Source organism: Actinacidiphila guanduensis (genome assembly GCF_900103985.1).
GTDB classification, from domain to species: domain Bacteria; phylum Actinomycetota; class Actinomycetes; order Streptomycetales; family Streptomycetaceae; genus Actinacidiphila; species Actinacidiphila guanduensis.
This window is the reverse complement of the sequence record NZ_FNIE01000017.1, coordinates 1-113,730: the sequence shown is the minus strand read 5'-3', so window position 1 is coordinate 113,730 and position 113,730 is coordinate 1. Positions and strand designations below refer to the sequence as shown.

General features: G+C 70.9%; 100 protein-coding genes and 3 pseudogenes (1 of these 103 only partly in view). 53 read left to right on the top strand and 50 right to left on the bottom strand.

Annotation, left to right across the window (positions count from 1 at the left end):
• The 3 genes from BLR33_RS29560 to BLR33_RS29550 form a co-directional block, all read right to left on the bottom strand.
• On the bottom strand, window positions 1-731 hold the 5' portion of the coding sequence (locus BLR33_RS29560; protein ID WP_093787709.1) for a hypothetical protein. 382 nt of this gene lie to the left of the window's left edge; 731 of the gene's 1,113 nt are visible here — the first part of the coding sequence; it begins with the start codon at window positions 729-731; its stop codon lies off the left edge, out of view.
• A 278-nt stretch (window positions 732-1,009) separates the two neighbouring features.
• Entirely contained in the window at window positions 1,010-1,894 is an 885-nt protein-coding gene (locus BLR33_RS29555) for an SAM-dependent methyltransferase (protein WP_093787708.1), read from the bottom strand.
• Between the two features lie 242 nt (window positions 1,895-2,136).
• The gene (locus BLR33_RS29550; protein ID WP_093787707.1) at window positions 2,137-2,934 is read right to left on the bottom strand and encodes an MBL fold metallo-hydrolase; all 798 of its coding nucleotides are present in this window, start codon (window positions 2,932-2,934) and stop codon (window positions 2,137-2,139) included.
• A 174-nt stretch (window positions 2,935-3,108) separates the two neighbouring features.
• Here BLR33_RS29550 and BLR33_RS29545 point away from each other — a divergent pair, with 174 nt between their 5' ends.
• Both BLR33_RS29545 and BLR33_RS29540 read left to right on the top strand, forming a co-directional pair.
• Window positions 3,109-4,131, top strand: coding sequence for a helix-turn-helix domain-containing protein (locus BLR33_RS29545; RefSeq protein ID WP_093787706.1), 1,023 nt, complete (start codon window positions 3,109-3,111; stop codon window positions 4,129-4,131).
• 385 nt (window positions 4,132-4,516) lie between these two features.
• Window positions 4,517-4,954, top strand: a complete 438-nt coding sequence (locus BLR33_RS29540; protein ID WP_176930605.1) for a VOC family protein — start codon at window positions 4,517-4,519, stop codon at window positions 4,952-4,954.
• Window positions 4,955-5,155: 201 nt separating this feature from the next.
• Here the strand turns inward: BLR33_RS29540 and BLR33_RS29535 are convergent, their stop codons facing one another.
• Window positions 5,156-5,767 (bottom strand): TetR/AcrR family transcriptional regulator, encoded by a 612-nt coding sequence (locus BLR33_RS29535; RefSeq protein ID WP_093787704.1) that lies wholly within the window; start codon window positions 5,765-5,767, stop codon window positions 5,156-5,158.
• 86 nt (window positions 5,768-5,853) lie between these two features.
• On the opposite strand from BLR33_RS29535, the gene BLR33_RS29530 reads away from it, so the two are divergent.
• The 3 genes and pseudogenes from BLR33_RS29530 to BLR33_RS36465 form a co-directional block, all read left to right on the top strand.
• Window positions 5,854-6,279: a nuclear transport factor 2 family protein gene (locus BLR33_RS29530; protein WP_093787703.1), complete on the top strand. Its 426-nt coding sequence runs from the start codon at window positions 5,854-5,856 to the stop codon at window positions 6,277-6,279.
• Entirely contained in the window at window positions 6,276-7,124 is an 849-nt protein-coding gene (locus tag BLR33_RS29525) for an NmrA family NAD(P)-binding protein (protein ID WP_093787702.1), read from the top strand. Before BLR33_RS29530 ends, BLR33_RS29525 begins: the two co-directional genes overlap by 4 nt.
• Before the next feature lie 74 nt (window positions 7,125-7,198).
• A pseudogene (locus BLR33_RS36465) lies at window positions 7,199-7,423 on the top strand (IS5/IS1182 family transposase); the annotation flags it as partial.
• Between the two features lie 84 nt (window positions 7,424-7,507).
• Here the strand turns inward: BLR33_RS36465 and BLR33_RS29520 are convergent.
• Window positions 7,508-7,886 (bottom strand): annotated as a pseudogene (locus BLR33_RS29520) (IS5/IS1182 family transposase); the annotation flags it as partial.
• 8 nt (window positions 7,887-7,894) lie between these two features.
• The gene (locus BLR33_RS29515; RefSeq protein WP_093787701.1) at window positions 7,895-8,350 is read right to left on the bottom strand and encodes a DUF5707 domain-containing protein; all 456 of its coding nucleotides are present in this window, start codon (window positions 8,348-8,350) and stop codon (window positions 7,895-7,897) included.
• A 231-nt stretch (window positions 8,351-8,581) separates the two neighbouring features.
• On the opposite strand from BLR33_RS29515, the gene BLR33_RS35390 reads away from it, so the two are divergent.
• Window positions 8,582-8,758 carry a hypothetical protein gene (locus BLR33_RS35390; RefSeq protein ID WP_176930603.1) on the top strand — a complete coding sequence of 59 codons (177 nt, stop codon included), beginning with the start codon at window positions 8,582-8,584 and terminating at the stop codon, window positions 8,756-8,758.
• Between the two features lie 104 nt (window positions 8,759-8,862).
• On the opposite strand, the gene BLR33_RS29510 is transcribed toward BLR33_RS35390, so the two are convergent.
• Entirely contained in the window at window positions 8,863-9,435 is a 573-nt protein-coding gene (locus BLR33_RS29510; protein WP_093787700.1) for a TetR/AcrR family transcriptional regulator, read from the bottom strand.
• 204 nt (window positions 9,436-9,639) lie between these two features.
• On the opposite strand from BLR33_RS29510, the gene BLR33_RS29505 reads away from it, so the two are divergent.
• Complete coding sequence (locus BLR33_RS29505) at window positions 9,640-10,455, top strand: alpha/beta fold hydrolase (protein ID WP_093787699.1); 816 nt, start codon at window positions 9,640-9,642, stop codon at window positions 10,453-10,455.
• Window positions 10,456-10,666: 211 nt separating this feature from the next.
• Window positions 10,667-11,275 (top strand): TetR/AcrR family transcriptional regulator, encoded by a 609-nt coding sequence (locus tag BLR33_RS29500; RefSeq protein ID WP_093787698.1) that lies wholly within the window; start codon window positions 10,667-10,669, stop codon window positions 11,273-11,275.
• Window positions 11,276-11,451: 176 nt separating this feature from the next.
• On the opposite strand, the gene BLR33_RS29495 is transcribed toward BLR33_RS29500, so the two are convergent.
• The 8 genes from BLR33_RS29495 to BLR33_RS29460 all read right to left on the bottom strand — a co-directional run bounded on the left by BLR33_RS29495 (window position 11,452) and on the right by BLR33_RS29460 (window position 18,188).
• Window positions 11,452-11,826 (bottom strand): SgcJ/EcaC family oxidoreductase, encoded by a 375-nt coding sequence (locus tag BLR33_RS29495; RefSeq protein ID WP_093787697.1) that lies wholly within the window; start codon window positions 11,824-11,826, stop codon window positions 11,452-11,454.
• Window positions 11,827-11,860: 34 nt separating this feature from the next.
• Complete coding sequence (locus tag BLR33_RS29490; protein ID WP_093787696.1) at window positions 11,861-12,154, bottom strand: muconolactone Delta-isomerase family protein; 294 nt, start codon at window positions 12,152-12,154, stop codon at window positions 11,861-11,863.
• 165 nt (window positions 12,155-12,319) lie between these two features.
• Window positions 12,320-12,931, bottom strand: a complete 612-nt coding sequence (wrbA, locus tag BLR33_RS29485) for an NAD(P)H:quinone oxidoreductase (RefSeq protein ID WP_093787695.1) — start codon at window positions 12,929-12,931, stop codon at window positions 12,320-12,322.
• A gap of 205 nt (window positions 12,932-13,136) precedes the next feature.
• Complete coding sequence (locus tag BLR33_RS29480; protein WP_218136724.1) at window positions 13,137-13,808, bottom strand: uracil-DNA glycosylase family protein; 672 nt, start codon at window positions 13,806-13,808, stop codon at window positions 13,137-13,139.
• Between the two features lie 84 nt (window positions 13,809-13,892).
• Window positions 13,893-14,801, bottom strand: coding sequence for an alpha/beta fold hydrolase (locus BLR33_RS29475; RefSeq protein WP_093787693.1), 909 nt, complete (start codon window positions 14,799-14,801; stop codon window positions 13,893-13,895).
• 104 nt (window positions 14,802-14,905) lie between these two features.
• Window positions 14,906-15,796, bottom strand: a complete 891-nt coding sequence (locus BLR33_RS29470) for an alpha/beta fold hydrolase (protein ID WP_176930601.1) — start codon at window positions 15,794-15,796, stop codon at window positions 14,906-14,908.
• Window positions 15,797-16,113: 317 nt separating this feature from the next.
• A complete protein-coding gene (locus tag BLR33_RS29465; RefSeq protein WP_093787691.1) occupies window positions 16,114-17,040 on the bottom strand; it encodes an MIP/aquaporin family protein in 927 nt (308 codons plus the stop codon).
• Window positions 17,041-17,255: 215 nt separating this feature from the next.
• Entirely contained in the window at window positions 17,256-18,188 is a 933-nt protein-coding gene (locus tag BLR33_RS29460) for an AraC family transcriptional regulator (protein WP_093787690.1), read from the bottom strand.
• Between the two features lie 158 nt (window positions 18,189-18,346).
• Here BLR33_RS29460 and BLR33_RS29455 point away from each other — a divergent pair, with 158 nt between their 5' ends.
• Both BLR33_RS29455 and BLR33_RS29450 read left to right on the top strand, forming a co-directional pair.
• The gene (locus tag BLR33_RS29455) at window positions 18,347-19,834 is read left to right on the top strand and encodes an aldehyde dehydrogenase (RefSeq protein ID WP_093787689.1); all 1,488 of its coding nucleotides are present in this window, start codon (window positions 18,347-18,349) and stop codon (window positions 19,832-19,834) included.
• 199 nt (window positions 19,835-20,033) lie between these two features.
• Window positions 20,034-21,209 carry a barstar family protein gene (locus BLR33_RS29450; protein WP_093787688.1) on the top strand — a complete coding sequence of 392 codons (1,176 nt, stop codon included), beginning with the start codon at window positions 20,034-20,036 and terminating at the stop codon, window positions 21,207-21,209.
• 161 nt (window positions 21,210-21,370) lie between these two features.
• On the opposite strand, the gene BLR33_RS29445 is transcribed toward BLR33_RS29450, so the two are convergent.
• A complete protein-coding gene (locus BLR33_RS29445) occupies window positions 21,371-22,516 on the bottom strand; it encodes a serine hydrolase domain-containing protein (protein WP_093787687.1) in 1,146 nt (381 codons plus the stop codon).
• Between the two features lie 333 nt (window positions 22,517-22,849).
• A complete protein-coding gene (locus BLR33_RS29440; protein WP_093787686.1) occupies window positions 22,850-23,782 on the bottom strand; it encodes a LysR family transcriptional regulator in 933 nt (310 codons plus the stop codon).
• A gap of 89 nt (window positions 23,783-23,871) precedes the next feature.
• Here BLR33_RS29440 and BLR33_RS29435 point away from each other — a divergent pair, with 89 nt between their 5' ends.
• The 12 genes from BLR33_RS29435 to BLR33_RS29385 all read left to right on the top strand — a co-directional run bounded on the left by BLR33_RS29435 (window position 23,872) and on the right by BLR33_RS29385 (window position 37,759).
• Window positions 23,872-24,885 (top strand): YeiH family protein, encoded by a 1,014-nt coding sequence (locus tag BLR33_RS29435; RefSeq protein WP_245771748.1) that lies wholly within the window; start codon window positions 23,872-23,874, stop codon window positions 24,883-24,885.
• 147 nt (window positions 24,886-25,032) lie between these two features.
• Window positions 25,033-25,734 carry a GntR family transcriptional regulator gene (locus BLR33_RS29430; protein WP_176930599.1) on the top strand — a complete coding sequence of 234 codons (702 nt, stop codon included), beginning with the start codon at window positions 25,033-25,035 and terminating at the stop codon, window positions 25,732-25,734.
• 498 nt (window positions 25,735-26,232) lie between these two features.
• Window positions 26,233-27,459, top strand: a complete 1,227-nt coding sequence (locus tag BLR33_RS29425; RefSeq protein WP_093787684.1) for a threonine synthase — start codon at window positions 26,233-26,235, stop codon at window positions 27,457-27,459.
• Window positions 27,460-27,529: 70 nt separating this feature from the next.
• The gene (locus BLR33_RS29420; RefSeq protein ID WP_093787683.1) at window positions 27,530-29,068 is read left to right on the top strand and encodes an ABC transporter substrate-binding protein; all 1,539 of its coding nucleotides are present in this window, start codon (window positions 27,530-27,532) and stop codon (window positions 29,066-29,068) included.
• Entirely contained in the window at window positions 29,011-30,024 is a 1,014-nt protein-coding gene (locus BLR33_RS29415; RefSeq protein WP_176930597.1) for an ABC transporter permease, read from the top strand. Before BLR33_RS29420 ends, BLR33_RS29415 begins: the two co-directional genes overlap by 58 nt.
• Complete coding sequence (locus BLR33_RS29410; RefSeq protein WP_093787682.1) at window positions 30,021-30,926, top strand: ABC transporter permease; 906 nt, start codon at window positions 30,021-30,023, stop codon at window positions 30,924-30,926. The genes BLR33_RS29415 and BLR33_RS29410 overlap by 4 nt, the downstream gene beginning before the upstream one ends.
• Complete coding sequence (locus BLR33_RS29405) at window positions 30,919-31,722, top strand: SDR family NAD(P)-dependent oxidoreductase (protein WP_093787681.1); 804 nt, start codon at window positions 30,919-30,921, stop codon at window positions 31,720-31,722. The genes BLR33_RS29410 and BLR33_RS29405 overlap by 8 nt, the downstream gene beginning before the upstream one ends.
• Entirely contained in the window at window positions 31,719-32,573 is an 855-nt protein-coding gene (locus BLR33_RS29400) for a polysaccharide deacetylase family protein (RefSeq protein WP_176930595.1), read from the top strand. Before BLR33_RS29405 ends, BLR33_RS29400 begins: the two co-directional genes overlap by 4 nt.
• Window positions 32,570-33,562: an ABC transporter ATP-binding protein gene (locus BLR33_RS36460; RefSeq protein ID WP_107408936.1), complete on the top strand. Its 993-nt coding sequence runs from the start codon at window positions 32,570-32,572 to the stop codon at window positions 33,560-33,562. The genes BLR33_RS29400 and BLR33_RS36460 overlap by 4 nt, the downstream gene beginning before the upstream one ends.
• On the top strand, window positions 33,559-34,542 hold the full coding sequence (locus BLR33_RS36455) for an ABC transporter ATP-binding protein (RefSeq protein WP_107408935.1): 984 nt from the start codon (window positions 33,559-33,561) through the stop codon (window positions 34,540-34,542). Before BLR33_RS36460 ends, BLR33_RS36455 begins: the two co-directional genes overlap by 4 nt.
• Entirely contained in the window at window positions 34,539-35,855 is a 1,317-nt protein-coding gene (locus tag BLR33_RS29390; protein WP_176930593.1) for a M20 family metallopeptidase, read from the top strand. Before BLR33_RS36455 ends, BLR33_RS29390 begins: the two co-directional genes overlap by 4 nt.
• Entirely contained in the window at window positions 35,852-37,759 is a 1,908-nt protein-coding gene (locus BLR33_RS29385; protein WP_093787678.1) for a S9 family peptidase, read from the top strand. The genes BLR33_RS29390 and BLR33_RS29385 overlap by 4 nt, the downstream gene beginning before the upstream one ends.
• A gap of 195 nt (window positions 37,760-37,954) precedes the next feature.
• Here BLR33_RS29385 and BLR33_RS29380 read toward each other — a convergent pair whose 3' ends face one another.
• Together BLR33_RS29380 and BLR33_RS29375 are read right to left on the bottom strand one after the other, a co-directional pair.
• Entirely contained in the window at window positions 37,955-39,421 is a 1,467-nt protein-coding gene (locus BLR33_RS29380) for an aldehyde dehydrogenase (RefSeq protein ID WP_093787677.1), read from the bottom strand.
• A 236-nt stretch (window positions 39,422-39,657) separates the two neighbouring features.
• The gene (locus BLR33_RS29375) at window positions 39,658-40,539 is read right to left on the bottom strand and encodes an SDR family NAD(P)-dependent oxidoreductase (RefSeq protein WP_093787676.1); all 882 of its coding nucleotides are present in this window, start codon (window positions 40,537-40,539) and stop codon (window positions 39,658-39,660) included.
• Window positions 40,540-40,739: 200 nt separating this feature from the next.
• Here BLR33_RS29375 and BLR33_RS29370 point away from each other — a divergent pair, with 200 nt between their 5' ends.
• Window positions 40,740-41,285 (top strand): TetR/AcrR family transcriptional regulator, encoded by a 546-nt coding sequence (locus BLR33_RS29370; RefSeq protein ID WP_093787675.1) that lies wholly within the window; start codon window positions 40,740-40,742, stop codon window positions 41,283-41,285.
• Window positions 41,286-41,396: 111 nt separating this feature from the next.
• On the opposite strand, the gene BLR33_RS29365 is transcribed toward BLR33_RS29370, so the two are convergent.
• Both BLR33_RS29365 and BLR33_RS29360 read right to left on the bottom strand, forming a co-directional pair.
• On the bottom strand, window positions 41,397-42,854 hold the full coding sequence (locus tag BLR33_RS29365; RefSeq protein WP_093787674.1) for an amidase family protein: 1,458 nt from the start codon (window positions 42,852-42,854) through the stop codon (window positions 41,397-41,399).
• Between the two features lie 104 nt (window positions 42,855-42,958).
• Complete coding sequence (locus BLR33_RS29360; RefSeq protein ID WP_093787673.1) at window positions 42,959-43,516, bottom strand: DUF302 domain-containing protein; 558 nt, start codon at window positions 43,514-43,516, stop codon at window positions 42,959-42,961.
• A 289-nt stretch (window positions 43,517-43,805) separates the two neighbouring features.
• On the opposite strand from BLR33_RS29360, the gene BLR33_RS29355 reads away from it, so the two are divergent.
• The 3 genes from BLR33_RS29355 to BLR33_RS29340 all read left to right on the top strand — a co-directional run bounded on the left by BLR33_RS29355 (window position 43,806) and on the right by BLR33_RS29340 (window position 48,703).
• A complete protein-coding gene (locus BLR33_RS29355) occupies window positions 43,806-44,411 on the top strand; it encodes a TetR/AcrR family transcriptional regulator (protein WP_093787672.1) in 606 nt (201 codons plus the stop codon).
• A gap of 128 nt (window positions 44,412-44,539) precedes the next feature.
• Window positions 44,540-46,714, top strand: coding sequence for an ATP-binding SpoIIE family protein phosphatase (locus BLR33_RS29350; RefSeq protein WP_093787671.1), 2,175 nt, complete (start codon window positions 44,540-44,542; stop codon window positions 46,712-46,714).
• Between the two features lie 372 nt (window positions 46,715-47,086).
• On the top strand, window positions 47,087-48,703 hold the full coding sequence (locus BLR33_RS29340) for a flavin monoamine oxidase family protein (protein ID WP_093787669.1): 1,617 nt from the start codon (window positions 47,087-47,089) through the stop codon (window positions 48,701-48,703).
• A 186-nt stretch (window positions 48,704-48,889) separates the two neighbouring features.
• Here BLR33_RS29340 and BLR33_RS29335 read toward each other — a convergent pair whose 3' ends face one another.
• Complete coding sequence (locus BLR33_RS29335) at window positions 48,890-50,242, bottom strand: ricin-type beta-trefoil lectin domain protein (RefSeq protein ID WP_218136722.1); 1,353 nt, start codon at window positions 50,240-50,242, stop codon at window positions 48,890-48,892.
• 594 nt (window positions 50,243-50,836) lie between these two features.
• On the opposite strand from BLR33_RS29335, the gene BLR33_RS29330 reads away from it, so the two are divergent.
• The 12 genes from BLR33_RS29330 (at window position 50,837) to BLR33_RS29275 (ending at window position 63,040) form a co-directional block, all read left to right on the top strand.
• Entirely contained in the window at window positions 50,837-51,433 is a 597-nt protein-coding gene (locus BLR33_RS29330; RefSeq protein WP_093787668.1) for a TetR/AcrR family transcriptional regulator, read from the top strand.
• Between the two features lie 684 nt (window positions 51,434-52,117).
• Window positions 52,118-52,981 carry an ester cyclase gene (locus BLR33_RS29325; RefSeq protein ID WP_176930591.1) on the top strand — a complete coding sequence of 288 codons (864 nt, stop codon included), beginning with the start codon at window positions 52,118-52,120 and terminating at the stop codon, window positions 52,979-52,981.
• A gap of 163 nt (window positions 52,982-53,144) precedes the next feature.
• A complete protein-coding gene (locus BLR33_RS29320; protein ID WP_093787666.1) occupies window positions 53,145-54,032 on the top strand; it encodes an SDR family oxidoreductase in 888 nt (295 codons plus the stop codon).
• An 85-nt stretch (window positions 54,033-54,117) separates the two neighbouring features.
• Window positions 54,118-55,167, top strand: coding sequence for an aldo/keto reductase (locus tag BLR33_RS29315; protein WP_093787665.1), 1,050 nt, complete (start codon window positions 54,118-54,120; stop codon window positions 55,165-55,167).
• A 179-nt stretch (window positions 55,168-55,346) separates the two neighbouring features.
• Entirely contained in the window at window positions 55,347-56,195 is an 849-nt protein-coding gene (locus BLR33_RS29310) for an SDR family oxidoreductase (protein WP_245771747.1), read from the top strand.
• Between the two features lie 454 nt (window positions 56,196-56,649).
• The gene (locus BLR33_RS29305) at window positions 56,650-57,426 is read left to right on the top strand and encodes an SDR family NAD(P)-dependent oxidoreductase (protein ID WP_093787663.1); all 777 of its coding nucleotides are present in this window, start codon (window positions 56,650-56,652) and stop codon (window positions 57,424-57,426) included.
• Window positions 57,427-57,692: 266 nt separating this feature from the next.
• Complete coding sequence (locus BLR33_RS29300; RefSeq protein ID WP_093787662.1) at window positions 57,693-59,486, top strand: gamma-glutamyltransferase family protein; 1,794 nt, start codon at window positions 57,693-57,695, stop codon at window positions 59,484-59,486.
• Window positions 59,487-59,846: 360 nt separating this feature from the next.
• Window positions 59,847-60,329 (top strand): nuclear transport factor 2 family protein, encoded by a 483-nt coding sequence (locus BLR33_RS29295; protein ID WP_093787661.1) that lies wholly within the window; start codon window positions 59,847-59,849, stop codon window positions 60,327-60,329.
• Window positions 60,326-60,709, top strand: coding sequence for a DUF2255 family protein (locus BLR33_RS29290; RefSeq protein WP_093787660.1), 384 nt, complete (start codon window positions 60,326-60,328; stop codon window positions 60,707-60,709). Before BLR33_RS29295 ends, BLR33_RS29290 begins: the two co-directional genes overlap by 4 nt.
• Window positions 60,706-61,680, top strand: a complete 975-nt coding sequence (locus tag BLR33_RS29285) for a quinone oxidoreductase family protein (protein ID WP_093787659.1) — start codon at window positions 60,706-60,708, stop codon at window positions 61,678-61,680. The genes BLR33_RS29290 and BLR33_RS29285 overlap by 4 nt, the downstream gene beginning before the upstream one ends.
• 4 nt (window positions 61,681-61,684) lie before the next feature.
• On the top strand, window positions 61,685-62,338 hold the full coding sequence (locus BLR33_RS29280) for a TetR/AcrR family transcriptional regulator (protein WP_093787658.1): 654 nt from the start codon (window positions 61,685-61,687) through the stop codon (window positions 62,336-62,338).
• 177 nt (window positions 62,339-62,515) lie between these two features.
• Window positions 62,516-63,040 (top strand): TetR/AcrR family transcriptional regulator, encoded by a 525-nt coding sequence (locus BLR33_RS29275; protein WP_176930589.1) that lies wholly within the window; start codon window positions 62,516-62,518, stop codon window positions 63,038-63,040.
• 116 nt (window positions 63,041-63,156) lie between these two features.
• On the opposite strand, the gene BLR33_RS29270 is transcribed toward BLR33_RS29275, so the two are convergent.
• Complete coding sequence (locus BLR33_RS29270) at window positions 63,157-63,888, bottom strand: NADPH-dependent F420 reductase (protein WP_093787656.1); 732 nt, start codon at window positions 63,886-63,888, stop codon at window positions 63,157-63,159.
• A gap of 172 nt (window positions 63,889-64,060) precedes the next feature.
• A complete protein-coding gene (locus BLR33_RS29265) occupies window positions 64,061-64,696 on the bottom strand; it encodes a TetR/AcrR family transcriptional regulator (RefSeq protein ID WP_093787655.1) in 636 nt (211 codons plus the stop codon).
• A gap of 191 nt (window positions 64,697-64,887) precedes the next feature.
• Here BLR33_RS29265 and BLR33_RS29260 point away from each other — a divergent pair, with 191 nt between their 5' ends.
• Window positions 64,888-65,817: an MBL fold metallo-hydrolase gene (locus BLR33_RS29260; protein ID WP_245771746.1), complete on the top strand. Its 930-nt coding sequence runs from the start codon at window positions 64,888-64,890 to the stop codon at window positions 65,815-65,817.
• A gap of 326 nt (window positions 65,818-66,143) precedes the next feature.
• Here the strand turns inward: BLR33_RS29260 and BLR33_RS29255 are convergent, their stop codons facing one another.
• From BLR33_RS29255 to BLR33_RS29245, 3 genes are all read right to left on the bottom strand, one after another.
• Window positions 66,144-67,772: an acyl-CoA dehydrogenase family protein gene (locus tag BLR33_RS29255; RefSeq protein WP_093787654.1), complete on the bottom strand. Its 1,629-nt coding sequence runs from the start codon at window positions 67,770-67,772 to the stop codon at window positions 66,144-66,146.
• Window positions 67,773-67,815: 43 nt separating this feature from the next.
• A complete protein-coding gene (locus tag BLR33_RS29250) occupies window positions 67,816-68,409 on the bottom strand; it encodes a TetR/AcrR family transcriptional regulator (RefSeq protein WP_093787653.1) in 594 nt (197 codons plus the stop codon).
• Window positions 68,410-68,540: 131 nt separating this feature from the next.
• Window positions 68,541-69,488 carry a GNAT family N-acetyltransferase gene (locus BLR33_RS29245; RefSeq protein WP_245771745.1) on the bottom strand — a complete coding sequence of 316 codons (948 nt, stop codon included), beginning with the start codon at window positions 69,486-69,488 and terminating at the stop codon, window positions 68,541-68,543.
• Between the two features lie 153 nt (window positions 69,489-69,641).
• On the opposite strand from BLR33_RS29245, the gene BLR33_RS29240 reads away from it, so the two are divergent.
• From BLR33_RS29240 to BLR33_RS29225, 4 genes are all read left to right on the top strand, one after another.
• The gene (locus BLR33_RS29240) at window positions 69,642-70,499 is read left to right on the top strand and encodes an NAD-dependent epimerase/dehydratase family protein (protein WP_093787651.1); all 858 of its coding nucleotides are present in this window, start codon (window positions 69,642-69,644) and stop codon (window positions 70,497-70,499) included.
• Between the two features lie 112 nt (window positions 70,500-70,611).
• Window positions 70,612-71,487, top strand: a complete 876-nt coding sequence (locus BLR33_RS29235; RefSeq protein WP_093787650.1) for a LysR family transcriptional regulator — start codon at window positions 70,612-70,614, stop codon at window positions 71,485-71,487.
• 151 nt (window positions 71,488-71,638) lie between these two features.
• The gene (locus BLR33_RS29230; RefSeq protein ID WP_093787649.1) at window positions 71,639-72,973 is read left to right on the top strand and encodes an amidohydrolase family protein; all 1,335 of its coding nucleotides are present in this window, start codon (window positions 71,639-71,641) and stop codon (window positions 72,971-72,973) included.
• Window positions 72,974-73,002: 29 nt separating this feature from the next.
• Complete coding sequence (locus BLR33_RS29225; RefSeq protein WP_093787648.1) at window positions 73,003-73,362, top strand: TetR/AcrR family transcriptional regulator; 360 nt, start codon at window positions 73,003-73,005, stop codon at window positions 73,360-73,362.
• Here BLR33_RS29225 and BLR33_RS29220 read toward each other — a convergent pair.
• The 3 genes from BLR33_RS29220 to BLR33_RS29210 form a co-directional block, all read right to left on the bottom strand.
• Window positions 73,298-74,020: an SDR family NAD(P)-dependent oxidoreductase gene (locus BLR33_RS29220; RefSeq protein WP_245771744.1), complete on the bottom strand. Its 723-nt coding sequence runs from the start codon at window positions 74,018-74,020 to the stop codon at window positions 73,298-73,300. The two genes, BLR33_RS29225 and BLR33_RS29220, sit on opposite strands and share 65 nt — an antisense overlap.
• 47 nt (window positions 74,021-74,067) lie before the next feature.
• On the bottom strand, window positions 74,068-74,547 hold the full coding sequence (locus BLR33_RS29215) for a nuclear transport factor 2 family protein (protein ID WP_176930588.1): 480 nt from the start codon (window positions 74,545-74,547) through the stop codon (window positions 74,068-74,070).
• A gap of 67 nt (window positions 74,548-74,614) precedes the next feature.
• Window positions 74,615-75,526: an alpha/beta fold hydrolase gene (locus BLR33_RS29210; RefSeq protein WP_093787645.1), complete on the bottom strand. Its 912-nt coding sequence runs from the start codon at window positions 75,524-75,526 to the stop codon at window positions 74,615-74,617.
• 266 nt (window positions 75,527-75,792) lie between these two features.
• Here BLR33_RS29210 and BLR33_RS29205 point away from each other — a divergent pair, with 266 nt between their 5' ends.
• Window positions 75,793-76,215 carry a MerR family transcriptional regulator gene (locus tag BLR33_RS29205; protein WP_093787644.1) on the top strand — a complete coding sequence of 141 codons (423 nt, stop codon included), beginning with the start codon at window positions 75,793-75,795 and terminating at the stop codon, window positions 76,213-76,215.
• A gap of 207 nt (window positions 76,216-76,422) precedes the next feature.
• On the opposite strand, the gene BLR33_RS29200 is transcribed toward BLR33_RS29205, so the two are convergent.
• The 3 genes from BLR33_RS29200 to BLR33_RS29190 form a co-directional block, all read right to left on the bottom strand.
• Window positions 76,423-76,944 (bottom strand): LLM class flavin-dependent oxidoreductase, encoded by a 522-nt coding sequence (locus BLR33_RS29200; RefSeq protein ID WP_245771743.1) that lies wholly within the window; start codon window positions 76,942-76,944, stop codon window positions 76,423-76,425.
• 25 nt (window positions 76,945-76,969) lie between these two features.
• Entirely contained in the window at window positions 76,970-77,863 is an 894-nt protein-coding gene (locus BLR33_RS29195) for an SDR family oxidoreductase (RefSeq protein ID WP_176930586.1), read from the bottom strand.
• Window positions 77,864-78,261: 398 nt separating this feature from the next.
• Window positions 78,262-78,744, bottom strand: coding sequence for a MarR family winged helix-turn-helix transcriptional regulator (locus BLR33_RS29190; RefSeq protein WP_093787642.1), 483 nt, complete (start codon window positions 78,742-78,744; stop codon window positions 78,262-78,264).
• A gap of 685 nt (window positions 78,745-79,429) precedes the next feature.
• Here BLR33_RS29190 and BLR33_RS29185 point away from each other — a divergent pair.
• The gene (locus BLR33_RS29185; RefSeq protein ID WP_093787641.1) at window positions 79,430-79,801 is read left to right on the top strand and encodes a DoxX family protein; all 372 of its coding nucleotides are present in this window, start codon (window positions 79,430-79,432) and stop codon (window positions 79,799-79,801) included.
• 226 nt (window positions 79,802-80,027) lie between these two features.
• Entirely contained in the window at window positions 80,028-81,011 is a 984-nt protein-coding gene (locus tag BLR33_RS29180; RefSeq protein ID WP_176930584.1) for an AraC family transcriptional regulator, read from the top strand.
• Between the two features lie 125 nt (window positions 81,012-81,136).
• Here BLR33_RS29180 and BLR33_RS29175 read toward each other — a convergent pair whose 3' ends face one another.
• The 3 genes from BLR33_RS29175 to BLR33_RS29165 form a co-directional block, all read right to left on the bottom strand.
• Window positions 81,137-82,066 carry an LLM class flavin-dependent oxidoreductase gene (locus BLR33_RS29175; protein WP_093787639.1) on the bottom strand — a complete coding sequence of 310 codons (930 nt, stop codon included), beginning with the start codon at window positions 82,064-82,066 and terminating at the stop codon, window positions 81,137-81,139.
• A gap of 23 nt (window positions 82,067-82,089) precedes the next feature.
• Window positions 82,090-84,330: a CocE/NonD family hydrolase gene (locus BLR33_RS29170; RefSeq protein WP_093787638.1), complete on the bottom strand. Its 2,241-nt coding sequence runs from the start codon at window positions 84,328-84,330 to the stop codon at window positions 82,090-82,092.
• Between the two features lie 72 nt (window positions 84,331-84,402).
• Complete coding sequence (locus tag BLR33_RS29165; protein WP_093787637.1) at window positions 84,403-85,815, bottom strand: homogentisate 1,2-dioxygenase; 1,413 nt, start codon at window positions 85,813-85,815, stop codon at window positions 84,403-84,405.
• A gap of 325 nt (window positions 85,816-86,140) precedes the next feature.
• On the opposite strand from BLR33_RS29165, the gene BLR33_RS29160 reads away from it, so the two are divergent.
• Together BLR33_RS29160 and BLR33_RS29155 are read left to right on the top strand one after the other, a co-directional pair.
• Entirely contained in the window at window positions 86,141-86,890 is a 750-nt protein-coding gene (locus tag BLR33_RS29160) for an SDR family oxidoreductase (protein WP_093787636.1), read from the top strand.
• 148 nt (window positions 86,891-87,038) lie between these two features.
• Entirely contained in the window at window positions 87,039-87,503 is a 465-nt protein-coding gene (locus tag BLR33_RS29155) for a MarR family winged helix-turn-helix transcriptional regulator (protein ID WP_176930582.1), read from the top strand.
• A gap of 348 nt (window positions 87,504-87,851) precedes the next feature.
• Here BLR33_RS29155 and BLR33_RS29145 read toward each other — a convergent pair whose 3' ends face one another.
• On the bottom strand, window positions 87,852-89,861 hold the full coding sequence (locus tag BLR33_RS29145; RefSeq protein WP_093787635.1) for a SpoIIE family protein phosphatase: 2,010 nt from the start codon (window positions 89,859-89,861) through the stop codon (window positions 87,852-87,854).
• A gap of 608 nt (window positions 89,862-90,469) precedes the next feature.
• On the opposite strand from BLR33_RS29145, the gene BLR33_RS29140 reads away from it, so the two are divergent.
• A complete protein-coding gene (locus BLR33_RS29140) occupies window positions 90,470-93,259 on the top strand; it encodes a discoidin domain-containing protein (protein ID WP_093787634.1) in 2,790 nt (929 codons plus the stop codon).
• A 200-nt stretch (window positions 93,260-93,459) separates the two neighbouring features.
• Entirely contained in the window at window positions 93,460-94,023 is a 564-nt protein-coding gene (locus BLR33_RS29135; protein ID WP_093787633.1) for a hypothetical protein, read from the top strand.
• Between the two features lie 31 nt (window positions 94,024-94,054).
• On the opposite strand, the gene BLR33_RS29130 is transcribed toward BLR33_RS29135, so the two are convergent.
• The 3 genes from BLR33_RS29130 to BLR33_RS29120 all read right to left on the bottom strand — a co-directional run bounded on the left by BLR33_RS29130 (window position 94,055) and on the right by BLR33_RS29120 (window position 97,356).
• Window positions 94,055-95,254, bottom strand: a complete 1,200-nt coding sequence (locus BLR33_RS29130; protein ID WP_093787632.1) for an acyl-CoA dehydrogenase family protein — start codon at window positions 95,252-95,254, stop codon at window positions 94,055-94,057.
• A gap of 177 nt (window positions 95,255-95,431) precedes the next feature.
• Complete coding sequence (locus tag BLR33_RS29125; protein ID WP_093787631.1) at window positions 95,432-96,133, bottom strand: response regulator transcription factor; 702 nt, start codon at window positions 96,131-96,133, stop codon at window positions 95,432-95,434.
• Window positions 96,130-97,356 carry a sensor histidine kinase gene (locus BLR33_RS29120; protein WP_176930579.1) on the bottom strand — a complete coding sequence of 409 codons (1,227 nt, stop codon included), beginning with the start codon at window positions 97,354-97,356 and terminating at the stop codon, window positions 96,130-96,132. The genes BLR33_RS29125 and BLR33_RS29120 overlap by 4 nt, the downstream gene beginning before the upstream one ends.
• Window positions 97,357-97,510: 154 nt before the next feature.
• Between BLR33_RS29120 and BLR33_RS29115 the strand changes: the two genes are divergently transcribed.
• Window positions 97,511-99,253 (top strand): multicopper oxidase family protein, encoded by a 1,743-nt coding sequence (locus tag BLR33_RS29115; protein ID WP_245771742.1) that lies wholly within the window; start codon window positions 97,511-97,513, stop codon window positions 99,251-99,253.
• Window positions 99,254-99,402: 149 nt separating this feature from the next.
• Window positions 99,403-100,089 carry a GntR family transcriptional regulator gene (locus tag BLR33_RS29110; RefSeq protein WP_093787629.1) on the top strand — a complete coding sequence of 229 codons (687 nt, stop codon included), beginning with the start codon at window positions 99,403-99,405 and terminating at the stop codon, window positions 100,087-100,089.
• A gap of 149 nt (window positions 100,090-100,238) precedes the next feature.
• On the opposite strand, the gene BLR33_RS29105 is transcribed toward BLR33_RS29110, so the two are convergent.
• The 10 genes from BLR33_RS29105 to BLR33_RS29060 all read right to left on the bottom strand — a co-directional run bounded on the left by BLR33_RS29105 (window position 100,239) and on the right by BLR33_RS29060 (window position 111,917).
• Window positions 100,239-101,834 (bottom strand): ABC transporter substrate-binding protein, encoded by a 1,596-nt coding sequence (locus tag BLR33_RS29105; protein ID WP_218136721.1) that lies wholly within the window; start codon window positions 101,832-101,834, stop codon window positions 100,239-100,241.
• A gap of 50 nt (window positions 101,835-101,884) precedes the next feature.
• Window positions 101,885-102,871: an ABC transporter permease gene (locus BLR33_RS29100; protein WP_093787628.1), complete on the bottom strand. Its 987-nt coding sequence runs from the start codon at window positions 102,869-102,871 to the stop codon at window positions 101,885-101,887.
• Window positions 102,868-103,794: an ABC transporter permease gene (locus BLR33_RS29095; RefSeq protein WP_218136720.1), complete on the bottom strand. Its 927-nt coding sequence runs from the start codon at window positions 103,792-103,794 to the stop codon at window positions 102,868-102,870. Before BLR33_RS29095 ends, BLR33_RS29100 begins: the two co-directional genes overlap by 4 nt.
• Complete coding sequence (locus BLR33_RS29090) at window positions 103,791-105,734, bottom strand: oligopeptide/dipeptide ABC transporter ATP-binding protein (RefSeq protein ID WP_093787626.1); 1,944 nt, start codon at window positions 105,732-105,734, stop codon at window positions 103,791-103,793. The genes BLR33_RS29095 and BLR33_RS29090 overlap by 4 nt, the downstream gene beginning before the upstream one ends.
• On the bottom strand, window positions 105,721-106,644 hold the full coding sequence (locus tag BLR33_RS29085) for a polysaccharide deacetylase family protein (RefSeq protein ID WP_093787625.1): 924 nt from the start codon (window positions 106,642-106,644) through the stop codon (window positions 105,721-105,723). The genes BLR33_RS29090 and BLR33_RS29085 overlap by 14 nt, the downstream gene beginning before the upstream one ends.
• Window positions 106,641-108,200, bottom strand: coding sequence for an amidohydrolase family protein (locus BLR33_RS29080; protein ID WP_093787624.1), 1,560 nt, complete (start codon window positions 108,198-108,200; stop codon window positions 106,641-106,643). The genes BLR33_RS29085 and BLR33_RS29080 overlap by 4 nt, the downstream gene beginning before the upstream one ends.
• Window positions 108,197-108,910 carry an aspartate/glutamate racemase family protein gene (locus BLR33_RS29075; protein ID WP_218136719.1) on the bottom strand — a complete coding sequence of 238 codons (714 nt, stop codon included), beginning with the start codon at window positions 108,908-108,910 and terminating at the stop codon, window positions 108,197-108,199. Before BLR33_RS29075 ends, BLR33_RS29080 begins: the two co-directional genes overlap by 4 nt.
• Window positions 108,907-109,785 carry a carbohydrate kinase family protein gene (locus BLR33_RS35385; RefSeq protein ID WP_107408933.1) on the bottom strand — a complete coding sequence of 293 codons (879 nt, stop codon included), beginning with the start codon at window positions 109,783-109,785 and terminating at the stop codon, window positions 108,907-108,909. Before BLR33_RS35385 ends, BLR33_RS29075 begins: the two co-directional genes overlap by 4 nt.
• On the bottom strand, window positions 109,778-111,181 hold the full coding sequence (locus tag BLR33_RS29065) for an SIS domain-containing protein (RefSeq protein ID WP_093787623.1): 1,404 nt from the start codon (window positions 111,179-111,181) through the stop codon (window positions 109,778-109,780). The genes BLR33_RS35385 and BLR33_RS29065 overlap by 8 nt, the downstream gene beginning before the upstream one ends.
• A gap of 253 nt (window positions 111,182-111,434) precedes the next feature.
• Window positions 111,435-111,917 (bottom strand): hypothetical protein, encoded by a 483-nt coding sequence (locus tag BLR33_RS29060; protein ID WP_143031782.1) that lies wholly within the window; start codon window positions 111,915-111,917, stop codon window positions 111,435-111,437.
• Window positions 111,918-112,343: 426 nt separating this feature from the next.
• Here BLR33_RS29060 and BLR33_RS29055 point away from each other — a divergent pair.
• Window positions 112,344-113,730 (top strand): annotated as a pseudogene (locus tag BLR33_RS29055) (hypothetical protein); the annotation flags it as partial.

The window sequence follows — 113,730 nt, the reverse complement described above, 5'->3', positions numbered from 1 at the left end:
GGGGAGGTCCCGTCTTCCGCTCCGAGCGGTTCCCCCGTTCCGGCGGGCTCTTTTCCGGCTTCAGCGGCCCCCGTTTCTTCCGGCTTGGTGGTGCCTTCCTTCTTCTTTTCCGGGTTGAACATGCCTTTGAGGTCGTCCAGGATGTCCTTCACGCCCTTGCCGGCGTCGTGCGACTTCTTGACGATGTTCTCCAGGATTGCTGTTGCTTCTTTCTGGAGCGACTCCAGCTCCTTTTGTACCTCCTTGACGCGTCCACCCTTGCCGGTCAGGCGGTCGATTTCTTCGTCAAGGCACTTCTCCAGCTCCTGGACGTTTCCCTTGATGGCGGCCTTCAGGTTTTCCGCCTCACCCGCGAGCTGACGAGACCTGTCCATCGGACCGTTCAGCGTCTTGCCGAGGTGGGCGCCGAGGGCAACCCTGAACGGGTCGGACCTCGCGGCGGATTCCATGAACCTCTGCGCCGCGAGAATACTGGTGAACATGAAGATCAAACCTTGGACGCCTTGCTTCAGATAGCTGTCGGCAGTCTCCTTGATCCTCTCCTGGACCCTGTTCGCCGCAGTGTTGTCGGTCGCGTTCACCATTTTTACGTTCATGCCCGCCGCCACGCCCAGCGCGGCCACCTGGGCGACGACGGCGGAGGCCGCGACTTCTTCCACCAGGTGCCCCAGCGAGCCCGGCCCCAGGGAGCCGGCGGTGATCACATGCTTCGAATTCTCGGTGACTGTCATCGGTTCTCTCTTCTCTCCCCGCATGTCGCATGTGGAGGGCCCACGACGCCCCCCCGCTTCTCGGACCGCGCAGCAGTACGCGGACGACTGTGCCCAGGACGGGAAAGCGTTGCCCAGCCCTCGCGGCGGCGATCACCCGATGGAGGCCAGAGTGAGCGTTTCTGCGGTGGGCAAATGACGCAGCGCACAACCGGGCACCCAGGGGGCGCACACCGGCTCCGGCGGGCGGCGTTCCGGTGCGAGGGGACGGGCGTCGATGACCGGGTGGGTGCGCGGTGTCACCTCAGCCGGCCCTCGGCCAGCCACAGGTTGACCTCGTGCGGCCTTCCGGCCTGGAACATCAGCGGCAGGGGCCGCTTCCGGGCGGTGATCTCGGCCGCGAGGGTGGAGACGTCGGCGGCCCAGCCGTGCGACGCGAGCCATTGGTCCGGCGGCAGCGGCGGGCCGGACTGGAAGAATCCGACGATCCGCTCGATGACTGCCACTTCGACAGGGCCCGACGCGCCGGCGTCGGTCACGCGCGGGCTGTCCTCGTAGTACTCCAGCGCCATGCGGCTGCCGGGGGCACTGAGGGAGCTGACCTGCGCGAGCAGCGCGTCGCTGTCGGCGGCCGAAAGGTACATGAACAGGCCTTCGACCAGCCACATGGTCGGGACTTCCGGGGCGAACCCGGACCTGGTCAGTGCCTCGTGCCACGGCCCGCGGAGGTCGGCGGGGACGGCGTGCCGTCGTACGCCTGCCGTCAGTGCCGCGTCCGCCAGGACGGTTTCCTTGAAGCGCAGGACGGGTTCGGTGTCGAGCTCGAAGAAGGCCGTCTCCGGGGGCAGTCCGAGCCGGAACGCGCGCGCGTCGAACCCCGCCGCCAGCACCACCACCTGCCGGATACCCTCTGCGGCCGCTTCGCGCACCACCCGGTCGTAGTAGGCGGTGCGCACGCCGAGGTAGGTGGAGAGCATGGACCACGTCTCCGTCAACTCTCCGGTGCCGGGTGCGGGTCCGGTGGGCAGGGCCGCATCCGGATCGGTGCGGATCGCATGGCGGACGACGTCGACGACTGCCTCGGCGAGCGGGTCGGTGAACAGGCGGTCCGGGCGGGCCGATTCGACAGCTCGCATGTGCGCGGTGAGCAGTCCGGTCCAGCCGATGTCCGCCGGCAGGTCCACGTGACCGTTCCTGCGAGGGTGTGAACGCGGCCCTGACGCGGCCGGGGACTCGTACACGGGAGATCTCTCTCTGCGATGAGTTGCGCGGTTCGGAGTTGCACGCCGGTCATGGCCGGCCGCACGGTGTCGGGGGCGGGCCCTGCGGGGTGCCGCGTTCCCGCCCGGCGGGGGTGGCGCAACCCTGGTGTTCACGCCGCCGCCCGGGGGCGTGCTGGTCCAGGGGCCGGACGGGTCAGCCGCGGTCAGCCGCCGACGGTGACATGCTCGCCCGGGGCCAGGATGGTGAGCCGTTCACTGAGGCCGACCTCGGCGAAGGCGTCGACGATGTGGGAGGCGCCCTCGGTGAAGTGCCGCCACATGTCGAAGTGCACCGGGACCACGTGCGGGGCGTCGAGGATCCGGGCGGCCTCGGCGGTCTGACGGCCGTTCAAGGTGAGGAACCCGTCGACCAGCCCCGTCCTGGCCGCGCCGGCGAACAGGATGGCGACGTCGATCCGCTCGAACCGATCGGCGACCTCCCGCACCACGTCGAGCGACGCGTTGTCCCCGCTCACGTACACGGTGGGGACCCCGTCGCCGGACAGGACGAAGCCGGCCACCTCTCCGACGATGTGCTCGGTGCCCTCGGGACCGTGCAGCGCCGGTACCCGGGTGACGCGGAGAACGCCGCCGTCCGGGCGCGGCAGCTCGACATGCTCCCACAGGCCCACGGCCCGGGTGGTACCGCCGATCCGGTCGACGGCGCTCTGCGTGGTCAGCACGACCGGAACCTCGGCCAGGTAGGCGCGGCCGGAGATGTCGAGGTTGTCGATGTGCTGGTCGTGCGAGAGGAGGGCGGCGGAGACCGGGCCGACCTCGCCGGGCGACAGGGCGGAGGGGGCGGTCTTGGCGAGGATGCGGCCCGGACCGAAGTCGTACTCCTGCGGCGCGTCGAAGGTGGGGTCGGTGATCAGCCGCACACCGCCGATCTCCAGGATCGCGGTGGGACCGCCGACGGACTCGATCCGGATCCCCCGTCGGGTGTTCTGCAGCGTGCTCATCGCGTTGTCCTGTTTCTCCTGGTGGTGGCGCGCGGGCCTCGGAGGGTCCCGCCGCGGGCACGGGGCTCGCCCGGCATCACCGATACTGCCCGGCCCCCGGACAACCGGTGAGTGTCTTGGAAGCTGTCATCCGATAGAATCCAGCCACGTTCGCGGGGGAGGTGGGGAGACGGCATGGGTCAGCGGGATCGGCAGACCGTCGCGGTCCTGATGTTCGACGGAGCGCCGCTTTTCGAGACCAGCGTCCCTATGAGCGTGTTCGGGAGTGACCGCACCGACAGCGGCGTGCCCCTGTTCACCGTGCTCGCCGTGGCCGGCGACCCCGGCCCCCTCACCACCAGCTCCGGCATCCAGTTGCACGCGCCACACGGCCTGGAAGCCCTGAAGGCGGCCGCCACGATCATCGTCCCCGCCTGGCGCCGGCCGGAGGAGCAACCGCCCGAACCGGTGCTGGACGCGCTGCGTGCAGCCCACAAGGACGGCGCCACCATCGTCGGCCTGTGCCGCGGCGCCTTCGTCCTCGCCGCCGCCGGCCTCCTCGACGGCCGGCGGGCGGCCACCCACTGGCGCTGGGCACCCGTGCTCGCCGCCGCCCACCCCGACATCCGGGTCGACCCCACAGTGCTGTTCGTCGACGACGGCGACGTCCTCACCTCCGCCGGCACCGCGGCCGGCATCGACGCGTGTCTGCACCTCGTACGCCGCGAGTTCGGCGCTAGGATCGCCAACACCATCGCCCGGCACATGGTCGTACCACCCCAGCGCAGCGGCGGACAGGCCCAGTACATCGAACGCCCGGTCCCCGAAAGCAGCGGCGACCCGCTCGAAGCCGTCATGGCCCACGCCGTCGAACACCTCCACGACCCCGGCCTCGACATCGACACCCTCGCCACCCGCGCCTGCATGAGCCGCCGCACCTTCGACCGCCGCTTCCGCGAACTCACCGGCGACTCACCCCTGCAATGGCTGCTCGTCCAGCGCATCAACCAGGCCCAGCAACTCCTGGAGACCACCGACGCCAGCATCGACGTCATCGCCCGCAACGTCGGCTTCACCAATGCCGTCGCCCTGCGCCCGCACTTTCGCCGCGTCGTCGGCATCGCACCCCAGACCTACCGCACGGCCTTCCAAGCGCACAGCCCCGCAGGCGCGGGCCACCACACCCGCGACCCGGACAAAACGGCCGCCACCTCCTGACGCCCCAGCTGTTCTGTCCACAACCTCCCCGGGCAGAACAGTCAGGGCCCTGACGTGCGGACTTCGTCACCCAGCGGTGGACACCCGAGGCCGTCCAGCGATGGTGGCCCGACCGCTCGCCTGAGAACAGCCGCCACTGGAAGGGCCGGTGCCGCCTTGTGGCAGAGCCCGGCACGGCGGGAGGCGTCGATGCCTGCGGAATGGCCACGCGGGGGTCGGCGACGCCGCAGGTCAGGGCTCTGTGGTCGCATCGTCTCGTGCCCGCCTGCGAAGTTGCCGCCTCCTACGGCCGGACGCACCATGGGTATTGAGCCCGGGCGCGGCGGCACCTGCGTCAGCTGCCGCTTGGGGGCGCGCAGTCGACGGCGCAGAAGTGATGATCGTCATGGGAAACCCTGACCGCTTCTCGTTCACCCTGCACAACATCACCGTGACCGTCAGTGATATCGACGCGTCCGTCGAGTGGTGGCGCCGGATCTTCGGGCTCGAACTCCTCGCGACATCACGTTTCGACGCGATCAACGCCGACGTGGCGTACCTGCAGGGGCCCGGCTTCAAGCTGGAACTGCTCCGGACACCCGACGGCTTTCGGCTGCCCGAACTCACCGCCGACCCCCCGGCGCACATCCGGCCGATCGGCACCAAGGCGCTCGTCTTCCGCGTCGAGGACCTCGCCGCCGCGACGCGGTGGTTCCGCGACAACGGGGTCACCATCGTGTGGAGCGAGCTGGATCTGGGGGACGGCAGTGTCTCCACTGCCATTCGGGACAACGACGGCAACTTCATCAACGTCTTCCAGCACGGCGCCAGCCCGGTCGGGTGACCTCCGGACCGCGGGCCCGACCCGCGGTGGATCGGCGGCCCCCGGTCAGGCCGACCAGCTGAGAGCGTAGGTGTTGAAACCGTCCGCGAAGTCGTCCGCGATGATGGCGATGGCCACCACCGCACCAGCACTCGAAGTCGTCCGCGTCAAAGGGTCGTTTGCCGAGAGGCCCCGCTGATCAAGGACTCGGCCGATCCTCGATCACTCCTCGGCGGTCAACCCTTGCAGTGGACCGGAGGTCAGGACTCCGGTGACGAAGTTCGCCAACTGTGCCCGCATTCTTTTCCGCGGAACGCGCTCTTCTCCGGCCAGGTGCTCGACGAGGTCGGCTCGTGTGGCGGCGAGCAGGGCATGGGCGGTGAAGTCGCTGTCGGTCAGGCCGGGGATCTGCTCCAGTACGGCTCGCAGCAGGCTGTGCCACCGCTTGTAGTGCTCCGCCCGGTACGGGCTGCCGCTCCCGCCTTCCTCCAGGGCCAGCGCAAGGCGCCGGTTGTCGAGTTTGAAGCACAGGACGGCGTCGAGCAGGGCGGGTACACGATCGTGCGGTGGGGCTGCGGGTCCCAGGGGTGGTGGGCCGGTCTCGACGGCCTGCCAGATTGGTTCGAGCCGCGCCTCATACAGCGCGCGGAGCAGCCCGGCGCGATCACCGAAGGCCCGGAAGAGCGTGCCCTTGCCGACGCCGGCCGCAGCCGCGACGTCGGCCATGGTGACGTCCTCGGGGCTCTCACGGCGGGCGAAGAGGGCGTCGGCGGCCGCGAGCACGGCCTCCCGGTTGCGGACGGCGTCCTTGCGGGACGACTGCCGTTCGGGCATGCCGCTCCCTCCTTTTGCAAAACGGACCCGCGGTCCATATCGTTGAATCGGACCCAGGGTCCGGATTCTACGACTGGAGGACACCCATGTCGGCACCGACATCCCCGGCGGATCTGTACCGCCACGGCCTGCGACTGCTGCTCGACAAGAACATTCCCGCGTGGGTCGACCTGTGGGCCGAGGACGGCCTCATGGAGTTCCCCTTCGCCCCCGACGGCTGGCCCCGGCGGCTGGAGGGCAAGGAGGCCGTCGCCGCCTACATGCGGCACTACCCCGACCACATCGACCTGCACGACTTCCCCGACCTGCGGATCCACCAGACCACCGATCCGGCGACCATCGTGGTCGAGATGCGCGGCGTCGGCCGCCTGGTGGAGAGCGACGTTCCCTTCGACATGACCTACATCGCCGTCGTGACCGTTCGAGACGGACACATCACCTCCTACCGCGACTACTGGAACCCCCTCGCCGTCCAGGAGCCCGGCGCCGACTTCGCCGGGAGCAGCCGATGACCACCGCCGGCACCACTTTGGTCATCGGTGCCACTGGCACCACCGGCAGCCGCACCGCCGCACAGTTGACGGCCCTGGGCCACTGCGTCCGAGCCGCCAGTCGCCGGGCCACCCCGGTCGCCGGCGCCGAGCCGGTACCCTTCGACTGGTACGACCCCGCCACCCACGCGGCCGCCCTCCACGGCGTCGACCGCGTCTACCTCGTACCGCCCCTGGGTGACTCCGATCCCGTGGCGATCATGCTGCCGTTCCTCCGTCAGGCCCGCACCGCCGGCGTGCACCGCGCGGTGTTGCTGAGCTCCTCGGCCATCCCTGAGGGCGGCCCGGCGGTGGGAACGGTGCACCGGGCCCTGCCCGATCTGTTCGAACAGTGGGCGGTGCTGCGGCCCTCGTGGTTCATGCAGAACTTCACCGGCGAGCACGCGCACGCCCGTAGCATCCGCGACGAGGGCATCATCTGGACCGCCACCGGAAGCGGCCGGGTCGGCTTCGTCGACGCCGAGGACATCGCGGCCGTCGCCGTCCACGCTCTGACCGACGAGCAGGCCCCCAACACCGATCTCGTCCTCACCGGCCCCGAGGCCCTCGGCTACGACGACATCGCCGCGATCATCACCGAGGTCACGGGTCGGGCCGTGGTCCACCGCCGTCTGTCCTACGAGCAGATGCGCGATCGCCTCACGACGCAGGTGCCGGTGGAGTTCGCCGCAATGCTGGCCGGCATGGACCGTGCCATCGCCGGAGGGGCGGAGGACCGCATCACCGACACCGTCCAGCGCCTCACCGGTCGGCCCCCGCGCGCCTTTCGGGCCGTCCTTGAGAGGGAGATGCGGCGCGGTAGCTGATGTTCCAGGACGATCAGTAGTTCTGGTTCGAGACCCCGCGTCATCTCGGCCTGCCCGTCTAGGTTCTGTCCGGGATCCCGGAGAAGACCGACAGCCAGGCCGCCCGCCGGCGCAAGGGCTCACGCGGCGGACGACCACCCGGCTTCGACAAGCAGCGCTACAAGAAACGCAACACCGTCGAGCGGGCCATCAACAAGCTGAAACGGCCCTGAGCCGTGGCCGCCAGATACGACAAACGCGGCTACGTCCACCTCGGCACCGTCACCGCCGCAGCCCTCATCATCTGGCTCCGCACATGATCGATCGGACAGACTCTGGACGCCACCCCGATCGACCGCACCACCGAGCCGGTCGCGGAGTACGTCGCCCGGCACACCGCGGACGAGGGCGGCCAGGACTGGGACGCCTTGGCGTTCGCAGATGCGGATGATGAGGTGGGAGCGGGCGGCGGTCAAGTGTGGCTCGGCCCGGTAGTGCGGGTGAGAGCCACAGCAGCCGACCTTCCGGGTCGGTGGCGACCTGGACGTTCATCCCGTGGCGGTGCTCGGCGGAGTAGTCGGCCGGCCCCCGGGCCGTCGCCGACGCTGTCGCACTCGGTGAGCGTGCCGTCCAGCAGGACGAACTCGGGATCTGTTCCGCGCGGGACCGTCAGCAGGCCCGGCGCCCGTTCGGCGAGCAGGCCGGTGACCGTGCTGGTGCAGGCGTGGGCGGTGGCCTCGCTGATCCCGAACCGGCAGTGATCTTGACCAGAGTGATGTGCTCGAAAGAGCTCAGTGCTTGACGGTGAAGGTCGCGGCCTTGGGCGCGAAGGTCGTGCCCCTGTCCTTGGCGGTGGCGAGCACGGAGACGTACCAGGTACCCGCGGGCATCGCGGCCGCGTCCTTGGCGGAGTCCTCCACGGTGTAGGTGCACACCGAGGCCGTCGACGACGTCGCCTTGCACGTGGCGTTCTCGACGGCCTTCATCTCGGCGGCCTTGGGCGCCAGGCCCGAACTCGCCGGCCACGCGAGCACTTTCAGGCCCTGCACGCCCGAGTTGTCGGCCACGGTGGCGGTGACGGTGAGCCTGGCGTCCGCACCGCCGGTCGACGGCGCGTAGCGGGCCGTGGCCTTTGTGATGGCCGGCTTCGCGGGCGCCGCGGCACCGGCGGAGGTGACCAATACGACGGTGCCGGCCGCGACGGCGGCAGCTGAGACGAGCGAGGCGCCGACGAGCTTCTTGGACATGAAATCCCCCTGAAAGTGGCTGCTGCTGTGCCATCGGCGGGCAGTCGGTGACAGGGCCGCGCCGTTGTGTGAACAGCGTGCGGCAGCCGCCCCTGGCTCGGCATGAGTACGCCTACTCAACCGGCGTACCTGCCGAGTTCGCGCCGGGGCGGCGACCGGGGCCGGCCTCCGTCCGGACAGGGTGCCGCCCGCACGACGGCGACGGCCCGTGCCACGCGGGGTGTCGCGGCGGTGGCGCGCGGGCCCACCGGCCACGGCGGGAGCGAGGTGTCCGTCCACGCGCAGGACCCGCCCGGGTCCGCGGGCGAGACGACCACGCTCGACGCCCTGCGGGCCGTGCTGCCGCATGGCACCTACGTCGGCGGTCCGAGCGCCCAGCAGTTGGACACCCAGGCCACCGACGCGTGACCGGCTGGTCGTCGTGCCGCTGGTGCCGGCGGCGGTGCTCCTCATCTTGGCGGCTCACCGCCCAGCGGCCGTCGGGCTGGCTGCGGGGTCCCGAGCGGGCGGGGTCAGGTGAGGAGGGTGTCGAAGACGAGGGTGAAGAACGCCTCGTAGGGTCGGGCCGTGCGCTCGACGCGGGCGGCGATCAGCGTGCCCTCCCAGGCGTTGAGGACGAAGCGGGCCAGGGTGTCGGCGTCCACGGCGCGGGAGACCAGCCCGGCCTGCTGGGCGTTCCCGACGGCCGAGGCGATGGCGTCGCGCCAGTTGGCGAAGGCCCGGCCGGCGGCCGCCCGGACGGGCTCGCTGCTGTCGGCCACCTCCACCGACAGGTCGCCGACGAGGCAGCCGCGGCGGAAGGCGTGGGCGAGGTTCTCCTCGCGCAGGAACTGGAAGTGGGCGCGCAGCCGCTGCAGCGGGTCCACCGAGGTGTCGAGCAGCTCGGGGATGCGCCGGGTGCGCCCGTACTCCTCCAGCGCCAGCACGGCGAGGGCTTCCTTGCTCTCGAAGTGGTTGTAGAAGGAGCCCTTGGGCGCGTGGGCGGCGTCCGCGATCGTCTTCACCCCGGCCGCGTGGTACCCCAGGGTGTGGAACTGCTCGGTGGCCGCCGCGACCAGCTCCCCGCGCAGGCTCTTCCGGGGCATGCCGCCCTCCCTTGCATCTAAAACGACCGGACGGCTCAACTTTAGCGCGTCCGCACCCGCCCGAACCTATGGGCGAAACAGCCGCCTCGCCCGTGACACGGCTGATCCCGAGGCGGCGACGCAGCCGGCCGCCCCGAATCGCTCGTGCTACGTTTAAGACGGTCGGTCGTTTTCAATCGTCCCCGAAACCAGGAAGGCCCGGACATGTCCCCCATCTCGCCGCGGTTCACCACTGTGGACGGACTTCGCGTCCGGTACGCCGACAGCGGCGGCACCGGCCCCGACGCCCTGCTGCTCAGTCCCTGGCCGGAGAGTGTCTACGCCTTCGAGCGTGTGTGGGAGCAGCTGTCCGGGCATGCCCGGCTCGTCGCCCTCGATCTGCCCGGGTACGGGGGTTCGCAGGGGGCGGGGGAGCTGCGGTCGCCCGAGGCGATGGGCGGTTTCGTGCTGCGCGCGGTGGAGGCGCTGGGGCTGCGCCGCCCGCACGCCGTGGGCCCCGACATCGGCACCTCGGCGCTGCTCTTCGCCGCCGCTCGCGACCCGCGGGCGTTCCGCAGCGTGGTGGTGGGCAGCGGCGGCGCGGCCGTGCCGGTGAACGTGACGGGCATCCTCAAGGAGTGGGTGGAGGAGCCCGACCCGGACCGCTACCGCGAGGTGGACCCGGCCGTGATCGTGGACACCGCGCTCGGCACGATCAAGGGCTACACGGCTCCCGCGCACGTCAGGGAGGACTACATCGCCTCCTACCGGGACGGCCGCTTCGCCGAGTCCCTCGCCTACGTGCAGCAGTACCCGGCGCAGCTGCCGCGGCTGGCCGGGCTGCTGCCCGGGATCACCACGCCGGTCCGCGTCGTCGCGGGCGAGAACGACGCCGTGGTGCCCCAGGAGAACGCGCTCTTCCTCGCCGAGCGCATCCCCGGCAGCCGGGCCGACTTCGTCCGGGGCGCCGGCCACTTCTGCTGGGAGGAGCAGCCCGCCGCCTACGCCGCCCTCATCGCGGACTGGTGGGACACACACTGACCGCGACCGGTCGGCGTGGCCACCGATCGGGTGACGGTCGGCAGTCTGGCGCCCGAAGCGCCGGGAAGACCGGCCCGGTGGGGTCGTGCTCGCGCACCAGATTCCGGATTGCTTCCTGCCGGCGGAACGGGCCCCGAAGGGGACGCGATCTCCGGGAGAACGAATGAGGACCACCATCGCGATATAGTCGATCGGTCGTATACTCGGCCGCATGGGCCGGACAAGCGATGCGAAGGAAAAGATCCTCACCGCCGCGCACTCTCTGATCGAGCAGCGCGGCTACTCGGCTCTGGGCGTAGCCGAGATCTGCAAGACGGCGGGGGTCCCGAAGGGCAGCTTCTACTACTTCTTCGATTCGAAGGAGGCCCTGGCCCTCGCGGTGATCGACGAGCACTGGGACTCGGAACGACGCGAGTGGGTCCGGATCCTGGGCGGCGACGCCGAGCCGCTTGACCGACTGCGACAGCTGTTCGAGGCCACGGAGGCCACTCAGCGGACCGGCCAGGAGAGCTGCGGGGCGATTTCGGGCTGCCTGTTCGGCAATCTCTCCCTGGAAATGAGCAACCAGACCGAGGCCGTACGCGAACGTCTGCAGGAGATCTTCGAAGCTCAGGCCGAGCTGGTCGCGGGAGTCATCGCCGAAGCCCGGGAGCGCGGCGAGGTGACTGTGCCGGACACGCGTGCGGCTGCCCAGTCGGTGGTCGCCCAGCTCGAGGGGCAGATCCTGTTCGCCAAGCTCTACAACAACACCTCGACGTTGGGCACCCTGTGGGCCAACTGCCTGGCGCTGCTCGGCGCCAAGGCCCCGGCCCGGGTCTGAGGGCGTGCGCCCGGGGACCTGCTGCCGCCGGCTCGACAGCTCCGGCGACGCCGTGCGCGTTCCGGTCTGCTTGGGGCGCGGTAGGCGGTCGCTTTGATCCTGTCGGCGGCCTGGCGCCACAAAACGGCATGCCGCGCGCGGAGGCGCCTGGCATGCCGTGAGTGTGCAGGGAACGCTCAATCGAGCTTGGACACCTGGTAGTGGCTGAGGTACCACTCGTTGCCGAGCCGTCTCAACACCACACTGAGGGTGACCTGGAGGGTCGGCCTGTCGGTGAAGGAGAAGTCGACACCCAGGTAGCCGAGCACGACGTCCTGCGCGAGCCTGCGTGTCTCCAGCACCTGGTAGTCGGCCTTCAGCCCCGTGGGCTGGGAGTCGTAGTAGTCGGCGACGCCTTGGCGGCCGGCGCTGTAGGGGTGCAAGCCCTGGAAGACGGCGTCCTCGGTGAAGAGTGAGGCGGCCTGCTGCGGCTGGTGTGCGTCCACCGCGGACTTCCATCGGTCCATGACGCCACGCAGGATGGCGTCCTCTGCTGCTGCCGTGCCGTTCATCGGTTACCTCCTGGTCGGACGTGGAAGTGGTGGGTCACCTGGTGGGGCCCGGGTCGTTGGGGTGTGACTGCAGCGCGGTGACATCGGCTGTCATCCACGGCCACAGGGGCAGGGTGCCGAGCACGTTCGCACGCAGGTCGGCTTCGTCCTCGGCGCGCCACAAACCGATGCTGCGCATCTCGCCGACCGGGCGCCACAGGCGGCCGAGGTGACCGGTGGCGGCCAGTTCCCTGGCGCGGACGGCTTCGGCGGCGCGCAGTCGCGTGACCTCTTCGGGGTCGGTTCCCTCAGGAACGGTCGTGGTGAGCTGGACCAGGAATTCCCTCATTTTCCATCCTTTCTGGTTTTTCTGCTGATTCACCCGCGCGTGACGGACCGGCCCCGCCCCTGGCCGCGAGGGGGCAAGCACCCCCTCGCGGCCGGGAGCGGGCCGTTTCCGTACCGGAGAGGAGAGGCAGGCCGGCCACGGGTGCGGGTGAGGCGGCTGATGCGCTCAGGCGGCCGCCTTGAGGGTGGCGGCGATCCTGACGACGCGCTCGGCCTGGATGCGTGCGGCCGTGCGTGTGACCTCTTCGACCGGGTTGGCGCCCTGGCCGTCGGCGTGCGACGTGCCGTAGGGGTTGCCGTCGGTGAACTTCGCGGGGTGGGTGAAGCCCGGGGAGACGATGATGCCGCCGAAATGGTGGACGGAGTTGTACAGGGCCAGGAGGGTCGACTCATGGCCGGCGTGAGCAGTGGCGGTGGACACGAAGCCGCTGTAGGCCTTGTCGGCCAGCTTTCCCTCGGCCCACAAGCCACCGAGCGTGTCGATGAACTGCTTGAGCTGCGAGGAGACGTTGCCGAAGCGGGTGGGGGTGCCGAAGATGACGGCGTCGGCCCACTCGATGTCCTCCGGGGTGGCTTCGAGGATGTCGGCCGTGGCGGCCTGGTTGGCGGCCCAGGCGGGGTTGGAGTCGATGGCGGCCTGGGGGGCCAGTTCGGCGACCTTGAGCAGGCGGACGTCGGCTCCGGCCTTGACGCCGGCGTCATGGAGTTCCTTGGCGATCTCCGCGATGGTGCCGGTGGACGAGTAGTAGACGATGGCGAGCTTGACAGGGGTGGTCATCACGAGGCTCCGATGGCTGCTGAGATATGGCCGGTCCAGGTACTAGCCGACCGGTCATCTAAAGTAGACAACCGGTCGACTTTCGTCAAACGCCACTCACCCGCAGGCTGCGGCCGAACGGTGGCACGGTCCGCCGGTGGGTTGTCCATGAACGTTTGCCGGACCGTCGTTCCTCCGGAGGGTTCCGGCGGCAGGAAAGCCTCCTTCAGCGATCCTGACCTCGGGCGGCGTTGTACGCGGCGAGTTGCTCGGTGAACGCGCGGGCGCCGCCTTGGGCCGGGTGACGCAAGGGGGTCGCCTGGATGCCCGCGCGGGCGAGGGCGCCCTGAGCCTTGCGGCCCACGGTGAGGAAGTCGGTGATGCCGAACGCTTCGGCCAGGCTGAGGGCGATCGGCGCGCCGGCCGCCACTTCGGTGGCCCGTGGTGGACGGTTGGTGGCCGGGTGTCCGGGCTCGTGCGGGTGATGGGGGTAGACAGCCCAGATCAGGGGAAGCGGTCCGCGCCAGGCGGCCAGGGCCCGCCAGACGATCGCGGAGGACTGCTCCCAGCGCGCTGCGGGGTGCTCCGGCACTTCGAAGCCGTCGCCTTCCGGGGCGCCGGTGATCAGTCCGGGTCTGGCCGTCAGTTGCCGCACGCTGGTGAACGGCACGCCGGATATGGTGTGTCCGCGGTAGCCGGGCGCCTCGCCCACCATCATCACCCGCGGCCCCCGGGCGTCCATGGTGGCGGCAACGAGCTCGTGGTAACGCCGCAGGTTGCGTTCGCGCAGCCGCCCGTCGGGCTCCGGCCCGTACAGGAACTCCGCGTCGTCCGGCACCGGCAGCGCGCGCAGCATCTTCCAGAATCCGCGGGTGTCGACGGCCGTCACCTGTCTCACCGGCCTTCCCAGGAGGACGGCCACCATGCGGAGGCCCGGGCGGACGTCATTCCACCCGCCGGGCAGGGGGCGGGGACGGTCGGCTCAGGCGGGTACTCGCGTGAACTCGCGCAGCCGTTGGAGGACCTTGCCGGGTTGTTCTTCGGCGAGCCAGTGGCCTGATTCCTCGATCGGTTGGACGGTGACGTCCTCGGCGACCTCGGAGAGCATCTGCTCGGCCACCGGCAGGAAGAAGCTCGCGGTGCCGCCGATGCCGAGGACGGGGATGCCGAGTTTGCCCTTGTCCGCCAGGGTGCGCTGGTTGTCCCGCGCGTCCTGCTCGAAGGCCCGGAAGAGCTCGATACCCGCCCGCATGGCACCCGGAGCGGTGTAGTCGGCGACGTAGTGCTCGGCCTCCGGGATCGGGATGGCGTCGGGGTTGGCGCTGAGCTTGACGTAGAAGGAGCGGATGTAGGCGAACTCGTTGCCCGCGATGAGCTGCTCGGCGGCGTTGTCGGGCGCGCCGTGGAAGTGGAAGTGCCACAACGGGTCCTTGCTGAACTCGGTTGTGGCCAGCACGCTCTCGTAGACCTTGGTGCCGGGGATCGGGGCTTCGGCGACGATGAGGCGGTCGACGTCGTCGGGATAGAGAGTGGCGTACGCGTACGTCACCAGCATTCCCAGGTCGTGGCCGAAGAGGGTGACCGGTTTCGTCACGCCGAGGTGGTCGAGCAGCGCCTTGAGGTCGCGCGCCATCGTCTGCTTGTCGTAGCCGCCCTCGGGCTTCGACGAGCCTCCGGCTCCCCGCACGTCCGGGGCCACGACGAACCAGCCGTACTCGGCGAGGGGGCCCATGATGAGGCGGAACTCCCGCCACGTCTGCGGCCATCCGTGCACCAGCACGATCGTCCGGCCGTCCTCGGTGTCAGCAGGGGGCGTGCCCGCGGTCACGTAGTGGGTGCGGACACCGGCGTGGTGGAACATGTCGTGGTGGAACTGCTGCGGCTCGTGCATTGCCGCTCCCTCGTCTGCGGATGGATTCGATCAGCTCCCGGGTTCGGACCCGGGTCCGAACCCGGGAGCTGATCGGTGTCCGGTACCGGTGGTGTGGCGCCCGGTCAGGCTGTGGCGTGTTGCCGGGCTGCGGCCTGGACGTGCTTGCGGATGTGCTGCGCCCACGTCTGCGGGGAGTCGACCGGGCTGAAGTGCCCGGTGTTCTCCATCATGTGCAGGTCGTAGTCGCTGTAGTAGTCGCCGAGGGTGTCGCTCCACTCCGGCGGGAAGAGCGCGTCGCTGTCCGGCCAGAGGATGGTGACGTTCTTGGAGAACCGGTCGCCCGGCGCGGGCTTGGTCTCGTTGGCGTAGTAGGTGATCGGGTTGCCCTCGGGGTAGCGGAACCACATCGCTCCGGCCACGAACGCCCCCGGCGCCGAGTGGTTCTCCGTCAGGTGGTCCAAAAGGGCCTCGGGCGCGGGTGAGCCGGGTGGCGACCAGCTCTCCAGGTTCTCCCTCAGAGCGGCGCGGACGGCGTCCGGCTTCCCGTCGATGAGGTCCTCGACCAGGCGGGTCTTGTAGAGGATCGCGTGCAGGAAGGCGTTGACGGCCTTCTCCTCCAGGATCCGGCGCCCGACGCCCATGGTCGGGGGTGCGATGACCAGCGAGTGCGCCAGGTCGGGGCGCTTGGCCGCGATGGTCTGGACGGTGAAGCTGCCGACGTCGTACCCGCAGAGCACCGCGTCACGGATGCCCAGTTCGTCGATGAGCGCGATCACCCCGTCGACCTGGCCGGTGAGCGAGTAGGCGTTGCCCACATCGCCCAGGTGCTTGTCGGATTTGCCGTAGCCGCGCAGGTCCGGGGTCACCACCTCGACGTCGTCCCCGAGGAGGGGCACGACTCGCGAATACTCCTTGTGGTCCCCGGGGTTGCCGTGCACGAGGACGACGGGCGTGCCCTGGCCCGAGCGTTCGTAGTAGAGCCGGAAGCCCTGGGTCGGCTGAGAGAACGGCATCTCGTGCGCCTTTCCGCTCGGCCTCCCTTGGTGCGGCGGGGCCAGCGGTCCCGCACGAGGCAGGAGGCCTCGCATGAGTGCTGGATTCAGATGTACCCCATTTAGGCTAGTACCGACCGATTTGAGCCGCATGCGCAGTCGAGGGGTCGTGCCGTCCACCACGTGTGGCAGCAGGCCGCTCCCGCCGAAGCTGACGGCGGCCCGCGTGGGTCGGCAGGGCCAGGGCAGAGTTCTGGCGTTTCCCGGCCGGGCGACCTCGACCCGTTCACCGACGGCGCCTGTTCCCGCCCCCGGGACTGAGCACCCGGGTCCGCCGGTCAGGTGCCTGGCTGCTGGGCTTGTCCGCCACCGCCGCGCGGGTCGCCGCCTGGGACGTGCCCTTCCTCGGCCGCGCCGCTGCGCGCCCGCACCACAGGAGCGATCAGCTTGTCGTAGACCTGGGAGCCGGCGATCCCGCCGATGAACGGGCCGATGATCGGGATCCACCAGTAATTGCTGAACCATTTGAAGCTTCCCGGCAGCGCGAGCGGGCCCCAGCCCTCGAAGAAGGTGAACAGCCGGGGGCCGAAGTCGCGGGCGGGGTTGATGGCGTAGCCGGCGTTCGTGCCGTAGCTCAGGCCGATCGCGAAGACCACCAGCCCGATCAGGAACGGGCCGAGATTGGAGCCCGGTGCCAGGTTGCCGGTGTCGATGAGCGCGCAGATCGCCAGGAGCAGCACCGCCGTGCCCACGATCTGGTCCAGCAGTGGTCCCCACCAGGAGTGGCCGAAGAACTCCGACGGGAACGTCGCGAAGATCGAGTAGGTGGGCAGGGACTGCCGGCGCTCCGTGCCCGCCTTGGCCTCGAAGGCGTCGATCGCCCACCGGTAGGTGGCGTAGACCAGCGCCGCCGCGACGAATGCCCCCACCAGTTGGGCGGCCCAGTAGGGCAGGACCTTCCGCCACGGGAGCCGGCGCCGCACGGCGAACGCGAGGGTGACCGCGGGGTTGAGGTGCGCGCCGCTGATACCGCCGGCGATGTAGGCAGCGAACATCACGGCCAGCCCCCAACCCCAGGAGACGATCAGCCAGTTGTCCGCACCGAAGGGGACGACCTGGCGCCCCGACCCCGGCAGCCCGACGACCGCCACGGCCACCGATCCGCAGCCCAGCAGGATCAGGAAGAACGTGCCGAGGAACTCGGCGGCCATCTCGCCACCCAGACCCTCCGGATAGCCCCTTCGGCGCGGCCTGTGCTCGGCCATGGCCTTCCTCCCAGAAAAGCGACTACATACCGCTTACAAATATTTCCCGAGCGTAGTCACGGCTGGTCGTGTGACGCTCCGGCGCGCCTGCGGCAGATGGTGGATCTGCTCCAGGGCCACACGGCGGACCCACGGGCAGGCGGACGGCCCTCCCTGACGGACCCCCCCGGGACCCGACGCCGCCGGGCCCAGGGCTGCGGGCGGGGGAGGGCGCCTCACCGGTGGCGCCGCCGGTAGTCGACCGGGGAGCAGCCCAGGTAGCCGCGGAAAGCGGCGTTCAGCGACGACGGTGAGCTGAAGCCGAGGGCGGAGGCGATCTCGTTCACGCGCCGGTCAGTCGTGCGCAGTTGGTGGGCGACGACGTGCAGGCGCCAGCGGGCGGTGTACTCCGCCGGAGGCAGTCCGACCGTGCGGTGGAACCTCTCGGCGAACGAGCTGCGCGACATCCGGGCCTCCCGGGCCAGTTCGCCAACCGTCCACCTGCGGGCAGGGTCGCCGTGCAGCGCGTGCAGGGCCCGCCCGATCATCGGGTCGGCGAGAGCGGCCGGCCAGCCGGTGCCGGGGCCGTCCCCGGCGCCGGCGTACGCGATGCGCAGCGCGTGCAGGAAGAGGACGTGGACGAGGTGGCGACGCACCGCGCTGCCGCCCGGCCGCTCCTGCGCCGACTCCTCGTTGAGCAGTTCGAGGAGCGGGCCGAATGCGCCGGCGCCGGGATCGCGCGCGGAGATCCGGGTCAGGGGTGGCAGGGCCGCGAGCAGCAGCTCGTCCGCGTCGCCGCTGACGGACAGGCTGCTGCTGACGACGACCGCCCGGCCGTCGGCGCGGTCCGGCGGATCGCCGGCGGGCGCGTAGCTGACCGTACTGGCCCAGGGCCCGGGAAGGACGTCGGCCTGGGGCACCGCGGGAAGGTCCGGATCGGAGGACACGGTGAAGCGGGGGCCGCCGGCCAGCAGCCAGCAGTCGCCCGCGGCCAGGCGTACGGGCGTGTCGTCGTCGGCCCTGATCCAGCAGGTGCCCGTCAGCACCGCCCCGACCTTGAGGTGGTCGTGCCGGTCGAACTCCAGCGCCCAGGGGCCGGCCGTCTCGAGCCGCGTGGACGAGGTCAGGGTGAGTTCGAAGACGTCCAGTGCGGCGGACAACGGATCCATACCGTGGACGATAGTGCAAGTTTTGCGGACGTATGGTGCTCGATCGTCCAGCGGTCGCCGCCTAGCGTGAAGGACGAGCGGGACCGCAACGCCTCCCGCCGACCAGGGCCGGCACCTGCCGGACCCGGTCGAGACCCGGACCGGAGGACTCGATACCCATGTCCGTCACTTTCACCACCCCCATCCGCCACCCGGACCGCCTCTTCATCGGCGGCCGGTGGGTCGCACCCGCGACCGGCGCCATGATCGACGTCGTCACCCCGGCCACCGAGGAGATCGGATTCCGGGTCGCGGAGGCGACGCAGGCCGACATGGCCGCCGCTGTCGCCGCCGCGCGCGCCGCCTTCGACGAAGGCCCCTGGCCGCGCCTGACACCTGCCGAACGCGCCGGCCACCTGCGGGAGTTCGCCGCAGAACTGGACCGGCGGGTCGATGACCTGGCCCAGGCCACCCCGCGCGAATCGGGCGTCCTGAAGACCTTCGCCCGCGGCTCGGCCTCGCTGCTCGGCTCGGTCTTCAGGGCCTACGCCGACATGGCGGACAGCTTCCCCTTCGTCGAGGAGCACGTGCCCGGCCCGACCGGCGGCGGGGGCGTCGGCCTGCTGGTGCAGGAGCCGGTCGGAGTGGTCGCGGCCGTCGTCCCGTGGAACGGCCCCGGCCTGATCGGCGCGTACAAGACCGCCCCGGCACTGCTGGCGGGGTGCACCGTCGTCCTGAAGATGCCCCCTGAGGCGCCCAGTATCGGCTACGTCTTCGCCGAGACCGCCGAGGCGATCGGCCTGCCCGCCGGTGTGCTCAACGTCGTGACCGCCGGCCGCGCGGCCTCCGAGGCCCTCGTGCGCGACCGGCACGTCGACAAAGTGACCTTCACCGGCTCCAATGCCGTCGGCCGCAGCATCGCCGCTGTGTGCGCCGACCGCCTGGCCCGTGTGACGCTGGAGCTCGGAGGCAAGTCCGCGGCGCTGATCCTGGACGACTACGACCTCGCCGAGGCGGCCCGGACCCTCGCGGATTCGGCCAGGGTGCTCAGCGGCCAGGTCTGCTACGCCACCACCCGGCTGATCGTGGACCGCTCACGGCACGACGCCTTCGTCGAGGCGCTGGCCTCCTCCTTCGGCGGGCTCAGGGTCGGCGACCCGTTCGACGCCGAGTCGCAGATGGGCCCGGTGATCAGCGCGCGGCAAAGGGAGAGGATCGAGGGCTGCATCGCCCGCGGGAGCCGGGAGGGAGCACGGCTGGCGGCGGGCGGGGGCCGTCCGGCGCACTTGGAGCGCGGATTCTTCGTCGAGCCCACCGTGTTCGCGGATGTCGACAACCGCTCGGCGATCGCCCAGGAGGAGATCTTCGGGCCGGTGCTCGCCGTGATCCCCGCGGACGGCGAGGCCGACGCCGTCGCGAAGGCCAACGACAGCATTTACGGGCTCAACGCCGCGGTGTTCACGCACGACACCGACCGCGCCTACGCCGTCGCACGCCGACTGCGGTCGGGGACGGTGGGCCACAACGGTGTCCGCACCGACGCGACGATCGCCTTCGGCGGCTTCAAGCAGTCGGGGATCGGCCGCGAGGGAGGCGTCGAGGGGCTCCGCCCGTTCCTGGAGAGCAAGACGGTGCTGCTGGACGGGAAGCCGCGCCGCACCAGGTGACCGTTTGAGCGGCCCACGTCCCGGTCACGGGCTCACGGAGAGGCCGCGGCTGTCACAACTCCCGGCTCCGGCGCTCTCAGTCGTCTCTCAGCGAAGAGCGACAGCAACCGACCTGCTGAGCACACGGTCTCGCGCGACGGTGGTCTCCTGGGCGGCGCCGTATCGTGGGCGAGGGATCGGTCGAGGGTTCGGGGGATGTGTGCGGATCGCGGAGCATGCTGCCTGGGATCGGGGTTTCCCGGTCACGTACCTGCTGGTCCGTGAGGACGAGGAGGGCGAGGAGAAGTACTGGGGGCGGTGCGCGGGCGTCGAGGGCATGTTCGTGGACAAGGTGCCGCCGAAGCGCGAGGTATTGACGCTGCGGGGATGCACTCCCGCAGGTTCTCTGCTCGATGCCCTGTCGCCGTCCGCGGAGTCGACCGGGCTGCTGGGCGATGTGTGCGTCGAGGTATGGGACGAGCAGCAGCCACTGCAGTGGTGGACCCTCGTGGACGCGGTCGTCCTCGCCCACCAACCACATCGGACCGACCCGGCGTTGGTGGATGTCGTGGTGGGTGCCGGCGTCGAGGAAGTGCACGCCTGGGATCACACTCTGCCGGTGTCGCCGCAGTTCAGACTGTTCACAGCATCCACTATGGCTGCCAGTCCGGCCGGACACTGCGCCGGAGTGGACGGACTGTTCGTCTCGCGCCGGGTCCCGCCCTCGCCTCCCCTGCACCTCATCGGGTGCGAAGCCGCAGAATCCTTGCTCTCCGTCCTGCGCCGACCCGGCAGGTGGGACCGGGACTGGGTGCAACTGTGGGCGCTGGATCGCCACGGCGAGGTGATGTACCGCCACAACTTTCCCCTTCGGATCGAGAAGACACGGCCCTCTGTGCTCGGAGGCGCCCTCATCGACATCACGCTCGCCGACGGCGGCGACGATCGGCCTTCGCTGTCGGCCCGGCCGATCTGGGAGACCTGGTATCGGGGAGTTCCGAGGGCCCGCAACACGTGGGCTCCGTACTCGGCGCAGGGCAGATCCGAGTGGCTCGAGTTGACGGCCAACCATATGAGCGGCCAGCGCCCGGACCGCTCCGGCGGCGTCCACCATCTCGACGGTACGTTCGTCACCGACGTGCCCGGCCTTCACTGCGCGATGGCAGAGGCCCTTGTGGGGCCCGGGGGCTACTTCGGCCGGGAGTGGAACGCGTTCAAGGACTGCCTGAGCGGTGGTTTCGGCGTGTTGCCGCCCTTCACCCTGATCTGGCACGATGCGGACGTGGCGCGCCAAGCGCTGGCCGACGTCGTCTCGGACCCCGCTGAGGGGCTCTCCTATTTCGAGGACATCGTTCGGCTGCTCACCCGCTACGGTGCAGTCGTTGAGCTTCAGTAGCCGGAGCACTGCGCGGACTGACGAAGGACGGCGGAGGTTCGACCGCGGCATCCGGTGGCTCCGAGGGGCCGCGAGGCAGTCGGCTCAGCCGTTCTGGGCGAGCACCGCCCAACTGGGGTACGGTGCTGTGACCATCGTGGGGCTACGGGCAGATGCGGGGGTCAGGCGGCCGCCGTGTACTGCCAGAACTGCCTGATCACCGGTGCCGGCACCGGACTTGTCGCTGCCACCTGAGTCAGCAGGATGGTGACCGCTCCCGTGGCCGGGACGATGTGCGCCGCTGTGCCCGTGCCGCCGACCCAGCCGTAACGACCGGGCACATTCCACGGGTTGGTGGAGTCGATGTCGACCGAGCCGCCGAAGCCCCAGCCCTGGCCCTCCAGGAACAGCCGGCCAATGTCGCGCTGTGCCGGATCCGTATGGTCGGTGGTCATCATGCGCACGGAGCCGGCCGACAGCACCCGGTGGCCGTCGGCCGCCACCCCGCCGGCCAGCAGCATCCGGGAGAAGGCCAGCCAGTCGTCGGCGGTCGAGGCGAGTCCGCCGTTGCCGAGCGGGAGCGCGGGCAGGCTGCTCCACTCGCCGTCCGGGCCGTCGGCCAGTTCCAGGCCGTCGTCGCCGGGCCGGTAGAAGCTGGTGAACCGGCCCCGCTTGGCGGCCGGCACCTCGAAACCGGTGTCCACCATGCCCAGCGGCCCGAAGATCCGCTCCCTCAGGAACTCCGGCAGCGGCTGCCCGGTGACCCGCGAGATCAGTACCCCCTGCAGGACGGAGCACGTGTCGTACAGCCAGGCAGCGCCCGGCTGGTGCAGCAGCGGGATGCGGCCGAGCGCCGCCATCCACTCGTCGGCCGGAGGGAAGTTGCTCGGCACCCGGCCGTCCTTTTGCACCGTGAACAGCTCCTGCACCGCCGGCAGGGTGAAGTCGGAGGGGAACCCGTACCCGGCCTGGGAGGCCAGCACGTCGAACACGGTGATGGGCCGGTCGGCCTCCACCACGTCGTCCACCGGGCTCGCCGGCGTGCGTACGACCACCGGCTTCGCCAGCTCCGGCAGCCACGTCCCGATCGGGCTGTCCAGCGCGATTCTGCCCTCCTCCACGAGGATCAGCAGCGCGGCTGCGGTGACGGACTTGGTGAGGGAGGCGACCCGGAAGACGGAGTCCCTCGCCATCGGGGTGCCGTCGTCCGCGTCCTGCGCGCCGACGGCCGTCACCTCCACTCGGTCGCCCCGGGCCACGAGGCCCACCGCTCCCGGCAGCGTCCCGGCACCGACGTGGGCTGCGAGCAGGTCGTGCAGGGTCGTCATGGGGCCGCCTTCCAGGAGATTGCTGTCGACGGACAGACTTCCGCATGGGCCGGGATTCATCGGCGCCGACAGGTCCGGTGGCCCGAGGCTCGTCACGGAACGCCTCAAGGAGACCGGCTCATGAGCGTGTGACGAGTTCCGACCGGCCCACGCCCCGGCCACGGGCTCGCCAAGGGCCGGCGCAACTCCCCGTTCAGCGGCCGTCGGTCGGCATCGACGGGAACGTGGGCGGACCGCACGCCGTCCCGTCTGCGGACCGGGATCGCCACAGCACCTGGGCGCCCCCACGGCACCGTACCCACCGGAGCTAGGAGAAAAGCCCGACCGCTCGGGTCACCCTCCGCCGCGGGACGCGAGGGCGACCAGGTCTCTGACCGGGCCGGCCGGCGGTTGGGGGCCGCCGCCCCAGACGGCCCGCAGGCTGCGGACCAGATCGACGCCCGTGACCGCGAGCGGGCGCAGGCGGCCGAGCGCGATGTCGTCCGCGACCGCCAGCGAGGAGAGCGCGCCCGGCCCGGCGCCGGCGATGATGGCCGCCTTCACCGCGGCGGTGCCGGTCAGTTCCAGCGCCGGTTCGGCCTGGGGCACGCCGGGGAGCGCGGCGGCCAGGGCGGCGGTCAGCGCCTGCCGGGTGCCGGAGCCGCGCTCCCGGCAGACCAGGGGGGTCGCGGCGAGTTCCGCCGCACCGATCGGCCGCCGGCGGCGGGCCCACGGGTGGGTGCCCGGCACGACGAGCAGCAACTCGTCCCGGCCGACGGTACGCGAGCGCAGGTTGCGCGGGGCTCGCGGTCCCTCGACGAAGCCGAGGTCCGCCGCGCCCTCGGCGATCCGCGCGCAGACGGTCCTGCTGTTGGCGGCTTCCAACTCCACGCTGGTGGACGGCTGTCCGGCCCGGTGCTGCTGGTCGCGCAGCATCACCATCCAGCGGGGCAGGAGGTGCTCGGCGACGGTCAGGCTCGCGGCCACCCTGATCCGCCCCGCCCGGTCGGTCCGCAGCGAGGTGATGCCGGCGTCGAGTTCGGCGGCGGCGTCGAGCACCCGCGACGCCCACTGGACGATCAGCCGCCCGCTCGCGGTGAGTTGTGACCCGCGCGGGCCTCGGGCGAGCAGGGGGACGCCGACCTGCGCCTCCATCGTGCGCACCCGCTGCGACAGGTTCTGCTGGGTGGCGCCGAGTTCGGCGGCGGCCAGCCGCAGGCTGCCCGTTCGCGCGACCACGGAGAGCATCTGCAGCGAGGCAAGTTCGGGGACCCGGGAACTGAGCATCCGGCGGCCTCCAGTGACAAGGAACGGTTGTCACTCCGACAACGATTGCCAGGCTACCCCTGGTCGGGCGGGTGCCGCACGGTGGCCGGGTGAGGACTTCCGTTTCGTACCACCTGCCCGCGGCGGCGCCGGCGGCAGCTCCCGGCCTGGCGGTGGTGGCCGTCGGCACCGCGTGCGCCTACGCGGTGTCACACGCGCTGCCCGCGCTGAACGCCTCGACCGTCGCCGTGGCTCTCGGCGCGCTGCTGAGCAACGCGCGCCTGCACCATCCCGTCCTGCGCCCCGGCACGGCGCTCGCCGGCAAGCGTCTGCTGCGGATCGCGGTCGTGCTGCTCGGGCTCCAGCTCTCCTTGCCGCAACTGGTCCACCTGGGCCTGCGCGGGCTGCTGGTGGTGGTCACGACCGTCGCGGTCACCTTCGCCGGGACCCGGTACCTCGGGCGGCGCCTCGGTGTTCCCGGGCCGCGGAGCCTGCTGATCGCCACGGGCTTCGCCATCTGCGGGGCCTCCGCGGTGGCGGCGATGGAACCGGTGGCCGGGGGCGACGAGGAGGACACCGGCGTGGCCGTGGCGCTGGTCACGCTCTGCGGCAGCCTCGCGATCGTGTTCCTGCCGCTGCTGCGGGGTCCGCTCGGGCTCGACGTCCCGGACTTCGGCTCATGGGTCGGCGCCAGCGTGCACGACGTCGGGCAGACGGTCGCCACTGCGCAGCGCGTGCCGGGCGCGCTCACCTCCGCGGTTGTGGTGAAGCTCACCCGGGTCGTGCTGCTGGCGCCCCTGGTGGCCGCCATGGGCCTTGCCTCGCGACGGGCCTCCGCCGCGGACCCCGGCGCCGGCCACCGGCCGCCGCCGGTCCCTCTGTTCGTGGCGGGGTTCCTCGCCGCGGTGGCCCTGACCAGCACCGGAGTGCTTCCGGACGGGCTGCTCGCGGACGCCCACACGGTCCAGTCCGTCCTGCTCGTGGCGGCGCTCTTCGGCCTGGGCACCGGGATCCACCTGCCCGCCCTGGTCCGCACCGGACGGCGCTCACTCCTCCTCGGACTCACGGCCTGGGTACTGGTGGCGGGGGTGGCCTACGCGGGCGTCCGGCTCGCCGCGCTCTGACCGCGCGTGACCGGCACATGGGGCCGAGGGCTCGCCACGGCCGGATCCGGCGGTGGACGATGCGGACTCCGCGGGACGGAACGGGCCCCGTGCCCCTCGGAAAGGCGGCGGTGGCATCGGCGGTGCCGAAATGTCATCATGCCCCGTGTGACGATCGAACGGCGGACCTACAAGGAGCAGGCGTACCGGGAGATCCGCCGGATGATCGTGGAGGGCGACCTGACCCCGGGCACGAAGGTGGTCGTCCGGATGCTCAGCGAGCGGCTCCGGCTCTCGCCGACGCCCATCAAGGCCGCGCTCGCGGGCCTCGAACGGGACGGCTTCCTCACCACCTTCGCCCACCGCGGCTACTTCGTCCCCGAAGTCGCCGTCCGGGACATGCGGGAGATCTACGAGCTGCGCGAAGCGCTCGACGGCATCGCCGCCCGCAAGGCAGCCGCCCTCCCCGGCGTGGAGACGTTCGTCCAGGGCACGCTGCAGCCGCTGTACGACGAGCAGCGCCGGCTGCTCGAAGAGGAGGACGGCGCCGGGTACAGCGACGTGGACATCGAGTTCCACCGGGCCATCTGGCACGTCGCCGACAATGTGCGCCTCCTGCAGTTCATGGACAACCTGGGCGGGCAGCTGCGGTTCGGCTCGGGCTCCTCGTCGCAGGTGCCCGGCCGCATCCGCCACGCGCTCGGGGAGCACGCCGCCATCATGGCGGCCATAGCCGAGGGGCGCCCGGCGGACGCCGAGCGGCTGTCACGCGAGCACGTCCGCCACGCCGCCGAGGCGTTCGAGGACAGCAGCGCCCCCGCCGACCCCGCCGGCGCCCGCGTGCCGAAGCGGCGCTCCGCCGAGCACTGAGAAGAAGCTCCTGCCCCCGCCGGGATCGGAACGCCCGGCAGTGCCCCTCGGGGCGTTGCCGAGATGCCCAAGTGACGTCGCTATGAGGGCAGTCCGCCGACCGGCGGTCGGCCGCGCCCGACGCCCGAGCTGATCCGCCAGGGCAGGACGCCGACTGCTGAGGGACGCGCGCCTGCCGGTCCGGGTCGAGGTCGCACATGGCCGGAACCGCCCGTGCGCCACCGGTCGATGCGACCAGCCCGCGTCTCACCTGTCGGTACGCCGTACGGATCCGGTGGTCCGGCTCCACCCCTCGTCGCGCCGCGTCGGCGGACTTCAAGTGCCGCGAGGACAGCCCGAGTTGAGACCCGAGAGCATCAGGCGAGGGCCCTCGCCGGCCCCCGGATGCCGCGGCCGGGACCGGTCACCGTTGCCAATTCGAGTCTTGACGGCCCGGCGAATTTGGATCCAAAATTCAAATCCGCCGGCCGGTTCCGGTCACGCGCCCCAAGGAGACCCATGCTGAACTCAGCCCTGAGCCACCTCGTCTGCTCCCAGACCGGCACGCGCTACGACGCCGACGTGGTCCAGGGTGTGAGTGCCGCGGGGATGCCCCTCCTGGCCCGCTACGACCTCGAACGGGTCGCCGCCACGGTCACGCCGGCCGACATCGCGGCCCGGCCGCGCACGCTGTGGCGCTACCGCGAGGTCCTCCCCGTGCGCGACGAGGCCAACATCGTCTCCCTCGGCGAGGGCATGACCCCGCTGATACCGCTGCCCTCCTACGGCGCGGCGATCGGGGTCCCGCACCTGCTGATGAAGGACGAGGGGCTGATTCCCACCGGCACCTTCAAGGCCAGGGGCGCCGCGGTGGGCGTCTCCCGCGCCGCCGAACTCGGCGTCAAGGGCGTGGCGATGCCCACCAACGGCAACGCCGGGGCCGCCTGGGCCGCCTACGCGGCACGGGCGGGCATGCGGAGCCTGATCGCCATGCCGGTCGACGCGCCCGCGATCACCCGCGCCGAGTGCGTCGCCGCCGGAGCCGAGCTCTACCTCGTGGACGGCCTGATCGGCGACGCGGGAAAGCTGGTGAACGCCGCGGTCGCTGCCCGGGACGGCTACCAGGAGGTCTCCACCCTCAAGGAGCCCTACCGGCTGGAGGGCAAGAAGACGATGGGCTACGAGATCGCCGAGCAGCTCGGCTGGAGCCTGCCGGACGTCATCCTCTACCCGGCCGGTGGCGGGGTGGGCCTGATCGGCATCTACAAGGCGCTGCTGGAGATGCGCGAACTCGGATGGATCCAGGGCGACTTGCCGCGGCTCGTGGCCGTTCAGGCGGAGGGCTGCGCGCCGATCGTGCAGGCCTTCGAGTCCGGCGCGGAGGTCAGCGAACCCTTCGCAAACGCCCGCACGGTCGCCTTCGGCATCACCGTTCCCAAGGCCCTCGGCGACTTCCTCGTCCTGGAAGCGGTACGCGCCACCGAGGGTACGGCGATCGCCGTCAGCGACGCCGAACTGCTCGAGGAGCAACGGCAGCTCGCGCTGCGCGAAGGAACGTTCATCTGCCCGGAAGGCGCGGCCTGCATGGCCGCGGCCAAGCGGCTGCGGGAGTCGGGCTGGCTGCGGCCCGACGACCGGGCCGTGGTGCTCAACACCGGTATGGGCCTGAAGTACCCCGAGACCGTCAACGTCGACGTTCCGACCCTCAGCACGGATTCCCGCATCCCGCCGATATCGGTCGGCTGATCACCTCCACCCGTGTGCTTCGCGCGAGGACGCCGAAGCCCTTGGGGGGACGTCAAGGAGACGAACCCGTATGCGAACCTCCAGAAACCTGAGAATGGCCGCGCTGATCGCCACTGCCGCGGCGGCGCTCGCGGCCTGCTCCACGCCCCCGAGCGGCGGCACCGCGCCGAAGGCCGGGTCCGCCGGGACGTCGCTCACCGCGGACCTGGCCAGCTACCCGGCGAGCCTGGACCCGGGCCTGCAGTACGACACCGACTCCTACTCGGTCTACCGCAACATCTTCGACCAGCTCCTGCGCCGCGACCCGAAGACCAACAAGATCGTGCCGGGGCTGGCCACCTCCTGGACCCAGAAGGACCCGAAGACCTGGGTCTTCACGCTGCGCAGCGGCGTGAAGTTCAGCGACGGCACGCCGCTGACGGCCGCCGACGCCGCCTTCAGCATCCAGCGCATCCTCGACCCGAAGTTCGCAAGCCAGCAGAACGCCAACTTCTCCGCCGTCGCCTCGGCCACCGGGTCGGGGAACACGCTGACGATCACCACCAAGTACCCCTCGCCGACGCTGCTCAGCTACCTCACCACGCTGTCCGTCGTCCCCAAGGCGGACGTGCAGAAGGTCGGCAACGCCGCGTTCAACCTGCACCCGATCGGCTCCGGCCCCTACACCTTCGTCTCCTCCATACCCGGCTCGCAGGTCGTGCTCAAGCGCAACGACTCCTGGTGGGGCCCGAAGCCGCAGATCAAGCAGGTCACCTTCCGCGCGGTGCCCTCCGGCGCCAGCCGGGTCGCCGACCTGAAGTCCGGCAAGGCCGACATCGCCGACTCCATGACCCCCGACAGCGCCACCCAGCTCACCGGCTCCTCCGGCCTCAAGGTGCTCTCCGCGCCCACCGAGCGGGTCAGCTACCTCGCCTTCAACACCATCAAGGGCGGGGCGACCAATGACCCGAAGGTCCGCCAGGCGATCAGCATGGCGATCGACTACAAGTCCCTCATCACCAACCTCGAGCAGGGATACGCCAAGCCCGTCAACAGCGTCCTGACGCCGCTCGCCGAGGGCTACCCGACCGGCCTGCCGGGCTACACCTACGACCAGGCCAAGGCCAAGAGCCTGATCCAGCAGGCCGGCGCCAAGGGCAAGACCATCGTGATGGCCACCTCCCCGACGTACGACCCGCAGATCGTCCAGGCGATCCAGGCCGACATCCAGGACATCGGGCTGAAGGTCTCGATCCAGAACACCGACCAGGCGACCTACCTCAAGAAGGTGCAGAGCCCCACGCACGACTGGGGGTCCATCCGCTTCGGCCAGTGGTCCTGCTCGTGCCTGGACGCCGACGGCGTGGCCTACCCGCTCTTCCACACCGGGACGATCTGGAGCTCCTACAGCAACCCGCAGTTCGACGCCCTGGTCGACAAGGCCCGGCAGACCATCGCCCCGGCGACCCGCACCCAGCTCTACGCGCAGGCGTACGGGATCCTCAACAAGGACCTGCCCGGCATCGGACTGTTCCAGATCGACGCGATCTACGGCGCCAGCGCGAAGCTCGAATGGACCCCCGACGCCCAGCAGAGCTTCTTCGTCGCGGACATGAAGCTCGCCTCGTGAGGGCCGGCGCCGCGGCCGCGGTGTGCAGATACCTCGGAATCCGGTTGGGCCAAGCGCTCATCGCCCTCTTCGGGGTCACCACCGCGGTCTTCTTCGCACTGCGGCTGTCCGGCGATCCGGCACAGCTCCTCGCCCCCCAGGGCGCCAGCCAGGCGGACATCGCCGCGCTGCGCCACCAGTTGGGGCTCGACGCCCCGGTCTGGCGCCAGTACCTGGACTACCTCGGCAACCTGCTGCACGGCGACCTCGGCTACTCCTACGTGCAGCACGAGCCGGCCCTCACCCTGATCACCCAGCGGATCCCGTACACCGTCAACCTGGCGCTGGCCGCGCTGGTGCTCTCCGCGGTGCTCGGGGTCGGCGCGGGCATGGTCATGGCGCTGAACCGGGGTCGCTGGCCGGAGCGGGTGCTCACGCCGCTGGTGCTGGTCGGGCAGGCGATGCCGGCCTTCTGGACCGGCATCCTGCTCATCCTGGTCTTCTCGGTGACGTTCAACCTGCTGCCCTCGACCGGCTTCAACGGCTTCGACTCGCTGATCCTGCCGGCCGTGACGCTCGCCTCGCTGTCGGCCGCGACGATCGCCCGGATGACCCGCGGCGCCGTCCTGGAGCAACTCGACCGCGACTACATCAGGACGGCCCGCTCCAAGGGGGCGGGCACCGCGCGGCTGGTGACCCGCCACCTGGCCCGGAACATCTCCATCCCGATCCTGACCGTGCTGGCCCTGGAGGTCGCCAACCTGCTGGGCGGCTCGGTCGTCACCGAGCTGATCTTCGCCTGGCCGGGCATCGGCCAGCTCACCGTGCAGTCCGTCGACGGAAGGGACTTCCCGCTGATCCAGGCGATCGTGCTCCTCGCGGCGGTGGTCTACATCGCGGTCAACTTCGTCACCGACATCGCCTACGCGGTCCTGGATCCCCGCGTCACGACGACAGGGAAGGCGGCCGGCCCGTGAGGAACCACCGCACACTCGTTCCGGCGATCGTCATCGCCCTCTACGTGCTGGTGGCGCTCTGCGCCCCGCTGATCGCCCCCTTCGACCCCAACCACGCGGACCTGGCCGCCCGGCTCAGCGGCCCGTTCGCCACCACCCACGGCCACTTCCACCTGCTCGGCACGGACGGGCTGGGCCGCGACGTGCTCAGCCGGATCATCTACGGCTCGCGGGTCTCCCTCGCCGTCGCGGCGGCGACCGTCCTGGTCTCCGGGGCGTTCGGGGTCACGCTCGGCGTCGTCGCGGGCTGGCGGCGCGGCTGGCTCGCGGCGGTCATCATGCGGCTCGCCGACATCGCGCTGTCGGTGCCGTTCTTCCTGCTGGCCATCCTGGTGGTGGCCGTCCTCGGGCCGAGCCTGGTCAACGTGGTGATCTGCCTGTCCCTGGTGCGCTGGCCGCGCTACACCCGGATCGCCTACGCCAACGTGCTGGAGACCCGCGAACGCGGGTTCGTCCGGGGGGCGGTGGCCGTCGGCGCGCCCGGCCGGTGGATCGTGCTGCGGCACATCCTGCCGGAGGTGGCACCGCTCGCGGTCGTCGTCGGCACCCTCGAACTCGGCCTGATGGTGGTCTTCGAGGCGTCGCTGTCCTTCATCGGCCTGGGCGTGCAGCCCCCGACCGCCTCGTGGGGCTCGATGCTCTCCGACGGCCAGCAGTACGTCGCCTCCGCGTGGTGGCTGGCGACCTTCCCGGGCCTGGCCCTGTTCGGACTGGTGCTGACGGTGAACCTGCTGGGCGACGCGGTCCGCGACCGGCTCGACCCGCGCCGCCGGGTGCCGCGCCGGGTCCGCCGCCGCAGGCCCGGCCTCGGGGAGCCGGCGGCCGAACCCATCACGACCGCCCTGGAGGCCGATCATGCTTGACTACCGTGGAGAGCACGAGGGCACGCGGGTGGTGGTGACCGGCGCCGCCGGGGTGTTCGGCACCTGGATCGCCGAGGCGTTCGCCGCGGCCGGCGCCGACCTGCTGCTCACCGACGCGCGCCCCGGCCCGCTGGCGGCGCTCGCCGACCGGCTGGGGGCCCGGCACGTGGTCGCCGACCTGGCCGATCCGGACGGCCTGCGGGCGGCGGGGGCCGCCCTCGCCGACACCTGGACCTCCCCGGACGTCCTGGTCAACAACGCCGGCCTCTACTCCCGGACGCCGATCGCCGAGACCGGCCCCGAGCAGGTGCGGCGGATCCTCGACGTCAACGTCACCGCGCTGTTCGAACTGTCCCGCCAGGCCATCGCCTCGATGGTCTCCGCCGGGGTCGCCGGCCGCATCGTCAACATCAGTTCGGGCGCGGCCGTCCGGCCCGGCGCCGGCGGCTCGGTCTACGCCGCCAGCAAGGCGGCCGTGGAGTCCCTGACCCGCGGCATGGCCCTGGAGGTCGCCCGCTACGGCATCCGCGTCAACTCCGTCCAGCCCGGCTTCGCACCCGGCAGCGAGGTCAACCCCCTGTCCGGCGACCACATCGCGGGCATGCGGGCCCGCATCCCCCTCGGACGCACGTCGGGGCCGCGCGACGCGGCGGCGGCCGTGCTGTGGCTGGCGTCGGACGAGGCGTCCTTCGTCACCGGGACCACGCTGGCCGTCGACGGCGGCCGCACGGCCGGCGACTACACCCCGCCCCGCGCGGACGACATCCCCGCAGGAACGAACGGAGTGCGCAGGTGAGCAGTCCCTACCCCTGGCCGCAGGGCCGGCGAGCCGCCCTCTGCGTCACCTTCGACTTCGACGGCGAGTCCCCGCAACTGTGGCGGCAGCGCGACGAACCACCGCAGGACGTCGCCGAGTTGGAGCAGCGCCGCTACGGTCCCCGGCGCGGCGTCCAGCACGTCCTGGACACCCTCGACGCCGCGGGGATCCGCGCGACCTTCTTCGTGCCGGGCTGGATCGCGCACACCTACCGCTCCGCGGTGCAGGACGTGCACGACGCCGGCCATGAACTGGCGCTGCACGGCTGGCGCCACGAGCCGCCCGCCGCGCTCACCGCCGCCGAGCTGCGCGACAGCCTCACCCGCGCCTCCGACCTGCTGGGCGAGATCGCCGGCCGCCGCCCCGCCGGCTACCGCTCGCCGAGCTTCCGGATGGCACCGGCCGCCTTCGAGGTCCTCGCCGATCTCGGTGTGGTGTACGACAGTTCGCTGATGGGCGACGACCGGCCGTACCGGATCGGCGACCTCGTGGAGGTGCCCGTCGACTGGGCGACCGACGACGCCGTCTACTACCGGTACACCGGCGCCGAGAGCCGCCCGCCCGCCGGGGCCGACGCGCTGCACGCCGCGTGGAGCGCCGAGCTGGAGGGCGCGCGGGCCGCCGGCACCCTGGTCAACCTGACCATGCACCCCTGGCTGTCCGGCCGCCCGGCCCGGATACGCCGGCTCGCCGACCTGATCCACACCGCGCGGGCCTGCGGCGACGTGTGGATCGGGACCGTCGGCGAACTCGCCGCGCACCACCTGGCCCTGGGCACCGGCGTCCCGGTGACCGAGGTGCCCCTGGACACGATCGGCTGGCCGCAATGAACGACATGCTGCTCGACGTACGCGACCTGCGGGTCTCCTTCGGCCCCGGAAAGGACGCCGTCACCGGGCTCACGCTGCGGGCGCGGCGGGGGGAGACGGTCGCCCTCGTCGGCGAGTCCGGCTGCGGCAAGACGCTCAGCGCCCTCGCCCTGGCCGGCCTGCAACCCCGCGAAGCCGCCGTCAGCGGCTCCGCCGAACTCGGCGGCGTGCAGCTCCTGGGCCGCACCGAGCGCCAGCTGCGCAGGATCCGCGGCAACCTCGTCAGCATGGTCTTCCAGGACGCCTCGACCGCGCTCAACCCGCTGATGACCGTGGGCGCGCAGATCGAGGAGGTCATGGCGATCCACGGCACCCACGACCGCCGCGCGCGGCGCAAGCGGTCGGTGGAACTGCTGGCCGCGGTCGGCGTGCCGGACGCGGCGAACCGGGCCCGCAGCCATCCCCACCAGCTCTCCGGCGGCATGCGGCAGCGGGTGATGATCGCCATCGCGCTGGCCGGCTCACCCGACCTGGTGATCGCCGACGAACCGACCACCGCCCTCGACGTCACCGTCCAGGCCCAAGTGCTGGCGCTGCTGCGGGAGTCCACCCGCGACGCGGCGGTGCTGTTCATCACCCACGACATGGGGGTGGTCGCCGAGATCGCCGACCAGGTGGTGGTGATGTACGCGGGCACGGTGGTGGAGAGCGGCCCGATCGCCGAGGTGCTGGAGCGGCCGCACCACCCCTACACCGCCGCACTGCTGGCCTCGGTGCCGGACCCCGACGTGCCGCAGGCCGGCGAACTGCCCACCATTCCCGGGCGGGTCCCGCCACTCGGGGAGCGCGACGCGGGCTGCCCGTTCCGCGACCGCTGCCCCAAGAGCCAGGACCGCTGCCGCGAACGGCCGCCGCTGGGCCCCGTCGCCGGCGGCGAGTCCGCGGTCGCCTGCTGGTACCCGGAACACGGCGAGGGATCCTCGCGCACCGTTGAGGAGGCCACCCGATGACGACCACGCCCCTGGTCGAGGCACGCGGGCTCACCAAGCGCTACCCCGTCCGCACCCGGACCGGCAAGCGGATACTGACCGCCGTCGACGCGGTGGACATCGCCGTCGCCGCCGGGCAGATCGTCGCCGTCGTCGGCGAGTCCGGCTGCGGCAAGTCCACCACCGGACGGCTGCTGCTGGCCCTGGAACGCCCCAGCGAGGGCACCGTCACCCTCCAGGGCCGCGACCTCAACCGGCTCTCCGCGGCGGAACTGCGGCGCAGCCGCCGGGACATCCAGCCCATCTTCCAGGACCCATACGACTCGCTCAACGGGCGGATGCGGATCCGCCAGATCCTCTCCGAGCCCGCCCGGGTGCACGGCATCGACCCGGCGAAGGCCCGCTCGGTCCACGACCTGCTCGACCTGGTCAACCTCTCGCCGGACTACGCCGAGCGCTACCCGCACGAACTGTCCGGCGGCCAGCGCCAGCGCGTCGCCATCGCCCGTGCCATCGCGCTCGACCCCAAATTCGTCGTCTGCGACGAGGCCGTCTCCGCCCTGGACGTCTCCGTGCAGGCCCAGGTCGTGAACCTCCTGCGCCGCCTCCAGCGGGAACTGGGCCTGGCCTACCTCTTCATCAGCCACGACCTGGCACTGGTCCGCTACCTCGCCCACGAGACGGCCGTGATGTACCTGGGGAAGATCGTCGAACAGGGCCCCACCGAGACGCTGTTCACCGATCCCCGGCACCCCTACACCCAACTGCTGCTGGCCGCCGTGCCCCGGCCGCACCTCGGCAGCCGCCTCCGCAGGGCCGAAGCGGCGGTCGCTATGGGCGACCTGCCGAGCCCCCTCGACCGCCCGGCCGGCTGCGTGTTCTCCACGCGCTGCCCGCTCGCCGACGACCGCTGCCGCACCGAGGAGCCGGCCCTGCGGCCGGTCGGCAACGGAAGGACGGCGGCCTGCCACTACGCCGAGACCGCGGACGTGGCCGCGTGAGCGAAGAGGAGAACGGCACGGACCACGGCAAGGACAACGGCACTGACAAGGGGAACGAGGGCGTGAGCGGCAGCGGCGGCACGGATCAAGGCGGGCACAGCGGCAGCGGCCCGGTGGACGAGCAGTGGATCGCCTCGCTCGCCGCGGCGGCACGCGCCCGCGTCGAACCGCACAGTGCCGGGCTGCTGAAGCTCAGCCACGACATCCATGCCCGCCCCGAGTTGCGGTTCGCCGAGCACACCGCCGCCGATCTGCTGACGGCCGCCCTGCAACGCGAGGGCTTCGCCGTCGAGACCGGCGTCGGCGGGATGCCGACCGCCTTCCGCGCCACCCGCGTCTTCGGCGACGGCGGACCGGCACTCGCCGTGTTCTGCGAGTACGACGCGCTGCCCGGCCTGGGCCACGGCTGCGGGCACAACATCATCGCCGCCGCCGGCCTCGGCGCGGCCCTCGCCACCGCGGACCTGATGGCCGAACGCGGCCTCGCCGGGCGCCTGGTGGTCCTCGGCAGTCCGGGCGAGGAGGGCGGCGGCGGCAAGGTCGGGCTGATCGAGGCCGGTGCTCTCGACACCATCGACGCCGCGGTGATGACGCACCCGGCCGGATTCGACGCCGTCAGCCGCACCAACCTCGGGCGGCTGTCCCTCGAAGCGGTCTTCCACGGCCGCGCCTCGCACGCCGCAGCCGCGCCGGAGCTGGGCCGCAACGCCCTGGACGCGGCCACACTGCTGCTGGTCGCGATCGGTCTGCTGCGGCAACAGCTCAGCACCGACGCGCGCGTCCACGCCAAAGTCGCCGACGGCGGCCAGTCCATCAACATCATCCCGGAGCGGACCCGCGTCGAACTGTTCGCCCGCTCGGCCGACCACGGCTACCTGCGCGGGCGGCTCTACGAGGCGCTGCGGGACTGCGTGCAGGGCGCCGCGCTCGCCACCGGCACCACCGCCGAACTGACCGAACCGGCACCGGCCTACGACCCCGTGCTGGCCAACCCGGTGCTCGCCGACATGGCCGCCAAGACGTTCACCGCCCTCGGCCGCCCGATCGACCCGGCCACGGGCTGGGCGGGCCCGGCCGGTTCGACGGACATGGGCAACGTCAGCCGGATCGTCCCGGCCCTGCACCCCTACATCTGTGCCGCGCCCGGCGCCGCCCTCCACACCCGGGAGTTCGCGCAAGCCGCGGCCGAAGGCGGCGGCGATTTCGCGGTCCTCGACGGTGCCGCCCTGCTCGCCACCCTGCTCACCGCGTTGTTCACCCGGCCCGAGCTGGTCGCCGCAGCCCGCGGAGCCTTCGAGCAGGCGGCACGATGAGCGCCGCGGCCCCGCAGGACCTCACCTCGCTCCACCTGGCCGGCTCGCCCGCCATCCATCCGGACGGCGGACGGGTCGTGGCGTCCGTGCAGACCGTGGACCCCGCGACGCTCCGCTACCGGAGCCGGCTGTGGACCTTCGCCACCGGGCGCCCGCCCACCACGCTCACCGACGCCGGCCCCTGGTCGGACGTCCTGCCGGCGTTCTCCCCGGACGGCCGCCACCTCGCCTTCGTCAGCGACCGGGACGGCCCGCGCCGCGCCTGGCTGATGGAGGCGGACGGGACCGGAACGCCCTTGCCCGTGGACGGCATCGATGCCCGGGTGACCGAGATCCTGTGGCTCGACGCCGACCGGCTGCTGGTGGTCGCCGAGCGGCCCGCCCCGCACGCCGAGGGCGCTCCCGTGGTCATCGACTGGCTGGGCTACAAGTCCGACGGCGGGGGCGGACCCCTGGAGCCCACCGGCGAACTGTGGCTCGCCGGCCCGGACGGCACCGCGTCGCTGCTGCTCGCCTCCTCGGAGCGCCTGCGGTGCCCGGCCACCGACGGGCGGGACGTCTACTACGCGGCCTCACCGCGCCACAGCGACCTGCCCGAGCCGGGGTGCGAGGTGCGCCGGCTCCCGCTGGACGGCGGGCCGCAGCAGACGCTGTGGCGCTGCGCGTCGCCGGTGCGCGCACTGGCCGTGGACACCAAGGGCGCGGTGTTCGCCGTGGCCAGCAACGCGGCCGGGCAGAGCGTGACACCCCCGCGGGTATGGCTGGTGGCGGGCCCCGGGGTGGCCGAGCCGCACCTCGCGTTCCCCGACGCTGACCTGGAATGCGAGCGCGCCGTGCTGTCGGACTGCCGGCCGCGCAGCGCGCCGCGGCTGCTGGCCACCGCGGGCGAGGAGGTGCTGTTCGTGGCGACCGTCGGCGAGGAGGTCGCCCTGTTCTCCGCCCCGCCCAGCGGCGAACCGGCGCGCATCAGCCCGCCGGGCCTTTCCGTGACCGACTTCGACGCGGTCGCCGGCTCGGTCGCGCTCTGCCAGGAGTCGGCGGCACACCCGATCGAGCTGTATCTCGACGGCGCGCGCCTTTCCGCTCTCAACACCGCCTGGGTCGCCTCGGTCCGCCCGGTCGCCCCGGAGCCGGTCACCGTCGCGGCCTTCGACGGTCTGCCGCTGCACGGTCTGCTGTACCGCTCCGCGACGGGGGAGGGCCGGGTCCTCGTACGGGTGCACGGCGGTCCCCATCTCGCGTCCGGCAACAGCTTCGACCTGGAGACGCAGACACAGGTGGCCGCCGGCTACCACGTGCTGGTGCCCAACATCAGGGGAAGTGCCGGCCGTGGTGCCGCGTTCCGGGCGCTCAGCGTCGGTGAGTGGGGCCGGGCCGACCACCGCGACCTGCTGGCCTTCGCCGACTGGGCGGTGCACTGCGGGCTCGCCGACCCCGGGCAGCTCTACCTGGCCGGCGGCAGTTACGGCGGCTACCTGATCAACTGGACGCTCACCCGGACCGACCGGTTCCGGGCGGCCGTCTCGGAGCGCTCGGTGACCAACCTGCTGTCCAAGTACGGCACCTCCGACAACGGCTTCACCGTCAACCGCTACGAGTTCGGCGGCCTGGACCTCTTCGACGCCGGCGCCCGCGAACTCCTGGACCGGTCCCCGCTGCACCACGCGGCGCGGATCACCACCCCGCTGCTGCTGGTGCACGGCGAGCGGGACGAGCGCTGCCCGATCGAACAGTCCGAGCAACTGTTCACCGCCCTGCGGCGGTTGGGGCGGGACGTGGTCTTCGTGCGGCTGCCCGGCGAGTCCCACGGCTACAGCGCGTCCGGCCGCCCCGACCGCCGCATCGAGCGGATGCGGCTGATCATCGAGTGGCTCGACACCCACCGCGAACCGGACCGCCACTGAGCGACGGCAGCGTCGGGGTGCGCCGCGGGCGTGGGCGAGGCGATGGACCCGGACCCGGCCCCGCACACGGGCGGGTCGTGCCGCCTCCCCCGGCACCGCCGCTCATCGGCGGACCGAGCGGCAGCGGTTCCGGCTTGGGGCCGGGCGAGGAGCACACGCACCAGCGGCGGAAGCCACCCGGCAGCCGACGGTCGGCTACGGGTGCACCACCTGCCGGTTGCGGGTGATGGACTTGTGCTCGACGTAGCCGGTGAGACCGACCGCGCCGTACTCGCGGCCGATGCCGCTGGCCTTGTAGCCCCCGAAGGGACCGTCGAAGCTGATGGGCGAGCCGTTCACGGTGACGGTGCCGGTGCGCAGGCGGCGGGCGACCGCGAGGGCGCGCTCGGGGTTGCTGGTCCAGACGCCGCCGGACAGCCCGTACTCGGAGTCGTTGGCGATGCGGACCGCGTCGTCCTCGTCCTCGTAGGCGATGACGGCCAGGACCGGGCCGAAGATCTCCTCCTGGGCGATCCGCATCGAGTTGTCCACGTCGGCGAAGACGGTCGGAGTGACGTAGTTGCCCTTCTCCAGGCCCTCGGGGATCTGCGGACCGCCGGTGACGAGGCGGGCACCTTCCTGGAGGCCGGTGTTGATGTAGTCGATGACGCGCTGCTGCTGGTCGCGGCGGATCATCGGGCCGATGAAGGTGTCCGGCGCGGAGGGGTCGCCGACCTTGAGGGACTCCACCATGTCCTTGACCGCGGCCACCACTTCCCCGTAGCGGCTGCGCGGGGCGAGGATGCGGGTCTGCAAGATGCAGGCCTCGCCGTTGTTGCCGAGCGCGCCGAAACGCAGGCCCTGTACAGCCGCGTCCAGGTCGGCGTCGTCCAGGATCAGCGCGGCGGACTTGCCGCCCAGTTCGAGGCCGACGCGCTTGAGGTGGCTGCCGGCGATGGACGCTATCCGGCGGCCGGCGCGGGTCGATCCGGTGAACGAGATCTTGTCGACGTCCGGATGGGCCACGAGGTATTCGCTGGTCTCGCGGTCGGCGGGCAGGACGGACAGGACACCCTCCGGCAGCCCTGCCTCGTGCCACAGGTCGGCAAGGAGCATCATGCTGAGGGAGTTCTCGGGGGAGACTTTCAGGACGACGGTGTTGCCGGCGAGGAGGGCGGGAACCAGCTTGGCTGTCGCGGCGGAGAACGGCGAGTTCCACGGGATGACTGCCGCCACGACGCCGATCGCCTCGCGTCGCACGACGGTGTCGAACGCGACCGTGGGGTCGGACGGTTCGACGACCTCCTCCCACCCGAACTCCTCGGCCGCCTTCAGGTAAGCGGCGACCTGGCGGGTCAGGAAGGGCTGGCCGGCCTTGGTGAACCAGCCGGCGGAGCCGTTCTCGGCGGAGATGGCGGCGGCGACCTCGTCGGAGCGGGCGGCCCGCAACTCGTCGTAGCGGCGGACGATCGCCCGGCGCTCCTCGGGGGAGGTGTGCGGCCAGGGCCCCTGGTCGAAGGCCCGCCGGGCGGCGGCAACCGCCGCGTCGATGTCGGCGGGGGCCGCCTGGGCCGCGCTCCCCAGTAGGGACCCGTCATGCGGGGAGAGGATGTCGAGTTGGAGGCCGGGGTCACTGGGGCGGGTCCAGGTGCCGCCGATGTAGAGCTTGTCGCGGACAATCATGGTGTCGCGGTCCTTTCATGCGGATGAATCGGAAAACCAGGAGGCGCATCCCCACCGCGCCCGTAGGGGAGTGCCGGGGGATGTGGTCGGGGAAGAAGAAGGGGTACGTGTGCTGGATCGGCCGGTGCAGTCGCGGATCCGTGGGCGGCATGCCCAAGATCCGTCACTCGGTGCGCAGACGCGCGTCGCGCCGGGGCCGGGGTGCACGGGCGTGCCCTGGGCGGGCCGCCGGGGGCTCAGCTCGTGCTGGGACCGACCAGCCGTGCCACCTCGGTGTCGGCGAAGTCGCCGAGGCCGTCGAAGTCGGTGGACAGGCTGGTCTCGCGCCAGGCCGCGTCCTCGGCGGCGCGGGCCTCGCTGAGACGCGAGGCGAGCCAGACGGCGTCGGAGCCGAGCAGGAGGCGTACCGGTGGGGCCGGCTCGGAGGTGATGCGCAGGATCACCTCGGCCATTCTCGACGGGTCGCCGCGCATCACGTCCGGGTTGTCGCGGTAGGAGCGGACGAAGGCGCCGACCGTGCCCTCGTACTCCGGGCGGAGATCCGGCACCGCGATCGGGGCGGTCGCCCAGGGGGTGCGGATACCGCCCGGCTCGGCGAGCGTGACACGGATGCCGAGCGGGGCCACCTCGCGGGCGAGGATCTCGGTGAACCCGCCCACCGCCCACTTCGAGGACTGGTAGGCGCCAAGGCCGGGCTGGTTGCGGCGACCGCCGATCGTGGAGACGTTGACGATGCTGCCCGAGCGGCGCTCGCGCATCACGGGGAGCACGGCCCGCACGGTGTTCACCACGCCGAAGAAGTTCACCTCGACGTTGCGGCGGAACGCCTCCTCCGTCATGTCCTCGATCGATCCGACGTCACGGATGCCCGCGCTGTTCACGAGAACGTCCACAGCGCCGAACTCGGCGACCGCGCAGGCGACCGCGTCACGGGCCGCGGCCGGGTCGGTCACGTCCAAGGCCCGGGTCCGCAGCCGGCCGCGGTGCGCCGAGGGGGCGGTGACACCCTCCGGATCCAGATCGGTTGCCAGCACGTTGAAGCCGGCGGCGAGCGCTGCCGCGACGACGGAGCCGCCCAGCCCGCCGGCCGCGCCGGTCACGAGAAAAGTCCTGGTCATCGAATCCCTGCTTCATGTGTGCGGCATGCGCGACGCGCGGATCACCGAGGCGCGCAGCACCCCTGAGCCCCACAATTGCGACAACGCCGTAGGTTTCTCTCCTTGAAACACTACACCTATGTTGCAGATATTCCCGTACGGTCCCGCTCCATGAGGCAGGCGGCACCGTATCTGCGGCATCGAGCTAGGCTCTGAGGGCTATGAGAGCCGACGCCGCACGCAACCTGACCGCTGTCCTCCACGCGGGAGCACGGCTCCTGGCCGAGGACCCCGGCACATCGTTGGCGGCCATCGCCGCCGCCGCCGGGGTGGACCGCACCACCGTCCACCGGCGCTTCGCGAGCCGCGAAGCCCTGCTCAGCGGCGTCTTCCAGGCCAAGCTCGACTCGACCGAGCGGGTCCTGGACGAAGCCCGGCTCACCGAGGCACCGGTACCGGTCGCCCTGCACCGCTACCTCGAGGGGATCATCCCCGTCAGCCGTGAGTGGCCCCTCGACACCCGTCGCATGATGCAGAAAGATCCCCAGGCCCGTGCCCGCCGCCAAGAACAAGGCGCGCGCCTCGACGCTTTTCTGCGACGCGCCATCGAGGAAGGCCACCTCCGCGCCGACACGGACCCCGCCTGGGCCCGAGCCGTCCTCGACCGCCTGGTGGACAACGCGGCCCACCACTTCCCCGACCTCTCGCCGCCCCGCGCGGCCGACCTGATCGCCCGCACGCTCCTCCACGGCCTCGGCAGCCCCTGACGCTGACCCAGCCGAGGCACGCCCCTCTAACACCCGACGCCGGCCCGGCGGTGGAAGGCCGGCCGGCGGCATACGGGAACACGACCGCCGACCGCGCCGAGCGGGAGGGGCTCAGGCCGGCGCAGGCAGGGTGCCGAAGAGGGACTCCACCCGGCGTGCCAGGTCCAGGAGGTTCTTGTCCTCGCCGTGTGCGGCGTCGATTTCGAGCCCGATGGGCAGCCCGCCGGTGCTGAGGCCGACAGGGATGCTGATGCCCGGCAGACCTGCTCCGCTGGTGGGCACGGTGTTGTAGGCGAGGAACCGGTCGTCGACCTGGTGGCCGGCGACAGTGAAGTCCGAACCGTGCTCGATCAGGGGGGCGGGGCAGGGCGTGGTCGGGAAGAGCAGCGCGTCGGCCGCGTTGCCGGTGAACACCTGGCCGAGCCGGCGCTGGAGTTGCGGGCGCTCGACGGACAGGGCCGACGCGTAGCCGTCCTCGGAGAGGTAACCCGGCCCGCCCGGGACCACGACCTGGCTCCAGATCGCCTTCAGCTGGGGCTTGATGTCGCGGTAGATCTCGTCGAAGGTGACCGGGAAATCGTTCGCGGCGGCGAACTGCGCGACGGCTTCCCGCATCTCGCGGAAGAAGAAGCTCCACGTCAGCCGATTTGCCGTGGCCATGAAATCGTCACCGAGGTCGATCTCGACGATCTCGGCGCCGGCGTCACGAAGGCGTTCGAGCGCGGCGGTGAAGTGGGCCGCGATCTCGGGGTCGATCACCTTCATGTACTGCCGGGGCGCGTGGGCGAACCGCACGCCGCGTAGGCCGGAGCGCCGCGAGGTGGGGGCGGCGGTGTCCTGGGTGACGACCTGGTCGAGCAGCGCGCAGTCCTCGACGCTGCGGGCGAGGATGCCGGTCGTGTCGAGGGTGTGGGAGATCGGCGCGACGCCGCCTGCGGGCCAGCGGCCGTTGGTGGGCTTGTAGCCGACCACACCGGACAGGGAGGCGGGGACCCTGATGGAACCCACCGTGTCGCCGCCGGTCGCCGCGGGGACGATGCGGGCGGCGACCGCCGCTCCGGAGCCGCTGGAGGATCCGCCGGGCACGCGATCGTGGTTGTAGGGGTTCTTCACCTGACCGTACGAGCCGTTGTGTCCGGTCAGCCCGAAGGACATCTCCACGAGGTTGTTCTTGCCGAAGACGATGCCACCGGCGTCCCGGAGCGCGGCGACGACATCGGCGTCCCGCCGCGGGACGAAGTCCTTCAGGTTGCTCACGCCGAGCGTGGTGCGCAGGCCGGCGGTGGCGTAGCTGTCCTTGATCCCGATCGGGACGCCGAGGAGGGGCGCTGTCGAACCCGCGGCACGGGCCTTGTCCGCCTCCCGCGCGGCGGCCAGCACCGCGGGCTCGTCGACGGTGATGAAAGAGTTCAGGCCGGCGTGCTCGCGTGCGCGCCGCAAGAGAGCGGAAGCGTAGGCCTCGGAGGTGATGTCTCCGTTGCGGATCGCGGCGGCGGCCGCCGCTACGCCGAGCTCGACCAGCTTGTCATCGTTCGACGGTGCACCGGCGGCCGTGTTCTTGTCCTGCATGATGTCCCCTGGAATGCGAGTAATTTTTTCGGTCGGTGATCGACACGTGCGCTGTCCGAAGTCAGCCCTGCACGTCGATCACCAAAGGAACACCGCGTGTGCCGTCAGTGGTCGGCGACATTCGCCGAGGCTGCGGCTGCGGAGAAGGCAGGCGGGACGGTCACGCCCAGGACCTTCAGCAAAGTGGCGACCTTGCGGTCCAGTTCCTGGCCGACGGCGGCGACGTCAGGAACACCGAAGCTGGAGAAGCGGGTGCTGGGCTGGTCGATGGAGAACACCGCAGCGCCCTGGCGGTCCTGGTGGATCGCCGTACGCAGCGGGGCGTAGAGCATCACCGCCGGGTCGTGCCGGTACATGCGCTCGGCGATGGTGTGGTTTCCCATCAGGTAGGTGGCGCAGAGCCCGGGGTCGCCGGCCAGCTGCATGGTCGCCCCGACATCGGTTCCCCAGAACCGCATGAATCCGTGCGGCGCGTTCTCCGCGGCGGCGGCGACCACGGTGTCCCAGCTCGCCCGCTCGGCGCGGAGCCGCGTCATCCGGTCGATGTCCAGTACCGGCACAGCAGCCTCGTACCGGACCTGGAAATCCTCGAAGGACATTCCCGTGTCGATCGACCACCGGACGACCTCGTGGGGAACTGCGACGAAGTTCTGCGTGGGCATGTTCGTTCCTTTCGACGTGCCTGCGTGAAGAAATGCGGGAGGTGAATCCCGGACCACGAGAGTGGAATCCGGCTACCGGATCACCGAGTGGGCCTTTTTTGTGTCGCTGCGACCTCAGGGTGGGCTTTCGGGCGGCACCCGGCCGCCCGGCGCGCTGGCGGCGGTGCCGGCCACCGCGACGCGCCTGTGCCATGTGGGGCACGGACTGCACTCACAGAAGTACAGCGATCGCTGTACTTCAACGTAGCACGACCCTCCCGCAAGGTAAATCGATCGCTATACTTGGGGCATGGCAACGAGTGAGGCCGCGGTTCCGGCGGTCAAGGGCGGGCGGGGCGCAAGGGAGCGGATCATGCGCGCCGCGGTCCAGTTGTTCGCGCGCGAGGGCATCCACGCGACGGGTATCGCGAAGCTGACGCAGGTGGCACACGTGTCGACGCGCACCTTCTACCAGCACTTCCCGAGCAAGGAGGCCCTGGTCAGCGCCTACGTGCAGCGCGTCGAGTCCGACCCGGACGGGCCCATCGGCGTCGAGGCCGTCCTGGAACGCGGCGACCTCGGTGCCCGCGAGCGTCTTCTGCACCTGTTCGCCGACTCGCCGCCTCCCGCGGAGGTCGTACGCGGCTGTCCGCTGCACAACACCGCCGTCGAGACCGCGGGGACGATGCCCGGGGCTGCGGCGCTGGTCGAGCGCCACAAAAGGGAGTTCGGTGCCCGCCTGGTCAAAACGGCCGCCGAGGCGGGCGCGCGCGATCCCGAGACCCTGGGACGGCAGCTCGCGGTGCTGTTCGAGGGTGCCCGCGCGCTGGCCACCTCGCTCAACGACGGGCAGCCGTACCAGGACGCCCGGGAACTGGCCGAGACGCTGATCAACCAGGCGACCGGAGCGGTCTGACGGCACCGCGAACCCCGCTGGGCCTGGATACCGGCGCGTACAGCCCGCCCAGCTGACCAGCGAGCATGCGGTGATAGCAGTAGCCTGGCTGGAAGAGGACGGCGGACAGCGCAACGAGCGGCGATGCGATGCATGCGATCGGTCCCACGCCGAGCGACCAGCAAGCGGCCCCCGATGAGGACGGCCCCGAGGGCTTCCTGCCGACGGCCACCAGGAGACTGGTGCGCGACGTCGACGCCGCCGCGGCAACCGTCTTCCTCAGGGCCCCCGATGCCCCCGAGCTGCGTGCCGCGGTGGTGGCCGTCACACCGCTGGGAGTCGGATCCGTCGAGCGTGTGTCGCTGGATGACGAGGCGTATCCCTCGGCCCCGGCCTGGCGAACGAACTCCGTGGTCACCATGCACGGCCCGGAGCTCATGCCGTTCCATCCGGATCTTTCGGTGTTCGCGCCGTTCCCCTTGCAGATCGCGGCAGTTCCCCTCTCATCCGGAACGCGGGTATTCGGCACCCTCACCGTCTACTGGCCACGCTCCCGTGGCGGGTCCGCCCCGGCAGAAATCGATCGGTTGGTCGAGGCGGCGGCCGGCCTGGCAGGTCATCTCGAACGGCTGGCGGATCACCACGAACCCATGGAACCCCCCGCGGTTCCCCTCGTCGTGAACGCCGAGGACGAGGCCGACACCGCCGGGGGATTCACTCCCTCCACCGTCCCGCTGATCTACCACGTGCACAAACTCGCCATGCTTCTGACAGGGGCGGTACGCACGAGTGAAGCTGTCCACATGGCCATGGAAAGACTGCTGGGCGGATTTTCCGCGGCGGCCGTGGTCGTCAGTCTTGTGCAGGACAACAGGCTGCAGATAGCGGGCGCGTCCGGCTGCTCGACGGAATTCATCCGCACAGCGGACTGGGTCATGCTCGGCGAAAGCACGCCGGAAACCGACGCGGTGACGACGCGGAAGCACGCCCGCTACGCCGGCACCGACCGGCGGACCCGGGGCCGGCTCGCGGAGCGCGCGCTGGACGAGGACTGCGACTGGCTGGTCTTCCCGCTCCTGGCCGGAGGGCGATCCGTGGGTGCGCTGTCCGTGGCGTTGAAGCGCCGGCACCGGGACGCGGCCGTGCAGCAGTCGGCGCTCACCGCTCTGGCCACGGCGCTGGCCCAAGCCGTGGACCGCACCCAGACGCATGAGGCCAGGCACGCGCTGGTCGAGAAACTGCAGCAGGCGCTGTTGCCCCGGGTGCTGCCACAGCCCGCCGGAGTCGTCAGCACCGGCAGGTACACGCCGGCAACGAGCGGGACCGACATGGGCGGGGACTGGTACGACGTGCTGACACTTCCCACCGGAGGTGTCGCCATGGTCATCGGCGACGTGGAGGGGCACAATCCGGCTGCCGCCGCCGTGATGGGGCAGCTCGGCACCGCCGTGCGCGCCTACGCGGACGAAGGCCGAAGCCCCGGTGAAGTGCTCGAGCGGGCCAATCACCTCCTGATCAGCCTCGACACGGGCCTGTTCGCCACCTGCTGCTGCGTGTGGCTGGACCCCGACACGGGGGTGGCACAGCTTGCCAGCGCCGGCCATCCGCTGCCGCTCATCCACACCGCCGACGGCACAGTCCCTCCGCCGGCCGACCTCGACATCGGATTGCCGCTCGGTATCGATCCCCACACGCGGTACACAGCGGCCGAGTCGACGCTGAATCCCGGCACGATGCTCGCATGCTTCACCGATGGTCTGATCAACTCCGGAAGCCGGCTCGATGCCGAGGAAGTGACGACCGTATTGGCGGGCGATGCGGATATCGAGTCCCTGGGCGACCGCATCATGACGCGCCTCGCACACCGGCACGCCACACGCGCGGACGACGCGGCCCTCCTTCTCGTGCGCTACGAAGGCCCGTCCAGCGAGGCGCGGCGCGCTGTACGCCAACTCACCATCCATCGCCGCGATCTGCGGGGAACCCAGCGCACACGCAAGCTCATCAGGGAGTGGCTGGACGATTGGGAGCTGTCCGGCATGGCCGACGAGGAAGAACTGCTGGTGTCGGAGGTCGTCACCAACGGTCTGGTGCACGGGGACAGCGACGTCCACGTCGTCGTGCGCAGGTATCCGGACCGCGTGCGCGTGGAAGTGCGGGACAGCGATCCGCACCGGGCGCGGGCTGTGACGATGCCGCGCCAGGAGGACGAAGCCGAAGGCGGCCGGGGACTCATGATCGTGTCAGCCTTCGCCTCCGCTTGGGGCAACTCCCCGAGCGGCAGGGGGAAAACCGTCTGGTTCGAACTGCCCGTGCCGGCGTGAGTGCGGCGATGGTCACGGCTTCGCCATCGCGGCTCTTGTACGGCGCTTCGCCCAGGCCGGTGCCGGCCGCCGGTGTGGCGTGAAGGGCTCTGCCCGTCGGCGTTGCCGGTGGACCACCAGCGGATCCTTGTCGTGCTCGCGGACCGGTCCCGGCTTCGTCAAGGGCTCCTGACGTGCCAGGAGATGGCAATACCATGCCGCGCGAGCGCCGCGCAACAGTCGCATATGTATGACATGCACACGGAGAAACGCGCTCGACATGCCTGAGTGGAGTGGACCGTAACAGGCCGCTGTGAAGATCTCTTCGTTCTTCGCGATCACCACCGTTTCCAGAGATACCGGTGGTGCGTCCTACGGGAAGGGATCGGCCAGATGGCAGAACCTCAGAGGGGCACAGGCACCAGCCGGCGCGGTTTCCTGCGGGCTGTCGGCGTCACCGGCGGCGCCGGGGCCATGTTCGCCACCATGGGAGCCCTCGGACTCGCCCCCACCGCAGCTTACGCAGCCGAGAAGGAAGCACCTTTCACAGCCCCTCGACGCGGGGACTTCACTCTCCAGGGCCGGGGCGGCAAGCCCGCCAAGGTCGTTGTCATCGGGGGCGGCGTGGCCGGTCTCACCTCGGCCTACGAACTCGGCAAGGCCGGGTACGACTGCACTGTCCTCGAAGCGCGGGACCGCGTCGGCGGCCGCAACTTCACCGTGCGCGGCGGTGATGCCGTCACCGACCTCAACGGCGTGACCCAGAAAGTGACCTTCAGCCGGGACCAGTACATGAACTGCGGCCCGGCCCGTCTCGCCCAATGGATGGTCACTCTGGACTACTGCCGAGAACTCGGGGTACCGGTCGAGGTGTTCACCAACACCAACGCCAGCGCCCTCATCTACAACGAGTCCACCGGCATGAAGGCCCCGGTCGCCTACCGCACCGCCAAGGCCGACGTGTACGGCTACGTCTCCGAGTTGCTCGCCAAGGCCACCAACGCCGGCGCCCTCGACGCGGAGTTGACCGCCGACGACAAGGAGCGGCTGCTCACCTTCCTGAGCAGCTACGGCTCCCTCGGGTCCGGCTACCAGTACACCGGCACCGAGCACCGGGGCTTCAGTGTCGATCCCGGCGCCGCGGGCACCCCCGGCACGGAACTCGGCGACGTGCCGTCCCTGTCCGCGGTCTTCGCCTCCAACGTCGGCCGTACGTTCTCCTTCGAGTTCGGCTACGACCAGGCCATGCTGATGTTCCAGCCGGTCGGCGGCATGGACGCGATACCCATGGCGTTCGCCAAGGCCATCGGCCCCCACAAGATCCTCACCGGCGCGGCGGTCACCGACGTCAGGAACACCTCCGACGGCGTCGAGGTCACCTACACCCGCAACGGCACCACCAAGGTCCTCCACGCGGACTACTGCATCGCCACCCTGGCACCCTGGATCCTCGCCCGGACTCCGCACAACCTCGGCTCCGCGGTGCAGACCGCCCTGCAGGCCGTGCGCCCCTCCCAGGCGTCCAAGATCGGCCTCGAGTACAAGAGCCGCTGGTGGGAGACCGACTTCAAGATCATGGGCGGCATCACCGAGACCGACATGGACCTGGACCACATCTGGTACCCGTCCTACGGCCACCTCGGCGAGCGGGGCACCATCATCGGCTACTACAACACCGGCGCTCACTCCGACACCTACTCGGCGCTCGCCCCTGCCCAGCGCCTGGAGCGCGCCATCGCCCAGGGGGTGAAGATCCACGGCGACAAGTACCGGTCCGAACTCGCGGCCTGGTACTCGCACCAGTGGAAGCTTGCCCCGCACATCGAGGCCGCCTGGCACTCCGTGCCCGGTGGCCCCGACGCCCCGGCCTTCGCCCCGCTCAACCAGGCGCAGGGCAATGTCTACTTCGCAGGCGACTACCTCAGCTACCTCGACGCCTGGCAGGCCGGCGCGATCTCGTCCGCCCGCAAGGTCGTCACCGAACTGCACCAGCGAGTCCTGACCTCCTGACCGACTCGGCGTGGACCCTACGCCTGACCAGCGACAACGCCGCCCGCAAGCTCGGAACGACACCAGCCGCTCACCGCCGGAACGCAAGGAATGAGCCCGCGTCCGCAGGGAAGGGGGCATCCGCCGGGCGGATGCCCCCTCGAGACCGCTGCCCGGCCGACCCGGTCGACCCAGGAAGTCACCGCATCAGCTGGGCAGGTTCCAGTGCTGGTTGGCGCTGTTGAAGCAGGTCCAGATCTGGAGCCGGGTGCCGTTGGCGGAGCTGGGACCGGTGGCGTCCAGGCATTTGCCCGAAGCGGCGTTGACCAGTTCGCCGTTGGACTGGTGCTGCCAGACCTGGGCACCGGTGCCGTTGCAGTCGTAGAGCTGCACGGTCGTGCCGTCGGCGGTGCCGGCGGCCGTGACGTCCATGCACTTGCCGAGTGCCTTGAGGGTGCCGTCGGTGCCGACGGTCCACTGCTGGGCGTTCGTTCCGTTGCAGTCGTAGAGCTGGATCGCGGTGCCGTTGGCGGTGCCGGCGGCGGCCACGTCCACGCACTTGCCGCCGTAGCCGGTGATCTGCCCGGTCGCGCCGCCGCCGGGCGGCGGGGTGGTGCTGCCGCCGCCCAACTGGTTGAAGATCCGTGAGTAGGCGTAGCCGACCGGCTTGTCGTAGTAGTCGACCTCCCAGAACGAGAGCTCCTGTACGCCGTTGGCGGCGGCGAAGCTCTCCAGCGTCTGGGCGTCGGACTGCGAGAAGTACTCGTTGTCGTCGTTCTGCCCGGCGATCGGGGTCAGGCCGATGCGACCGTAGGCCGCCGAGGTGGAGATGCCGTAGAGGCCCGCCAGCTGGCTCGCGGTGGCGCGGGCCCCGGACTCGGCGTCGTTGAGCGCGTTCTGGCCGTCGCCGAAGTCCATGGTCATGATGTTGACGGCGCTCACGTTGACGCCCTTGCTCTTGGCATCCGTGAGGACGCCGTACTCCTCGGAGGGCAGCCCGCCGGGGTCGACGGCCAGGGTATAGGCGACCTGAACTGCGGGGTTTTGGGCCTGGAGGGCTGCCAGGGCCTGGTTGCGGCGCTGGTTGGCCGCGCTGTCGTCGAGGGTGCCGCCTTCGATGTCGAAGTCGAGCCGGGTGACGCCGTAGGTGTTCACGATGTTCGCGTAAGCGGCGGTCAGCGAGGAGACGGACGTGCAGGTCTCGGCCAGCTCCCCTCCCTCGGCTCCGCCGGAGGAGATGACGACGTTGCCGCCCGCCGACTGGATGGCGCTGATCTGCGAGGCGTACGCGCCGATCGAATCGCCGCTTGCCTCCCACTGCTCGGTGCACCCGGACCTCGGGATGAGGAAGGCCAGGGTGTAGTTCTTCAGCCCGGTGGCATTCATGTCCGCCGCCATGTCGTTGGCCGTGTTGCCGTCGATCTGGAGGTAGGGCGCCGCGAAGTGGGCGGGGAGCGCGGCGGGGGAGGCGCCATGGGCCGTACCCATGGAGCCCAGGAGGGCGGTTGAGGACGCAAGGGCCGTCGTGACAGTGACGGCCATGCCGTGACGCAGTCGCATGCGGGGCTCCATGAGAAACACGGTGGTGGGGGGTGTTTCATTCGGCTGAGCTGTCCGGGAGTCTTCGCGGAAGCGGACGGCCCGTCAAGGCATCGGACAGGAAACCTTACTGACTTTTGGTCAGAGGGGTTGAGCGGGATCCTCGCCGTGTGCGCTCGGCAGCCATGTCTTCACGGAGTGAATGCGGATCGCTGCACAAAGGGCCGGATCCCGGATACTTCGTCAAGAAGTTGCACATCCCCGGACCTGGTGATCCCGACGGCGCGGATCTCCACCAACTGCTCTGATCGGCGCCTATGACGCCCGCTCGCCCGACCCGGGCGCCGGCCGGAGCGGGCGTTCCGGCATGCGCGCAACCGCTCCGTCCCTTGAAGAGGCACACGCTGCTGGGAGGGCGGGGCGCGGGGTCGGCGGAAGTGCCCAGGTGACGTGACCGCGGTCCCTTGCGGGGGCGCGCCGCACCCGGGTTACTGAAACTGCCTCATGACGGGACGGCGTTCGTGAAACATCGGCTGAAACGGAACCGGCGTGGGAAGCGCACGTCCGAGGCTGATCGTATTCACAAACCAGACGTTTGTATTTTAGTCTATACACATGGTCTACGACTCATCCGCCACCCGTGCGCGCCTGCTCGATGCCGCGTACGACGAGTTCGTCTCGCACGGCCTGGCTGGTGCCCGTGTCGACCGGATCGCCAAGGCGGCACCGGCGAACAAGCAGGCGATCTATGCCTACTTCGGCTCCAAGGACGAGCTCTTCGATGCCGTGCTGGGAGCCCGCCTGCGTGTGCTTGCGGATATGGTGCCGTTCACGCCCAGTGACCTCGGCGCCTACGCGGGCGCGCTCTTTGACGCGTTCGTCGATGATCCCGGGCTCATCAGGCTCACGCAGTGGAAGGCCCTGGAGCGTCCTGAGGCATCGGCCGGCGAGCTGGAAGCGCACCTGGAGAAGGCACGCGAGGTCGCCGAGGCGCGAGGAGCGACGCTCGAAGCGGCTATGGACGCGCTGATGATCGCCCTGTCCGCAGCGCAGGCATGGCTCTTCACGCCGCCCGCGATTCGCAACCCGGGCGGTGCGGACGAGCAGACCCGGCGCCTGCGCCACCGTGAGGCCGTCGTCGCGGCGGTCGGTGCGATGACCGACCGGCTCCTGCCTCCTGGCGAACGGTCCGGCTCTGCGGGAGAGGCGTAGGGGCGAGGCCTGCCGGCACCCCCTTGGTCGGATGCCGTGCCGCGGGCGGCCGCGCGCCGCAGCCCGCCGGTACCACCTGGTGGGCGCTCACCATCGCCAACGCCCGTGGTCTGTTCCCACGTCTTGCCTGACGCCGGGCCGGTGGGCCGGTGGGTCCGGTTCCGGCATCAGCCCAGTTCCACACGCCGCTTGATTCCGCGCGGATCCGGCCGGCGAGCGCGCTGACCTCCGGGAAACCGGACGGCGAGGCCATCACGTGCGGCGCGCGTGCAATGGCTGAGCCGGGTGCTGTGGTCGCCGTCCGGCCCGGTGAGGACGGCGTCGGCGACGCACGTCGGACCGCCCGGACGCGCGCCTTCGACCGGTGCCGACGGCCCCCCGGGCAGGGCGGTACGGAGCCCCGATCGGCGGACCGGCTTTCCGCTCCCCCTCCTGGGTACCCCGCCTCCGTCACATGACCGATGCGGTCGCAGGCCCGGTGGCGCGAAGGTGTGGCCGGAGCCGGGTGGCCGCGGTGCACAAGCCGAAGCCGCCGGATACCGGCATCGTTAAACCATCTGGTTGTTTTCATCTCGGGATCGCGCTACGCTCGAAACCAACCGGATGGATGCAATGTTCGGTGTGGCGCCGGCCGCACCTCATCGCCGGGCCGCAAGGGCCGCGGCAGACACTGAGGAGAAGACCATGGACCCCAAGACGGTCGTCCGCGATTTCTGGGCCAGCTACGAGAAGGGTGAACTGGAGACGACCTGGGCGCAGTACGTGTCGCCCGAGTTGGTCATCCACCCCTCGTCGGGCTACGAGTTCACCCGGGAGTCCTGGCTGGCTGCCGAGCAGGCGCTGTTCGCCGCTTTCACCGATGTCCGGGTCGAGGTGCGCGACCAGGTCGCCGACGGGGCGAAGGTCGCCACCCGCTGGGCGGTCACGGGGCGCCAGACCGGCGAGTTCTTCGGCGTGCCCTCCAGCGGCCGTACCGCGACCCTGACCGGCACCACCGTCGACGTGGTGCGGGACGGCATGATCGCCGAGCACTGGGCGGAGGTCGGCGTCCCCCTCTTCCTCCAGCAGCTGGCCGCCGCCGACAGCCCCGACGACGGCGCCCCCGCCCCGACCGGGCGTATCGGCACCCTCGTCGGCGACGCCGAGCACCTGACGCTGGAACGGCTGGCCACCGAAGTGAACTGGCGCGTCGACGACGGCGTGGCGGAAACCGTCGCGGAACTCTTCACCCCGGACGGCAGCATCGGCACCTTCGGTGAGCCTGCCGTCGGCACCCAGGCGATCCGGGACTGGGGCCGCGCCATGGACAGGGACAGGCCGCTCGGCAACCTGCGTCACGTTCTCAGCAACTTCCGCTTCACGACGGACAGCCCCACCGAGGCCAGCGGCACCTTCCACGTCACCGCCTACGTCGCGGACGGCCCGCAGGGCAACGACACCCTCCCGTTCGCCATGGGCGTGTGCACCGACCACTACGTGCGGACCCAGGACGGCTGGCGCGTCCGCTCCCGCGTCTTCGCACCCCATGCGCTGCACCAGGCCGCCTGATCGCCTGTTCGCGGTGCCGTCCCGCCCCCAGCCGCGCCAGGCCGCAGCGGGACGGCGCCATGCGGGCCGCCGCAGACCGGCCCCGTCCCGGGGTCCCGCGGCCCACCGTCCCATCGCCTCTCTACTGCTTCCCCTGATTCCGTCCAGCAAGGAGCTGCACCTCATGAACACGAACTCGCCCGAGGACCCGGCCGGGAACGTCTCCGGAAGCACCTGGTTCGTCACGGGTGCGTCGTCCGGGATCGGCCGGGCCGTCACCGAGCAGCTGCTCGATCGCGGCGCCCGGGTCGCGGCCGTGGCGCGACGCGTGGAGCTGCTGGACGACCTGGCCGGTACCCACGGCGATCGGCTGTGGACCGCGCAGCTCGACGTGACCGACACCGAGGCGCTGCGGAGCGTCGTCGCACGGGCCTTCTCCGCCCTCGGACGGATCGACGTGGTCTTCTCCAACGCCGGCTCGGGAGCCTTCGGCGCTGCCGAGGAGCTGTCCGACCAGGCCATCACCCAGCAGATCGCGCTCAACCTGGTGGCGCCGATCCAGCTGCTGCGGGCCGTGCTCCCGCACCTTAGGGCCCAGGGTGGCGGCCGGTTCATCCAGACCTCCACGGTGGGCGGCCAGATCACCACACCCGGCGGAAGCATGTACCACGCCTCGAAGTGGGGCGTGGAGGGCTTCCTGGAGTCGGTCATGCCGGAGGTCGCGCCCTTCGGCGTCGGGATCACCCTCATCGAGCCGGGCAACATCCGCACGGACTTCGGCGCCGCCCTCTCGATCGCTTCTGCGATCGACGCCTACGCGGACACGCCCGTCGGCCAGGTCCGCCAGTACATCGACGCCTCCGGCGGCAACCTCACGGGAAACGCCCAGGGAGACCCCGCCAAGGTCGCTGCGGCCGTCATCGCCTCGGCCGCGACGACACCGGCGCCCGCGCGGCTCGCCCTCGGCAGCGACGCCTACGCCGGAATCCACTCCGCCCTCACCCGCCGGCTCGACCAACTCGAGTCGACGAAGGACATCGCGTTCTCGACCGACTACGACCAGAAAGGCTGAACGCTGCCGCGGCCGAACCCGGCCGGGTTCGGCCGCGGCACGAACGCCGGAACGACACCACCATCTGAAGAGTGAGGAATGCCCCATGGACCTGACCGACTTCCGGACCCTCGGCCGCACCGGTCTGCGAGTGAGCCCGCTCGCGCTCGGCACGATGACGTTCGGGGACCCCTCCTGGGGGGCCGACGAGCCGACCTCGATCGAGATCCTCTCCCGGTACACCGACGCGGGCGGCAATTTCATCGACACCGCCAACCGCTACATGGACGGCCGCTCCGAGCAGGCCATCGGTACGTTCCTCGGCAAACGCCGGGATCTGCGCGACCGGCTGGTGATCGCGACCAAGTTCGCCCTGACCATGGACCCGGCCGACCCCAACAACGGCGGCACCGGCCGCAAAGCGATCCGCCGCCATGTCGAGGACTCCCTCCAGCGGCTGGGCACGGACTACATCGACCTGTACTGGCAGCACAACTGGGACCGGCACACCCCGCTGGAGGAGACCATCTCCACGCTGGACGACCTCGTCCGCGAGGGCAAGGTCCGCTACGTGGGCCTGTCCGACACACCGGCGTGGGCCGTGGCCCGTATGGCCACCCTGGCCGAGTGGCGGGGCTGGACACCCATCGCCGCACTCCAGTTGGAGTACTCGCTGCTGGAGCGCACCTCGGAGGGCGAGCTGTTCGGCGCGGCCCGGGAGCTGGGCCTGGGCGTGATGCCCTGGAGCCCGCTGGCCAGCGGTGTGCTGACCGGAAAGTACACCCGCGAGAACCGCAGCCCGCAGGGCTCCGGCCGCAGCATGCTCGTCGGACAGCACCTCACCGAGCCGACCTTCCGGCTCATCGACGTGCTCACCCGTATCGCCCAGGAACTGGACACCACCGTGGCCGCGGTCGCCCTGGCCTGGGTACGCCAGCAGCCCCTGGTCACCGCCACCGTCATCGGCGCCCGCACGGTGGCCCAACTGGACGCCAACCTTGCCTCTCTCCAGGTGACACTGTCCCCGGACCACCTGGAGGAGCTCGACGGCCTCACCGCCCCGACGCTCAACTTTCCCCTGCCGTTCCTGCGGAGCCTCGGCTTCCCGGCCCAGCAGGGCGACACGGTGATCAACGGCCTGCGCGCCGACGGCTGATCCACCCCGCCGCCCGCAGCAGCCGACCCGTGCGGGGCCGTGGACGGGCCCGCCCCGATGCCTCCGGTTGCGTGATGTTCGCTCCCGGGCTGCTGGGCCGCTCCGACGGGTTGACAACGGGACCGTGGGGACCAGATTCAAACCATCTAGTTGTATGGAAATTTCAAGGAGTGATGGGTATGGCTCGGGCGCGCACATGGTTCCTCACGGGGGCCACCCACGGGCTGGGCCGGGAGATCACCGTCCAGCTCCTTCGCCGGGGTGACCGCGTCGCCGCGACCGGGCGTGATCTCGGTGCGCTGGCGGAGTTGGCCGACGAGTACGGCGACCTGCTCTGGACGGCCCCGCTCGACGTCACCGATCGTCGGGCCGTGCGGGAGGTCGTCGATCGCGCCTTCTCCGAACTGGTGAGTATCGACGTCGTGATCAACAACGCGGGCTACGGTCTGTTCGGCGCCGCCGAGGAGTTCAGCGACGACCAGGTCGACCACCAGCTGGCCACGAATCTGAGCGGGTCGATCCAGGTCGCGCGCGCGGCCCTGCCGCATCTGCGGGCGCAGGGCGGTGGGCGCATTGTGCAGGTCTCGACGTACGGGGGGCAGGCGGCGAATGCCGGAGCGTCGCTCTACAACGCCGGGAAGTTCGGGATCGAGGGCTTCATGGAAGCACTCGCCCGAGAGGTGGAGCCGTTCGGAATCGGCGTCACCATCGTCGAGCCCGGCGGGACCGGCACCGGATTCCGCCGCAACGCGATCCTGGCGGCGCCCATGGCGGCGTACGACGGCACCCCCGCCGCCGCTGTGCGCGGCCTGGCCACCGGTTCGCGGCCGTCGCCGGGTGACCCCGTGAAGGTGGCCTCCATGATGATCGCCGCGGCCGAGGCAGATCCCGCTCCCTTGCGTGTGGTGCTCGGCAGCGACTCCTACCGATTCGTACACGAGGCTCTCGTGCAGCGACTGGCCGGTGTCGAGGGGCAGAAGAGCTCGGCGGCCGCAGCCGACCTCGACCAGCCGGAGACGCCCCGGTAGCTGAGGGAATCGACCATGTCACGGTGCGCGGCGTGAGTGGTCGCCGGCCCGACGCCCGGCCGGAGCTGCCACGGGACGCAGCGCCGGGAAGGCCCTCCTGTGCGGCAGCCGGCGCAGGGAGGCGTTCCCAACTCGGCGGCGCGCCACGTCTGTTGGCGTTGGCGCGGTACGGACGGGCAGGCCCTGCCGGTTCCGGCCCATCGGTTTTCTGCGGGGACGACACGGCCTCCCGCTGTGATCACGCTGGGCCGGGCGCCGCCTGATGCCCGACAGGCATCACCATCGACGCAACAGGTCTTGGACCGCGATCCTGCGCCTGCCGCAGGCTGGAAGAGAACGTCCCAGGCGCCCGGCTCCGGCCGCAGATCCAGTCGCACGAGCGACGGTGCCGCGGGCTGCCACCGCCAGGACGACGTGACCAACGACTGTCCCCACTGGGAAGGGAACCGGCACCATGGCAGGCATATTCATCACCGGGGCTACCGACGGACTCGGCCTGGCCGCCGCGCGCCTGCTCATCGAGCAGGGCCACTCCGTGACCGGCCACGCCAGGAACGAACGGCGCGCAGAGCAGTTGCGCCGCCGGCTTCCGGGAATGGCCGACGTGCTGATCGCGGACTTGTCCAGCAAGCGCCAGACCGTCGATCTGGCGAACCGGGCCAACCGGGGCGGCGCTTTCGACGCGGTGATCCACAACGCCGGGGTCGGCTACCGGGAGCCCCGCAAGATCACCACCGAGGACGGTCACGCGCATGTGCTGGCGATCAATGTCCTCGCCCCGTACATCCTCACCTGCCTCATGGACAGGCCACGGCGCTTGGTCTACCTCAGCAGCGGCATGCACCACTCGGGTGACGCCGACACGCGGGACATGGACTGGGACCACCGGCCGTGGAACGGCGCGCAGGCCTACGCCGACAGCAAACTCTACGACGCGACACTGGCCTTCGCCGTGGCCCGGCTGTGGCCCGGCGTCCTGAGCAACGCGCTGGAGCCGGGCTGGGTGCCCACCAAGATGGGCGGCCCAGGCGCACCCGACGACATCGAACTGGCGCACATCACCCAGGCGTGGCTGGCGGCCGCCGATGATCCGGCGGCCAAGGTCAGCGGCCGGTACTTCTACCATCAGAAGGAGACCGCTCCGGCGACGGACGCGCTCGACCCCGCTTTCCAGGACGAGCTCCTGCTCAGCTTGGAGGAGCTGACCTCCGTGCGGTTTCCGCCGCAGTGAGCGTTTCCAGCGTTGCCTCTCCGGAGTGAGGACCGCCTTGGCGATGACGGTCATGCGGGTGGGGCCGATACTGCGCGGTTGGACACCCGGGCTTTCGACCTGGACGCTCGGCGCGGGCGGCAGGCGTGGGCGGTGGACTCGCCGATTCCGAACCCGGCGGCCATCGCCGCCAGGGTGATGGCGGCTCAATCCGCGTGAGGTGGCGCGGGTACGGTCGGTGGCGCCGGGAGCGCCCGCACCGCCCGCACCGACAAGGAGACACGCGTTTGTTCACCACCCGCCCCACCCTGCAAGGCACGTTCGGCATGGTCTCGTCCACGCACTGGCTGGCGTCGCAGTCGGCGATGGCGGTTCTGGAGGACGGGGGCAACGCGTTCGACGCCGCGGTCGCGGCCGCCTTCGTCCTGCACGTCGTGGAACCGCATCTGAACGGGCCGGGCGGCGACGTGGTGATGATCCTCGCGCCGACCGGCCGTGAACCCGTCGTCCTGTGCGGTCAGGGACCCGCGCCGGCCGGCGCCACCATCGAGCACTACACGGGCCTCGGCCTGGAGATCGTCCCCGGCACGGGCCCGCTGGCCGCCGCGATACCCGGCGCGTTCGACGCGTGGCTGACGTTGCTGCGCGACCAGGGCACCAAGTCGCTCTCCGAGGTGCTGGCGTACGCGATCGGGTACGCCGAGAAGGGGCACCCGGTGGTGGACCGCGTCGGCATGACGGTCGAGGCGGTCCGCGAGCTGTTCGAGACCGAGTGGACCACCTCCGCCGAGCTGTATCTGCCGCACGGCAAGGCTCCCGCGCCCGGCTCACTGCTCAAGAACCCCGCGCTGGCCGCGACCTGGCGCCGGGTGATCCGCGAGGCGGAGGCCGCGGGCAGCGGCAGGGAGGCGCAGATCGACGCCGCGCGCCGCGCCTGGCGCGAAGGCTTCGTGGCCGAGGCACTGGCCGCCCACGCGGCCCTGCCGACCATGGACACCTCGGGCGAACGGCACAGCGGCACCATGACCGGTGACGACCTGGCCGCCTGGTCGGCCACGTACGAGCAGCCGGTCACCTACGACTGGAACGGCTGGACCGTCGCGAAAGCCGGCCCGTGGAGCCAGGGCCCGGTCTTCCTCCAGCAGCTCGCCCTGCTGCCCACCGAGACCCCCGAATACGGCACGGCCGAGTACGTGCACACCCTCGTGGAGGGCGCCAAGCTCGCTCTGGCCGACCGCGAGGCGTGGTACGGCGACGCGCAGGACGTCCCGGTGGGGGAGTTGCTGGCGGACGAGTACAACGAGGCCCGTCGGGCGCTCATCGCCGGGACCGCCTCGGCGTCGCTGCGCCCGGGCCGCCCCGGCGGCCGCGAGCCCCGGCTGAGCGAGCACGCCCGGAAGGCGGCGCAGGGGGCACTGCCGCGCGAGGCGGCCGCAGCGGGCGTGGGCGAGCCCACGGTCGAGCGCGACGGCGCGACCCGCGGTGACACCTGCCACCTGGACGTGGTGGACCGCTGGGGCAACATGATCGCCGCCACCCCCAGCGGCGGGTGGCTCCAGTCCAACCCCGTGGTGCCCTCGCTCGGATTCCCGCTGGGGACCCGGCTCCAGATGGCCTGGCTCGAACCCGGGCTGCCCAACTCCCTCACACCGGGCCGCCGGCCGCGCACCACACTGACCCCTTCGCTCGCCTCGCGCGGCGGCACACCCGTGATGGCCTTCGGCACCCCGGGCGGAGACCAGCAGGACCAGTGGAGCCTGCACTTCTTCCTGGCAGTCGCCGCGCGCCCACACGTCCGCGGCGGCCTGGACCTGCAAGGGGCGATCGACGCCCCGAACTGGCACACCGACAGCTTCCCGGGCTCCTTCTACCCGCGCGGCATGCAGCCGCGCAGTCTCGCCGTGGAGTCCCGGATCGGCCAGGAGGTCATCGCCGAGCTGCGCCGCCGCGGGCACGAGGTGACGGTGAAGGAGCCGTGGTCGCTCGGCCGCCTGTGCGCGGTGGCCCGCGACCCGGAGACCGGTGTCGTGTCGGCGGCCGCCAACCCCCGGGAGATGCAGGGGTACGCCACGGGCCGGTGAGCGGGGCGAGGCACAAGAATCACCTGCCCCGCCTCGGTCCCCGGAATGTCCGTACGCGTTCCTTCGCGCCGGCGGCGGTACGTGAGGCCGCAGCCGCGCTCCCAATGAGGCTGGGCCTGGGTGCTCGCAGCGTCGGCGGGGGCGGACGGCTGCGGATCGACGCGTCCGAGCTCGCGCAGGCCTCGATCAGGCCAAGCGGCTCGCTGGGATCACATGCGCAGGTCCGAGGCGTGCGCCGTGCCGAGCCACACGCCGGGGCGACACTGCAGAGACCCCAGAGGTCAGGGGAATCTCCGGTGACGGTATACGCTTGCTATTAAGCGGAAACCAGTTTCCGGTTACTGAGGGGAAGAGGACGCCATGGCCACCCCGGCTGAAGACATCACGACCGCGATCCAGGCGGTCACCCGCGGTTTCGTCACCGCGGACTCGAAGGAGTGGGACGCCTACGAGGCCGCCCACGCCGAGACCGTCACCGTGGACTTCGGCGGCGTCAACGACGCCGGCAGCGGTGGTGCCGGCGGCTCGATGACCGCCCACGAGGTCCGCGCCAACGCGGAGAAGGTGATCGGCCCGATCCCGGTCACCCAGCACCAGCTGTCGAGCTTCGTGGTCGACATCGACGGCGACATCGCCACCGTGCGCTTCTACGAGGAGGCGCTGCACGTCCACCCCGCGCTCGGTGACGACCCCGCGAAGAACACCTGGACCATCTTCGGCAAGGGCATGCAAAAGCTCACCCGCACCGACGACGGCTGGAAGATCGTCCACGCCTCGCTGGTCCCGACGCACTCCACGGGCAACCCCACGTTCCTCGCGGACGTCGCCGCCCTGACGAAGTGACCGGCCAGGAGACCGGCGGCCTGGCCGCCGCGGCAGTCGGGGACGACGTCGTGCTCGTCCTCCCGCGCCGCACCGGTACCGCCCGGGTGCCGGTGTGGTTCGTCGTCGTGGACGGCGAGGTCTACGTCCGCTCCTACCGAGGGCCCCAGGGCTGGTGGTACCGGCGGGCACTGGCCGTCGGGAAGGGCGCGGCTTCCTTCGGCCGCCACGAGACGGCGGTGCGGTTCGAGCCGATCACCGACGAAGCGACGAACGCGCGGATCTCGGCCGCGTACCTGCGCAAGTACGCCCGCTACAGCTATGCCGGCTCGATCGTCTCGGACGCCGCCGTCGCCGCGACGGTCCGGCTCGCAGCGACTGATGTGGAGGCACGAGGATGAAGGCGATCGTCATGGAGACCTTCGGCGGGCCGGAGGTGCTGCGGCTCGCCGAGGCTGCGAACCCGGTGCCCGCGGATGACGAAGTGCTCGTCGAGGTGCGCTTCGCGGGCGTCAACTTCATGGATGTCGGAACCCGCACCGACCGCGGCGGAAACGGCACGCTGCCGTGCGTCCCCGGCGTGGAGGGCATGGGCGTCGTCCGCCGGCTCGAAGCGGACGTGACCGGCCTGGAAGCAGGCCGGCGGGTGGCGTGGTACCTGAACTACGGCAGCTACGCCGAACTCATCGCGCTCCCCGCATCGGCGCTGATCCCCGTACCGGAAGAGATCGAGGACGAGGTCGCGGCAGCGCTGCCGATGCAAGGGCTGACGGCCCACCACCTGGCGACCGCGAGCTACCCGGTCGAGCCCGGTGACGTGTGTGTGGTCCACGCTGCGGCCGGCGGTGTCGGGCTGCTGCTGACCCAGATCGCGAAACTGCGCGGTGGGCGGGTCATCGGTGTGGTCTCCACCGAGGCCAAGGCCCAGCTCGCCCGCCGGGCCGGCGCCGACGACGTCATCGTCGGATCTGCCCGGCCGCTCTCCGGGCGGGTCCGCGAGCTGACGAACGGTCGCGGCGCCGACGTCGTCTTCGACGGAGTGGGGGCCGCGACCTTCCAGGAGTCGCTGGCCTCGCTGCGCCCGCACGGGACATTGGTGAGCTTCGGCCAGGCCGGCGGATCGGTGCCACCGATCTCGCTCGAGTCCCTGCCTGACAGCGTGCTCGTCACCTACTCAATGGTGATGCACCACGTGCCGGACCGGGCCGCGCTTCTCGCACACACCGGTGAACTGTTCGACTGGGTGGCCTCGGGAAAGCTGAAGGTCTCGATCGGGGAGATCCACCCACTCGCCGCAGCGGAGGCCGCCCACCGGGCAATCGAAGGGCGGGGCACGACGGGCAAGGTTCTGCTGCGCGTACGGCAGGCTTGAGCGTATGACTGTGAACGAGTCCGGAGGTTCCCCTGCTCCGGCGTCCCGCTCCCGGCGTCGGCGTCGTGACGCGGAGGAGAACTCCACCCGCATCCTCGACGCTGCACGCCAGGTCTTCGCGGCCCAGGGCGTGGCGACCAGCATCGAGGTCGTCGCGGAGCACTCCGGACTCGGGCTGGGCACCATCTACCGGCACTTCGCCAACAAGGAAGCACTGGTCAACGAGCTCGCCCGACAGCTCCTGGAAGCCGCGGTCGACCTCGCCGAACGCCATGTCGCTTCCGGCGAGGACGCGCTGCGCCAGTACCTGTGGGATGTCGCGGAGCTGCTCGGCTCCCAGCCGGGGATCATCCGGACCATCTGGAACTTCCCCGGCTCCGAAACGCTGACGGCTCGTTCCCGTACCGCACAGGCCGGCCTGTTGCGACGGGCGCAGGAGGCCGGATCGGTGCGGGGAGATCTTGTGCCCGAAGACGTGGCGGTCGCCCTCTTCGCCGTCACAGGAATTCTCGACATCGGCCGTGCCGCGGCCGCGTCGGGGTGGCAGAGGCATCTGGAAGCCGTACTCATCGGCTGGGGCACGAGCGGCCCAGGGCTGCGGCATGCTCCGCTGACGGCGGCGGACATGGACGACATCATCAGCGGATCCGGCATCTGACAGGAATGCCCCGGCGGCGGGACTTCCGCCCGGGACTCCGCGATCGGCATCGGCTCGGAGGTATCCCCCTATCTCGACCGATTGGTCGAGTAGGGTGGAGGCATGACAGATCGCAGGAGACCGGCTCCCGGCCACGACCGTCCTCTGCGAACCGACGCGGCGCGGAACAGGCAAGCCTTGCTGGTCGCCGCCTCGGACGTATTCGCGGAACTGGGAACCGACGCCTCCGTCGCCCAGATCGCCGCCCGGGCCGGGATGGGCAAGGCCACCGTGTTCGGGCACTTTCCCAGCAAGGAGACCCTGCTCACGGCCATCGTCACCGATGAGGTCGACCGGCTGGTGGCGGCCGGCGAGCAACTGCCCGGCGATCTCGAACCCGGCCCCGCGCTCTTGGCCTTCATGAAGTTGCAGGTCGACCGCTACGCCGCCAACCGGGCGTTCATCGAGATCCTGCGCGAGGCCGGCGCCGCCGAGCGGCCGGAGATCCGCGCCCAGGTGGAGCGGCTTGCCGAAGCGTGCCGACCGCTGATCCGACGCGCGCAGGAGAGCGGAGCGGCCCGCTCCGATCTCAGCGCGCTGGACGTGGTGTTGCTCGCCTGCGGCGTCTACAGCGCGGCAGAATCACTTCTGGACCATGAGCCGGGCGCCTGCGAACGCTACCTGCACGCAGTGTTCGAAGGAATAGCGACCACGTCAGGGTGACCGGACCGCTCGGCACCTCGCGGACGGGAACGCCCGCCTGTCGCACGGAATGTGGGAGCGCGCCGGTGTGCGCGGGCACCGATGTCCGCTTGCGCCACCGCGACGGCGGGCCGGTCTCAGAACTGCCCGCCGGCCGGCCCCCGGACCGCGGAAGCGACCAGGGCTTCGACCTCGCCTCCCGGAATCGGGGCGCCGTCCGACTTGTCCATCCGCGCCATCAGTTCCTCACGAGGCAGGTCGGCGGGCATCGGGCCGAAGTAGGGCATGACGTAGACCGGGGTGGTCGGTTCGCTGCGCCAACTCGCCGACAGGGCTCCGATGTCCACGGCGTCGTAACCGAGTGAGTCCATCAAGCGGCTGACGGCTGCCTTGGCGGCGTCATCGTCGCCGGCGATGGGCAGAGCGGAGCGATCCGGTGATCCCGATGGGCGAGCGAGGGTGAGCAGCTGGTGATGGAAGACGTTGTTGAAGGCTTTCACCACCGTGGCACCGGGCAACGTCCGCTGCAGCAGCTCGCTTGAGGTGAGTTCGTTGGAGTCCAGCACCGGGAACCTGCCGTCGCGCTGAGGGTAGTAGTTCGTCGTGTCGATGACGATACGGCCGGCCAGTGCGTCGTTCGGCAGATGGCGATAGGCCGTCAGCGGCACGGAGACGACGACCAGATCCGCTTGAGCGGCTGCCTCACCGGTCGCCGCACGGGCGTGGCCGCCGAGTTCGGCGACGAGCCCGGCCAGGGTCTCGGGACCGCGGGAGTTGCTGAGGACGACGTCGATGCCGGCGGATACGGCCAGTCGAGCGAGATTACCGCCGATCAGTCCGCTGCCGATGAAGCCGAGGGTGGTGCTCACAGTCCAGTCTCTCCTTCGCCAACACTAACCCGACCGGTCGGTCGCTTTAGTGACTGTAACACCAACTCGACCGCACGGTCGCTTTTGTTGGTCGACCTTCCCGACCGCGGCTCGGCTGGGCATCAGCAGCAGTTGACCGGCTCACGCCGATCGAGGTGCTGGTCGCAGCCGATCATCCGTGGCCGGTCGAGGTGTGGCGGCAGACGAGGCCGACGAGATCGCTCCATCCCTGCACGAACTTTGCGCGCACCTGGTCGTTCTTGGCATCGGCGAAGTCGTCGACATGCAGCAGTAGCAGTGCGGGCCCGTCCAAGGCGGCCGTGAGCTGCGTGGCCAGGACGCCGCGATCGGAGACCGGGGGCTTGATCAGGTCGAGCAGCATCCGGATGTGGATCCGGGACAACGGTGTCTGGGCGCCCATCGGCGCGGATTGGCCGCCGTCCAGGGCCGCGCGGGCGATCTCGTAGTTGTCGAAGAGGAAATCGACCCGGGCGGCGCCGTAGGCGATCAGCCGCTCCAGCGGGGCGGCGCCAGGCCCCAGCGGCGGCGGCCCGCTCAGCACTGCCTGCTGGAGTTTGGTCTCTTCGTCCTCCAGCAGAGCCCGAAAGATTCCAGCGCGGCTGCCGAACCGGCGGAAGACCGTGCCTTTCCCCAGACCGGAGCTGGCGGCCAGGCCATCCATCGTCACCTTGGTGGCGCCGTGCTCAGCCATCAGGGCGCGTGCGGTGTCGAGCAGGTGCGCCCGGTTGCGTGCGGCGTCCGCGCGTTCCCCTCCTGCCTTGGACACCTGCACCACCGGTCGATCCATGCCTCAAGGCTACGCCCGGGAATATTAGCGGGGTAAAGTCCGTTTACGGTTCGGGCCTGCTGTTCAACAGGCAGCGGAGCGCCGATCCTGCCCGGTCCGGGCTTCGACAACGCGCACGTGGCCAGCTGCATCGCTGCGTCCAACAAGGTGCTGGGCAGGGTCCTGACCAACGAAATCCAGCCGGAAGGGCGATGACGATGACAGAATCCTCGGAGTCGACGGGCGCGCTGTCGCACCAGTCAAGGGTGCGCAGGCTCGACCTCGGGGAGGTGCGGCTGACCTATGTGATCGACGGGGCGATGGGCCTGCTGCCCGCGGTGTTCTTTCCCGATGTACCTGCGGACCACTGGAACAGCCACCCCGAATCGCTCGACGCACATGGGCGGGTCGCGATGTCGGTCGGCGGCCTGTTGGTCGAACGCGAGGAGGGAACCCTCCTGATCGATGCCGGGTTCGGTCCGTTCACCGGACACTCGCCGGCCGGTCCGATCAACAGCGGCGCGCTCCTGGAGACCCTCGGCTCGCTCGGCGTCGAACCCGCGGACATCGATGCGGTGGCGTTCACGCACCTGCACGTCGACCATACCGGCTGGGCCTTCACGCCGACGGCCACGGGCACCCTCGACAAGACCTTTCCCGAAGCGCGCTACCTCGTCGCCTCCGAGGAATGGGCACCGCACAAGAACGGGCACACCGTGGTCGGCGCGTCGCCCGCGCCCGTGATCACGCGGTTCGCCACCGCCGCCACCCTCGTCGCGGACGACGAAGAGGTCTTCCCCGGTGTCCGGACCCTCGTCACCCCCGGACACAGCCCCGGACACACCACTTACGTCATCACCTCCTCGACGGGCCACCGGCTGGTCGTATTCGGCGACGCGTTCCACATCCCCGCCCAGCTCGCACACCCGGAGTGGTCCTCCCGCCCCGACGCCGACGGCACCGGAGTCCTCACCGCACGCCGTCGGCTGCTCAAGGAGCTCGACCAGCCCAACACCTCCGGCTTTGCCTTCCACTTCGGTGACCAGGCCTTCGGACGTCTCGTCCGGGACAGTGAGGGGCGCCCCGCCTGGGAACCCTTGCCCACCACCCTGCTCGGCGACCCACCTCGCGAACTGGACTGACGGAACACGTCCACCGCTTCCGCGGAAGCGCCGACCTCACCGGCGGGTCGGCGCCCGCTGCTTCTGCGGGTCCTTGCCATTTCGTGGAGCAGGTGACAGCTGCAGATCGGCCGCGTCGGGCGCCCTGCGCTCGGCGCGCCCGATCGGCGGGCACCTCGGGTAGCAGTTCGGGGAACTCGACGTACTTCGCTCGGTCGCCCTGCCGTCCTGCGCTGCCGGAACGCCGACCGCGGTTCCCGGGCCCCGACTCGCCCAGGAGGCCCGCAACTGGTCTCCCGGCCCTGTGAGGCCTCGTGCGCCGTCCGTGCCGGGAGTGGAGCGCACGCTCATCGCACCGCGGCCCGCTCGAGGATCGTGTCGGTGTCGAGGCCGGTGGGCAGCGTGCCGTAGGCGTGGCCCCACCGGCTGTCGAGGCGGGTAGCGACGAACGCCTCGGTCACGGCCGGGTCGCCGAAACGCAGGAGCTGCGCGGCCTGGAGGAGGACCGCGGAGCGCTCCACGAGGGAGCGCGCTCGGTATTCGAGGTCCGCTTCCTCGGCGAAGTCCTTCGCGAGGAGGGACAGTTGGTCGTCGTACCGACTGTCGGCGCCCTTGGCGCGGTCGAGTTCGGCGAAGAAGGCCTCGTAGGCGTCGGGTTCGCGGCGCATGGCGCGCAGGGCGTCGAGCGCGGCGACGTTGCCGGACCCCTCCCAGATGGAGACCAGCGGCGCCTCGCGGTACAGGCGCGGCATCCCGGATTCCTCGATGTAGCCGTTGCCGCCGAGGCATTCGAGCGCCTCCGCGGTGTGGGCCGACCAGCGCTTGCACAACCAGTACTTGGTCACGGCGAGCCCGAAGCGGCGGAAGGCCGCCTCGGCCGCGTCACCGCGCGCCGCGCGGTCCACCGCTCCGGCGAGCCGCAGCACCACGGTGGTCGCGGCCTCGGAGTCGACCGCCAGGTCGCTGAGGACATTGGCCATGGCGGGCTTGCGGACCAGCCGGTCGCCGAACGCGGAGCGGTGGGTGGCGTGGTGGATGGCCTGAGCCGTGCCGATCCGCAGCCCCGCGGCGGCCCACAGCGAGCAGTCCAGGCGGGTCATGTTGACCATCTCGATGATGGTCCGCACCCCGCGTCCCTCCTCTCCCACGCGCCATCCGGTCGCGCCCTCGTACTCGATCTCGGACGAGGCGTTGGACCGGTTGCCCAGCTTGTCCTTCAGGCGCTGGAGCCGGACAGCGTTGCGTGTCCCGTCCGGGAGCACCCGGGGCACGAGGAAGCAGGTCAGGCCGCCCGCGGTCTGCGCCAGGGTGAGGAAGAAGTCGGACATGGGCGCCGACGTGAACCACTTGTGTCCGACCAGCCGGTACGAGCCGTCGGGGCAGGGCGTGGCGGCGGTGGTGTTGGCCCGTACGTCGGAGCCGCCCTGCTTCTCCGTCATCGACATGCCGGCGATGAGGGCCTGCTTCGTCTCCGGAACCCGCAGCTCCGGGTCGTAACCGGTGGTGGTGAGCAACGGCTCGTAGCGCGCCGACAGTTCCGGATCGGCGCGCAGAGCGGGCACGACCGCGTACACCATGGCGACGGGACAGAGGTGGCCGAAGTCGGTCGTGCTCCACGCCATCATCTTCGCCGCGCGCGCCACATGGACGCCGGGGCGGTCCGAGGCCCAGGCAGTGCCGCCGAGACCCGCGCCGAGCGCGAGACGCATGAGCCCGTGGTAGGACTCGTCGTACTCGACCTCATCGACCCGGAAACCGTAGCGGTCATGGGTGCGCAGCACCGGCGGATGCTCGTTGGCCTTCGTGCTCCAGCGCTGGGCCTGCTCACCGCCTGCCAGCAGCCCCAGGTCCCGCACCTCCTGCTCGGCCCACCCCGCGCCCTCCCTGTGCAGGCCCTCGAAGAGCGCGGGGAATGCCGACAGATCGCGGCCGGTCAGCGGGGGCACCTGGTTGAGCACTTCGTGTGTGACGGACACGGGCGTTGCCTCCTGGAGGATGTGGCCGAAAGAGCGGGGAGCGTCATCGAGGGGTGCCGTCGAGCACGCCGCGCATCAGCGCCGCCCACTCCAGGACCGACCGCTGCTGGTCCTCCTGGCCCAGGGAGCGGCTGACGGTCAGACCCCGCATCACCTGCACGGTCAGCGTGACCATCGTCCGGTACCGCGGATGCCGGCACACGTCGGGGCCGAAGATCTCGTCGATCACGTCGTGCAACCGCCCCAGCGCCACCCGCTCCGCCGCGAGCAGCGCGTCCCGCAACGGCTCGTCGGCCCGGGCAGCCGCCCACAGCTCGAGCTCCGCCTCGAACGACGGGCGCCTGCTGGCCCGGTACAGCACGCCGATACCGCGCTCCACCGGGTCAGGGCCCGGCGGCGTGCGCTCCGACTCGTCCAGCACGGCCTGCAGATTGACCTCCACCAATTCGGCCACCGCCGCGGCCGAAAGCGCCTCGCTCGTCGGAAAGTGGTGCAGAAGGGCGCCGCGGCTGATTCCCGCGTCCCGTTGCACGCCAAGTGCGGTGGTTGCCGCGTACCCCTTGTCCACGAGGGACCGCACGGCCGCGGCGACGATACGGGCACGCGTCTCGCGGCGCTGCTCGTCTCGTTGCGTCATGGTGGTGGCTCCCGCCGGATTTCACAGTCAGTATTGACTGTGAAATGATCCTCTCACAGTCACTGTTGACTGTCAAAGAGCTGGCTCTGGAGCCACCGCCGGTGCAGGGGGTGCGCAGCCACCGGGCGGTGTCAGCTCTTGGGCCGCCAGACCCAGTTGCGGCGCTCGTAGGCCACCTCGAACCCGAGGCGAAGCATGTTGTGAAGAGATGAGTTGTGACTCCCGTCGGTTTCCGCACCGGTCTCGGCGACGAGCAGCCGGCACCCGAACTCGGCCGCGGCCCGCGCCCGTGCGGCGAGCAGCTCGGTCTGGCCTCCGCGGTTGCGCGCGTGCGGAAGCACCGCTCCGCCGAACATCTGTCCCGCTTCACCGCCGTGGTGGACGGTGCCCGCTCCCACGAGCTCCCCGTCGAGCCAGGCGCCGTGGGGACTCCAGTCCGGGTCCGTCACCGAGGCCGCGGCCATCGCCCTGAGGTGCTCTCCGGGCATGCCGAAGGCGTCCATCATGACCGATGCCCAGCGCTCGGCGTCGCCGGGCGCGACGGGGGCGACCCGTATGCCGTCGGCCCGCTTCCTGTCCGGTGCGTCGGCGCGGGCCACCACCTCGTCCACCTCCCCGACGAGCTTGACCCACGACGACCCGCCGACGATGCCCTCGCGGGCGCAGATCTCGGCCCAGTCCTCGGGTATCACCGAAGGCGCCAGCTGAAGAACGGCCAGCGGGGTGCCCTCCGCCCGGTAGAAGGCGCACACCTCGGCGATCAGTTCGGAAGTGACCGGGGACGTACGGCCAAAGCCGAGTGCCTTGCTCCAGAACTGCGTCGGGTCGTTCCGCACGGACAGCACGAAAGCGTCTCCGACACGGGTGGCGTTCATGCCGAGCGCGGAGCGCACCGCCTCGGGCGCACCCGTCTCGAACCTGAACAGTGCCTCCGCCTCGGAAGCCTCGGCCAACGGCAGCGATCTCGACGCAGTCACGAAAAGCCCTCTCTTGTCCGACCGGGCCCACGGCGTGCGCCCTTTGCCGGCGGCATCGTACGCCAGTGCGTTTGTCCCGCACGTGCCGGAGAAACCGTTCATCGGGACACCGAAGCGAGGCGACCGTGAGGAGCCCGGCCTGTGATGCCCATCGGGCATCACAGGTGCCGAATCAGGTCTTGGACGCCCGCACCGGCCAGGTCGCACAGTGGAGACATCCGAGGTACTTGCCGGAATCAGAGAATGGGATGTGTCATGAAGGTCTTCGTCACGGGTGGCTCCGGTTACATCGGCACGGCGGTCATCAAGGCCCTGATCCGCCACGGGCACACCGTGCGCGCGCTCGCCCGGAGCGAAGCCTCCGCCGGGGCGGTCGAGGCGGCGGGAGCCGGCGCCGTGCGCGGCGGACTGGCCGACCTCGGCGTGCTCAACGAGGCCGCCGCAGGCGCCGAAGCCGTCATCCACCTTGCACAGGCCGAATCGGGCGAGGAGGACCTCGCCGCCGCGACGGCGATGCAGGACGGCGTCGGCGCGGGCACCTACGTGCACACGGGCGGCGTGTGGGTATACGGCGACACCGACGGTGTCGTCGACGAGAACGCCCCCTGGAACCCGCCCGCGCTGGTCGCCTGGCGCCGCCCGGTCGAGGACGCCGTCCTGGCCCGCACCGCCCGCGGCGGCCGCCCGGTCATCATCCGGGCCGGCTTGCTCTACGGAGGCGACAACCGCCTCATCGACATCTTCTTCACCCAGCCGGCCAGGAAAACAGGCGCCGTCGCTTACATCGGCGACGGCAGCCAGCACTGGGCTCTCATCCACCTCGACGACCTCGCGGAACTGTACGTGGCGAGCCTGCGAGCGAAGGCCGGCTCGGTCTTCGCGGGCGTCAGCGGCGTCAACCCGACCGCCAAGGAGATCGCCGAAGCCATCAGCCACGGCATCGGCCTGCACGGCAGGACCGCGTCCATCACCCTGGAGCAGGCCCGCACCGACATGGGCCCTGTTGCGGACGCCTTCGCCCTCGACCAGCAGTTCACCGCCGCACACGCCCAAGCCGAACTCGGCTGGACCCCCGCACACATCGACCCCCTGGCCGTCTTCGCCCAGGGCTGACCGCGAACCACCCCCGCCGGCGGAACGACGGGGAGGACGGGGAAGCGGGTCTCCCATCCGCACGCAGGATGACAGCGGGGCCATGCGGCTCCACAGGAGATGAGAACCGGGCATGGATATCGACCTGCGCCGACTGCGCTACTTCGTGGCGGTCGCCGAGGAACTGCACTTCGGTCGCGCGGCCGAGAGACTCCATATCGCGCAACCCGCCCTCTCCCGCCAAGTCCAGGCGCTGGAAGAGCACTTGGGTGTACAGCTCTTTCACAGGAACCGGAGGGGAACAGGTCTCACCTCCGCCGGCTCCCTGCTGTTCAAGGAGGCGCCGCAACTGCTCGGCGCATCGGACGCCTTGGTGCGCCGCGTCGCGGCAGCCGCCGGCGGCGCACCGCGGTTCACGATCGGTTTCATGCCGGGCATCACGGTGACTTCGGCCGTGCGTGCGCTCGCCGCCACCCGCCCCGGCCTCGAAGTCCGACTGCTGCGCACCGGCTGGGACGACCAGGTCGAGGTATTGCGCGACGGACGGGCCGATGTGAGCATCGTCCGCCTTCCCGTCGACCCGAGCGACCTGGACATGCTGCCCCTGTTCACCGAACCGCGCGTCGCCATTCTGCCGGCCGACCACGCGCTGGCATCGAGGGAGACACTCGGTGTGGCGGAACTGGCCGGCGATCACCTCCTGCAGGACCCGAACGCGGTGCCGGAGTGGCGCGATGTCGCCAAGGAGCTGCGCACCGGGGCGCGCACCGCCGTACCACCGATCCACAGCGTCGAGGAAAAACTCGAACTGGTGGCAGCCGGAGTGGGCATCTGCGTCATCCCGCGCTCGACCGCGAACTTCTACACCCGCCCGGACGTCTCAGTCGTCCCCGTACGGGACATCGGACCCAGCAAGGTCTGTCTGGCCTGGATGGCCACGCGAAACTCGCCGGTCATCCGGCACTTCACCGAATTGGCGAGTTCCCTGACACCCCCCGTGCCGGCCTGACCCCCGCCGACTCCCGTACCCGCGCCACGCTCTTCGACGTGCCGTACGCCGGCGTGTCCCGGTGCGTTGGCGCGCCGGCCGGCAGTGGCCGGGACCGACAGCCCTGGCATCAAGCCTCGATGTCCTCATCCGATCGAAATGGAGCACAGGCATGCCCAACGAAATCCTGATCACCGGAGGCCACGTCGTCACGGTCGACGACACGCTCGGCGACCTGCCCGGCGGTGACGTGCGCGTGCGCGACGGTGTGGTCGCCGAGGTCGGTACCGGCCTGCAACCGTCCGGCCAGGACACCGAAGTGGTCGACGCTCGCGGGCGGCTGGTGATGCCCGGCATGATCGACAGCCACCGGCATGTGTGGCAAGGAGCCATCGCCGGCTACACCCCGCAGATGACAGGTTACGGGTACGGGCCCGCAGTGCTCACCGGCATCTCCCTGCGGCACACACCGGACGACATCTACGCCGGCACCCTGTGGGGCGCGCTGCAAGCGCTCGATGCGGGCATCACGTCGATCGGCGACTGGGCGCACGCGCTCCACTCGGCCGAGCACGCGGACGCCGACCTGCTCGGGCTGCAGCGCTCCGGCATCCGGGGCGTCTTCTTCTACGGGGGCCCCGGCCCGGCCGGCGACGACCCGAACCCACCGCATCCGCAGGACGCGCGCCGCCTGCGCGACGAGCACTTCCCCCGTAACACGGCCAACGGCCGCCTGCGGATGGGCATGGCACTGCGCGGCCCGTGCTTCACCTCTGCCGAGCGCAACGCCGAGGACTTCGCGTTCGCCCGCGAACTCGGCCTGCCCATCTCGATCCACGTCGGCATGGCGGGAACCGCCGACGCGGTCATGACACTCAAACGCGACGGGCTGCTGGGCCCGGACATCAACTACACCCACGGCAACCAGCTCACCGACACCGAACTCGACCTCATCGCCGCCAGCGAAGGCACACTCACCATCACGCCGAGCACCGACATGCTGATGCAGTTCGGCACCTACCCCGCGACCGGGCGGGCTCTGGAGCGGGGCATCGTCTCCGGCTTCGGTGTCGACACCATCTGCAGCGCGGGCACCGACCTGTTCTCCGAGATGCGCCTCGCCCTTGCTGCCGAGCGGTCCCGTGCGAACGCCGGCGCCCTCGAACGCAACGAACTGGTCCACGAAGTGGCCCTGCACCAGCGGGACATGCTCCGCCTGGCCACCGTGGGCGGCGCCCAAGTGCTCGGGCTCGCGGACGAGACCGGCACGCTCACGCCGGGCAAGCAGGCGGACATAGCCATCGTCGACATGCGCTCCCCGCACCTCGACGGCTTCGGCGACCCTGTCGCCATGCTCGGCCTGGGCGCAGGCCCGGCCGATGTCGAAGCGGTCCTGGTCGGCGGCGAGTTCGTCAAGCGGGACGGCGCACTCGTCGGCCCGTATGCCGCCGAGGCCCGCGACCTGATGCACAAGGCACAGGAACGGCTCCGCGCCTCGGGTTCCTGAGGCGGGGGCACGCGGGGAGTTCAGCTCCGTTGGACCCTGCCCGCCGGGCCGCGGGTGGCGGCGGCAATCGCCGTGACCCGCTGCGCGCCGACGCAGCACGCATCCGGAATACGCTCCTGGCCGCCGCCTTCGAGTTGTTCGCCGAGCAGGGCTCCGAGACCTCCAACGCCCAGGTCGCCGCCCGAGCCGGCGTCGCCAAGGGGACGGTCTTCGGGCACTTCCCCCACGAGGCCCTGCCGGCAGCCGTCGTGAGCGGCGAGGTCGACCGACTGGTGACGGCGACCGGCCGGCTGCCCAAGGGCGGCAGCCCCGGCGCGCACACGGTCAGGCGCCGGTCACTGCTACCGTGGTCCGACCACCGTCGACGTCGAGAACGACACCGTGAATGAAGGACGCCTCGTCGCTGGCGAGGTAGACGGCCGCGTGGGCTATCTGCTGCGGGCTTTCGACCTTGTTGGCCACCGTGCCCCGCACGTAGTGGTCAGCTCCCTCAGCGGGATTCTCGGCGATGACTCCCGGGGAGATCGCGTTGACGTTCACGCCGTGGGTCCCGTATTCGGCTGCCCAGGCCCGGGTCAGCGTCTCCAGGGCACCTTTGCTTGCGGCGTACGCGGTGGCGACCGGGATGCCGAGTCGGACGATCCATGAGCCGAGGACGATGACCGAGCCGGTGCCTCGTGCGGCCATCTTCGGAGCGATCTCGGCTGTGAGGAAGAATGCGCTCTTGACGTTGACTGCGAACACCTGGTCGAACATGGCTTCGTCGGTGGCCGCGGTGGTGGCTCCTGGAAAGATGCCGGCATTGTTGACAAGGATGTCGATATCGGCGCCGAGCGCTGCTGCGGTATCTGCTGCCAGCTTCCGCGACGCGGCGGCGCTGCCGTCCAGTGTCGCCGGGACGAAGACGGCCCGGCCGCCGGCGTCGGTGATCTCGGCGACGACCTGAGCGCCCCGTGTCCCATCGCGACCGCTGACGGCGACCACCGCGCCTTCGGCGGCGTACGCGATGGCGATGGCGCGGCCGATGTTGCTGGTCGCTCCCGTCACCAGTGCCGTCTTCCCCGGGAGCCGGCCCGGGGTACGAGCACCCGCGTTCACTGTGCGAAGTCCATCCGGAGGCGGGTCTGGACGAGCTTGTCGATCTTCCAGGTGCCCTCCACCTTCACAAGGTCACAGCGGTAGTGCCCGTAGCCGTGGACCGACGTGAACGTGACGTCGCCGAGCTGGACGGCGCCGCCGCTCCCATCGTCGGGCGGAGTGATGAGATCTTCCATGTTGACCACGATCGAAGCGGACGTGGTCGACTGCACCTCAGCGGTGTAGGAGAACAGGTGGTGAATCGCTCGAGCGTTCCCGACACTGCCGCGGATGGTGTCTTCGATCTCGCGGGGGCCGGTCAGATCCAGGTACAGCTCATCACGGGGGCCGTAGGTCCTGAACGACGCTGCGGGAGTGAACAGGCCCGCGAGCTTGCCCCATTCAGCATGATCTGCGTAGTAGACATACCACGCCATCACTTCACGGATGGCATCGACGGCGACCAACCGCTCGGTGTCCGACACGACGTCAGTCATGATTCGGCTTCCTTCTTTCCGGGTGTGCGATCTGGGCGCGCTTCGGCGTGGGGGCCGAGGCTGCGGTTCAGGCGAAGAATCGGAGCAGTCGCTCCGCGGTGGCCTCCGGGTTGTCATAGGCATAGGCGTGCGAGGCGTCGGGGATGACGTCGTCCTCCAGGCTCTCGGCCACCTGACGGGCACCGGTCAGCAGTTCCTCGCGGAAGTAGCCGTGGTCGCCGTTGAGCACGAGCACGGGCATCGGCAGCTTGCCCGTGAAGGCCTCGCGGTTCGCCCGGCCGTCCTCGACCATGGAGGCGTAGTGCTGCAGGCCGCCGCGCAGTCCGAGCGGGCCGGTGAAGTGGGGCAGGTAGTGAGCGATGCCGAACGCCTCAGCCTCCGGTCGCACGGACGTCTCCTTCCAGAAGTAGGGAAGGAAGGCACTCTCCTTGCCCTGGGTGAGGAAGGCCGCAGTGTCGACCTGGGCGAAGAAGGCGAAGGTCCAGGTGCCTCCCTCGGCGACGTTCATCTTCTCCTCGAGGCCGAAGCCGGGGATGAGCGTCTCGGACAGAACCAGCCGCCGCACATCGTCGGGGTGCCGGGACGCGTAGGCGTAGGCGACCATGCCGCCCACGTCCATGCCGACCAGGTGGATCGGGCCGAGATCGAGTCCGGCCGCGATCTGGCGGATGTCCTCGGCAACGTTCGTCTTGGAGAACGTGTCGGTTTCGGCCGGTGCCGAATACCCGACGCCCCGCAGATCCGGTGCGAGAACGGTGTGTCCGGCCGCGGCGAGGCGGGGCATGACCGAGCGCCACACCTCCCAGGTGAACGGGAAGCCGTGGACCAGCACGACCGCGGGTCCCTCTCCTCCGATGACGTAATGAATGCGCGTGCCATTGACCTCGGCGTACCGGTGGGAGAACCCCTCCATGCCCGCGACGCCGGCGCCGTCGGCGGGCGGTGCGGGAGCGGTCGCATTCGTGTGCGGATCGGCCATGGAAGCCTCTCTTTCGTAGCAGGTGAAGCCACGCTAAACCTTGGACTGCACTCCAAGGTCAAGTCCTGGATGGCAGCGATCGCAGAACCGGCCGAAGGGACGCGAGGCAGGGGGTGCCGGACGCCATCGCGACGGCTGGAGGTGACGTCGGGCGACGTTCGGTGGCCGCGGTTGAGCAGAGCGCGACGCAACTGCCGTGGAGTTCTGGCCCGAGAAACCTTGGAGTATTGTTCAAGGATGAATGCCGATACGAGGAGGCCGGCCGGATGCTGATCGGAGAGTTCGCCCGGAGGGTCGGTGTCACGACGGACACGATCCGGTTCTACGAGAAGATGGGATTCTTCTCCAGTGCTCGGGCGGACAACGGCTACCGCACCTACTCCGAGAAGGACCTTGAGACGGCGGAACTCATCGCCACGGGCAAGGCGACCGGATTCTCGCTACGAGAGATCCTGCTCTTCACCGATGAGATGGCCGGCGGGTCGATCGACCATGCCGCGGTCCAGCAGAGCTTGCAGGAGAAGCTGGACGTCATCGACGCGCGCATCGTCTCGCTGAGGAGGACTCGGCGACTCGTCCAGCAGCAGATCGACCGCTGCAAAGCCATTGAGGCATCTGAGGCCGAACTGGTCGGACCTGGTGCGCGGCCGTCGACCGCGGAGGGTTCCCGAAGCCGGGGCGCCTCCTGAGGACCTGACTCCGGCCGCAGCGAGGGCGAGGCATGCGGACCGTCTCGGTGCCCGTGGCTGATGGCCGTAGGCCTCGGTGGTTCTCCGAAGAAGGCCAGTCCGAACGCGATCTCGGCCGGATCTGCGGCGGCTTCCACAGTGCTCGTCTCGCTGGTGCTCAACGCGCTGCTGTCGCTTGTTCGGCGAGGATCCCGCGGACCCGGGGGATCACTTCGGTGCCGAAGAGTTCGATGTTGCGCATCCGTGCCTGGTGGGGGACCCGGCCGGGGGCGTAGACGAGATCGAACCGGTCGACATCCAGCAACGTGATGGTCTCGGCGAGGCGTTGGGTGACGGTATCCGGCGATCCGACATAGAACGAACCTTGCGTGACCTCGGCGAGGAACTGGTCGTGGGAGGGGACGCGCCAGCCGCGGATCCTGTTCCGAGGGTCGAGAAGTCGTGGAATACCCGTACGGGGTCCTGGGTGCTCAGCACGGTTACCGCGGTGCCGAGCCTGATCGTCGAAGTGCGACCGGCGACGGCGGCGAGGAATACCGATGGAGCCGTGTTCATCTGGTCGTCGCGATAGTGCTCACCCATGTTGAAGGAGTCGATCGCGACCTCGTCCGCGAGTACTGCCTCATCGACCACGTCGCGCACTGCCTGGGCCGGGTCGACGACGCCACCGCGCCCGTCGTCGGTCAGGTAGATCGGGCTGTCCAGCCCGAAGTGAATGTTCCTGCTCACCGCCGTGCCTCCTTGGGGCGCAGGATCATCGCTTCATCTTTGCTGCGAACTGCTCCGGCGTCTCCTCGAGCACGCCGACCCCGTCGGCCGGATGCTCGTGCACCAGCGCGGGGACCTCCTGCGCCAGGGCCTCCGGGGTCCATCCGCCCAGCCGACGGAGGACATGGTTCTCGAACGGGTCACTCCACCCGGCGATGCGGTCACCCGCGGAGCTGAATATCTGACCGGTCACCTCCTTGGACAGGTCGGAAAGCAGGTAAACGACCAGCGGGGCGATGTCATCGGCCTCGCCGCGGATGCGCAGACCGGTGCCCTCGGTCATCCGGGTGTTGGCAGCGGGGGAAACGCAGTTCGCCCGGATCGACGTGCCGGCCAGGTCCATGGCTGCGGTCTTGGTCAGCGCCACCACACCGGCCTTCGCCGCGCGATAGTTGGCCAGGTGAGGTGTCGGAGAAAGGTACCCCGACCCGAAGGCGACCAGCGACCCGCCCGATCCCTGCTTCGCCATCGCGCGAGCCGCGGTCTGCATCATCGTGAAATGACCGCGCAGATGGGTATTGACGACGTCATCCCAGTCTTGCTCGCTCATGTCGAGGAACGAGCTCGGACGGAGGATGGCCGCGCAGCAGACCAGACCGTCGACCCGGCCCCACCGCGATACGCCGGTCTCCACGATCCGCTCTGCGCCGGCCATCGTCGTCACTGAATCAGCGACGGACACCGCCTCGCCGCCTTGCTGCCTGATGGCCTCCACGACGTCGTCGGCGGCGGCTGAGGATGGCGCACCCCCGTCGAGCGCGACTCCGTAGTCGGCGACCACGACGCGTGCGCCTTCGGCCGCGGCGGCGATCGCAACCGATCGTCCGATCCCGCGTCCCGCACCAGTCACCACGATGCACTTGCCGTCCAGCAGTCCCACGGTCGTTCTCCCTCGCTGTGCCAGCCCTGCAGACGCGGACGACCCGCGACTGGAGGCCCTCTACGACAGCGATGCTAGGCATATAACCAATGATTGGTCAATGACCAATCATTGGTGAGTGGTCATCGATGAGGGTCGTCGCTGCGGCCCCGACAACATGACGTGAATCACCAAGGCAGTCCCCACCCTGGAGCGGCGACGCTGAGAAGGATCAGTGATCGCACAACGGCCGGGCCACGGAAAGAGGCTCGCCGCGTCGGGGCAGAGGCCGAAGGTTCGGAGCAGGCGGCAGGGCGGACGGCCGGGGGTGTCGGGGCGGGCTGTGTCGCCACCGGCCGAGAAAATGTGCTCGGGCGGTCGCGAACATGCGCTCGGGCGGGTTGGGGGCCGCCTCCGGGTCAATCTGCGGCTGGAGCGTCCTCACCGGAACACGCCGGCGACGCTGTGCCCGCCGCTCGCCGGAGCAGTTCGAACAGGGTTGCGCGCTCATCTCTGTCGAGCGCGGCGAACAAATGATCTTCCACGGCGACGCCACGAGCCAGGGACCGCGCCACCTCGTCCTGGCCCTTGCCGGAGAGCTCAATGATGTGCCGGCGCCGATCCAGCGGGTCACGGCGCCGCAGAACCAGGTCGCGCTCTTCGAGTTCCTTGAGCAGGGCAACCACGTTGCTCGGATCCAGGCTCAGCGCCTCGGCCAGACGCAGCTGGCTCTGCGGGCCCAGGTCCGCCAGCAGGCGCAGCGCGATCAGGTGTCGCGGCCGCAGGCCCCCCGGTGCCATCTCGTTGAGATATGCGCGGCGGCCTGCGCGGGCCAAGTGCTCGAGCAGCGGGAGCATGCTCTGCGACTCGGCGGCGTCGACCTGCCCCGCTTTCTCGGTCATGTGCCAACGGTACCTGAGGCACCACCTGTTCTGCGGGTCCTGGGGCCCCGGTGACCCGGCGACCGCGCCCAAGGGGTGAGCTTGCGGTCGGCGTGATCGGAAACGCCTGTGCGCCGCCTGGTCGGCCACCGTTGCCACTATGCACTCTCCGTCGTCCGGAGGAGGGCGGCGAGCCGCAGATGACAAGCCCCCGCGCCCCCGCCATCGGCAGTGCGATCGACGCCGGACGGCGGAACGACCCGGACGGCCGACGGTTCGGCGAGGACGAGTCGTAGGCAGGGCCGGTCTCCCGGCGAGGAGTCCTGTCGCGACGAGCGCCGACGTCAGCGCCGGAGCGAGTGGGCCGGCGTGTGCCTGAGCACCTCTGTGAGTTGTCCGTCGCGTCGCGAAACTGTATGGTGAGTGACCAATCAATGGTGTATCACCATTGATTTGCGCGTCGCTGGCGAACTGAGATGGCCGATGTTTCCGTCGGCCCACCCCTCCCAACCGCAGATCGATGCGCCCAACCGGATGCTCGAGGAGCCGGTCCTGTGGACCAGCGGCCTCCCGAGCGTGCGCAAGGCGGAGGCAAATGACGCATGAGGTGCTCGATGACCAGTCACTCGCAGAGATTCCATGAGGCGACCCCAGCGATCGTCACGAGATCCAGCCGCCCTCAGGGCGAGATCGGGAGTTGGTCCTGATGGACGTTTTCGCCTGGATCCTGACCAGCCTGCTGGCGCTCGTCTTCCTCGTGGCCGGCCTGGTCAAAGCCGTGACGCCGTATCCCAAACTCATGGAGAACCCCAGCATGGGCTGGGCCGCGGACTTCACGGCGTGGCAGGTCAAGACCATCGCGGTCCTCGAGGTGCTCGGAGCGGTTGGCATCGTCGTGCCCTGGGCCTTCGACACGGCCAAGGTGGTTGCGCCGATTGCCGCTGCGGGCCTGGCCGTCACCATGGTGGGTGCGACGATCGTCCACGGCCGGCGTGCCGAATGGTCCCAAGTGGCCGTCAACGCCGTGCTTTTTGCGCTCGCGGTGGCCGTCGCCGCGGTTCGCTTCGCCCAGCTCTAGGCCGACCGCGTGGGGCCGCGAGGCGGGTCCGGGACGCCGCCGGCACCGTCCACCGACGGTATGACGCGCGCGCAGCGGCCGAGGCGACGGAGGATCCAGGATGACGAGGGAAGAAGTGGACGGGCTCGGCGGTGACTTCCCAGGGCGCGCCAGTGCTGCGCCGGGCGCCCGGCGACCGCTGCCGAGCCCACCTCGGCACGCGGGCGTTCTGGGTCGATCGGAGTCCATGTCCACCGCAACGAGCGATGTCGGCGAGGCGGCGAGACTGCTGAGCGGCACATACGGCGAGGTCACGGTTCGGAACGCGCGGCACGACGGTCGCTTCCGGCTGCGGATGCGATCGATCCTCCTCGGCCATGTGACCGTCACATCCACCGAGGTGTCGCCGTGCTCCGTCCTGGGGGCCCGGCACGACGACTACACCGTCTACCTCCCGCTTCGTGGGACCGTGCGTGTTGCCACCGGCGCGGCGTCGTCGACCCTGAGCGGATCGGCCGGCGTCATGCTCTCCCCGGCAAGCGGCATGGTCTCCTCCGAGCACCTCTCGGAGGAGTGTGAGGTCCTCACCATCAGCATCGAGCGCGCCTTGCTGGAGGCCGAACTCGGCGAGCTGCTGGGACACAGCATTCGGTCCGGAGTGGTCTTCGAGCCGTTCTTGGACGTCACGGAACGTGGCACGTTCGTCCACACACTCCGTCTCCTTCAGGCCGTCCTTGCTGATCCGCGGGGCGCGGACGTCCATCCGGTGATGTACCGCCGGCTTGGCCGTCTGGTGACGCTGAGCCTCCTCCTCAGCCAGCCTCACCCCTGGTCCGAGGAAATCCGCCGGTCGGCGGGTTTCGGGGCTCCCGCGCCAGTTCGTGCCGCGCTGGCAGCCATCGACGAGGCGCCACTGAAGTTCATGACTGTCCGTGAGATCGCCCAGCATGTGGGACTCAGCGTGCGGGCGTTGGAGGCCGGCTTCCGGCAACATGTCGGCACGAGTCCCATGGCGTACCTCCATCGAGTGCGCATGGCCGGTGCGCACGAGACGCTGGAGAGCTCCGAACCGGAACTGACCACCGCGACCGCCGTCGCCCAACGCTGGGGATTCAGCCATTACGGCCGGTTCGCCGCCGAATATCGAAGGCGCTACGGAATCAGCCCTGCCGACACCCTCCGACGCCGGCCGCCGACCCCGGTGCGGCGTGGTGACGAATCGCCGTCTTGAGGCTCAAGGCGCCGGGCACTCGCCGCACATCGGCACCCACGCCGGCCAGCTCTCCCGCGGGCACCGCACATCGGGGCGCGACGCCGGGCCGACGCCGGTAGGCAGCGGCGTCGGCCCGCTCGTGCTCAGGCGAAGCGCGGCAGAACCTCGGTCCCCAGGCGCTCCATCTGCTCCTCCTCATCGAACAGCGGTGTCAGGAGGATCAACTCGGCACCCGCAGCGGCCACCTCGCGTAGTCCGGCCTCGCATGCGTCCGCGTCCCCGTAGAGAGCTACAGGGGTGAGGTCGGGCATCTGCCCACCCGAATAGCGACCGAGTTCCGCGAAGGCCGCGGCGACACGCTCTCGTGCCTTGCCCGTGTCGTCATCGATGGCTGTGTACACGCGTTTGGCCAGCTTGAAGCTGCCCGGGTCGCGTCCCGCGGCGGCAAGTGCGTTGCGGATGACGTCGACCTGGGCTGCGAAGGCCTGCGTGGTCTGCGATCCGGCACCGAAGAACCCGTCGCCCAGCGCGACCGCGCGGCGAAGCGCTTTGGGGCTGTGCCCACCGAACCAGAGCGGCGGCCTGGGCTTCTGGAAGGGCTTGGGTTCGAAAGCGGCGTCCTCGACCTGCCAGAACTCTCCGGCGAAGTTGACGGTGGGCTGGGTCCAAAGCGCCTGCATGAGCCTGATGCCCTCCTCGAAGCGGCGCCCTACGTCTTCGGCGCGGACTCCGTAGGCCAACATCTGCCGACCTTTGGTCGCTCCGGTGGCCACCCCGATCTCCAGCCGTCCGCGGCTGAGCTGGTCGATGGTCAGGAGGCTCTTGGCGAGATGGACCGGGCTGTGGAACGTCGAGAGAAGCACCGCGCAACCGAGTCCGAGGCGGGGATTGGACGCTGCCGCGAAGGTGAGCAGGTCCAACGGGGCGAGGCGCCCGACGTGGCCGAAGACCATCTCCTGGGTCCATGCGCTCTCGAAGCCCAGCTGCTCCGCGCGGTTCAGGAAGCTCCGCAGGGAATCCGGATCGAACGTGCCGTCGGGGATCAGGTCGGGAATGGAAATGGCGAATCTCATGGTGACCTTCGTGCAGTCGGGAATCAGGCGGACGTCGCTGCCGAGTGCCCCAATGCCGGTTGTACGGGCGGGATCACGGGAAGTACGAGGCGGCTCGGACGGCCTTGTCCGACGTGGAGGGAGTTCTGTGCCCCGTCGTGGTAGGAGTGGTCGTACTCGCGATGGGCGTAACTGAAGTCCGGGTTCCGTTGACCGCCGCGCCCCTCGATGGGGGCGATGTCCAGCAGCAGTCGTTGTCCGGCACGGATCACGGCCGTGGCGGGCAGCAGCTCCACCTCGACGAGGACGATGTCGTCGCGAGACGTCAACGGGAGCAGGTCGGATTCGAGATGAGTGTGCCACGGACGATCCCGGGATCTCGTCGGATCGGTCCTGCGGTGGGAGACCTTCAGAAGCCCCCATGTCATGGCCACCTCGGAGGCTTCGTCCTCAACCGCGTAGCGGACCTCCTGGCCGTCCTCGTCGACCACGCGCACGGACACGAACAGATCCATGTCCTGTGTCGTCGAGGAGACCCACAGCTCCGCCTTGACGTGGCCTCCGAGGTGAAGGTCGGCGCTCAGCGGCCGGGTGAGGAAACGCACGCCGCTGGCGACCCTGCTCTCGAGACTGTGATCGGGCACGTCCGCCGAGTAGTCGACTCTCTCGACCGTGGCTGCAGGGACGTCCGTGAGCGAGTACATCCGGTCGGGCCCGGGAACTGCGGGCCGGGCACCGGCTGGACCGGCATCGAGGTAGTAGCTGAGGTATTCGGTTCCGGGTACCGGCCAGTCGCTCTCGTCGCGCCAGGAGTAACCCCCTTGACCGGTGCGCATCAACAGGCGGACCGGGGGAGCCGGCGGAGCGGAACCCTCGCCCTTGAGGTACCAGTCGAAGAATCGATACTGATCTTCGAGGCAGTGCTCGTGGAAGAACGGGATGTAGTTCTCCGCCAGCAGAAGCAGGTGCGCGGGTCCCTTGGCCTGCTTGAAAGCCTCAATACCGCCGCGCCCGTGGATGTTCAGGGTCTGGCTCACCGCGGCGAGAAAGGGCACGGTGATCGCCGAGAGATCGGGACTGACCGGGCCCCCCGCCCCCGTTCTGTAGGCGGGGCCGTCGAAGCGATGGGCCTTCAGGTGGTCCAGGAAGTCCGCCTGCGGCCGGTGGGTGGTGTTGGAGCTGACCCACTCCCACCAGTTCGCACGGTACTCCTCGTTGAAGATTCCGCCCGGGTAGGCGAGTTCACGGTAGACGTCGACGTCGCTCGCCCACGGGATCATGGCCTTCAGCGATGGTGGCGCCAGCGCGCCGACGTTCCACTGGTTCGTTCCCAAGTAGGACTGGCCGAGGGTGCCGACCTTGCCGCTTGACCAGGGCTGCGCCGCCGCCCATTCGATCGTGTCGTAGTAGTCACGGGCTTCGGCCGTGGAGAACGGTGCGATGTCGCCGGGCGATCCTCCGACGCCACGGGAATCGGCTCGGACGAGAACGTACCCACGCGGCACCCAGTCGATCGCATTGGCACTGCCGTAGTTCTCGGTGTAGTGGATCAAGGAGGACGGGAACCCGTGCGGGACGTCCGGCGGTCCGGACTCCTGCCACTCGTCCTGCTTCTGCTCCGACTTGTGACGGTCCTCCGCGGTGAGGACCGCGCCGTGGGGGTATCCGCGCCCGTAGACGCTCGTCCGCACAATGACCGGGTAACGCCCTGGCGCCGTGGGCAGGAAGACGTCGGCCAGCACGAAGGAGCCATTCCGTGTCGGCACCCTGACATCGGTCAGACGCTTGATGCCACGCGCGCTGCGGTGCAGATGATTGCGCGCCACCCCGGCATCACGCAGGGTGCGGCCGATGCGGCCGAGGAAGTCACGGACGGCCTCCTGGGCCTCGAACTCCGTCTCGGCGACATCGAAGACGATCGTGCCGGGACGGATCTCCGCGGCCGAGGCGAGGATCTCGTCCGTGATGACGATGCCGTCGGCGAGGTCCAGCCCCGCACCCAGACTCTGCAGAAGGCGGGCCACGTTGGTGGCGTACGCAGATGTCCTACCGAACAGACCGTCGCGCTTGCCACCGGCTCCCTCAAAGTCGAGGCTGGTGATCGCAGGACCTGCCTGTGCCCGGCCGAGGAACATCGGACCGAGCCGGAACTCGACGGATTCCCCCGGGAAATAGTGGAACGTGCCGCCCCTGCCGGTGCGTCCGGTCCGGGTCGGTGTAGCGAAACTCAGGCCTTCCACGGGGCCGTCGGCGAAGACGCCCACCTGGATGTTGTCACTCTCCATCGCAAAGATCTTCCTTGTCTCCGAGCATTGCGCTCGTTCGCTTCCGGGCCGGGGCCGCTTACGCCGGGTGCGTCAGGAGCGCTCGACGGACTGCGCACTGCCCGATGCGGGGCCGGTGAAGTGACTGATCAGCCCGTCGAACATCGGCTGGTCGTCGGGCAAGCGCCGATCGGAGGTGGCCGCGGCCGATGTCAGCACCAGCGGGTGCGGAGCCTCGAAACCCAGGAGGAGACCGAAGTCGAGGGGGATGGGGTCTTCTCCCGCGTCGGTCGCGTACTCCCAGGCACTCGGCGGCACGCCGTGCGGCGTCAACTGGTTGACGACCTCGGTGTATCCGACCTCGGACCACGATCCGGCCTTCAGATCCTCTTCCGGAGTCCCTTCCGGCGCGCTGATGCGAACGATGTACTCGGTGGCGACGTTGCGGTGGTACCAGTTGGGTCGGAACGTGTTCCTCTGGGCGAACCACCCTCGGCTCGCCGTGAAGAGGTCGATGTTGTTCACACCCGGCAGACCGGTGGGCGACACCAGGAGCGTGGCGATCGAAGGATCGGTGTGGTCGAAGCTGGTCGAGTGCACCATCTGGAAGCGGCTCAGGTCGTAACGGTAAGGCACGTGAGTGCCATGCCAGGCGACCACGTCGAACGGCGAGTGATCGTAGGTCGCCGTCCAGAGATTCCCGCCGGTCTTCTGAACGACCTCGACCGGACGAGCGGAGTCCTCGTAGGCGGCCACCGGCGCTTCGAAGTCCCGCGCATTGGCCAATCCGTTGGCGCCGAGCACACCCAGCTCCGGCAGCACGAAAGGCGCTCCGTAGTTCTCCACGACGATACCGCTTGCCGCGCCGGCCCCGCCTGAACTACTGGAGAGGAGATCGACGCTGAACTTCACTGCACGCGGAATCAACGCGATGTGCCCCGGCGGGACGCTCAAGCGACCGAACTCCGTGCGAACCATCACCGTCCGCTTCGTGGGAATGATCACGAACTCGCCGTCGGTATTGCTCATCACGCGGTCGGGCATCGACGTGTTGGCGCAGTACCAGTGCACAGCCATTCCCGAACTGCTCTCCGGTGATCCAAAGCCGCCTTGCGTCACGAGACCTGAGATGAAGTCGGTCCCGGGAGCCGGTTCGGACACCGCACTCCAGGCAACTTTGTTCGGTTCGGCGCCGGAATCGGTGAACGGCCCCGACCGTATCATTCCGTTGTCCATCCGGGTGAAGTGCGGATGGACGACCGAGGGCCGAATACGGTAAAGCCATGACCGACGCATGGTTGCACGCGGCACGAGGAACGAGGTCCCGTTGAGTTGCTCGGTGTAGAGCCCGTATGCAGGACGTTTGGGGTTGTTCTGCCCGACCGGAAGGGCCCCGGGGAGCGCCTCACTGGAGTGCTCATTGCCGAACCCGGTCACATAGGACGTCGGTTCGTCACCATCAGCCGCCTGCGGCTCTGCGCGCGTTTCCAGTGTATTCCTGCCCATTTCCGTACCTCTCGTACGTGGCCTTCGATCTGCTCGTACTCTCGGTCCCGCCGCAGAGGGAAGATTCGAGGCACTCCTTCGAAACTTCGAGTATGCGGATCGCTTCGTCACCACGGTAGAAGCGCGCACGGCCGCGTCGGCAGCCATTAATCGCCGTCCGCAGTCCGATTCTCGCCTCGGGGTGCCGCGGCCCCTGAGCCAGCCTGGTGCCCGCGGGCCGGGCGAAGGCCTCGGCATGTAGTTGACGCGTCACCTATCTGGAGGTACCGTCATTGAAGATTCAAGGAGTTGCGGTCCTCGGACCGCCCGGAAGCAGGAGCACACCATGGGACAGCTGGACGGCAAGACAGTCGTGATCACCGGCGGGACCAGCGGCATCGGGCTGGCCACGGCGGAGCGCTTCAGCCGGGAGGGCGCTCACGTCTACATCACCGGGCGCCGCAAGGACGCCCTCGACCAGGCGGTCGGGCGGATCGGTGGAAACGTGACGGGAGTCCGGGCCGACAGCGGCAATCCGGCGGACCTCGACCGCCTGTACGCCGCCATCGCCGACGCCGGGCACCGTATCGACGTCCTGTTCGCCAACGCCGGCGGCGGCGAGTTCGCCAAGCTGGAGGAGGTCACCGAGGAACACTTCGACGCCACCTTCGGCACCAACGTCAAGGGGACGCTCTTCACCGTGCAGAAGGCCCTCCCGCTCCTCGTCGACGGAGCGTCGGTGATCCTCACCGGCTCCACCGCCGCCACCGTCGGCAGCGAGGCGTTCGGCGTCTACGGCGCGTCCAAGGCCGCCATCCGCTCCTTCGCCCGCACCTGGGCGAACGAGCTGCGCGGCCGCGGCATCCGCGTCAACGTGATAGTCCCCGGACCGATCACGACCCCCGGCCTGAACGGGCTCGCCCCCGACGAGGAACAGGCCGCCCAGCTGCGCGGCGTGCTCGCTGCGGGCGTGCCGCTCGGCCGGATGGGGCAGCCCGAAGAGGTCGCGAGCGTCGCGCTCTTCCTCGCCACCGGCGAGTCGAGCTTCATCACGGGCACCGAGATGTACGTCGACGGCGGCGCCAACCAGGTCTGACGCCGACACCCGCGGGCCGATCCAGCCGCGCCGGCCCGCTGACCGCTCTCCGCCCGGACGGGCGCGGCACGGCAGGGGGGCGCGGTGAGGACGGCGATGGGGGAGAGGGGGACGGGTCGGGATGCCCGCCTTCTCGTACGATGCACGGATGGACGCGACACCGCGCTGGCTCACTCCGGTCGAGGAACGGGCGTGGCGTGGCCTGCTGCGGATGCACGACCTGGTGGTGGGCGAGGCAGGCCGGGTCATGCAGAGCGAATACGGCCTGTCCGGCGCCGAGTACCCGGTGCTGGCGGAGCTGAGCCGTGTCCCCGGCGGCCGGCTGCGCATCCTCGAACTCACCAAGGTGCTCGGGTGGGAGAAGAGCAGGGTCTCCCACCAACTCGCGCGTATGGTCAAGCGCGGCATCCTCGCCCGCGAGGAGTGCGTGGAGGACGGGCGCGGGGCGTACGTGATGATCACCCCCGCCGGCCGCGCGGCGATCGAGGCCGCCGCACCCCGGCACGTCGAGGACGTCCGGCGGCTGCTGCTCGACCACCTCACCCCCGGCCAGGTCGTCATGCTGGCCGAGATCGCCGAGACGGTCATCGAGAAGAACAGCACGGACAGTTGATACCGCGGGTCCTGGCCCACCCGAACCGAAGAGCCCGCTGAAGGTCGTGGCGAAGACCGCGGTTCGTCACGCACCATGGCGCGAGCATATAGGTGATGCGTCAACTTCGGCGGAAGTGTCAAGGAGGCGCCGGCACGCCGCCTAGGCACGGAAGGCCGAGGCGAAGACCGCCGGGAGGCGGGACCAAGAGGGCTTCACTGCGAAACGGGTGAGGCGGCGGCCCGTGGTCGCGGCCGTGCGGGCCGTGACGAACCACGGGGGCTTGGGGAAGAGGGCGAACTCGCCGACGGCGAAGGAGCGGGGGAAGGGACGGAAGGGGCCGCGCAGCACCGTTCCAAAGACGCGACCTTACGGTGCGAGGGGCAGCGTGCGTGCGAGCAGCAGGGCGACGTCGTCTTCGGACTGCCTTCCGGCCAGTGTGATGTCGATGACCTGGGTGCAGAGGTCTTCCAGTGTCGTCGCCGGCACGGCGAGAGCGGTGCACAGCCGGTCCAGTCCGTGATCGATGTCGGCATCGCGGGTTTCGACCAGGCCGTCGGTGTACAGCGCGATCAGGCTTCCCTCGGCCAGTTCCATCTCGACTGAACGGTAGTCACCCAGCCCGACGCCGATGGGCGTTCCAGGGGGGAGACGGACGAGTTCGACCTGCCCGTCGGGGGTGACGACGGCCGGCGGAGGGTGCCCGGCGCTGGCCATGGTGCAGCGCCGGGTCGCGGGGTCGTAGACGACGTAGACGCAGGTGGCTCCCACGCTCGGTGAGGTGAGCTCCTCCTCGGGCCGGTCCCGCGCCAGACCGACGACGAGTTCGTCGAGACGCGCGAGCACTTCCTCCGGGGGCAGGTCCAGGTTGGTCAGGGTGTTCAGCACCATGCGGAGCCGGCCCATGGTCGACGCCGCGCCGATGCCGTGGCCGACGACGTCGCCGACCATGAGGGCGACCCGGTTGCGCGACATCGGGATCGCGTCGAACCAGTCGCCGCCGACGCCTCCGTGCTTGTCCGCAGGCAGGTAGCGCGAGGCCACATCGACCGCGTCGCCGCTGTGCAGGACGTGGGGCAGCAGGTCGCGCTGCAGAGCGAGAGCCGCGATGCGCTCGCGGCTGTAGCGCCGGGCGTTGTCCAGGGACAGGGCGGTCCGCGCCGCCAGTTCCTCGGCCAGGAAGACATCCACGCTGCTGAAGGGGGCCGGGTTCCTGGACCGTAGGAAGGAGACGATGCCGAGCACCTTTCCGCGCGCTCGGAGAGGGACGATCATCAGGGAGTGCATCCCGAACTGACGGAAGATTCTTTCCCGGTCGGGGTCGTGGTCGCGCCAGGTTCCCGGGGCGGAGGTGTCTATCACCGGCTCGACGTGGGATTCTCCGGAATCCCTGACGTCGGTGTAGGGGGAGGACGGAGCAACGAGCACCGGCATGCCGCGCTGCCAGAGGGCCTCGGGAACGCCGGGGTGGATGGAGGCCATTCCGCCACGGTAGAAGGCAGGAATGCCGGCCTGCGTGGAGCTGAGGCGCTCCAACGGCTCCTGTTCCAGCATGACGAAATCGGCGAGGTCGACCGTGACGAAGTCAGCGAGGGCCGCCACGGCGGTGTCGGCCAGTTCTTGTGCGGTGCGCATGACATCGAGCGTGGTTCCGATCCGGGTGCCGGCCTCGACCAGGAGCCCCAAGCGCTGCCGCGACCAGCTCTCGCGAATGTCCTCGACCGTCAGGCACACGCCCAGCGCCCGGCCGTCGCCGTCGTCGAGACGGAAGAAGGACAGCGACAACTCGGGGTCGCCTCCAGTCGGGGGATGCATCCACACCAGATCCACACACGGTGGGCCGCCGTCGAGGATCCGCCGCATCGTGTCCTCCATGCGGTGCCCGCGCCCGGGTGGCAGCAGGTCCGGGAGCCGACTCCCCACCCGCGGACCGCCGGGCATGAAATCCATGCCCGTGAGCGCTTCGTTGTACCAGGTGCAGCGTAGATCGAGCCCCCAGAACGCCACACCGGTCGGAGCGTGCCCGAAGAGCGTCTTCAGCATCGCGGTGTCCAGGCCGGAGCGGGGACCTGCCTCGACAGGAGCAGCTTCCCACGCGAGCCAGTCCTGGTCGGTTTCGCCGGCGGAAAAGGGAGTCACGCGAAGATCCACGATCTGGCGCCCCCCGTCGCGCTGCCTGAGCGCCACCGGCCCGGACCAGCTCCCCGACGCGGTCAGCGGACCGGCAAGGGACTCGCCACCGGTCGTCAACAGCCGATCGGCCGGCCGGCCCGTCGCCTCGGCGGCGGAGTAGCCCCACAAGCGCTCGGCGGCCTGCGTCCAGCGGAGCACAGTGCCGGCATCGCTGATCAGGGCCATCAGCTCGTACGAGCCGCTCACCTGGTGCTCTCCTACAATCCCATGGAATCATCGACTGGCGGGCGGCAAATCCGCCCCAAACATTCCGCTCCCGTCAGAGTCGCACAATGTCGGGCACCACGCACAACGCCCTGCGTACCTTCCTCCATGACTCGCGGTGCGGGCAGCGGCCGGAGCGACACGAAGACCGTTGCCGGTCCGTGGTCGTGGGTGGACAGGGTGTTGCCGAAGGTCCCGCCGCCGGGACGCCATCCGGCGCTGGGCCGAGAAGGAGTTCGTCGGAGACCACACGGCGCGACACCAGGACGGAAGCGCGCCGACGGTGACACACATGTGTCGGCCCCTCCGTGTGACGCACACTGAGTCGGAGTTTTACGTCGCCACCATGGCGGCACTGGGGTGTCCTTGAATCGGATTAATGACCCGAAGTATGAGTGAAATACTCACTCTTACACCACTGTGTCCCATGCGCGTTTGTGACAACCACGCGTCGGATGGGTTGCATTCATCGCGGGATCTGTCATAGTCATCCCGATCTGCGAGGCGGCGGTGGGTCGCGTCCGCACAAACAGCCTCCGTACACACACGTTGGCCCGCCAGCCTCGACCGGTGATGTCCAGGGAGACCCCATGCATCGACGAAGATTCCCCCGTGCCCGGATATGGGCCTGGCCGGCGGCGGCCGCCCTGCTGTTCACCGGCCTCGCCGGGACCGAAGCCGTCGCCACCACCGGCGCCGGCGGGTCCGCCCCCGCGCGCGTGCTGTCCGTCGCCCCCGACGGCCACGGCAGCGCGTGCACGACCAACAGCCCATGCTCGCTGCCCACCGCGCAGAGCGAGGTGCGCGCGGCGACGGGCCGGATGAGCGGCGACATCGACGTCGTGCTGGCGGACGGGACCTACCGCCTCGACAGCACCCTGGAGTTCGACGCGCTCAAGGGCGACGGCGGCACCCACGGACACACCGTCAACTACGCGGCCGCCCCCGGCGCCCACCCCGTGCTCAGCGGTGGCGAGCGGGTCGGCGGCTGGAAGCAGGGCGCGGACGGGGTGTGGCAGGCGCGCGTGCCGGCCGGGACGAAGACCCGCCAGCTCTACGTCGACGGCGTCCGCGGGAACATCGCGTCCGAGGCGGCCCCGGGCGGGCTCACCCAGACCGCGACGGGCTACACCACGACCGACTCGACGATCGAGGACTACGGCAACGTCACCGACGTGGAGTTCGTGTACGACATCGGCTGGGTCCAGGTGCGCTGCCGCGTCGCCTCGGCCGCCGGCACGACCATCACCATGGACGAGCCCTGCTTCCAGAACTCGGTGAACCGGCAGTACCCCATCAGCACCGGCGACCTGGCTCAGATCCAGAACGCCAAGGAGCTGCTGGACGACCCGGGCGAGTGGTACCTGGACGAGCACGCGCACACCGTCTACTACCGCCCGCGCGAAGGCCAGGACATGCGGACCGCGGACGTGGAGATCCCGCGCCTGCAAACACTCGTCTCCGGCACCGGCACCCTCGCCCACCCGCTCACCGGCCTCACCCTGCGGGGCCTCACCTTCGCATACGGCGGCTGGACCGCCCCGGACGGCGACGACGGGTTCGCCGAGACCCAGGCCAACATGCGCTTCACCGGCGAGAACGCCTGGAAGTACCAGGGCACCTGCGACAAGTTCTCCACCACGGACCCCGGCACCTGCCCGTACGGCGACTGGACCATGACCCCCGGCAACGTGGTGTTCGACCACGCCACCGGCCTGACCGTCACCGGCGACACCTTCACCCACCTCGGCGCCGCGGGCCTGCAACTCGGCCAGGCCGTGACGGAAGCCGACATCACAGGCAACGTCTTCACCGACATCTCCTCCAGCGGCATGGAGATCGGCAACGGGGCCGACGCCGATCCCGCCGACCTCGCCGTGATCCCCTCCCACAACACCATCGCCGACAACTGGGTGCACAACATCGCGGTCGAGTACACCGGCGGCATCGGCATCTTCCAGGGCTACACCCGCTACGACACCATCACGCACAACCAGATCGACGACGTGCCCTACAGCGGCATCAGCTCCAACTGGGGCTGGGGCCGCGTTCCGGTCGTCAAGGCCGCGGGGAACCGAATCACCGACAACCTCGTCGAGGACGCCATGCAGCAGCGCGGCGACGGCGGCGGCATCTACGTTTTGGGCCAGGAAGGCGACTCGCTCGCCGACGGTCTGCTGATCAGCGGGAACGTCGTCCGCTACGACGCCAACTACGGCAACGGCATCTACACCGACGGCGGCAGCCAGTACGTCACGGAGACCGGCAACGCGGTCTACGGCAACGACACCGCCTCCTTCGGCGGCTGCCGCGAACCCAGCGCGCCCTACGGCGACTTCAGCTTCACCGGCAACTACTACGAGACCCTCACCCCCGGGTTCACCTGCGGCGACCCCGACAACGCCACCATCACCGGCAACACGCAGATCGGCTCCGACGGCACCGGCGTGCCCGCCTCGCTGCTCGCGAACGCCGGACTGGAACCGGCCTACGCGCACCTCGCCGCCGCCCCCGCCGGCCGCGCCCCGGTGAACCTGGCGCTGCACAAGCCCGCGCAGGCGCAGTACCTGGACGGCAGCACCGCGGCGCTGCAACCCGGCTCGCAGGCGTCCTACGCCACCGACGGGAAGCCCGACACCTCCACGCAGGCCACCGACCAGTACCTCTGGCAGCTCGTGGTGGACCTGCAGAACACGAAGTCGCTCGGCTCCGCGACCGTGACCATGCCGCAGTCGAACTTCGCGACCGCCTTCCACGTCGACGCGTCCACGAACGGCACGGACTGGACCACGGTCGGAAAGGAGACGGACACCGGCTGGGGCACCATCCCGGTCACCTTCGCCGCGCCGGTCACCGCTCGCTACCTGCGGATCGTCGCCGACCGGCCGGACCAGGGCGGCCAGCGCGGCAGCCAGATGGCGATCGCCGAGGTCGGCGCCTACGCGCCCGGGCCGGGCAACCTCGCGCTGGACGCACCGACGCAGGCCCTGTACATCGACGGCACGAAGGCCCTGCTGCAGCCCGGGTCCCAGCCCACGTACGCCGACGACGGCGACCCCGCCACCTCGACGCAGGCCACCGCGCAGTTCCGCTGGATGCAGAAACTCGACCTGGGCCGGGCCCGGTCGGTCGACGTGATCGCCCTGCTCCAGCCGGACAGCGCGTTCGCGACCCACTGGCACGTCGACGTCTCCCTCGACGGCTCGACGTTTTGGACCGTCGCCCGGCACAGCGACACCGCGGGCGGTTTGTCGGGCGTCCGGCTCGATTCCCCCGTCCGGGCCCGGTACGTCCGCATCATCGCCGACCGGCCCGACAACGGGGCCCAACTCGGCGGCCAGATGGCCCTCAGCGAGGTCCAGGTGATCGGACAGCAGTAGCCGCGGGCGTACCGCATGGACGGAAGAAGCGGATCAGGGACCGGCACGCCGTCTCCCCTCCGGTGCCCCGCCACCGGCGGGGAGACGGCGTCTTCGATCCCCCGTGGAGAGCGCCGCGGCGGATGGCCGGTGGCAGGCGGCGTCCCGGTGCCGATGCAGGATCGGCTATACAGGACGTACCGACGCCACCCGGAGGTCACGTGTCCGACCAGTCCCACTCCCGCACCCTCACCGACATGTACGTCGAGCGGATCCACGCGGATCTGGCCCGCATCGAGGGCGAGATCGCCGACGCCCGCGCCCGGCTCGAGGAACTCGACCGCGACCGGGTGTGGCTGCTGGGGCTGTTGGACCGCCTGCCGTCGAGGCCGCAGGCCGCGCAGGAAACCGCGGGTACCGAGGCGGGCGCGGGCGCAGAGGCCGCCGCTCCGGAGGCTGCCGGTTCGGAGGCCGCCGCTCCGGAAGCCGCCGCCAGGACGGCGCCCGGCGGTGAGGAGCCCGCACCCGTACGCAGGTCCGCCAAGCGGTCCGGCCGGAGCGGTCCCACACTGCGCGACCTCGTCGTCAAGCACCTGGCGGCCCTGGACGGGCCCACCACCGTGCACGAGGCGACGGTGACGGTGAACGACTCCGGCCTGGTCCGGCAGGCGAGCACGGTCGTGGTGCGCAACACGCTGGAGTCACTGGTCGCGGGCGGTATCGCCGAGCGGAGCAAGCAGGGGCGCTCGGTCTACTACACCCTCGCGCCCACCGCCCGCTCCTGAACCCGGTCCGCAACCCGGTCCTGACCCCGGCTCAGATCATCGGACTGACCTGCTCGTCCACACCCACCAGGAACTTGCCGTACACCTCGTAGCCGACCGCGGCGTTGAGCCCCGCGTGCCGGGCCGCGGTGTTCGCGTCCCGCCACCACTGCTGCAGGGGGCTGGACTCGGCGAACGCCCCGGCGCCGTGGACGTCGACCAGGATCTGCAGGGCCTCCAGGACCTGCTGGGCGGCGTAACCGTACTCCGCGCGGTACTCGGCGCGCTCGCCGTACGCCACGTCGTCGCCCCGGCCGACGGCGGCGTCGATGGCGTCGGCGACGGCGTAGGTGTGCAGCCGGGCCGTCTTGAGCTTCACGGCGGCCTCGGCGAGGCGGATCTGGACCCCCACCGAGTCGGCCTGCCGGGCGAAGAACGTGTGGTGCATGCCCTTCTTCGAGGCCTGCGCGACGACGTGGTCGAGCGCGGCACGGCCGAGCCCCAGGATCGGGCCGAGCAGCGCCAGCAGGCCCACGGGACCGGCCGGCAGCAGGTACATCACCTCGCCGGTGGGTATGGGCCACTTCCCGGCGATCACCTGCCCGAGGGAGATCGCCCGGTGCTCGGGGACGAACACATCCTCCGCGACCAGGGTGTCACTGCCGGTGCCGCGCATGCCGACGGTCTTCCAGGTGCGTTCGAGGGTGAGGTCCGAGGCCGGCGCGACGCACAGGACCGCGTCGAGCGGCTGACCGGAATCGTCGAGGAGCATCGCGCCCATCGACGCCCAAGCGGCCCCGTGGGCCCCGGAGGAGTACGCCCACCGGCCGCTGACCCGGTAGCCGCCCTCGACGCGGCGGGCGGGGGCAGGCGAACTGCCGCCCGCCACCCGCGCGTCGGGGTCGTCCCCGAAGAAGTCGTCCTGGGCCTGCTTCGAGGCCGTCCCCACCAGCCAGGCGGCCACGGCGCCCACGCCCACCAGCCAGGCCGCCGACCCGTCGGCCTCGCCGAGCGCCTCCGTCACCTCGACGAGGGTCCGCAGGTCCACCTCGTGGCCGCCGAGCCGCGCGGGCTTCATCAGACGGAACAGCCCGGCCTGCGTCAGCGCCTCCATGACCTCCGGCGCGACCCGCCGGTCGGCCTCGCCCCGGCCGGCGTGCTCGCGCAGCAGCGGCTGCAACGCCCGCGCCCTGGCGACCAGTTCCTCCCGCCCCACCGAACCGCCGACTGCCACGTCACCGGTGAAACCCATCAGACGTTCCTCTCTCTCCCGATCGGCACACGGCTCGCCGGCGGGGCCACATCAGCTCGGAAAAACGGATCGACCGCACACACAGACAACAAACAAACGTGTGTGGGGTTTGGTGGGTCAGAGGCTAGCAGGACAAACCTTGCGGGTGGGTCCGGGACACCGTGGGCCGACTGCTCGTCAGATCCGCCGGGGTGTCCCCGTGGCGCGGTGGGCGGGCTCTCCCGCGGTGACGAGGCCGGTCTCGTAGGCGATGACGACGAGCTGGGCGCGGTCGCGTGCGGTGAGTTTGGTCATGATGCGGCTGACGTGGGTCTTGACCGTCAGCGGGCTGAGGAAGAGGTCGGTGGCGATCTCGTCGTTGGACTGGCCGCGGCCGACCATGGCGAGGACTTCGCGTTCGCGGTCGGTGAGCCGGTCGATCCGGTAGCGGGTGGGGCGCGAGCCGGGGGCCGCCTTCGCGGCGATGTCGGCTATGAGCCGGCGGGTGACGCCGGGGGAGAGCAGGGCGTCGCCGCGGGCGACGATCCGCACGGCCTGGATCAGCTCCTCGGGCTCGGTGTCCTTCACCACGAAGCCGCTCGCGCCGGAGCGGATCGCCTCGTACACGTAGGTGTCGGACTCGAAGGTGGTGAGGATCAGGACGCGGACCCCGGCGAGGTCGTCGCTGGCGGCGATGCGCCGGGTGGCTTCGAGCCCGTCGACCCCCGGCATGCGGATGTCCATGAGGACCACATCCGCGCGTGCGGTGGCGGCGAGTTCGACGGCCTGTTCGCCGTCGGTGGCCTCACCGACGACGGTGATGTCGTCGGTGTGCTCCAGCAGGGCGCGGAAGCCGGCCCGGATGAGGGCCTGGTCGTCGGCGAGCAGGACGCGGATCATGCCTGGGGCTCTTTCGGTAGGACGGCGACGACTTCGAAGCCGCCGTGGTGGGAGGGCCCTGCGGTCAGGGAGCCGCCGGCCGCCGCCGCCCGCTCGCGCATGCCGATCAGCCCGTGTCCGGCGGAGGTGCGGGCGGCCTGGGGCCCGTGCCCGGTGTCGGTGACGCGCAGCCGGACATCGCGGTGGCCGTAGGTGATGGTGACGGTCGCGGTGGCGGGCCCGGCGTGCCGGACGGCGTTGGTCAGCGACTCCTGGATGATGCGGTAGGCGGCCAGGTCGACGGCGGGCGGCAGCGCGCAGGGGCGGCCTTCGGTGACGACGCCGGTCGGCAGCCCGGCCGCGGTGACCCCCGCGACCAGGGTGTCCAGGCGGGCCAGTCCCGGCTGGGGCTGGTGGGAGTCCGCGTCGTCGGCCTGGCGGAGCACGGACAGGATGGCGCGCAGCTCCCGCAGGCCGTCCTTGCTGGCGACCTTGATGGCGCGCAGGGCGTCCGCCGCCACCGGGGGCAGGTCCTCGGTGACGTAGGAGGCGACACCGGCCTGGACGTTGATGGTGGACATGGTGTGGGCGACGACGTCGTGGAGCTCGCGGGCGATCCGCAGCCGCTCGGCGTCGACGGTGCGGCGGATCTTCTCCTCCTGGGTGCGCGCGACCAGCTCGGACCGGGTCCGGACCGCCGCGAGGTAGTCACGGCGGTTGGCGCTGGCGATGCCGGCGAGCACGGCCACCGCGACCAGGGCGCCAAGGGCGATGTCCCCGCTGCCGAAGGTGTTGAAGGGGCTGGTGGCGACGATGGCTCCCAGCGCGAGGAGCGTGACGCCGCCGAGGACGACCGCCTGGCGTGCCGAGCGGGTCACGGCCACGGCGTACAGCGCGATCGGCGGGATGACCAGGGCCGCGTTGCCGACGTAGCCGAGCGCGGTGAAGGCGAGCACACCGCTCAGCGAGGCGGCCAGCACGGCCCGGGGGTGGCGCCGCCGCCAGACGAGCGCCAGACCGGCCACGGCCACCAGCAGGTAGGCCCACGCGGGGGCGGGTGTGACGACGTGCCCGTGCAGGACCCGCAGGGCCTTGCTGGAGGGATTGGACTCGCTGTAGCAGCCCCACACCGTGACACCGGTCACCACGATCGCCAGGCAGAGGTCGACACCCAGCGGCGGCAGCCGGAATCGGGAGCCGTGCGCGAGGTCTCGGGGGGCGTGCGTCATGTTCAGGGTCGCCACGGCGCCAAGGGTAAAGCGCACCGGCGGCCCACCGAGTCGGCCGAGGGAGGGTGGGGCCGTACTCCGTGGGATGTACACCGGATACACCTGGCGGAGCAGCACGAGCCTTCCGCCGGCCGACGCCCGGGGGCGGGGTCGTTGCGAGGCTGGCGGCATGAAGATCGGCACCAACCCCGCAGCCGCCGGCGCCCCGGACCGGCGACCGACCAAGGCCGCGATGAGCCGCCGCACCCTGGTCAGGTCGATCGGCGCGGTCGGCGCACTCGCCGCCCTCGCGGGCTGCACGACCTCCGACGAAGATCCCGGGCGCTCCGTGAAGGACCACACCGTCCCCGGCAACGGCGGGCACGACAACACGCACGGCAACGGTCAGCACGACGAGACCCATGACGGCAGCGGTCAGTGGAACGGCTCGGACCAGGGCGACCCGAACGGCGACATCAACACGCTCACCAGCAAGGCGCCACTGCCGGCTCGGTTCCGGGCGCCGCTGCCGATCCCCGAGCAGCTGAAGCCGGTACGGCGCACCGCCGACACCGACTACTACGAGATCGTGCAGTCCGCCGCGACCGCGGAGATCATCCCGGGCCTGCGGACCGAAATCATGGGCTACAACGGCACCTTCCCCGGCCCCACCATCACGCAGGACCCGGGCCGCCGCGTCGTCGTCACCCACCGGAACGACCTGCCGGTCCCCACCGTCGTCCACCTCCACGGCGGGACGACCGCCTACGACAGCGACGGCTACCCCACCGACTTCCTCCTCCCCGCCGAGACCTACGGCACCTTCCCCGCCATGCCCGCCATGCCGGGGATGCCCGCCATGAGCGACCCCGACGCCCTCGTCAGCAGGCTGCGGCGCGACTACACCTACCCGCCGCAGCCGCGGGCGGCGACCTTGTGGTACCACGACCACCGCATGGACTTCACCGGCGCGAGCGTCTACCGCGGCCTGGCCGGCTTCCACATCGCGCACGACGCGCAGGAGCAGGCGCTGCCCCTGCCCAAGGGCTCCCGCGACGTCCCGCTGATGATCGCCGACCGCGCCTTCGCCGCCGACGGCTCGTTCCTGTACCCGGCGCTCGACGCCACCATGCGCACGACCCCGGGCGTCGACAAGCCCTACGCCAACGGCGTCATGGGCGACGTCATCCTCGTCAACGGAGCGCCGTGGCCGGTGATGAAGGTCGACGCCGCCCGCTACCGCTTCCGGATCCTCAACGCCTCCAACGCCCGCACCTACCAGCTCGCCCTCGACGGCTCCTCCGAGGGGTTCACCCAGATCGGGACCGACCACGGACTGCTGGCGGCGCCCCTGCGGCAGGACACCCTCGTGATCGCCGCGGCCGAACGCTATGACGTGATCATCGACTTCGGCCGGCACAAGGTCGGGGACGAGATCACCCTCGTCAACCGGCTCGGATCGGGCTCCACCGCGGCCGTCATGCGCTTCGTCGTCGCCCGCGCCACCAAGGACACCAGCAGCGTGCCGGCCACCCTGTCCGGGACCACCGCAATCACGCCCAGCGGCTCGATGACCCAGCGGATCATGAAGTTCCACCGGGGCGGGCAGGGCGAATGGCTGATCAACGACCAGGCGTTCGACCCGTCGGTCTCGCTGGCCGACGTGCCTGCCGGCAGCACCGAACTCTGGACGGTCGTCTCGGACTTCCACCACCCCTTCCACATCCACAACGCCACCGTCCAGGTCGTCTCCCGCGACGGCCGGGCCCCCGGGCCGTACGACCACGGGTGGAAGGACACCGTCTTCGTCAACAAGGGCGAGAAGGTCCAGCTCGCCATCCGCTTCAGCACCCACAAGGGGCGCTACGTCTTCCACTGCCACAACCTGGAGCACGAGGACATGGGCATGATGGCCACGTTCCGCATCACCTGACCGCCCCGGCGGGCACTCCTCGTCGACGGACCCACCGATCCTTCTCGGCCGGCCGGCTGATCGATCGGTTGATCGTTCCGCTGCCCGGCGGGTGTGGGAAAGTGGGGAGTGCGCCTGCCGCGGACGGCGGCGGGAAGAGAGGTACGACGGTGGGGGCCCAGGGGCCGACGGAACGCAGGGCGGATCCGCTGTCGCGGCAGATCTACGACCGGCTGCGCGAGGGCATCATCCGGGGGCGGTACCCGCAGGGCAGCCGGCTGGCCGAGCAGCGGCTGGCCGAGGAGCTCCAGGTCTCCCGGGTGCCGCTGCGCGAGGCGGTGCCGCTGCTGGAGGTGGACGGCTTCGTCCGCACCCTGCCCCGCCGCGGTGCCGTGGTGACCAGCTGGACGGTGCGCTCCGCCCACGACCTGTTCGACCTGCGGCTGTGCCTGGAGGTCGGGGCCGCCCGGTTCGCCGCCCGGCAGATCGCCGGCGGAGCGTCCCCCGCACCGCTGCGCGCCGCGCTGGAGCGCTCCCGGCAGGGTGTCGCCACCGACGACGCCTACGTGATCGCCCAGAACAGCACCCTCTTCCACGAGGTGATCGTGGAACTGACCGGCAACGAGCTGATGCGCTCGCTGATGCGGTCGGTGTCCGGCCGGATGATGTGGCTGTTCTACCTGACCTCCCGCCTGGACCCGCTGGACGCGCTCGCCGGGCACGAGGAATTGCTGGAAGCGATCAGCTCCGGCAACGGGCGGCTCGCCGAGTCCGTCGCCTACATGCACATCGAGCGCGACCGCGCCGAGTCGATGGCCGTCCTCGTCGAGCACCGCGGCATCCAGGACACGGCCTGACCCCTGCCCGACACGGCTCGGCACGGCCCCACTCCACCTGAACCGGTCCGATCGCGGCCCGATTGCGACGGCGGCGGTGGCACGGCCCCCCGCCGCACCACCGCCGCCGTCCCGACCCGATCCGGGGCTGAACTTTCTGCTCCGCCGCGCTACTTCGCGATCCCGAGCAGGCTGAAGTTCAGCTCGTTCGCGCCCAGGTTCTGCGACTGGGGCACACCGGTCAGCCACTTCTGCGCCACGACCCAGTCCTTGTTGTACGACAGGTTCATGTAACAGCCGTTGGCCGCGTACTCCTCGGCCGCCTGCACGTACAGGTTCGTGTCGCCGCTCTTCACCGCCTGGTTGAGCGCCGTGTCCACGCTCGGCAGGTCGCACGCGAAGTAGTCGATGCCGCCGGAGGCGTCCCAGAAGACGTGGCCCCACATGTACGGGTCGCCGCCGTCCGGGCCGTTGTTGCCGTCGACGAAGGCGTCCGGGCCCTTCTTCGGCGCCTGCGGCCAGGAGAACACCGTGGCGGTGTCGTAGCCCTGCGCGGTGGCCTTGATGCCGATGGCCTGCATCTGGGCGACCAGGATCTCGGCCATGTTCTGCGCGTTGGGGTTGCCGTTGGCGTAGCCGATGGTCATGGCGGTGCCCGAGGGCAGGGTCTTGGCGTAGGCGGCCATCGCCGAGGGGTCGTAGCCGATGGACTGCTTGTCCGCGCCGCCGGGGATCATGCCCTTGGCGTACAGGGTGGTCGCCACCGAGGAGCGCTTGCCGAGCACCTGGGACACCAGCTTCTGCTGGTCCACCGACTTCAGGAACGCCAGCCTGGCCTGCTTGGTGGCGAAGAAGCTCCTGCTCGGGTTGAGCGTCAGCAGCGAGGACTGCAGCGTCGGCAGGAAGTAGTTGCGCACGTTCGGGTCGGACGCGAAGTGCCCGAGGCTGGAGGAGGGCAGCGCGGCGACGACCGCGGACACGTCGCCGCTGTCCAGCGCGAGCTGCAGCGGCGCCGCGCTGCTGTACACCGGCAGGTTCACCGTGGTGAAGGGCGACTTGGGTCCCCAGTAGCCCTTGTACTGGGTGAGGACGTACTTCGTGCCGGACACCGCGGAGGTCAGCTCGTACGGGCCGGTGCCGACGTCGTGGGTGCGCAGGTAGGTCTGGGCGTGGTCGGTGCCCGCGTGCTGCGTGAGCGCGGTGGGCGACTCCATCTTGGGGCCGAACGGCGAGGCGAGGTAGCTCAGGAAGGCCGCGTTCGGCTTGTCGAGGGTGATGACCGCGGTGTACGGGTCCGGGGTCCGCACGCTCTTGACGCCCGCGACCATGTAGGCCGCGCCGCCCTTGACGGCCAGCCGCCGCTGGAAGGACGGCTCGATCGCCGCCGAGGTGAAGGGCGTGCCGTCGTGGAAGGTCACGCCGTGCCGCAGGTGGAAGGTGTAGACGGTGTGGTTCGCGCCGACCGTCCACGACGTCGCCAGGCGGGGTGCGATCTTCACCTGGTCGGTGTCGTTCTGGTACTGCACCAGGCCCTCGTAGGCGTTGATCATGATCGCGGTGCCGTTGTTGGCGTAGTAGATGTCGGGGTCCGGTGGCTGGCCGATGTCGCCGAGCAGGCCGACGGTGAGGACGCCGTCGGTGGGCGGCTTGCCGCCCGCGCCGGCGGTGCTGCCGCCGGTGCTGCCGGAACAGGCGGCGGCGCCCAGGGCCATGGCCGTCGCCAGGGCGACGATGTGCCATGTGCGCCGGATGCGAAGTATGGACACGCTGATCTCCGTTCGGTACCCGGGGGATCCGGTGGGTCGGTGGGCGCCGGTCACACCGTGAGGCGGGGGTCGGCGACTGCCTGCAGGACATCGACGACGGCGTTGACGACGATGTAGACGCCGCCGAGCAGCAGCGTCACCCCGGCGATCGCCGGGAAGTCGGACTGGGGGATGCTCTGCGCGAGGTAGTAGCCGATGCCCGGCCAGGTGAAGACGTTCTCGACGATCACCACGCCCGCGAACATGAAGCCCAGTTGGAGGCCGGCCATCGACAACGTCGCGTCGAGCGAGTTGCGTACGACGTGCCGCCACAGCACCTGGACCTCGCGGATGCCCTTGGAGCGGGCGGTGCGCACGTAGTCGGCCCCGAAGGTGCGTTCCAGGCCGGCCCGCAGGATGCGGCCGATGCTGATCGCCGGGGCGACGGCCAGCGCCAAGCCGGGCAGCAGCAGGTGCCGCAGCCCGTCGGTGAAGGCGCCGGTGTCGCCGTGCAGCAGGCTGTCGAGGAGCACGAACCCGGTGGGGGAGCTGGTGTCCACGCCCCGCCCCGCCTCCGGCAGCCAGTGCAGGTGGCCGTAGAAGAGCACGATGCCGCCGAGGCCGAGCAGGAAGGCCGGCGCCGTCCCGGCCAGCAGCAGTACGCCCCGGTACAGGCCCGTGCCGGGCCAGCGCAGCGCGCCCGACAGGGCGAACAGCAGGGCCAGCAGCAGCGCCAGGACGAAGGAGAACAGGACGAGTTCGGCGGTCGCGGGCAGGAACTGGCCCAGGTCGGTGGTGACCGGGCGGTGGGTGCGCAGCGAGATGCCGAGGTCGCCGTGGAGGGCGTGCCACAGGTAGCGCACGTACCGCTGCGGCCACGGCCGGTCCAGGCCCAGCCGGTGGTGGGCCGCGGCCACCGCGGCGGGCGAGGCGTTGCCGCCGACGTAGGCGCGGGCCGGGTCGCCGGGGGAGATCTGCTGGAGCACGAAGACCAGCGCGGACAGCACGACCAGCAGAACGGCGGCGGCACCGGTGCGCCACAGGACGAAGCGGATCATCGGTCGCCTTCCAGGAGGTTGCGCAGCGCGTCCCCGCCGAGGTTGGCGATCAGGCTGAGCAGCATGACCGTCAGCGCCGGGATGATCGGGATCCACCACTGTCCGAGCAGCAGGTAGAGCGAGTTCTGCACGTCGGCGCCCAGTTCGGGGGCCGGCGCCGACTGGCCGAGGCCGAGGAACGACAGGCCGGCGAGCAGCACCACGACGTTGCCGATGTCCAGGCTCGCGGTGACGAGCGCGGTCGGTACGACACCGGGCAGGATGTGCCGGCCGATCAGCCGCAGCCGGCCGGCCCCGGCGAGCCGGGCCGCCTCGACGTGCGGCCGGCTCGCCAGGCCGCGCACCTCGGCGCGGATGATCCGCGCGTAGTAGGGCCACCACACGACCGAGACGCCGATCAGGGTGTGCAGGAGGCCGGGGCCGAGGGCGGCGTTGACCGCGATCGCCACCAGCGCGCCGGGCAGCGCAAGGAACAGGTCGGTGAACCGCATCAGCAGCGCGTCCACCCAGCCGCCGAACGCCCCGGCCACCACCCCGAGCAGGCCGCCGGCGAGCAGCCCCACCGCGACGACGGCCAGCGCCGAGAACCAGCTGGCGCGCAGGCCGATCAGGGTGCGGCTGAGCAGGTCCCGGCCCAGGTTGTCGGTGCCGAGCAGGTGGTGCGCGGACAGCGGCGGCAGGTTGAGGTCGCCGACCGGCTGGATGGGGTTGTCCGGGGCCAGCACGGGGGCGAGCAGCGCGACCAGCGTGGTGAGCACCAGCAGAGCGACCAGCACCCGGCTGACGTTCCGGCCGGCGGGCCGCAGCCGCTCACCGACCGGCAGCGCGAACCGGCGGCGGGGCACGGCGGAAAGGGGCGCACCGGCGGTGTCGACGGCGCCTGCGGCACCGGTCATCCCGGTTGTCCGGGTCGTTCCGCTCATCGCGCGGCCTCCGGACGGTCGGCGGGGCCGGTCGCCGGGCGAGCGGCAGGGACGTCGATACGGGGGACCGCGTCGAGCAGGGCGCGGGTGCGCGGGTCGGCCGGGGCGGTGACGATGTCGTGCGCGTCGCCCTGCTCCACGAGCCGCCCCTGCGCCATCACGGCGATCCGGTCGCCCATCAGCCGTGCCACCGCGAGGTCGTGGGTGACGAACACCACCGTCATGGCCAGTTCGCGCCGCATCTCGCGGATCAGGTTGAGCACGCTCGCCGCGAGCGAGGCGTCCAGCGCGCTGGTCGGCTCGTCGCACAGCAACACGGTCGGCGGCACGACGACCGCCCGGGCCAGGGCGACGCGCTGGCGCTGCCCGCCGGACAGCTCACCCGGCCGCACCTTCAGCACCGAGGCCGGCAGGCCCATCGCGGCCAGCACCTCCTCGGTCCGCCGGGCGGCCTCGGCCGGCGGGACCTTCGCGGCCCGCAGCCGCTCGCGCAGCAGGGCGCCGACGGTGAGCCACGGCGTCAGCGACGACCCGGCGTCCTGGAAGACCATCTGCGCGGTCCCGCGCAGCACGACGGTGCCGGCGGTCGGCCGGGTCAGCCCGGCGATCACCCGCAGCAGCGTGGACTTGCCCGAGCCGCTCTCGCCCACGATCGACAGCGCCTCCCCGGCGCGGACGTCGAGGTCCACGCCTTGCAGGGCGTCCACGGTGTGCCGCGGCTCGAACCCGGACCGGCTGTGGAACCGGCAGCCCAGAGCGCGCACTTCGACGGCGAGGTCCGCCGCGGGCTTCCCGGAGCCGCCGGGTGACGGGTGGACGGCGCCGAGCGGCCCGGCGTGCGCCGCCAGGCCCTCGGCGGGGACGACGGCCCGGTGGATGTCGCGCACCGCCGTGCTGTCGCGCCAGCAGGCCCGCAGCACACCGGTGCCCTCCACGGGCGTCGCCGGTGGCTGCTGGCTCGCGCAGCGGTCGAGGACCAGAGGGCAGCGGGTGTGGTAGGCGCAGCCCCGCAGGCGTTCGGCGACCGGAACGCCGTCGGCCGGCAGGGTGGGCAGCGCGCCCGTACGCGGGGTGGACAGCGACAGGCGGGAGCCGAGCAGGCCCGCGGTGTAGGGGTGGGTCGGGTGGTGCAGCAGCTGCGCGGAGGGGCCGATCTCCGCGACGCGGCCCTGGTACAGCACGGCGATCCGGTCGGTGATCTGCGCGGCCACCGCCAGGTCGTGGGTGATGAACAGCACGCTGCACCCGAACTCGCGGCGCAGGTCGGCCAGCAGCGCCAGCAGTTGCGCCTGCACGGTGACGTCCAGCGCGGTCGTCGGCTCGTCCGCCACGATCAGGCGCGGCCGGCCGGTCAGCGCGATCGCCGCCATCACGCGCTGCCGCAGCCCGCCGGACAGCTCGTGCGGGAACGCCCGCATCCGCCGGGCGGGTTCGGGCACGCGCACCGCGCCCAGCAGGGTCACGGCCTCGCCGCTGTCGCCGGTGACCTCGGTGATCTGCCGGCCGATCCGCATCGTCGGGTTCAGCGAGGTCATCGGGTCCTGGAAGATCACCCCGAGCCGGGAGCGGCGTACGGCCCGCAGCTGCGCGGGCGTCCCGTGCAGCATGTCGGTGCCCGCGGCGTGCACGCTGCCGGTGATCACGGGCCGGGCGGAGCGCGGCAGCAGCCCCAGCATCGTCATGGCGAGCACGCTCTTGCCCGAGCCGGACTCCCCGACGAGTCCGACGATCTCGCCCGGCGCGATGTCCAGGTCCACACCCCGCAGCACCGGCGAGCGCACCCCCTGCCGCTGCAGCGAGACACTGAGGCCGCGCACCGAGGCCACCGGCCCCGCGGTACCCGCGGCAGGCGCGGTGGCGGACCCGGAGCGGGAGGCGGCCCCGGGCTCGGGTCCCGGTGCCCGGGCGGTGCCGGGCGTCGGCAGGTCATGGGCGGACATGGCTGGCCTCCTGCTCTTCGGTGGTGCCGTCGGCGTCGGGCGCGGGCGGCGAGGCCGACGCGAACGCGCGGTGGATGTGCCGTGGCTGGGTGAACCACACGTCGTCGGCGTGCGCGGCCAGATGCGCCAGCGCCCTGCCGAGCTGCCGCAGCCGGAACGGCGCGCCGGAGATGTACGAGTGCACGACGACGCTCATCACCAGCGGCTGGTCCTCGGCCGCCGCGCGCAGCTCGTCGAACTCGTCGACGATCATGTCGGCGAACTCCGCGGCCGACGCCTGCCGGCCGACGATGGTGCTGCTGTCGTTGAGTTCCAGCGCATAGGGGATGGCCAGCACCGGGCCGCCCGAGGAGGCCAGCCACACCGGCTGGTCGTCCGGGCGCAGGTCGAGCAGGTAGCGGTAGCCGGTCTCGGCGAGCAGGTCGACGGTCCGCGGCGTGTGCGTCAGCCACGGGCTGGACCAGCCGCCGGGCGCCGCGCCCTCCTCGGCCCGCACACGCGCCGCCACCGCCTGCAAGTACGCGCGTTCGGCGGGCTCGGTCATGTCGGCCAGCGAGTCGGAGTTGGTTACGCCGTGCCCGATGATCTCGGCGCCCGCCGCGCGGGCCGCGTCCGTGACGGCCGGCGCGGTGTCGTAGACCATCGTGTTGAGCAGCACCGTGGGCGGCAGGCCCAGGCCGGTGAGCCGGTCCAGCAGCCGGAACACCCCGACCCGGTTGCCGTAGTCGCGCCAGGACCGGTTGACCAGGTCCGGGTGCGGCACGCCGGGCAGCAGGTCCTCCACGTGCCCGCTGCCGAAGCGGTACTCCTCGACGCCGACGGCCACGTAGACCGCCAGCCGGCGCCGGCCGGGCCAGTGCCCCGGCGGGCGCACGCCGATCGGCGTGTACGGGTAGCGGTCCGCGGTCATGCGCGGCCCCCCGCCCAGCGGTTCATGCCCACATCGCGCCCCGCGGCCCGCCGCACGACCTCCTCGTACGCCGGCCGGAACCGGTCGGCCGCGGTGTGCGCCGCCCGCAGTGCCGGGCGCCGGGCGGCGAACAGCTCACGCGCCTCGGCCAGCAGCGCGGCCTCGTCCACGCTGGTCACCCGGCCGCCCTCGGCCACGACCCGCCCGTCGACCATCGTCAGCACGACGCTGCCGCCGGACTCGCAGTAGACGAGCTGCCCGCGGACGTCGTTGAGCGGGGTGAACGCCGGGGCGTGCAGGTCGACCAGCACCAGGTCCGCCAGCCTGCCCGGCGCGACCGCGCCCAGCTCCCCGGCCAGGCCCATCGCCCGGGCGCCGCCCGCCCACAGGCAGTCGAGCACCTCGGCGGCCGAGGGCCACAGGTCGCTGTCCAGGCCGCTGACGTTGTGCACCAGGCCCGCCGCGCGCACCACGCTCCACATGTCGACGGCGTCGTTGCAGATGGCCTCGTCCACACCCAGGCCGATCGGGATGCCGCGGCGGCGGATCTCCCGGAAGGGCATGATCCCGCTGCCCAGCCGCAGGTTGCTGACGGGGTTGTGCACGACGGTGGCACCGGCCGCGGCGATCAGGTCCAGGTCGTCACCGTCGACCCACACGGCGTGGATGACGTTGGTGCGCTCCCGCAGCAGGCCCAGGTCGGCGGTGTAGCGGACCAGGGACCGGCCCGCGAACCGCGGCTGCTCGTCGGCCAGGACACGCTGCACCTTGGTCTCCAGCATGTGCGCGAACACCGGCACGTCGTACTGCTCGGCCAGGTCGGCCAGCGCCGTGAAGTACAAGGTGCCGACCCGCTGCGGCGCGGACACCGACACCGCGCCGCGCAGCCGCCCGCCGGCCGCGCCGTGCCAGGTGCCGAAGAGGTGGGCGTAGCGGTCCAGCAGGTCGGCCCGGCCCATCGGCGCGGGGCGGCGGATCAGCTCGCCCAACTCCGGGTCGCCGCCGGCGATGTCCGCGAGGAAGGGCAGCTTCTCGGCCTCCGGGAGCTCCGGCTGGTCCAGGGCGACGGTGGCGCGGATGCCCGCGTCGGCGTAGGCGGACATGATCGCGTCGATCACGTCGGGCTCGGGGGCGGGCATGACGAACGCGTCGTCCTGCACCGAGGTGGTGCCGCCGCGCAGCATCTCCAGCGCCGCCAGCATCGTGCGCAGGTACGCCTCGCGCGGTGAGGGCCGCAGCGCCTCGTCGGCCGGCGACTCGTAGAGCATGAACACCTCCAGCGGCCGGCTGGGCAGCATCCCCTTGAGGTGGTTGGCCGGCGAGTGGAAGTGCGCGTTGACCAGGCCGGGCGCGAGCAGGTGGTGGCCGTGGCCGGGGACGGTCCGGGTGCCCTCGGGCGCGCCGGCGGCGAGTCCGGGGCCGACGGCGGTGATCCGCTGCCCGGTGATCAGCACGTCGGTGGGTCCGGTCACCCCGGTGGGCGCGTCGGCGTCGTACACCAGCACGTCGGTGAAGAGCACCGCCGGGTCCTGGGCGGGAGGTTGGGGGCGGGTCATGCGGTCGGCTCCATGCGTTCGGGCGCGGCGTAGGTGCCCGCGCGTGAGGTGGCGACGCCCTGGGCCAGCAGACCGTCGACCATGGCCGCGGCCGCGGCGACGCCTTCGACGACCGGCACGCCGAGGCGCTGCTGGAGCGGCTCCACGAGGTCGGCCAGGCCCGCGCAGCCCAGCACGAGGGCTTCGGCGCCGTCGTCGGCGATCGCCCGGGCCGCCTCGGCGGCCACGGCGTCGAGTTCGTGCAGCGCGCCCCCGGCGATCTCCGCCACCGGCACGTCGATCGCCCGTACGGTGCAGCGGTGGGCCAGTCCCGTCTCGCGCAGCACCCGGTGGGACATCTCGCTGGTGCGGCGCGGCAGCGTGACGACCGCGAACCGGGCGGCGACCAGCGCCGCGGTGAACAGGGCCGCCTCGGTCATGCCGACGACGGGGCCGCGGGCCATTTCCCTGGCGGCCTGCACACCGGTGTCGCCGAAACAGGCGACCACATAGCCGTCCACGCCCGCCTGCTCGCCGGCGCGGACCTGCTCCAGCACGCCGACCGCGCCCCACACCTCGTCGGTGTGGCTCTCCACGGAGGGCACGCCCGCGCCGGGGGTGCCCCCGACCAGCGTCGTGCCCGGCGGTACGGCCGAGCGCGCCGCGGCCACGACGGCGTCGGTCATGGCGCGGGTGGTGTTGGGGTTGACGACCATGATCGTGCGGCTCATGCGCGCACCTCCGCGGCGACGGCGTCCAGCAGCGGGACGACCCCGGGGCCGCGCACCGCGAGGGCCGCGACGCGTACGGCGGCGCGGGCGGCGGCGACCGCGTCGCCGGTCGCCAGGTGCACGGCGGCGAACGCGCCGCAGAAGGCGTCCCCGGCGCCGGTCGGGTCGACCGGCTCGACGGTCTCGGCGGCCACCTCGGTGACGGCGCCGTCCTCCACCACGAGGCAGCCGCGCTCGGCCAGCTTCACCACGACCACGCGCGGGCCGAGACCGGCGAAGTGCCGTGCGGCGGCGACGGGGTCCTTCGTGCCGGCCAGGTGGGTGGCCTCCGCCTCGCTCGGCAGGAAGGCGTCGCAGTGGCCGGCGAGTGCGAGCAGTTCGGCCTCATGGCCTGCGAGGTAGTCCTCCTGCAGGTCCTGGTAGATGGTCGCGCTGCTGTGGCGGCGCAGCCACGGGGTGAGCGCGAGCTGGGCGTCCAGGCTCATCGCCAGCACGAGCAGGCCGCGCGCGGCCAGGACGGCGGGCGGGACGTCGGCGGGGTGCACCGACATGCGCTCGAAGTGCTCCTCGCCGCGGACGAGGTGCCAGGTGCGGCCGCCGTCGGCGGCGTAGCGGACCACGTTGCGCACGGTGGCCAGGTCGCGCCGCGGCTGGTCGAGGGACAGGCCCGCGGCGTCCAGCCGGGCGGCGAGGGGCGCGGGCAGATCGGTGCCGATCGGTGCGAGCCAGCCGGCGCGGCCGCCGGCCAGGCGCGCGGCCAGGGCTGCGAACACCGCGTCGCCGCCGAGAGCTTCGGTGCGGGTGCCGTCCGGCTGCACGGACTCGTCGACGGTGAGGTTGCCGATGCAGAAGAGGTCGGGGGAGGAGTCAGCCACGGCGGGCCCCGGGGGTGGTGGCGCCGGAACCGTTGGGTGTGGGGGCGGTGGCGGGCGCGGCGGTCCCGGCGTCGGCGGGCGGCGTGGTCCCGGTAGGCGCGCCGGGCGTGGCGGCGCTGTCGAGCGCGGCCGGCCCGGCGGCCCTGACGGTCCCGGCGGTACCGGCGTCCCCGGGGAACCCGGCGGAGCGGGCGGGCGCGGCCCCGTCCGGCCCGGCGGGCGAGGTCGCCCCGGCGGAGCCTTCCCGGTCGGCGGCCGCGAACTTCTGCGTGGCGAGGTGGTAGCCGACCAGTTGGGCCGGCAGGAAGTACAGCAGCGGGCTGAGCGCGTCGGTGACCGCGGGCAGGTGCAGGACGCCGCGCGCGATGCCGTCGTACGCGGTCTCGCCCTCGGTGGTGACGGCGTAGACGTGCCCGCCGAGGCGGTGTGCCTCGTGGACGGTGTCCACCCCGCGGGCCGTCGCCCGCCCGGAGGGCACGAGCAGCCACAGCGGCTCGCCCGCCTTCTGCGAGTTGTAGTGGTGGAACTCCTCCAGCTGGACGGCGAGTGCGTGGTCCGGGGTGCACTCCTTGACCTTGGCGGCGCCCACGACGGCCGACGCGTGGTTGGGCCCGCCGCCGGCGAACAGGTACATCCGGCCATCGCGTTCGGCCGCCGCCTGCTCGGCGATCACCGGGTCGGCCCGCGCGATCGTCTCGGCCATCAGGTCGGGCACGGTGTCCAGCTCGGCGAGCAGGGCCGCGGCCTCGGGCACCCCGCGGGCGGCGCCGACCAGCCCGGCCAGCCGCAGCAGCAGCGCCAGCGGCGCGGTGGAGGACTGCGTCGGCCAGCCCACGCGGGTCGCGTCCACCGGCAGCGTCGCCGTCGCCTCGGCGGCCAGCGTCGATTGCGGCTTGTTGGTGAGCGCCAGCGTCATCGCGCCGGCGGCCTGGGCCACGAGGAGGGCCTGCACGGTGCGGGTGGTCTCCCCGGAACTGGAGAGCGCGACGACCAGCGAGCGCGGTGTGACGTCGTGGGCGTGGTAATAGGCCAGTTCCAGGCTCTGCATGGGCTCGCAGGGCACGCCGAGCATCGACTCCAGGGCGAGCCGGGCCGCGCTCATGACGGCCAGCGAGTCCCCGGCGCCGACGAGCAGCACGCGGTCCGGGTCGTGCCGGCGGATGCGCTCGGCGGCCTCGGCAAGCGCGGCTTCGTCGGCGGCCCAGTTGCGCCGCACCACGTCGGGCTGGGCCAGCAGCTCGGGCCACGTCGCCTCGGTCCGGAACCGGCGGGCCGGGTCGAGCGGGTCGTCACCCGGCAGGGCGGCAGCGGCGGCGCGCTCGGCCGCGTCCAGGCGGGCGACGAGGGCACGAGCACGCTCGTCCAGCCCGCCCCGGCCTCTCACATCGTGGGTCATAGCCGCGAACGGTATACAGCGCGCGTTTCAAACATGTGACAAGTCGGTTTTTCCTCGGCATGATCTCAGCCGACACGGCAAACGGTATTCAATGTGGCCCTCCGTGCCGGCTGCACACCCACCGCCCGACAGGTGTCACCGCCCGTGCCCGACCGCCTCGGTGGGACGGCCCGTCGCGGGTGGATCGCCAGGGGCCGGACCCGCGCTGTGCCGCACTGCTTCCGCGGCTCCGCGAGCCCGGGCTGACGGTCAGTCAGCGCCCGGCTGGCAGGACGGCGAGGACATCGGGCGGGATCCCCAGCCGGCTCAACCGGAGCCGGAGTGCCGCCTCCTGCGCCTGCGATACCTCGACCCACAGAGCCGTTCCCGTATCGCTGGCGCTGAAGACCCGCCGCCCGTCGCGCGAGCCTTCGGTGTGGATCGTGTAGGGAGCCAGGTCCGACAGCACCTGGAACTGGTCGTCGTCCCTGACGTCGACGTCGATGCCCATCCCGGGGTCGGCGCGCCTGGAGCGTTCGCCGCGCGCGACCTCCTCGCGCGCCAGCAGCAGGGCGCGCTCGTACGAGGGCAGGACCTCGGGCGGCCAGAAGTCACCGCTGTAGGCGTCGATGTGGGCCGCGTCGATGTCCGGACGCAGCACGTCAAGCGCGGCGCGGTGGACGCGCACAACGTCCGCCGGGCGGAGTCCCGGCATGAGCACGAGTTCGCGGACACCGAGGCCGCCCTGACTGGTCACACGCGGGAGCGTAGGCGCGTAAGGGCCGGCAGGCCCGGCCGGGAGGGGGTTACCCCTGGTCAGGGGTGTCCGTCGGCCATGTGGCGTTCGCCACTGCCCCGTGGTGTTTGTTTGCCGGTGCTTGACGGAGGGCGGGCCTTGTGCGGCGGTTTGCCCGACTGGCCGGGCGGATGGTCTGCCGGAACCTTTGCCCTCTCCTGGAGGAGTCCTGGCTCCTACCCCCTATCGGTGAAATCGGCTCCTCTGCCTGGCTTACCCGGGTGTCGAGGATGTGTGAAGATTCCTCGGTTTTCTGAGCTGTGGATCTTCTACGGCTCAGCTGTGCGAGGAGGGGTCGTGTTCGGAGGGTGGGGGGCTCGGCGCGGTGCGCCCGGGGGCCCGTTCGGAGGGTTGCCGGCGCCGGCGTGGTTGCGGCGGGTGGCGTATGTGGCAGTGATGGCACTGGCTGTTGAGGCGGTGACCGTCGCGGGGGATGGCGGGGTGGCGCTTGCCGCCTCGGTGCCGAGGGCCGCGGAGCGGTCGCAGGTCGAGCCGGTCGACGCGGCGGGCACGTCGGGGCCCGCGCAGGCATCCGACGAGGCGTCGGGGCTGCTGATGGCGCGGTTGCAGGATCGTGCGGTCGAGGTGCTGGACGATCGGACGGACGCGTCGCAGACGTTCGCCGAGCCGGACGGTTCGCTGTCCTACAGCGTGTCGGCGTTGCCGGTGCGGGTGAAGCGGGGCGGTTCGTGGGTGCCGGTGGACCCGACGCTGCAGCGGTCTGCGGACGGCAGCGTCGGCCCGGCGGTGACGGAGTCCGCGCTGACCTTGTCGGGGGGCGGGGACACGCGGCTGGCGACGATGACGGTGGACGGCAAGGCGTTGACGCTGTCCTGGCCGTCGGTGCTGCCGACGCCGACCCTGTCGGGCGCGACCGCCACGTACCCCGATGTCCTCGCCTCCGGTGTGGACTTGGACGTGACGGCCACGGCCGCCGGGGGGATCGACGAGACGCTGGTCGTCAAGAACGCGACGGCGGCGGCCGATCCGGCGTTGCAGTCGCTGGAGTTGACCCTTTCGGCCTCGTCGGGGCTCACGGTCTCCACGGACGCGGCCGGCAACACCACCGTGACGGACTCCTCGGGCCGGGCGGTGATCACCTCGCCTGCGCCGGTGATGTGGGATTCCAGTGATGACCCCGCCGCTACGGCACCGACCACGACGACTACGGCCTCGGACGCTGCCTTCACGGCGCGGGCCGCTTCATCCAAGGCCGGGAAAGCTGCGTCCAGCGCGCACGGGCCGGGTCTTTTCGCCCATCAGGCGCGGGTGAAGGAGTCGTTGCACGGCGGCCGGCTGCTGCTCGTCCCGGATCAGGGGCTGTTGACGGGCAAGGGGACGCATTTCCCGGTGTTCATCGACCCGACGTTCGTGACGCATTCGGCGTCCGGTTCGACGCTGCACTTCGACGAGGTGCAGCAGGCGTTCGCGTCGACGTCGAACTGGGATGCCGCGCAGAGCGGCGGCCTGGCGGTGGGCTACCAGGGCTTCAGCTCGCCGACAGGTGTCGAGCGGACGTACTACAACCTGAGCGTGCCGTCGTCGATCTACGGCGCGCACATCCTGTCTGCGAAGTTCAACACCAAGGTCAGCCAGGCGGCGTCGAGCGGGCCGAACTCCACGACGGTGAACGTGTTCTCGACGGGTTCCATCAGTTCCTCGACGACGTGGAACAACCAGCCGGCCAAGAGCCAGAGCGGTGCGAACCCGAACTACCCGAATCCGAACGCGTCGGCGACGTTCACCACGACCAGCAGCAGCCCGAACCTGCCGG

What these genes read in the sequence shown, in the direction of transcription:
- BLR33_RS29550 (WP_093787707.1), bottom strand. Translation starts at nt 2,934, where the DNA reads ATGAGCACGCTGCAGAACACCCGACGGGGGATCCGGATCGAGTCCGTC.
- BLR33_RS29545 (WP_093787706.1), top strand. Translation starts at nt 3,109, where the DNA reads ATGGGTCAGCGGGATCGGCAGACCGTCGCGGTCCTGATGTTCGACGGA.
- BLR33_RS29540 (WP_176930605.1), top strand. Translation starts at nt 4,517, where the DNA reads ATGGGAAACCCTGACCGCTTCTCGTTCACCCTGCACAACATCACCGTG.
- BLR33_RS29535 (WP_093787704.1), bottom strand. Translation starts at nt 5,767, where the DNA reads ATGCCCGAACGGCAGTCGTCCCGCAAGGACGCCGTCCGCAACCGGGAG.
- BLR33_RS29530 (WP_093787703.1), top strand. Translation starts at nt 5,854, where the DNA reads ATGTCGGCACCGACATCCCCGGCGGATCTGTACCGCCACGGCCTGCGA.
- BLR33_RS29525 (WP_093787702.1), top strand. Translation starts at nt 6,276, where the DNA reads ATGACCACCGCCGGCACCACTTTGGTCATCGGTGCCACTGGCACCACC.
- BLR33_RS29515 (WP_093787701.1), bottom strand. Translation starts at nt 8,350, where the DNA reads ATGTCCAAGAAGCTCGTCGGCGCCTCGCTCGTCTCAGCTGCCGCCGTC.
- BLR33_RS29510 (WP_093787700.1), bottom strand. Translation starts at nt 9,435, where the DNA reads ATGCCCCGGAAGAGCCTGCGCGGGGAGCTGGTCGCGGCGGCCACCGAG.
- BLR33_RS29505 (WP_093787699.1), top strand. Translation starts at nt 9,640, where the DNA reads ATGTCCCCCATCTCGCCGCGGTTCACCACTGTGGACGGACTTCGCGTC.
- BLR33_RS29500 (WP_093787698.1), top strand. Translation starts at nt 10,667, where the DNA reads ATGGGCCGGACAAGCGATGCGAAGGAAAAGATCCTCACCGCCGCGCAC.
- BLR33_RS29495 (WP_093787697.1), bottom strand. Translation starts at nt 11,826, where the DNA reads ATGAACGGCACGGCAGCAGCAGAGGACGCCATCCTGCGTGGCGTCATG.
- BLR33_RS29490 (WP_093787696.1), bottom strand. Translation starts at nt 12,154, where the DNA reads ATGAGGGAATTCCTGGTCCAGCTCACCACGACCGTTCCTGAGGGAACC.
- wrbA (WP_093787695.1), bottom strand. Translation starts at nt 12,931, where the DNA reads ATGACCACCCCTGTCAAGCTCGCCATCGTCTACTACTCGTCCACCGGC.
- BLR33_RS29475 (WP_093787693.1), bottom strand. Translation starts at nt 14,801, where the DNA reads ATGCACGAGCCGCAGCAGTTCCACCACGACATGTTCCACCACGCCGGT.
- BLR33_RS29470 (WP_176930601.1), bottom strand. Translation starts at nt 15,796, where the DNA reads ATGCCGTTCTCTCAGCCGACCCAGGGCTTCCGGCTCTACTACGAACGC.
- BLR33_RS29465 (WP_093787691.1), bottom strand. Translation starts at nt 17,040, where the DNA reads ATGGCCGAGCACAGGCCGCGCCGAAGGGGCTATCCGGAGGGTCTGGGT.
- BLR33_RS29460 (WP_093787690.1), bottom strand. Translation starts at nt 18,188, where the DNA reads ATGGATCCGTTGTCCGCCGCACTGGACGTCTTCGAACTCACCCTGACC.
- BLR33_RS29455 (WP_093787689.1), top strand. Translation starts at nt 18,347, where the DNA reads ATGTCCGTCACTTTCACCACCCCCATCCGCCACCCGGACCGCCTCTTC.
- BLR33_RS29445 (WP_093787687.1), bottom strand. Translation starts at nt 22,516, where the DNA reads ATGACGACCCTGCACGACCTGCTCGCAGCCCACGTCGGTGCCGGGACG.
- BLR33_RS29440 (WP_093787686.1), bottom strand. Translation starts at nt 23,782, where the DNA reads ATGCTCAGTTCCCGGGTCCCCGAACTTGCCTCGCTGCAGATGCTCTCC.
- BLR33_RS29425 (WP_093787684.1), top strand. Translation starts at nt 26,233, where the DNA reads ATGCTGAACTCAGCCCTGAGCCACCTCGTCTGCTCCCAGACCGGCACG.
- BLR33_RS29420 (WP_093787683.1), top strand. Translation starts at nt 27,530, where the DNA reads ATGCGAACCTCCAGAAACCTGAGAATGGCCGCGCTGATCGCCACTGCC.
- BLR33_RS29415 (WP_176930597.1), top strand. Translation starts at nt 29,011, where the DNA reads ATGGACCCCCGACGCCCAGCAGAGCTTCTTCGTCGCGGACATGAAGCT.
- BLR33_RS29405 (WP_093787681.1), top strand. Translation starts at nt 30,919, where the DNA reads ATGCTTGACTACCGTGGAGAGCACGAGGGCACGCGGGTGGTGGTGACC.
- BLR33_RS36460 (WP_107408936.1), top strand. Translation starts at nt 32,570, where the DNA reads ATGAACGACATGCTGCTCGACGTACGCGACCTGCGGGTCTCCTTCGGC.
- BLR33_RS36455 (WP_107408935.1), top strand. Translation starts at nt 33,559, where the DNA reads ATGACGACCACGCCCCTGGTCGAGGCACGCGGGCTCACCAAGCGCTAC.
- BLR33_RS29385 (WP_093787678.1), top strand. Translation starts at nt 35,852, where the DNA reads ATGAGCGCCGCGGCCCCGCAGGACCTCACCTCGCTCCACCTGGCCGGC.
- BLR33_RS29380 (WP_093787677.1), bottom strand. Translation starts at nt 39,421, where the DNA reads ATGATTGTCCGCGACAAGCTCTACATCGGCGGCACCTGGACCCGCCCC.
- BLR33_RS29375 (WP_093787676.1), bottom strand. Translation starts at nt 40,539, where the DNA reads ATGACCAGGACTTTTCTCGTGACCGGCGCGGCCGGCGGGCTGGGCGGC.
- BLR33_RS29370 (WP_093787675.1), top strand. Translation starts at nt 40,740, where the DNA reads ATGAGAGCCGACGCCGCACGCAACCTGACCGCTGTCCTCCACGCGGGA.
- BLR33_RS29365 (WP_093787674.1), bottom strand. Translation starts at nt 42,854, where the DNA reads ATGCAGGACAAGAACACGGCCGCCGGTGCACCGTCGAACGATGACAAG.
- BLR33_RS29360 (WP_093787673.1), bottom strand. Translation starts at nt 43,516, where the DNA reads ATGCCCACGCAGAACTTCGTCGCAGTTCCCCACGAGGTCGTCCGGTGG.
- BLR33_RS29355 (WP_093787672.1), top strand. Translation starts at nt 43,806, where the DNA reads ATGGCAACGAGTGAGGCCGCGGTTCCGGCGGTCAAGGGCGGGCGGGGC.
- BLR33_RS29350 (WP_093787671.1), top strand. Translation starts at nt 44,540, where the DNA reads ATGCATGCGATCGGTCCCACGCCGAGCGACCAGCAAGCGGCCCCCGAT.
- BLR33_RS29340 (WP_093787669.1), top strand. Translation starts at nt 47,087, where the DNA reads ATGGCAGAACCTCAGAGGGGCACAGGCACCAGCCGGCGCGGTTTCCTG.
- BLR33_RS29335 (WP_218136722.1), bottom strand. Translation starts at nt 50,242, where the DNA reads ATGCGACTGCGTCACGGCATGGCCGTCACTGTCACGACGGCCCTTGCG.
- BLR33_RS29330 (WP_093787668.1), top strand. Translation starts at nt 50,837, where the DNA reads ATGGTCTACGACTCATCCGCCACCCGTGCGCGCCTGCTCGATGCCGCG.
- BLR33_RS29325 (WP_176930591.1), top strand. Translation starts at nt 52,118, where the DNA reads ATGGACCCCAAGACGGTCGTCCGCGATTTCTGGGCCAGCTACGAGAAG.
- BLR33_RS29320 (WP_093787666.1), top strand. Translation starts at nt 53,145, where the DNA reads ATGAACACGAACTCGCCCGAGGACCCGGCCGGGAACGTCTCCGGAAGC.
- BLR33_RS29315 (WP_093787665.1), top strand. Translation starts at nt 54,118, where the DNA reads ATGGACCTGACCGACTTCCGGACCCTCGGCCGCACCGGTCTGCGAGTG.
- BLR33_RS29310 (WP_245771747.1), top strand. Translation starts at nt 55,347, where the DNA reads ATGGCTCGGGCGCGCACATGGTTCCTCACGGGGGCCACCCACGGGCTG.
- BLR33_RS29305 (WP_093787663.1), top strand. Translation starts at nt 56,650, where the DNA reads ATGGCAGGCATATTCATCACCGGGGCTACCGACGGACTCGGCCTGGCC.
- BLR33_RS29295 (WP_093787661.1), top strand. Translation starts at nt 59,847, where the DNA reads ATGGCCACCCCGGCTGAAGACATCACGACCGCGATCCAGGCGGTCACC.
- BLR33_RS29285 (WP_093787659.1), top strand. Translation starts at nt 60,706, where the DNA reads ATGAAGGCGATCGTCATGGAGACCTTCGGCGGGCCGGAGGTGCTGCGG.
- BLR33_RS29280 (WP_093787658.1), top strand. Translation starts at nt 61,685, where the DNA reads ATGACTGTGAACGAGTCCGGAGGTTCCCCTGCTCCGGCGTCCCGCTCC.
- BLR33_RS29265 (WP_093787655.1), bottom strand. Translation starts at nt 64,696, where the DNA reads ATGGATCGACCGGTGGTGCAGGTGTCCAAGGCAGGAGGGGAACGCGCG.
- BLR33_RS29260 (WP_245771746.1), top strand. Translation starts at nt 64,888, where the DNA reads ATGACGATGACAGAATCCTCGGAGTCGACGGGCGCGCTGTCGCACCAG.
- BLR33_RS29250 (WP_093787653.1), bottom strand. Translation starts at nt 68,409, where the DNA reads ATGACGCAACGAGACGAGCAGCGCCGCGAGACGCGTGCCCGTATCGTC.
- BLR33_RS29245 (WP_245771745.1), bottom strand. Translation starts at nt 69,488, where the DNA reads ATGAACGGTTTCTCCGGCACGTGCGGGACAAACGCACTGGCGTACGAT.
- BLR33_RS29240 (WP_093787651.1), top strand. Translation starts at nt 69,642, where the DNA reads ATGAAGGTCTTCGTCACGGGTGGCTCCGGTTACATCGGCACGGCGGTC.
- BLR33_RS29235 (WP_093787650.1), top strand. Translation starts at nt 70,612, where the DNA reads ATGGATATCGACCTGCGCCGACTGCGCTACTTCGTGGCGGTCGCCGAG.
- BLR33_RS29230 (WP_093787649.1), top strand. Translation starts at nt 71,639, where the DNA reads ATGCCCAACGAAATCCTGATCACCGGAGGCCACGTCGTCACGGTCGAC.
- BLR33_RS29215 (WP_176930588.1), bottom strand. Translation starts at nt 74,547, where the DNA reads ATGACTGACGTCGTGTCGGACACCGAGCGGTTGGTCGCCGTCGATGCC.
- BLR33_RS29210 (WP_093787645.1), bottom strand. Translation starts at nt 75,526, where the DNA reads ATGGCCGATCCGCACACGAATGCGACCGCTCCCGCACCGCCCGCCGAC.
- BLR33_RS29205 (WP_093787644.1), top strand. Translation starts at nt 75,793, where the DNA reads ATGCTGATCGGAGAGTTCGCCCGGAGGGTCGGTGTCACGACGGACACG.
- BLR33_RS29190 (WP_093787642.1), bottom strand. Translation starts at nt 78,744, where the DNA reads ATGACCGAGAAAGCGGGGCAGGTCGACGCCGCCGAGTCGCAGAGCATG.
- BLR33_RS29185 (WP_093787641.1), top strand. Translation starts at nt 79,430, where the DNA reads ATGGACGTTTTCGCCTGGATCCTGACCAGCCTGCTGGCGCTCGTCTTC.
- BLR33_RS29180 (WP_176930584.1), top strand. Translation starts at nt 80,028, where the DNA reads ATGTCCACCGCAACGAGCGATGTCGGCGAGGCGGCGAGACTGCTGAGC.
- BLR33_RS29175 (WP_093787639.1), bottom strand. Translation starts at nt 82,066, where the DNA reads ATGAGATTCGCCATTTCCATTCCCGACCTGATCCCCGACGGCACGTTC.
- BLR33_RS29170 (WP_093787638.1), bottom strand. Translation starts at nt 84,330, where the DNA reads ATGGAGAGTGACAACATCCAGGTGGGCGTCTTCGCCGACGGCCCCGTG.
- BLR33_RS29165 (WP_093787637.1), bottom strand. Translation starts at nt 85,815, where the DNA reads ATGGGCAGGAATACACTGGAAACGCGCGCAGAGCCGCAGGCGGCTGAT.
- BLR33_RS29160 (WP_093787636.1), top strand. Translation starts at nt 86,141, where the DNA reads ATGGGACAGCTGGACGGCAAGACAGTCGTGATCACCGGCGGGACCAGC.
- BLR33_RS29155 (WP_176930582.1), top strand. Translation starts at nt 87,039, where the DNA reads ATGGACGCGACACCGCGCTGGCTCACTCCGGTCGAGGAACGGGCGTGG.
- BLR33_RS29140 (WP_093787634.1), top strand. Translation starts at nt 90,470, where the DNA reads ATGCATCGACGAAGATTCCCCCGTGCCCGGATATGGGCCTGGCCGGCG.
- BLR33_RS29130 (WP_093787632.1), bottom strand. Translation starts at nt 95,254, where the DNA reads ATGGGTTTCACCGGTGACGTGGCAGTCGGCGGTTCGGTGGGGCGGGAG.
- BLR33_RS29125 (WP_093787631.1), bottom strand. Translation starts at nt 96,133, where the DNA reads ATGATCCGCGTCCTGCTCGCCGACGACCAGGCCCTCATCCGGGCCGGC.
- BLR33_RS29115 (WP_245771742.1), top strand. Translation starts at nt 97,511, where the DNA reads ATGAAGATCGGCACCAACCCCGCAGCCGCCGGCGCCCCGGACCGGCGA.
- BLR33_RS29100 (WP_093787628.1), bottom strand. Translation starts at nt 102,871, where the DNA reads ATGATCCGCTTCGTCCTGTGGCGCACCGGTGCCGCCGCCGTTCTGCTG.
- BLR33_RS29095 (WP_218136720.1), bottom strand. Translation starts at nt 103,794, where the DNA reads ATGAGCGGAACGACCCGGACAACCGGGATGACCGGTGCCGCAGGCGCC.
- BLR33_RS29090 (WP_093787626.1), bottom strand. Translation starts at nt 105,734, where the DNA reads ATGTCCGCCCATGACCTGCCGACGCCCGGCACCGCCCGGGCACCGGGA.
- BLR33_RS29085 (WP_093787625.1), bottom strand. Translation starts at nt 106,644, where the DNA reads ATGACCGCGGACCGCTACCCGTACACGCCGATCGGCGTGCGCCCGCCG.
- BLR33_RS29080 (WP_093787624.1), bottom strand. Translation starts at nt 108,200, where the DNA reads ATGACCCGCCCCCAACCTCCCGCCCAGGACCCGGCGGTGCTCTTCACC.
- BLR33_RS29075 (WP_218136719.1), bottom strand. Translation starts at nt 108,910, where the DNA reads ATGAGCCGCACGATCATGGTCGTCAACCCCAACACCACCCGCGCCATG.
- BLR33_RS29065 (WP_093787623.1), bottom strand. Translation starts at nt 111,181, where the DNA reads ATGACCCACGATGTGAGAGGCCGGGGCGGGCTGGACGAGCGTGCTCGT.